The 115091-nt window shown below is 72.1% G+C and carries 92 protein-coding genes, 4 tRNA genes and 1 pseudogene (2 of these 97 running past the window's edge); 53 read left to right on the top strand and 44 right to left on the bottom strand.

Going from position 1 to position 115091, the window contains the following annotated elements:
* The 5 genes from dusB to AB0F71_RS05665 form a co-directional block, all read left to right on the top strand.
* Window positions 1-1113, top strand: partial view of a tRNA dihydrouridine synthase DusB gene (gene dusB / locus AB0F71_RS05685; protein ID WP_360228660.1) — the 3' portion only. It extends 57 nt beyond the left edge of the window; only the last 1113 of its 1170 coding nucleotides appear in the window; its start codon lies off the left edge, out of view; the stop codon is at window positions 1111-1113.
* A gap of 564 nt (window positions 1114-1677) precedes the next feature.
* Window positions 1678-4386, top strand: a complete 2709-nt coding sequence (gene ppdK, locus AB0F71_RS05680) for a pyruvate, phosphate dikinase (protein ID WP_360228657.1) — start codon at window positions 1678-1680, stop codon at window positions 4384-4386.
* Window positions 4387-4606: 220 nt separating this feature from the next.
* Complete coding sequence (locus AB0F71_RS05675; RefSeq protein ID WP_360228654.1) at window positions 4607-5119, top strand: ribonuclease; 513 nt, start codon at window positions 4607-4609, stop codon at window positions 5117-5119.
* A gap of 81 nt (window positions 5120-5200) precedes the next feature.
* Window positions 5201-5677, top strand: coding sequence for a hypothetical protein (locus AB0F71_RS05670; protein ID WP_360228651.1), 477 nt, complete (start codon window positions 5201-5203; stop codon window positions 5675-5677).
* On the top strand, window positions 5677-5988 hold the full coding sequence (locus AB0F71_RS05665; RefSeq protein ID WP_360228648.1) for a transcriptional regulator: 312 nt from the start codon (window positions 5677-5679) through the stop codon (window positions 5986-5988). Before AB0F71_RS05670 ends, AB0F71_RS05665 begins: the two co-directional genes overlap by 1 nt.
* 13 nt (window positions 5989-6001) lie before the next feature.
* On the opposite strand, the gene AB0F71_RS05660 is transcribed toward AB0F71_RS05665, so the two are convergent.
* On the bottom strand, window positions 6002-6997 hold the full coding sequence (locus AB0F71_RS05660) for a hypothetical protein (RefSeq protein ID WP_360228645.1): 996 nt from the start codon (window positions 6995-6997) through the stop codon (window positions 6002-6004).
* Window positions 6998-7105: 108 nt separating this feature from the next.
* Here AB0F71_RS05660 and AB0F71_RS05655 point away from each other — a divergent pair, with 108 nt between their 5' ends.
* Window positions 7106-8371 (top strand): ADP-ribosylglycohydrolase family protein, encoded by a 1266-nt coding sequence (locus AB0F71_RS05655; protein WP_360228642.1) that lies wholly within the window; start codon window positions 7106-7108, stop codon window positions 8369-8371.
* Here the strand turns inward: AB0F71_RS05655 and AB0F71_RS05650 are convergent.
* Window positions 8361-9095: a GNAT family protein gene (locus AB0F71_RS05650; RefSeq protein ID WP_360228639.1), complete on the bottom strand. Its 735-nt coding sequence runs from the start codon at window positions 9093-9095 to the stop codon at window positions 8361-8363. The two genes, AB0F71_RS05655 and AB0F71_RS05650, sit on opposite strands and share 11 nt — an antisense overlap.
* Before the next feature lie 685 nt (window positions 9096-9780).
* On the opposite strand from AB0F71_RS05650, the gene AB0F71_RS05645 reads away from it, so the two are divergent.
* The 5 genes from AB0F71_RS05645 (at window position 9781) to AB0F71_RS05625 (ending at window position 16838) form a co-directional block, all read left to right on the top strand.
* Window positions 9781-10725, top strand: coding sequence for a PAC2 family protein (locus tag AB0F71_RS05645; protein ID WP_360228636.1), 945 nt, complete (start codon window positions 9781-9783; stop codon window positions 10723-10725).
* A 172-nt stretch (window positions 10726-10897) separates the two neighbouring features.
* Entirely contained in the window at window positions 10898-11917 is a 1020-nt protein-coding gene (locus AB0F71_RS05640) for an SGNH/GDSL hydrolase family protein (protein WP_360228633.1), read from the top strand.
* Window positions 11918-12103: 186 nt separating this feature from the next.
* Entirely contained in the window at window positions 12104-13414 is a 1311-nt protein-coding gene (locus AB0F71_RS05635) for a deoxyguanosinetriphosphate triphosphohydrolase (RefSeq protein WP_360228630.1), read from the top strand.
* A 90-nt stretch (window positions 13415-13504) separates the two neighbouring features.
* Window positions 13505-15415: a DNA primase gene (gene dnaG / locus AB0F71_RS05630; RefSeq protein ID WP_360228627.1), complete on the top strand. Its 1911-nt coding sequence runs from the start codon at window positions 13505-13507 to the stop codon at window positions 15413-15415.
* A 145-nt stretch (window positions 15416-15560) separates the two neighbouring features.
* Window positions 15561-16838 (top strand): RNA polymerase sigma factor, encoded by a 1278-nt coding sequence (locus AB0F71_RS05625; protein WP_360228624.1) that lies wholly within the window; start codon window positions 15561-15563, stop codon window positions 16836-16838.
* Here the strand turns inward: AB0F71_RS05625 and AB0F71_RS05620 are convergent.
* The 4 genes from AB0F71_RS05620 to AB0F71_RS05605 all read right to left on the bottom strand — a co-directional run bounded on the left by AB0F71_RS05620 (window position 16826) and on the right by AB0F71_RS05605 (window position 21847).
* Window positions 16826-18028, bottom strand: coding sequence for a DUF2690 domain-containing protein (locus AB0F71_RS05620; RefSeq protein WP_360228621.1), 1203 nt, complete (start codon window positions 18026-18028; stop codon window positions 16826-16828). The two genes, AB0F71_RS05625 and AB0F71_RS05620, sit on opposite strands and share 13 nt — an antisense overlap.
* Before the next feature lie 411 nt (window positions 18029-18439).
* Window positions 18440-19843, bottom strand: coding sequence for a glutamate decarboxylase (locus AB0F71_RS05615; RefSeq protein WP_360228618.1), 1404 nt, complete (start codon window positions 19841-19843; stop codon window positions 18440-18442).
* 133 nt (window positions 19844-19976) lie between these two features.
* Window positions 19977-21422 carry an FGGY family carbohydrate kinase gene (locus AB0F71_RS05610; RefSeq protein ID WP_360228615.1) on the bottom strand — a complete coding sequence of 482 codons (1446 nt, stop codon included), beginning with the start codon at window positions 21420-21422 and terminating at the stop codon, window positions 19977-19979.
* A 131-nt stretch (window positions 21423-21553) separates the two neighbouring features.
* A complete protein-coding gene (locus AB0F71_RS05605) occupies window positions 21554-21847 on the bottom strand; it encodes a hypothetical protein (protein ID WP_360228612.1) in 294 nt (97 codons plus the stop codon).
* A gap of 241 nt (window positions 21848-22088) precedes the next feature.
* Here AB0F71_RS05605 and AB0F71_RS05600 point away from each other — a divergent pair.
* Together AB0F71_RS05600 and AB0F71_RS05595 are read left to right on the top strand one after the other, a co-directional pair.
* Window positions 22089-22161: transfer RNA gene (locus tag AB0F71_RS05600), tRNA-Asn, on the top strand.
* A gap of 62 nt (window positions 22162-22223) precedes the next feature.
* Window positions 22224-22296, top strand: a tRNA-Asn gene (locus AB0F71_RS05595).
* A gap of 175 nt (window positions 22297-22471) precedes the next feature.
* On the opposite strand, the gene AB0F71_RS05590 is transcribed toward AB0F71_RS05595, so the two are convergent.
* On the bottom strand, window positions 22472-23221 hold the full coding sequence (locus AB0F71_RS05590) for a trypsin-like serine protease (protein ID WP_360228609.1): 750 nt from the start codon (window positions 23219-23221) through the stop codon (window positions 22472-22474).
* 150 nt (window positions 23222-23371) lie between these two features.
* Window positions 23372-24220 (bottom strand): hypothetical protein, encoded by an 849-nt coding sequence (locus AB0F71_RS05585; RefSeq protein ID WP_360228606.1) that lies wholly within the window; start codon window positions 24218-24220, stop codon window positions 23372-23374.
* A 190-nt stretch (window positions 24221-24410) separates the two neighbouring features.
* Between AB0F71_RS05585 and AB0F71_RS05580 the strand changes: the two genes are divergently transcribed.
* Both AB0F71_RS05580 and AB0F71_RS05575 read left to right on the top strand, forming a co-directional pair.
* Window positions 24411-24484 (top strand) — tRNA-Ile (locus AB0F71_RS05580).
* 427 nt (window positions 24485-24911) lie between these two features.
* Window positions 24912-26016 (top strand): annotated as a pseudogene (locus tag AB0F71_RS05575) (tyrosine-type recombinase/integrase); the annotation flags it as partial.
* A gap of 136 nt (window positions 26017-26152) precedes the next feature.
* On the opposite strand, the gene AB0F71_RS05570 reads toward AB0F71_RS05575, so the two are convergent.
* From AB0F71_RS05570 to AB0F71_RS05545, 6 genes are all read right to left on the bottom strand, one after another.
* Entirely contained in the window at window positions 26153-26542 is a 390-nt protein-coding gene (locus tag AB0F71_RS05570) for a hypothetical protein (protein WP_360228603.1), read from the bottom strand.
* Between the two features lie 335 nt (window positions 26543-26877).
* A complete protein-coding gene (locus AB0F71_RS05565) occupies window positions 26878-27174 on the bottom strand; it encodes a hypothetical protein (protein WP_360228600.1) in 297 nt (98 codons plus the stop codon).
* Between the two features lie 48 nt (window positions 27175-27222).
* A complete protein-coding gene (locus AB0F71_RS05560; protein ID WP_360228997.1) occupies window positions 27223-27543 on the bottom strand; it encodes a hypothetical protein in 321 nt (106 codons plus the stop codon).
* Complete coding sequence (locus tag AB0F71_RS05555; protein WP_360228973.1) at window positions 27456-27914, bottom strand: polymorphic toxin-type HINT domain-containing protein; 459 nt, start codon at window positions 27912-27914, stop codon at window positions 27456-27458. Before AB0F71_RS05555 ends, AB0F71_RS05560 begins: the two co-directional genes overlap by 88 nt.
* Before the next feature lie 1137 nt (window positions 27915-29051).
* The gene (locus AB0F71_RS05550; RefSeq protein ID WP_360228597.1) at window positions 29052-29303 is read right to left on the bottom strand and encodes a hypothetical protein; all 252 of its coding nucleotides are present in this window, start codon (window positions 29301-29303) and stop codon (window positions 29052-29054) included.
* 76 nt (window positions 29304-29379) lie between these two features.
* Window positions 29380-29685 carry a hypothetical protein gene (locus AB0F71_RS05545; RefSeq protein WP_360228594.1) on the bottom strand — a complete coding sequence of 102 codons (306 nt, stop codon included), beginning with the start codon at window positions 29683-29685 and terminating at the stop codon, window positions 29380-29382.
* Window positions 29686-30108: 423 nt separating this feature from the next.
* On the opposite strand from AB0F71_RS05545, the gene AB0F71_RS05540 reads away from it, so the two are divergent.
* Window positions 30109-31068, top strand: a complete 960-nt coding sequence (locus AB0F71_RS05540) for a hypothetical protein (RefSeq protein WP_360228591.1) — start codon at window positions 30109-30111, stop codon at window positions 31066-31068.
* Window positions 31069-31545: 477 nt separating this feature from the next.
* On the opposite strand, the gene AB0F71_RS05535 is transcribed toward AB0F71_RS05540, so the two are convergent.
* Window positions 31546-31974, bottom strand: a complete 429-nt coding sequence (locus tag AB0F71_RS05535) for a winged helix-turn-helix domain-containing protein (protein ID WP_360228588.1) — start codon at window positions 31972-31974, stop codon at window positions 31546-31548.
* Window positions 31975-32292: 318 nt separating this feature from the next.
* On the opposite strand from AB0F71_RS05535, the gene AB0F71_RS05530 reads away from it, so the two are divergent.
* From AB0F71_RS05530 to AB0F71_RS05515, 4 genes are all read left to right on the top strand, one after another.
* On the top strand, window positions 32293-34005 hold the full coding sequence (locus AB0F71_RS05530; RefSeq protein ID WP_360228585.1) for a replication initiator: 1713 nt from the start codon (window positions 32293-32295) through the stop codon (window positions 34003-34005).
* Window positions 34002-34190 carry a helix-turn-helix domain-containing protein gene (locus AB0F71_RS05525; protein WP_360228583.1) on the top strand — a complete coding sequence of 63 codons (189 nt, stop codon included), beginning with the start codon at window positions 34002-34004 and terminating at the stop codon, window positions 34188-34190. The genes AB0F71_RS05530 and AB0F71_RS05525 overlap by 4 nt, the downstream gene beginning before the upstream one ends.
* Window positions 34190-35446 carry a tyrosine-type recombinase/integrase gene (locus AB0F71_RS05520; protein ID WP_360228580.1) on the top strand — a complete coding sequence of 419 codons (1257 nt, stop codon included), beginning with the start codon at window positions 34190-34192 and terminating at the stop codon, window positions 35444-35446. The genes AB0F71_RS05525 and AB0F71_RS05520 overlap by 1 nt, the downstream gene beginning before the upstream one ends.
* Window positions 35447-35590: 144 nt before the next feature.
* Entirely contained in the window at window positions 35591-36298 is a 708-nt protein-coding gene (locus tag AB0F71_RS05515; protein WP_360228577.1) for a hypothetical protein, read from the top strand.
* 66 nt (window positions 36299-36364) lie between these two features.
* Here AB0F71_RS05515 and AB0F71_RS05510 read toward each other — a convergent pair whose 3' ends face one another.
* On the bottom strand, window positions 36365-43456 hold the full coding sequence (locus tag AB0F71_RS05510) for a polymorphic toxin-type HINT domain-containing protein (RefSeq protein ID WP_360228574.1): 7092 nt from the start codon (window positions 43454-43456) through the stop codon (window positions 36365-36367).
* A gap of 611 nt (window positions 43457-44067) precedes the next feature.
* Here AB0F71_RS05510 and AB0F71_RS05505 point away from each other — a divergent pair.
* The 5 genes from AB0F71_RS05505 (at window position 44068) to AB0F71_RS05485 (ending at window position 51338) form a co-directional block, all read left to right on the top strand.
* Window positions 44068-47631 carry a ricin-type beta-trefoil lectin domain protein gene (locus AB0F71_RS05505; protein WP_360228571.1) on the top strand — a complete coding sequence of 1188 codons (3564 nt, stop codon included), beginning with the start codon at window positions 44068-44070 and terminating at the stop codon, window positions 47629-47631.
* 860 nt (window positions 47632-48491) lie between these two features.
* Window positions 48492-49439 (top strand): SPFH domain-containing protein, encoded by a 948-nt coding sequence (locus AB0F71_RS05500; protein ID WP_360228568.1) that lies wholly within the window; start codon window positions 48492-48494, stop codon window positions 49437-49439.
* A gap of 10 nt (window positions 49440-49449) precedes the next feature.
* Window positions 49450-49671 (top strand): hypothetical protein, encoded by a 222-nt coding sequence (locus AB0F71_RS05495; RefSeq protein ID WP_360228565.1) that lies wholly within the window; start codon window positions 49450-49452, stop codon window positions 49669-49671.
* Window positions 49672-49749: 78 nt separating this feature from the next.
* A complete protein-coding gene (locus AB0F71_RS05490) occupies window positions 49750-50379 on the top strand; it encodes a GPP34 family phosphoprotein (RefSeq protein ID WP_360228562.1) in 630 nt (209 codons plus the stop codon).
* A 50-nt stretch (window positions 50380-50429) separates the two neighbouring features.
* Window positions 50430-51338 carry a pyridoxal-phosphate dependent enzyme gene (locus AB0F71_RS05485; RefSeq protein WP_360228559.1) on the top strand — a complete coding sequence of 303 codons (909 nt, stop codon included), beginning with the start codon at window positions 50430-50432 and terminating at the stop codon, window positions 51336-51338.
* A gap of 31 nt (window positions 51339-51369) precedes the next feature.
* Here AB0F71_RS05485 and AB0F71_RS05480 read toward each other — a convergent pair whose 3' ends face one another.
* Both AB0F71_RS05480 and AB0F71_RS05475 read right to left on the bottom strand, forming a co-directional pair.
* Window positions 51370-52881, bottom strand: a complete 1512-nt coding sequence (locus AB0F71_RS05480) for an LCP family protein (RefSeq protein ID WP_360228556.1) — start codon at window positions 52879-52881, stop codon at window positions 51370-51372.
* 118 nt (window positions 52882-52999) lie between these two features.
* Window positions 53000-53464: a MarR family transcriptional regulator gene (locus AB0F71_RS05475; RefSeq protein ID WP_360228553.1), complete on the bottom strand. Its 465-nt coding sequence runs from the start codon at window positions 53462-53464 to the stop codon at window positions 53000-53002.
* A 104-nt stretch (window positions 53465-53568) separates the two neighbouring features.
* Between AB0F71_RS05475 and AB0F71_RS05470 the strand changes: the two genes are divergently transcribed.
* Both AB0F71_RS05470 and AB0F71_RS05465 read left to right on the top strand, forming a co-directional pair.
* Entirely contained in the window at window positions 53569-54594 is a 1026-nt protein-coding gene (locus AB0F71_RS05470) for an NADP-dependent oxidoreductase (RefSeq protein ID WP_360228550.1), read from the top strand.
* A gap of 364 nt (window positions 54595-54958) precedes the next feature.
* Window positions 54959-55453, top strand: a complete 495-nt coding sequence (locus tag AB0F71_RS05465; protein ID WP_360228547.1) for a DUF3145 domain-containing protein — start codon at window positions 54959-54961, stop codon at window positions 55451-55453.
* 64 nt (window positions 55454-55517) lie between these two features.
* Here the strand turns inward: AB0F71_RS05465 and fabF are convergent, their stop codons facing one another.
* The 5 genes from fabF to AB0F71_RS05440 form a co-directional block, all read right to left on the bottom strand.
* Entirely contained in the window at window positions 55518-56780 is a 1263-nt protein-coding gene (gene fabF, locus AB0F71_RS05460; RefSeq protein WP_360228544.1) for a beta-ketoacyl-ACP synthase II, read from the bottom strand.
* Between the two features lie 183 nt (window positions 56781-56963).
* The gene (locus AB0F71_RS05455; protein WP_360228541.1) at window positions 56964-57209 is read right to left on the bottom strand and encodes an acyl carrier protein; all 246 of its coding nucleotides are present in this window, start codon (window positions 57207-57209) and stop codon (window positions 56964-56966) included.
* A gap of 80 nt (window positions 57210-57289) precedes the next feature.
* Complete coding sequence (locus AB0F71_RS05450; RefSeq protein WP_360228538.1) at window positions 57290-58327, bottom strand: beta-ketoacyl-ACP synthase III; 1038 nt, start codon at window positions 58325-58327, stop codon at window positions 57290-57292.
* Complete coding sequence (locus AB0F71_RS05445; RefSeq protein ID WP_360228535.1) at window positions 58324-59292, bottom strand: ACP S-malonyltransferase; 969 nt, start codon at window positions 59290-59292, stop codon at window positions 58324-58326. The genes AB0F71_RS05450 and AB0F71_RS05445 overlap by 4 nt, the downstream gene beginning before the upstream one ends.
* 91 nt (window positions 59293-59383) lie before the next feature.
* Window positions 59384-60580, bottom strand: a complete 1197-nt coding sequence (locus AB0F71_RS05440; protein WP_360228970.1) for a helix-turn-helix domain-containing protein — start codon at window positions 60578-60580, stop codon at window positions 59384-59386.
* 253 nt (window positions 60581-60833) lie between these two features.
* Here AB0F71_RS05440 and AB0F71_RS05435 point away from each other — a divergent pair, with 253 nt between their 5' ends.
* Entirely contained in the window at window positions 60834-61610 is a 777-nt protein-coding gene (locus AB0F71_RS05435; RefSeq protein ID WP_360228532.1) for a pirin family protein, read from the top strand.
* Window positions 61611-61613: 3 nt separating this feature from the next.
* Here the strand turns inward: AB0F71_RS05435 and AB0F71_RS05430 are convergent, their stop codons facing one another.
* The gene (locus tag AB0F71_RS05430) at window positions 61614-62447 is read right to left on the bottom strand and encodes a serine hydrolase domain-containing protein (protein WP_360228529.1); all 834 of its coding nucleotides are present in this window, start codon (window positions 62445-62447) and stop codon (window positions 61614-61616) included.
* A 115-nt stretch (window positions 62448-62562) separates the two neighbouring features.
* On the opposite strand from AB0F71_RS05430, the gene AB0F71_RS05425 reads away from it, so the two are divergent.
* Together AB0F71_RS05425 and AB0F71_RS05420 are read left to right on the top strand one after the other, a co-directional pair.
* Window positions 62563-63069 carry a MerR family transcriptional regulator gene (locus AB0F71_RS05425; RefSeq protein WP_360228526.1) on the top strand — a complete coding sequence of 169 codons (507 nt, stop codon included), beginning with the start codon at window positions 62563-62565 and terminating at the stop codon, window positions 63067-63069.
* Window positions 63066-64079 carry an aldo/keto reductase gene (locus AB0F71_RS05420; RefSeq protein WP_360228523.1) on the top strand — a complete coding sequence of 338 codons (1014 nt, stop codon included), beginning with the start codon at window positions 63066-63068 and terminating at the stop codon, window positions 64077-64079. Before AB0F71_RS05425 ends, AB0F71_RS05420 begins: the two co-directional genes overlap by 4 nt.
* Before the next feature lie 113 nt (window positions 64080-64192).
* On the opposite strand, the gene AB0F71_RS05415 is transcribed toward AB0F71_RS05420, so the two are convergent.
* Complete coding sequence (locus AB0F71_RS05415; protein ID WP_360228520.1) at window positions 64193-64771, bottom strand: TIGR03086 family metal-binding protein; 579 nt, start codon at window positions 64769-64771, stop codon at window positions 64193-64195.
* A gap of 116 nt (window positions 64772-64887) precedes the next feature.
* Between AB0F71_RS05415 and AB0F71_RS05410 the strand changes: the two genes are divergently transcribed.
* Entirely contained in the window at window positions 64888-65871 is a 984-nt protein-coding gene (locus tag AB0F71_RS05410) for a WYL domain-containing protein (protein WP_360228517.1), read from the top strand.
* Window positions 65872-65885: 14 nt separating this feature from the next.
* Here AB0F71_RS05410 and AB0F71_RS05405 read toward each other — a convergent pair whose 3' ends face one another.
* From AB0F71_RS05405 to AB0F71_RS05365, 9 genes are all read right to left on the bottom strand, one after another.
* On the bottom strand, window positions 65886-67097 hold the full coding sequence (locus AB0F71_RS05405; protein WP_360228514.1) for an alpha/beta hydrolase: 1212 nt from the start codon (window positions 67095-67097) through the stop codon (window positions 65886-65888).
* A gap of 187 nt (window positions 67098-67284) precedes the next feature.
* Window positions 67285-67632, bottom strand: a complete 348-nt coding sequence (locus AB0F71_RS05400) for an MmcQ/YjbR family DNA-binding protein (protein WP_360228511.1) — start codon at window positions 67630-67632, stop codon at window positions 67285-67287.
* A gap of 99 nt (window positions 67633-67731) precedes the next feature.
* Window positions 67732-70140 carry a Dyp-type peroxidase gene (locus AB0F71_RS05395; RefSeq protein WP_360228508.1) on the bottom strand — a complete coding sequence of 803 codons (2409 nt, stop codon included), beginning with the start codon at window positions 70138-70140 and terminating at the stop codon, window positions 67732-67734.
* A 32-nt stretch (window positions 70141-70172) separates the two neighbouring features.
* Window positions 70173-72086, bottom strand: coding sequence for a galactose oxidase-like domain-containing protein (locus AB0F71_RS05390; RefSeq protein WP_360228505.1), 1914 nt, complete (start codon window positions 72084-72086; stop codon window positions 70173-70175).
* A 248-nt stretch (window positions 72087-72334) separates the two neighbouring features.
* Window positions 72335-73564 carry an acyltransferase gene (locus tag AB0F71_RS05385; protein ID WP_360228502.1) on the bottom strand — a complete coding sequence of 410 codons (1230 nt, stop codon included), beginning with the start codon at window positions 73562-73564 and terminating at the stop codon, window positions 72335-72337.
* A 33-nt stretch (window positions 73565-73597) separates the two neighbouring features.
* Window positions 73598-74719: an alpha/beta hydrolase gene (locus tag AB0F71_RS05380; protein WP_360228499.1), complete on the bottom strand. Its 1122-nt coding sequence runs from the start codon at window positions 74717-74719 to the stop codon at window positions 73598-73600.
* A gap of 138 nt (window positions 74720-74857) precedes the next feature.
* Window positions 74858-75532: a response regulator transcription factor gene (locus tag AB0F71_RS05375; RefSeq protein ID WP_360228496.1), complete on the bottom strand. Its 675-nt coding sequence runs from the start codon at window positions 75530-75532 to the stop codon at window positions 74858-74860.
* Window positions 75529-76851, bottom strand: coding sequence for a sensor histidine kinase (locus AB0F71_RS05370; RefSeq protein ID WP_360228493.1), 1323 nt, complete (start codon window positions 76849-76851; stop codon window positions 75529-75531). Before AB0F71_RS05370 ends, AB0F71_RS05375 begins: the two co-directional genes overlap by 4 nt.
* A 93-nt stretch (window positions 76852-76944) precedes the next feature.
* Window positions 76945-77625 (bottom strand): TetR family transcriptional regulator, encoded by a 681-nt coding sequence (locus AB0F71_RS05365; RefSeq protein ID WP_360228490.1) that lies wholly within the window; start codon window positions 77623-77625, stop codon window positions 76945-76947.
* A gap of 217 nt (window positions 77626-77842) precedes the next feature.
* On the opposite strand from AB0F71_RS05365, the gene AB0F71_RS05360 reads away from it, so the two are divergent.
* Window positions 77843-79450, top strand: a complete 1608-nt coding sequence (locus tag AB0F71_RS05360) for an MFS transporter (RefSeq protein ID WP_360228487.1) — start codon at window positions 77843-77845, stop codon at window positions 79448-79450.
* Between the two features lie 67 nt (window positions 79451-79517).
* Here AB0F71_RS05360 and AB0F71_RS05355 read toward each other — a convergent pair whose 3' ends face one another.
* Both AB0F71_RS05355 and aceE read right to left on the bottom strand, forming a co-directional pair.
* Complete coding sequence (locus AB0F71_RS05355; protein WP_360228484.1) at window positions 79518-79976, bottom strand: nitroreductase/quinone reductase family protein; 459 nt, start codon at window positions 79974-79976, stop codon at window positions 79518-79520.
* A 99-nt stretch (window positions 79977-80075) separates the two neighbouring features.
* Complete coding sequence (aceE, locus tag AB0F71_RS05350) at window positions 80076-82826, bottom strand: pyruvate dehydrogenase (acetyl-transferring), homodimeric type (RefSeq protein ID WP_360228481.1); 2751 nt, start codon at window positions 82824-82826, stop codon at window positions 80076-80078.
* 517 nt (window positions 82827-83343) lie between these two features.
* Here aceE and AB0F71_RS05345 point away from each other — a divergent pair.
* The 5 genes from AB0F71_RS05345 (at window position 83344) to AB0F71_RS05325 (ending at window position 87357) form a co-directional block, all read left to right on the top strand.
* Window positions 83344-83784 carry a DUF3052 domain-containing protein gene (locus AB0F71_RS05345; protein WP_360228478.1) on the top strand — a complete coding sequence of 147 codons (441 nt, stop codon included), beginning with the start codon at window positions 83344-83346 and terminating at the stop codon, window positions 83782-83784.
* Window positions 83785-84072: 288 nt separating this feature from the next.
* On the top strand, window positions 84073-84531 hold the full coding sequence (locus AB0F71_RS05340) for a peroxiredoxin (protein WP_360228475.1): 459 nt from the start codon (window positions 84073-84075) through the stop codon (window positions 84529-84531).
* A gap of 186 nt (window positions 84532-84717) precedes the next feature.
* Window positions 84718-85293 carry a TerD family protein gene (locus AB0F71_RS05335; protein WP_360228472.1) on the top strand — a complete coding sequence of 192 codons (576 nt, stop codon included), beginning with the start codon at window positions 84718-84720 and terminating at the stop codon, window positions 85291-85293.
* A gap of 221 nt (window positions 85294-85514) precedes the next feature.
* Window positions 85515-86093, top strand: coding sequence for a TerD family protein (locus tag AB0F71_RS05330; RefSeq protein WP_360228469.1), 579 nt, complete (start codon window positions 85515-85517; stop codon window positions 86091-86093).
* A 169-nt stretch (window positions 86094-86262) separates the two neighbouring features.
* Window positions 86263-87357, top strand: a complete 1095-nt coding sequence (locus AB0F71_RS05325) for a DUF475 domain-containing protein (RefSeq protein WP_360228466.1) — start codon at window positions 86263-86265, stop codon at window positions 87355-87357.
* A 115-nt stretch (window positions 87358-87472) separates the two neighbouring features.
* Here the strand turns inward: AB0F71_RS05325 and AB0F71_RS05320 are convergent, their stop codons facing one another.
* On the bottom strand, window positions 87473-88687 hold the full coding sequence (locus tag AB0F71_RS05320; RefSeq protein WP_360228463.1) for a DUF2637 domain-containing protein: 1215 nt from the start codon (window positions 88685-88687) through the stop codon (window positions 87473-87475).
* A gap of 374 nt (window positions 88688-89061) precedes the next feature.
* Here AB0F71_RS05320 and AB0F71_RS05315 point away from each other — a divergent pair, with 374 nt between their 5' ends.
* A complete protein-coding gene (locus AB0F71_RS05315; RefSeq protein WP_360228460.1) occupies window positions 89062-89820 on the top strand; it encodes a Tellurium resistance in 759 nt (252 codons plus the stop codon).
* A gap of 92 nt (window positions 89821-89912) precedes the next feature.
* On the opposite strand, the gene AB0F71_RS05310 is transcribed toward AB0F71_RS05315, so the two are convergent.
* The gene (locus AB0F71_RS05310; RefSeq protein WP_360228457.1) at window positions 89913-91160 is read right to left on the bottom strand and encodes a TerD family protein; all 1248 of its coding nucleotides are present in this window, start codon (window positions 91158-91160) and stop codon (window positions 89913-89915) included.
* A 409-nt stretch (window positions 91161-91569) separates the two neighbouring features.
* Here AB0F71_RS05310 and AB0F71_RS05305 point away from each other — a divergent pair, with 409 nt between their 5' ends.
* The 3 genes from AB0F71_RS05305 (at window position 91570) to AB0F71_RS05295 (ending at window position 96393) form a co-directional block, all read left to right on the top strand.
* Entirely contained in the window at window positions 91570-92763 is a 1194-nt protein-coding gene (locus tag AB0F71_RS05305) for an HpcH/HpaI aldolase/citrate lyase family protein (RefSeq protein ID WP_360228454.1), read from the top strand.
* 169 nt (window positions 92764-92932) lie between these two features.
* On the top strand, window positions 92933-95470 hold the full coding sequence (locus tag AB0F71_RS05300; RefSeq protein WP_360228967.1) for a phosphoribosyltransferase: 2538 nt from the start codon (window positions 92933-92935) through the stop codon (window positions 95468-95470).
* Window positions 95471-95550: 80 nt separating this feature from the next.
* A complete protein-coding gene (locus AB0F71_RS05295; RefSeq protein ID WP_360228964.1) occupies window positions 95551-96393 on the top strand; it encodes an HAD family hydrolase in 843 nt (280 codons plus the stop codon).
* Between the two features lie 18 nt (window positions 96394-96411).
* Here the strand turns inward: AB0F71_RS05295 and AB0F71_RS05290 are convergent, their stop codons facing one another.
* Together AB0F71_RS05290 and AB0F71_RS05285 are read right to left on the bottom strand one after the other, a co-directional pair.
* A complete protein-coding gene (locus AB0F71_RS05290; protein WP_360228451.1) occupies window positions 96412-96636 on the bottom strand; it encodes a zinc ribbon domain-containing protein in 225 nt (74 codons plus the stop codon).
* A gap of 22 nt (window positions 96637-96658) precedes the next feature.
* The gene (locus AB0F71_RS05285; protein ID WP_360228448.1) at window positions 96659-98032 is read right to left on the bottom strand and encodes a hypothetical protein; all 1374 of its coding nucleotides are present in this window, start codon (window positions 98030-98032) and stop codon (window positions 96659-96661) included.
* A 160-nt stretch (window positions 98033-98192) separates the two neighbouring features.
* Here AB0F71_RS05285 and AB0F71_RS05280 point away from each other — a divergent pair.
* Window positions 98193-98264, top strand: a tRNA-Val gene (locus AB0F71_RS05280).
* 171 nt (window positions 98265-98435) lie between these two features.
* On the opposite strand, the gene AB0F71_RS05275 is transcribed toward AB0F71_RS05280, so the two are convergent.
* On the bottom strand, window positions 98436-100112 hold the full coding sequence (locus AB0F71_RS05275) for a serine/threonine-protein kinase (protein WP_360228445.1): 1677 nt from the start codon (window positions 100110-100112) through the stop codon (window positions 98436-98438).
* A gap of 186 nt (window positions 100113-100298) precedes the next feature.
* On the opposite strand from AB0F71_RS05275, the gene AB0F71_RS05270 reads away from it, so the two are divergent.
* Entirely contained in the window at window positions 100299-101093 is a 795-nt protein-coding gene (locus AB0F71_RS05270) for an FHA domain-containing protein (protein ID WP_360228442.1), read from the top strand.
* Between the two features lie 60 nt (window positions 101094-101153).
* On the opposite strand, the gene AB0F71_RS05265 is transcribed toward AB0F71_RS05270, so the two are convergent.
* The 3 genes from AB0F71_RS05265 to AB0F71_RS05255 form a co-directional block, all read right to left on the bottom strand.
* Complete coding sequence (locus AB0F71_RS05265; RefSeq protein WP_360228439.1) at window positions 101154-101453, bottom strand: hypothetical protein; 300 nt, start codon at window positions 101451-101453, stop codon at window positions 101154-101156.
* A 32-nt stretch (window positions 101454-101485) separates the two neighbouring features.
* On the bottom strand, window positions 101486-104089 hold the full coding sequence (locus tag AB0F71_RS05260) for a hypothetical protein (RefSeq protein WP_360228436.1): 2604 nt from the start codon (window positions 104087-104089) through the stop codon (window positions 101486-101488).
* An 81-nt stretch (window positions 104090-104170) separates the two neighbouring features.
* Window positions 104171-104932, bottom strand: coding sequence for a Crp/Fnr family transcriptional regulator (locus AB0F71_RS05255; RefSeq protein ID WP_360228433.1), 762 nt, complete (start codon window positions 104930-104932; stop codon window positions 104171-104173).
* Between the two features lie 212 nt (window positions 104933-105144).
* On the opposite strand from AB0F71_RS05255, the gene AB0F71_RS05250 reads away from it, so the two are divergent.
* From AB0F71_RS05250 to AB0F71_RS05205, 10 genes are all read left to right on the top strand, one after another.
* Entirely contained in the window at window positions 105145-105909 is a 765-nt protein-coding gene (locus tag AB0F71_RS05250; protein WP_360228430.1) for a hypothetical protein, read from the top strand.
* A 7-nt stretch (window positions 105910-105916) separates the two neighbouring features.
* Window positions 105917-106333 (top strand): hypothetical protein, encoded by a 417-nt coding sequence (locus tag AB0F71_RS05245; RefSeq protein ID WP_360228427.1) that lies wholly within the window; start codon window positions 105917-105919, stop codon window positions 106331-106333.
* Entirely contained in the window at window positions 106330-107559 is a 1230-nt protein-coding gene (locus tag AB0F71_RS05240; RefSeq protein WP_360228424.1) for a protein phosphatase 2C domain-containing protein, read from the top strand. Before AB0F71_RS05245 ends, AB0F71_RS05240 begins: the two co-directional genes overlap by 4 nt.
* On the top strand, window positions 107556-108782 hold the full coding sequence (locus tag AB0F71_RS05235) for a hypothetical protein (RefSeq protein WP_360228421.1): 1227 nt from the start codon (window positions 107556-107558) through the stop codon (window positions 108780-108782). Before AB0F71_RS05240 ends, AB0F71_RS05235 begins: the two co-directional genes overlap by 4 nt.
* A gap of 15 nt (window positions 108783-108797) precedes the next feature.
* Window positions 108798-109448 (top strand): VWA domain-containing protein, encoded by a 651-nt coding sequence (locus tag AB0F71_RS05230; RefSeq protein WP_360228418.1) that lies wholly within the window; start codon window positions 108798-108800, stop codon window positions 109446-109448.
* A gap of 2 nt (window positions 109449-109450) precedes the next feature.
* Window positions 109451-109882, top strand: a complete 432-nt coding sequence (locus AB0F71_RS05225; RefSeq protein ID WP_360228415.1) for a hypothetical protein — start codon at window positions 109451-109453, stop codon at window positions 109880-109882.
* 272 nt (window positions 109883-110154) lie between these two features.
* The gene (locus tag AB0F71_RS05220) at window positions 110155-110769 is read left to right on the top strand and encodes an HAD-IA family hydrolase (RefSeq protein ID WP_360228412.1); all 615 of its coding nucleotides are present in this window, start codon (window positions 110155-110157) and stop codon (window positions 110767-110769) included.
* Between the two features lie 119 nt (window positions 110770-110888).
* A complete protein-coding gene (locus AB0F71_RS05215; RefSeq protein WP_360228409.1) occupies window positions 110889-111602 on the top strand; it encodes a VIT family protein in 714 nt (237 codons plus the stop codon).
* 169 nt (window positions 111603-111771) lie between these two features.
* Window positions 111772-114327 (top strand): ATP-dependent Clp protease ATP-binding subunit, encoded by a 2556-nt coding sequence (locus AB0F71_RS05210; protein WP_360228406.1) that lies wholly within the window; start codon window positions 111772-111774, stop codon window positions 114325-114327.
* A gap of 151 nt (window positions 114328-114478) precedes the next feature.
* A protein-coding gene (locus tag AB0F71_RS05205) for a sensor histidine kinase (protein WP_360228403.1) crosses the window boundary here: on the top strand, window positions 114479-115091 show its beginning. Its footprint extends 641 nt past the window's final position; 613 of the gene's 1254 nt are visible here — the first part of the coding sequence; the start codon lies at window positions 114479-114481; the stop codon falls past the right edge of the window.

The raw sequence follows: 115091 nt of genomic DNA, 5'->3' as shown, positions 1-115091 counted from the left end.
GGCCCGATCCGGGTGTGGCCGCCCGTCGTGCTGGCGCCGATGGCCGGCATCACCAACGCCCCGTTCCGCACCCTGTGCCGCGAGCAGAGCGGCGGCAAGGGCCTGTACGTGTCGGAGATGATCACCACCCGGGCGCTGGTCGAGCGCAACGCCAAGACCATGCAGCTGATCAAGTTCGACCCGAGCGAGAAGCCGCGCTCGATCCAGCTGTACGGGGTGGACCCGGTGACCGTCGGCAAGGCGGCCCGGATGATCTCGGACGAGGGCCTGGCCGACCACATCGACCTCAACTTCGGCTGCCCCGTCCCCAAGGTGACCCGCAAGGGCGGCGGCTCGGCGCTGCCGTACAAGCGCAACCTGCTGCGCGAGATCCTGCGCGAGGCCGTCGCCAACGCGGGGGACCTGCCGGTGACCATGAAGATGCGCAAGGGCATCGACGACGACCACCTGACCTTCCTGGACGCCGGCCGGATCGGTGCCGAGGAGGGCGTGGCCGCGATCGCCCTGCACGGGCGCACCGCCGCCCAGCACTACGGCGGTACGGCCGACTGGTCGGCGATCGCCCGGCTGCGCGAGTCCGTCCCGGCGCACGTGCCGGTGCTGGGCAACGGGGACATCTGGTCGGCCGACGACGCGCTGCGGATGATGCGGGAGACCGGCTGCGACGGCGTGGTGGTGGGCCGCGGCTGCCTGGGCCGTCCGTGGCTGTTCAAGGACCTGGTCTCGATCTTCGAGGGCGACGTCGACCACGCCCGCCCCGACTTCGGCTACGTGGCCCGGGCGATGGTGCGCCACGCCCAGCTGCTCGGCGAGTGGCTGGGGGACGAGGCGCGCGGTGTGATCGACTTCCGCAAGCACGTCGCCTGGTACACCAAGGGCTTCTCGGTCGGTTCCGAGCTGCGGGTGAGGCTGGCGAACTCCTCCTCGCTGGCCGAACTGGAGGGGACCCTCGCCGAGGTGGAGCAGACCCAGACCTGGCCGATCGGCGCGGACGGCCCGCGCGGGCGCACCAGCGGCAACGGCCGGGTGGTCCTGCCGGAGGGCTGGTTGGACGATCCGTACGACTGCGCCCGACCGGGCGAGGACGCCGAATCGGACACCTCCGGCGGATGATCTAGCCGATCCGTCGAATCAGGCCCTCCGGGACCGCTGGCCACCCGGTCCCAGCCCTCTTGTCCATCCTGGACAGGAGGGCTCCTTTTCGGCGTCCTGAGGTCACGGAACGAGCACATTCCTGGACGCAGTGCGACGATTGGCGCAGGCGTCCTACGCTCGAGCCGCGAGACGGGCTGGTGACGCTTGCCACACGCCGGAGCGACTGACGGTCGGTCAGTGGACGGAATGGACAGGTCGAGCGTGAATCGCTTCCCGAAGCCGGTTCGACGCCGATCGGCCGATCCGGGTGCAGGAAATCAAGCCGGGGCAACGCGACCGACCCGCGGTCGCTACCCAGCGTCCGAATCGGGCGATCTTCCTGTTTCCCTGCCTTCAAGACTTGAACACTGGCTCGCGTCAGGGGGACGATTTCACCAACAGAGGTGAACGCCTTTATGTGCATTCGATCTAGCGGGTTACCGCTCGGTACCGGCCTCGTGTGGCCTATTGAGGGCAGAGAAGTGCCTTCGAAATGGGTATGTTCTCCGGCGTCAGGGCAACCGCGTACGAGGAGACCGACCCGTGCCGTCCCAGCAGAAGTTTGTTTACTCCTTCACCGAAGGAAACAAGGACCTCAAGGATCTTCTTGGCGGCAAGGGCGCGAACCTGGCCGAGATGACCAACCTGGGGCTCCCCGTCCCTCCGGGGTTCACCATCACCACCGAGGCCTGCAAGGTCTTCCTGGAGACCGGTAGCGAGCCGTCCTCGCTGCACGAGGAGATCAGCGCCCACCTGGACGCCCTCGAGCAGGAGATGGGCAAGAAGCTCGGCCAGGCCGACAACCCGCTGCTGGTCTCCGTCCGCTCCGGTGCCAAGTTCTCCATGCCCGGCATGATGGACACCGTCCTGAACATCGGCCTCTCCGACGCCTCGGTGGTCGGCCTGGCCGCCCAGTCCGGCAACGAGCGCTTCGCCTGGGACTCCTACCGCCGCCTGGTCCAGATGTTCGGCAAGACCGTGCTGGGCGTCGAGGGCGAGCTGTTCGAGGAGGCCCTGGACGAGGCCAAGCACGCCAAGGGCACCGTCAACGACCTGGACCTGGACGCTTCCGACCTCCGGGAACTGGTCGAGGTGTTCAAGGGCATCGTCGAGCGCGAGACCGGCCGGCCCTTCCCGCAGGACCCGCGCGAGCAGATGGACCTCGCCGTCCACGCCGTCTTCCACTCCTGGAACGGCGACCGCGCCCGGCTGTACCGCCGCCAGGAGCGCATCCCGAACGACCTGGGCACCGCGGTCAACGTCTGCACCATGGTCTTCGGCAACCTCGGCGAGGACTCCGGCACCGGCGTCGCCTTCACCCGCGACCCCTCCACCGGCGCCCAGGGCGTCTACGGCGACTACCTGTCCAACGCCCAGGGCGAGGACGTCGTCGCCGGCATCCGCAACACGCTGCAGCTGTCCGAGCTGGAGAAGCTCGACAAGAAGTCGTACGACGAGCTGATGGCGATCATGCAGAAGCTCGAGAACCACTACCGCGACCTCTGCGACATCGAGTTCACCATCGAGCGCGGCAAGCTCTGGATGCTCCAGACCCGGGTCGGCAAGCGCACCGCCGCGGCCGCCTTCCGGATCGCCGTCCAGCTGGTCGACCAGGGCCTGATCGACCTGGACGAGGCCCTGATGCGGGTCACCGGCGGCCAGCTGGCCCAGCTGATGTTCCCGCGCTTCGCCCCGACCGCCGAGTCCAAGCAGATCGGCTGGGGCCTGGCCGCCTCGCCCGGCGCCGCGATCGGCAAGGTCGTCTTCGACTCCTACACCGCCGTCAAGTGGTCCCGCTCCGGCGAGAAGGTCATCCTGGTCCGCCGGGAGACCAACCCGGACGACCTGGACGGCATGATCGCCGCCGAGGGCATCCTCACCTCGCGCGGCGGCAAGACCTCGCACGCCGCCGTCGTCGCCCGCGGCATGGGCAAGACCTGTGTCTGCGGCGCCGAGGAGCTGGAGGTCGACACCAAGTCGCGCAAGTTCACCACCGCCGACGGCCTGGTGGTGCACGAGGGCGACGTGGTCTCGATCGACGGCGCCAGCGGCAAGGTCTACCTCGGCGAGGTGCCCGTCCTGCCGTCCCCCGTGGTCGAGTACTTCGAGGGCACCCTGCACGCCGGCGCCGACGTCCAGGGCGGACTGGTCCAGGCCGTCCACCGGCTGATGTCGCACGCCGACGGCCGCCGCCGGCTCGCCGTCCGGGCCAACGCCGACAACGCCGAGGACGGCGGGCGCGCCCGCCGCTACGGCGCCCAGGGCATCGGCCTGTGCCGCACCGAGCACATGTTCCTCGGTGAGGAGCGCCGCAAGGAGGTCGAGCACCTGATCCTCGCGGACAACGACAAGGACCGCGAGCTCGCCCTCTCCACCCTGCTGCCGCTGCAGAAGGGCGACTTCCTGGAGCTGTTCCAGGCGATGGACGGGCTGCCCGTCACCGTGCGCCTGCTCGACCCGCCGCTGCACGAGTTCCTGCCGGACATCACCGAGCTGTCGGTGCGCGTCGCCCTCGCCGAGGCCCGCAAGGACCCGAACGAGAACGACCTGCGCCTGCTCCAGGCGGTGCACAAGCTGCACGAGCAGAACCCGATGCTCGGCCTGCGCGGCGTCCGCCTCGGCCTGGTCATCCCCGGCCTGTTCGGCATGCAGGTCCGGGCCATCGCCGAGGCCGCCGCCGAGCGCAAGCTGGCCGGCGGGGACCCGCGCCCCGAGGTGATGATCCCGCTGGTCGGCACCGTCCAGGAGCTGGAGCTGGTCCGCGACGAGTGCGAGCGGGTGCTCGCCGAGGTCGTCCAGTCCACCGGCGTCCAGCTGGACATCAAGCTCGGCACCATGATCGAGCTGCCGCGCGCCGCGGTGACCGCCGGTCAGATCGCCGAGGCCGCCGAGTTCTTCTCCTTCGGCACCAACGACCTGACCCAGACGGTCTGGGGCTTCTCCCGGGACGACGTGGAGGCCTCCTTCTTCACCGCCTACCTGGAGAAGGGCATCTTCGGGGTCTCCCCGTTCGAGACCATCGACCGGGACGGCGTCGGCTCGCTGGTCAAGCACGCCGTCGAGGCCGGCCGGGCCACCCGCCCCGACCTCAAGCTCGGCGTCTGCGGCGAGCACGGCGGCGACCCGGAGTCGGTGCACTTCTTCCACGAGGTGGGGCTGGACTACGTCTCCTGCTCCCCCTTCCGGATCCCGGTGGCGCGCCTGGAGGCAGGCCGCGCCGCCATCGAGTCGGCGGGCAGCGACTCGCGCTGAGAGGGTAGGCATCCCCTACTCACGCGCGGGTACGACTGACCGCTCACCCTCCCGTCGGGAGGGCGTACACCGGAGCTCGGCGCAGGAGAACCGGCGTACGTGACACGGCCGGGCGGGAACGGACAACGGCGTCCGTTCCCGCCCGGCCGTACGTTCGTGTGGCGCCCGTCATGTGTGTGACACGGCGGCCCGGACGCCGCCGCCTGCCAAGCTGGACCGCATGACCAGAAGCAAGAGCCCGCTCGTCGTCGTGGCCGTCCTGATCCTGGCCGTGCTCGCCGGAGTCGGCTACCTGCTCGCCGGCAAGGGCGGCAGCAGCCACCCCAAGGCCGCCGCGAGCGCCACCACCACCGCGGGTGCCTCGGCGCCCAAGCCCTCGGCGCCCAAGCCGTCCCCGCCGGCCGGCGGCACCCCCTCCGCGGCCGGCACCTGGGTGCCCGCCGATCCGGCGCTGGCGGACGTCTGCCGCACCAAGCTCCCCAGCCAGGCCCAGGACACCCTGGGCCTGATCGCCAAGGGCGGCCCCTACCCGTACAACCGGGACGGCATCGTCTTCGAGAACCGCGAGAGCCGGCTGCCGAAGAAGGGCAACGGCTACTACCACGAGTTCACCGTGGTCACCCCGGGCTCCAACGACCGCGGCACCCGGCGGGTCGTCACCGGCGGCGCCGGCGAGCAGTACTGGTCCGCCGACCACTACGCGACCTTCCAGGAGATCGACCCGCGCTGCTGAGCGACGAGTTCGTGGAAAGTACTTTCCAACTCGGAAAGATGGTGGCACAGTGGAGCCACCGTCACTTTCCGAGGGGGAAGCATGAGTGACTCCGTTCCCACCCCGCCGCTGTCCGCCGCCGAGGCGCTGCGCCTGGCCGACCGTGCCGACGCGGCCGCCCGGCGGCCGGGCGTGGTGCCCCGCTGGTACGGGCCGGCCTTCGCCTTCGCGTTCGCCGCCTACGGCCTGGGGATCGGCCAGGCCGTCGAAACCCGGCAGTTCGCCCTGATCGGCGCGTTCGTGGGCGGCTTCGCCGCCCTGACCGGTGGCCTCGCCCGGGTCGCCGTGCGCAGCGACGGCATCGTCCGCCGGGGCGTGCCGGACGGCATCGGCGGCCCGGTCGCCCTCGCGGTCCTCGCGGTCTGCGCCGCATCGGCGGCCGGGATGCTGCTCGCCTGGCAGGCCGGCGGCGGCCCGCGCTGGATCGGCGGGGCCGCCGGGCTCGCGGCGGGCCTGACCTTCTGGGCGGGCACCGACCGGCTCAACCGCCGGGTCAGGCGCTCCCAGGAGACCGGCTGATGCCCGCCGCCCTCGATCCGCTGCTCCAGCACGCCACCCGGCTGACCGTGCTCGCCTTCCTCGGCGCCTGCCGCGAGGCCGAGTTCGGCGCCGTCCGGGACCACTGCGAGGTCTCCGACTCCGTCCTCAGCAAGGCCGCCACCGCCCTGGAGGAGGCCGGCTACCTCACGGTGAAGAAGGGCTACGTCGGCAAGCGGCCGCGCACCTGGCTCGCCGCCACCTCGGCCGGCCGCACCGCCCTCGCCGCCCACCTCGCCGAGCTCCAGCGGCTGGTCGCCGCCGCCGAGGCGGCCGGCGCCCAACACGCCTGAAAGGAAGCCGAGTTCACCGGGCCCGCCGCCAGCTGATCCGGCCGTGCGGGCCGTGCGGGCCGGTGGTGACCAGGGCGGTCAGCTCGTGCAGCACCGGTGCCGGGTCACGGCGGAGCTGGACCGGGGTGGTGCGCACCACCGGCAGTCCGGCGCCGGCCAGCCGGTTGGCGCGGGCCAGTCCGCGTTCGTGGTCGGCCGGGCGCAGGTGGTAGGCCCGGGAGTCGATCTCCAACGCCACGCAGGCGTGCGGCCAGTAGGCGTCCGGCACGGCCAGGAAACGGCCGTCCAGGAACAGCACCGGATTCCACAGCGGCTCCGGCAGGCCCGCGTGGGCGAGCAGTTCGCGGGCCTCGCCCTCCACCACGGACCGCACCCCGGCGGTGAGGTCCTCCACCACCCGGGCCACCTGCGGCAGCGCCAGCGCCCCCGGCCTGGTGAGCAGCTGGTCCAGCAGCTCGCCGAGTTCGCAGTGCCGCCGCTGCACCGCCTCGGCGCACAGCGCCCGGAACCGGCGCTGCCCGGTCTCCCTCGGCGCCAGGTCCGCCAGCGCCCGTGCGACCGGGGCGCTCCACAGTCCGTCGTCCCGCTCGAAGCCGCCCGGCAGCACCCCGGACGAGCGGTGGATCCGGACGAACTCCTTTTCCCTGACCCGGCGTTGGCCGGGGATCAGGACATCGACCTCGGTCAGGTCGGCCGGGTGCCCGGCGCTCGGCAGCCCGGCGTCCGCCAGCACCGCGAACCCGGTCAGCAGCACCTCGCCGGGCTGCGGCTGCCGCCCCTTCGGGCTCGCGTACGCCAGGGCCGCCCGTAGCCGCTGATGGGCCGTCAACCTCCCGTTCTGCAGGCAGATCACGCGTGGCAGCACCTGCTGCCAGGGCCCGCCCGGCCGCAGCCGGTGGGCGATCGTACCGGAGGGCACGCCGAGCCGGCGCAGCTGCGCCCGGGTGGCGATGTGCTGCTGGTCGGCGCCGAGCAGGGCGACGGCGTCGAGCGGATGCGCGCGGGTCATACCCCGGTGGTGCCCACCCGGATCGGAGGTATGCGAAACATCCCTCGTCAGGGGCTTTCCCGTAACGATGTTGACGAATCGGAGGCCGATCCGTTGTGCTGGGGGCACATGATGACCGAACCCAACGGCCCCGCGCTCGACGCGCTCAACGGCCTCTCCGTCGGTGACGCCCTCGGCGCCCAGTACTTCGTCCCGGAAACCGCCCGGGCCCACTTCGCCTCCCGGACCGAACCGCCCGGCCCCTGGCCGTGGACCGACGACACCGAGATGGCCTGCTCGGTGTACGCCGCCCAGCGCGAACGCGGCGCGATCGACACCTTCGACCTCACCCACGCCTTCGCCCGCCGCCACGACTTCGACCGCGGCTACGGCCCGGCCGCCAACCGGCTGCTCCGGCTGATCCGCGAGGGCGGCGACGCCAGGGCCCTGGCCGCCGAACTCTTCGACGGCCAGGGCTCGTACGGCAACGGCGCCGCGATGCGGGTCGCCCCGCTGGGGGCGGCTCACGCGGGCGACCTCGCGGCCGTCATCCAGCTGGCCGCGCGCACCGCCGTGATCACCCACACCCACCCGCAGGCCGTGGACGGCGCGATCGCCGTGGCGGTGGCGGCGGCCCTGGCGGTCCGAGCCCGGACCGGGGGCACGACGCCGGAGACCTTCCTGCGCGAGGTGGCCTTCCGCACCCCGCTGGGCGTCGTTCGCGACGGCCTGAACGAGGCGGTCGGCCTGCTCGCCGAGCCGGACCGCCTGCTCGCGGCGAGTGTGCTCGGCAACGGCAGCCGGACCTCGGCCGCCGACACCGTTCCGTACGCCCTCTGGTGCGCCGCCCACCATCTGACCGACTACCCGGCCGCGGTCCGGGCGGCGATCGCGGCCGGCGGCGACATGGACACCGTCGCCGCGATCACCGGGGGAGTGGTGGCCGCCCACACCGGCACCCGCGGCATCCCGGCCGCCTGGATGGCCGCCCGGGAACCGCTGCCCGGCTGGGCGTTCCCGGAACCCGGGGCGGTCACCGGCGGCCGGGGCCGCGCGGAGATCCTGGTCCCGCGCCCGCACCCGGTCCCCGAGGTGGAATGGACCGACGAGCAGTGGCAGCGCATCCGGACCGGGAGGCACACGGACGCCCTGGACGGCCGCTGGGCGGTCCACACCCACGAGGGCTCGGTCAGGATCTGTCGCCCGAACGACGGCCACCCGGTCTGGGAGGTGGTGGTCACGCCGGTCCGCAACGGCTGGCGGCCGGTCTCGGCGGTCGCCGAGACGAGCCACGACCGATGGCCGGTGCGGCCCGAGGAGCCCCACGGTGCGGCAGTCCTCAGCTGGATCCTGAAGACCGCCGCTACCGGCGAACGGCTCCCCTTCAGGCCGTGATCATCAGCTGCCCGGCGCCGCTGCCGCCCTGTCTAAGACACTCCTGGTTGATCGCCGGATCCGGGGCGCTCGGCGAGGTGGCGGCGGCGATCCGCAGCTCGATGATGTCCCGCACGGCCGGCCACTCGGTGTCCAGGATCGAGTAGAACGCGGTCGAGCGCACCACTCCGTCCAGCCCGCGCGAGTGCGCCCGGCGGACGCCCTCGGAGGTCGCGCCGAGCCGCTCGATGGCGGCCCGGGAGCGCAGGTTGCGGGCGTCCGCGCGCAGCGAGATCCGCTGCACGCCCCAGGTCTCGAAGGCGTACCGGAGCATGAGCAGCTTGGCCTCGGTGTTGATGCCGGTGCCCTGGGCGCGCGGGGAGAGCCAGGTGTTGCCGATCTCGGCGGCGTCCGGGACGGCCGTGGCCGGATCGCCGAACGGCACGCCGGGCACCGGCGGCCACACCATGGGCCCCTGCCAGTAGTCGAGTTCCAGGAACCGGGTGGAGCCGACCACCCGGCCGTCGGCGACGTTCACCGTCGCGAACGGCAGCGACCGGCCCGCGGCCTGGTCGGCGAGGGCGCGCGCGATGTAGTCGCGGGCCGCTTCCAGGCCGTGCGGGACGGGGGTGAAGGCGTAGGTCGTACGGTCCTCGGCGCCGGCCGCGGCGATGGCCTCGGCGTGGTGGGCGGCGAGGGGCTCCAACCGAACGGTGCGGCCGGTGAGGAAGACAGGTGCTGGCACGGAACCTTGGTCCTTCATCGGTCGTAGGGCGCAACCGGCGCCGGGGTGCGGCACTGACTGCGGTGGACGGGGGGTCGCCCCGGCCCGGTTTCCGGCTCCGGGTACCCGTGTGCGCCGGAGGATTCCGGTGGGATGGGGCGGAGCGGCGGCCCGGAACGGGCGGCGAGGGTGCCGGAACGGACACGGATCCTCGGACCGGTCCGGCGGGAAGAGCGAGGGGACAGTGTGCGTCCGCGAAATGGCCGAAGAGGGAACGAGTGCGCGAAGGGAAGCAGGCGGCCAGGTGAAGGCAAGATGCGTCGTGGGTGTCTGCCCGAGCAGCGATCCGGGTCGTGATCGACGGCGTTACGGACGACGTGACGACGACGCGACGATGCGAGGCAGCGAGAGGACGATACCCGCCAGAACGCGGTGCGTCACTTCGCGGCACCCGAATGTCGGCGCGGGCCGCCACCGCGCGCCCCGGACGGGGCTGTTGAACACCCGTGAACAGGGGCTTTCCCCCCGGATGCGATCATGGTCCGGAGCGCTCGGCGACGGCCCCGAGCGTGTTGCCGGGCGGGTCGCGGGGCGGGCCGTCCGCGAGAGCGGTCGGTCGGAACGGGAATTCCCGCGCGCCCCGGCACGCTGGAAAGGACGAGAGCCGGTCGGAGCAGGACGAGCAGAGAACGGGGAAGGGTGCGCGGTGCGAGACTTCCAGGCGCTGTACGAGCTGGATGAGCGGGGCGTGGCCGCCGTGGCCGAGGCCAACGCGGAGCTGCGCGACACCGGCGCCGGCCTGGTGCTGCTCCAGCACTTCGAGGGGTTCATGGACGCCGGCGAGGCGGGCGCCCAGGTGGTGGCCCACCTGCTGGAGACGGGCTCCCCCCAGGTGGTCGCCCGCTTCGACCACGACCGCCTGGTCGACTACCGGGCCCGCCGCCCCGCGATGGTCTTCGACCACGACCACTGGTCCTCCTACGACCCGCCGGAGATCCTGCTCCAGCTGGTCCGCGACGCCGCCGGCGCCCCGTTCCTGCTGCTCACCGGCCCCGAGCCGGACGTCGAGTGGGAGCGCTTCGCGCGCGCCGTCCGCGAGCTGGTCGAGCGCTTCGAGGTCCGGCTCAGCCTGGACTTCCACGGCATCCCGATGGGCGTGCCGCACACCCGCCCGGTCGGCCTGACGCCGCACGGCAACCGGCTCGACCTCGCGCCGGGGTACCCGCAGTGGTTCGAGCAGGCGCAGGTCCCGGGCAGCGCCCAGGCCCTGCTGGAGTACCGCCTGGCCGAGGCCGGGCACGACGTGCTGGGCTTCGCCGTGCACGTCCCGCACTACGTGGCCCGTTCGGCCTACCCGGCGGCCGCCGTGCTGATCCTGGAGGCGGTGCAGTCCGCCACCGGCCTGGTGCTGCCCGGCACCCGGCTGCGCGAGCGGACGGGCGAGGTGTACGCCGACATCGAGGAGCAGCTGGCCCAGGGCGACGGCGAGTTGCGCTCCGCCATCCGAGGCATGGAGGGTCAGTACGACGCGGTCGCGGGCGCCGAGGGCCGGGAGAGCCTGCTGGCCGAGCCGGTCGACCTGCCGTCCGCGGACGAGCTGGGGCGGCGCTTCGAGCAGTTCCTCGCCGAGCACGAGCGCGGCGCGGAGTAGCGGGACCGGCGTAACGCCCACGGCGCTGCGGGTCCGGCACAGCGGTCCGGCGCGGCGGGTCCGCCGTGGCGGGAGTCATCGGCGCCGCCCGTACGTTGAGCGGTGCGGTGCCCGGGGGGACCGGCCGCCGCATACGGAACCGCCCGTGACCCGCACCCCCAGGGGGGACGCCATGCCCAGGACCACCCGCCCGACGACCGTCGCGACGGCCCTCTCGGCCGCCCTGCTGCTGGCCGCCCTGGCCGGGTGCAGCGGCGGGTCGGACGGACCGGACGGCTCCGACCGGGGCTTCGCGGGCGCCCTGCCCGGCCGCGCCCCGGCCGGGGCGACCCAGACCCCGACGCCGACCCCGACCCCCACCCCGCCGCCCACCGCCCCGTACGTGGCGCTCGGCGACTCGTACACCGCCGGGCCCCGGATCGCCCCGCAGACCGGCGACCCGGTCGGCTGCGCCCGCTCCGGGGCCAACTACCCCTCCCTGCTGGCGAAGGCGCTCGGGGTGGCGCCCGGGCAGTTCCGGGACGTCAGCTGCAGCGGCGCCCGCACCGGGGACCTCCGGAGCCCGCAGCGGACCGCCGACGGCCCCAACCCGGCCCAGCTGGACGCGCTGACCCCGGACACCCGGCTGGTCACCGTGGGCATCGGCGGCAACGACGCCGGTTTCATGGAGGTCGTCACCGAGTGCGCCAAGGCCACCCTGGCGGACGCGGTCAAGGACCTGGTCGGCGAGGACCGCGCGGCCGCGCCCTGCCGGGAGCACTACGCCTCCGGCGGCACCGACGAGGTGCGGGCCCGGGTCGACGCGGCGGGCGAGAAGCTCGGCGAGATCCTCCGGGAGATCGGGCGCCGCTCCCCGCGGGCCCGGGTGTACGTGGTCGGCTACCCGACCCTGCTCCCGGCCGACCCGGCGGGCTGCCGGGCGACCCTGGGCACCACCGTCGCGGCGGCCGACCTCGGCTTCCTCACCGAGAAGGAGCAGCAGCTCAACGGCATGCTCAAGCAGCGCGCGGAGGCCGCCGGGGCGGTGTTCGTGGACACCGCCGGGCCCTCGGCCGGGCACGACATGTGCGCGGGGGAGGACGCCCGCTGGATCGAGCCGCCGTTCCCGGCCCACGGCCTCACCCCGGTCCACCCCAACGCCAAGGGGGAGGAGGGGGTGGCCGCCGCGCTGCTCAAGGCCGTCCGGGGCTGAGTGCAACCGGGGGCTGAGTCCGCCCGCGCCGGGCGCCGCGGTCGGGCCCCGTGACCGGACCGTTCGGGCCCGGCCGATCCGCCGGGGCGGACACCGGCGCGCCTCCCCCGGTTCACGCGCCGGTCCGCACCCCTTCGCGCGCGGCACACCCCGCGTGTCGGGGGCGCGGCGTACCGTGAGTGGCATATGGATGACACCACGCACCGCCTCGCCGCCCCGCTCCCGTACGACCACGCCGCCGAGGCCCGCTGGGTCCCCGAACCGGACAAGCGACCCGGCCGCACCGCCTTCCAGCGCGACCGCGCCCGGGTGCTGCACTCGGCCGCACTGCGCCGGCTGGCCGGCACCACCCAGGTGGTCGCCCCGATGCTCCGCGACTTCCCGCGCACCCGGCTCACCCACTCGCTCGAATGCGCCCAGGTCGGCCGGGAACTGGGCGCGGCCCTCGGCTGCGACCCGGACCTGGTGGAGACCGGCTGCCTGGCCCACGACATCGGCCACCCGCCCTTCGGCCACACCGGCGAGGAGGCCCTCGACCAGGCCGCCGAGGCCTGCGGCGGCTTCGAGGGCAACGCCCAGTCGCTGCGCATCCTGACCCGGCTCGAACCCAAGCGCTTCGCGCCGCCGGAGGACCAGCCGGCCTCCCGGCTCGCCCCCTGGCCCGGCCGCAGCGTGGGCCTCAACCTGAGCCGGGCCGCCCTGGACGCCGCCACCAAGTACCCGTGGACCAAGGGCGCCCACCCGACCGACCCGGCCTCGCCCAAGTACGGCGTCTACGCCGACGACCTGCCGGTCTTCCGCTGGCTACGGGCTGGCTCCCCGGCCGGGCGCAAGTGCTTCGAGGCCACCGTCATGGACTGGTCCGACGACGTCGCCTACTCCACCCACGACGTCGAGGACGGCCTCCAGGCAGGCCACATCGACCCGGCCGCGCTGCGCGCCCCCGGCGAGCGCGCCGACCTGTTCAAGGTCGCCGAGCGCTACGCCCCGGACGCCGAGCCGGAGGAGCTCTCCGCCGCCCTGGACCGGCTGCTGGCCCAGGACTTCTGGCCGCAGGGCTACGACGGCACCGCCCGCGCCCGGGCCGGGCTCAAGGACCTCACCAGCCAACTGATCGGCCGCTTCTGCCTGGCCGCCGAGCAGGCCACCCGCGCCCGCTACGGCCCCGGCCGGCTGACCCGCTACGCCGCCGAGCTGGTGGTGCCGCGGGAGGTCCGGCTGGAGGTCGCGGTGCTCAAGGCCGTCGCCGTCCTCTACGTGATGATGCGCGACGAGCAGGCCCAGCTGCGGGCCCGCCAGCGGATCGTGATCGCCGAGCTGGCGTACGTACTGAACCAGCGCGCCCCCGAGGGGCTGGACCCGGTCTTCACCGCGATGTACCACGAGGCGGAGGACGACGGCGCCGCCCTGCGCACCGTGATCGACCAGATCGCCACCCTCACGGACGCCTCGGCCCTGGCCCTGCACGGCAGGCTGGTCGGCGCCTCCTGGACCTGACGCCCACCGCACGCGCACCCGGCGCGGCCCGGCCGGAACCCGGGCCGTAACCCCGGTTCGAAACCCCGGCCGCCCCAGTAGACTTCCGGGGTGGCCGGGCGGATCAGGGACGAAGACGTACAGGCGGTGCGCAGCGCACTGCCGATCGACGCCGTGGTGGGCGACTACGTACAGCTGACCAACGGTGGCGGCGGCGAGTACAAGGGCGTCTGCCCCTTCCACGACGAGAAGTCCGCCTCCTTCTACGTGAACCCCGCCAAGGGCGTCTTCCACTGCTTCGGCTGCCAGGAGAACGGCGACACCATCGCCTTCCTGATGAAGATCGAGCACTTCACCTTCGCCGAGGCCGTCGAGCGGATGGCCGCCCAGGCCGGCATCACGCTGCGCTACGAGGAGGGCGGCTACAGCCCCCGCCACCAGCAGGGCGAGCGCACCCGGCTGGTCGAGGCGCACAAGGTGGCCGCCGCCTGGTACCAGGAGCAGCTGGCCTCGGCGGAGGCGGAGATCGGCCGCCGCTTCCTGGCCGAGCGCGGCTTCGACGAGGAGGCCGCGAAGACCTTCGGGGTGGGCTACGCCCCGGCCGGGTGGGAGCACCTGGTCCGCTATCTGCGCGGCAAGGGATTCAGCGACAAGGAGATCCTCCAGGGCGGCCTGGCCTCGCAGGGGCAGCGCGGCGGTCTGATCGACCGCTTCCGGGGCCGGCTGGTGTGGCCGATCCGGGACATCGCGGGCGAGGTGGTCGGGTTCGGCGCCCGCCGGCTGCGTGAGGACGACAACGGTCCCAAGTACCTGAACACCCCCGAGACGCCGATCTACAAGAAGTCCCACGTGCTGTACGGCATCGACCTGGCGAAGAAGGAGATCGCCAAGTCGGGCCGCGCGGTGGTGGTCGAGGGCTACACCGACGTGATGGCCTGCCACCTGGCCGGGGTCACCTCGGCGGTGGCGACCTGCGGCACGGCGTTCGCCGAGGACCACATCAAGATCATCCGCCGGCTGCTGATGGACACCTCCCAGTACCGCGGCGAGACGGTCTTCACCTTCGACGGCGACGCGGCCGGCCAGAAGGCCGCGCTGCGCGCCTTCGAGGACGACCAGAAGTTCGCCGCCAAGACCTCCATCGCGGTCACCCCGGGCGGCATGGACCCCTGCGAGCTGCGACTGGCCCAGGGCGACGAGGCGGTCCGGCAGCTGATCGACCACCCCGTCCCGCTGTTCGAGTTCGCGCTGAACACGGCGGTCGCCAAGCACCGGGTCGAGACCCCCGAGGGGCAGGCCGCCGCGATGGAGGAGGCGGCCCTGATCGTCGCGAAGATCAAGGACCCGTCGATCCGGCACGGCTACGCGATCCGGCTGGCCGGCATGCTCGGAGTGAACCCGGGCGACGAGCAGTTCGTGGTCCGCCGGATCTCCCAACTGGCCCGCTGGGAGCGGGAGAAGCAGCAGAACCCGCGCGCCAACGGCCAGCAGCGGCGCACCGAGCAGCCGGTCGCGGCGCCGCGCCCGCCCGCGTTCCGGCTCAACCCGCGGGACCCGGCCCAGTTCGTCGAGCGGGAGCTGCTCAAGCTGGCGCTCCAGCACCCGGACCTGGTCAGCCCGGCCTTCGACCAGTACGGCGACGACGAGTTCCCGACCCCGCCGTACACCGCCGTCCGGCAGGCCATCGCCAAGGCCGGCGGCACCGCGTACGGGGCGGCCGCGCCCGACTTCACCGGCGCGGTGCGCGAGGCCTCCCCGGACGACCAGGTGCGCTCGCTGGTGACCGAGCTGACCGTCGAACCGGTGCGCTCGCTGCGCAAGGCGGACGCGATCTACGCGGGGGAGTTCCTGGTCAAGCTGCGCCTGCTGGCCGTCGAGCGGCGGATCGCCGAGGTCCGCGGCTACCTCCAGCGGCTGGGCCACCGGGCGGACGCCGAGCAGCTGCACGCGGTGCAGACCGAGCTGTGGCAGCTCCAGCAGTACGGCGACCAGCTCAAGAGCCGGGGCGCCGCGGCGCTGTAGCGGTTCCTGCTGCGGAGGCGCGCGGGAAGTCCCGTGCAGAAAGTCGGCGCACGAGTCTCGGCCACGGAGCGTGGCGTACCCCACACTGGAGGGCGTCCCACCTCCGTACAGCGCGGGTCCGCCAGAGTCGCGCCCGCCCCGAGGGATGCCCGTGGACCCAGGCCATGCCGCAGCGACCACCGCCACCAGACGAGCCGAGCCGACCGGACGGGCCGAGCCCACCGGACGGGCCGATCCCACCGGACGGGCCGATCCCACCGGACGGGCCGATCCCACCGGACGCGCCGAGCCCACCGGGCCGCCGACCGGGGAGCTTGAGACGGACCACGGCCGGGCCGGGGCCGCGCCCCCGGACCAGCGGGTCCCCGCCCAGGAGCTGCCGGAGGGCCACCCCGACAGCCCGGAGCCGGAGCCGGAGGCCGACGCCGAGGCCGAGGCCGAGGCTGACACCGACGCCGAGGCCGAGCCGGACCTCGACGACGAGGGCCCGGCCGAGCGCTCCGAGGGCGGCGGCCCGGTCGGCGACCTGCTGCGCCAGTACCTGCGCGAGATCGGCCGGATCCGGCTCCTCACCGCCGCCGAGGAGGTCGAACTGGCCCGTCGGATCGAGGCCGGACTGTTCGCCGAGGAGCGGCTCAACGGGGACCCGCCGCCGCCCGACCCGCTGGCCGGCGAGCTGGACTCCCTGGTGGTCCTCGGCCGGATCGCCAAGCGCCGCCTGATCGAGGCCAACCTGCGCCTGGTGGTGTCCGTCGCCAAGCGCTACGTCGGCCGCGGGCTGACCCTGCTGGATCTGGTCCAGGAGGGCAATCTGGGCCTGATCCGGGCGGTGGAGAAGTTCGACTACGTCCGCGGCTACAAGTTCTCGACGTACGCGACCTGGTGGATCCGGCAGGCGATGAGCCGGGCGCTGGCCGACCAGGCCCGGACGATCAGGGTGCCGGTGCACGTGGTGGAGCTGATCAACCGGGTGGTCCGGGTGCAGCGCGCGCTGCTGCAGGAGCGCGGAGTGGAGCCGAGCCCGGCCGACATCGGTACCGCCCTGGAGCTCACCGAGGCGCGGGTCCGCGAGCTGCTCCGGCTGGCCCAGGAGCCGATCTCGCTGCACACTCCGGTCGGGGAGGAGGACGACGTCGCGCTCGGCGACCTGATCGAGGACGCCGACGCTGCCTCACCCGCCGAGTCGGCGACCTTCCTGCTGCTGCGCCAGCACCTGGACGCCGTGCTGGCGACCCTGGGCGAACGGGAGCGCCAGGTCGTCCAGCTCCGCTACGGCCTGGACGACGGCCGCCCGCGCACGCTGGAGGAGATCGGCGCGGTGTTCGGCGTGACGCGGGAGCGGATCCGGCAGATCGAGTCCAAGACGCTGGTCAAGCTCCGCGACCACGCCTACGCCGAGCAGCTGCGCGGCTACCTCGACTGACCGGGCGGGGCGGTGGACGGGCTCGGCGAGACCTGCTCGGCCGGCGGTGCCTGGGTCGCGCCCTGCGCCGGTTCGGCCGATGCCGATGCCGATGCCGGGGCCGAAGCCGGTGCCGGTGCCGAAGCGGAGGCCGAGTCGCTCGGCGTGGCCGCCGCGGATTTGGCGCCCGGAGGCGGCGAGGCGGGGCCGATCGGGATCGGGGTGGAGGCCACCACCGTGGCCAGGTCGGTGACGGTCCCGGTGCAGTCGTGCCCGGCGGGCTGGAAGCCGCAGACCTGGAAGCCGACCGAGGGGTTGGCCGCGTTCAGCATCTGCGAGTAGTTGTCGTAGCCCCAGTGGATCATCGCGGTCTCGCTGTCCCCGGTGCTGTCGGTGATCACCGCGTAGTCCTTGGGCTCGCCCTCGGTGATCGCCGCCCAGGCGGCCTGGCAGGTCTGGCTGTAGCGGAGGTAGACGACGACCTTGCCGATGACCGTGGTCTGCAGGGTGCGGGCGTCCTTGCCGCAGCCGGTGGTCTTGGGGTCCTTGTGGGCGCAGCCGAGGGCCCGGCAGTCGGGGGCGCCCGCGGTGGTCGGGGCGGGCCTGCCGGTGGCCGAGGTGCTCGGGGCCGGCCCGTCGGCGGCCGAGGCCTGGTCGTCGTGCCGGCTGAGGTGCAGCCCGGCCAGCACCAGCAGCAGCGCCAGCACGGCCGCACCGGCGACCAGGGCCGCCGGACGGCGCCACCAGGCGACGGCGGGTTCGGCGGTGGGCTCGCCGGTGAGCTCGGCGGCGGGCTCGTCGGCGGCTTCGTCGGCCGGTCCGGCGGTCGGGTCGTCGGTGGGCCCGGCGGTCGGCGTCGGCTCCGCACTCCGGTCCGTAGGCTCCGCGCCCCGGTCCGTAGGCTCCGCGCCCCGGTCCACGGGCTCCGAGGCCACCGTCTCCTGGGCCACGGGTTCGGCCGCCCGCTGCCGGAGCCGGCGCAGCACCACCGCGTCGCAGTCGACCGCCCCGATCAGCGCCTCCAGCGCCTGTTCGGTGACCACCCGCTTGCCGTTCAGCCAGCGCTCCCAGGAGGCCCGGCTGTAGTGGGTCCGGGTGGCGAGCTCGGACAGTGACAGTCCGGCGGTGTCCTTGAGCTTCCGGAGCTCCTCGGCCAGTAGGCGAGCGGGCTCGGACAGCTCCTCGGGCAGGTCCTTCCAGGCGGAAGCCAACGCGGTCCTCCATGAGTCGCGGGACGTGACGACGGTGGGACGGGGCGGGAGGTGCGCGCCCGGTCCGGCCGTTCGGCGTCTCCTCGTTCTCCAACCTCAGCGGCCCGGTGTCCCAAACTCCAGGTCATGGCGTTGAGACGGACGGAAGTGTCTCACAACCCCCGGGAACCCTCGAACAGTCATGTGTTCGTCGTGCAGAGTTCTCCCTGCCGGTGCGTTCGACCGCCCGGCCGTTTCGTTCGGGCCCCGGCCGGTCGGCCGTGGTCGGCCCGATACGGAGTCCCGGATCCCCCACCGGTCGTGGCAGCCTCACGGGGGGAGGCTGCCCCGACCGACCGGGACCACCCGGTGGGAGGGCGCTTTCCCTGCGCCCTCCCACCGCGGCGTTTCCCGGGGCGCCGAGCCCGGCCCTTAGTGGTGGAAGCCCTCGCGGACCGGCACGCCCAGCTCCTGCAGCGGGACGGGCTGGCGGCGCAGCTCCGGCAGCAGCCGGTTGAGGTCGGCCAGCAGCAGGTCGGCGAGGTCCCGGGAGAAGCCGTTGCGACAGACCACCCGGAGCACCGACAGGTCCTGCCGGTTCGCCGGGAAGGTGTACGCGGGGACCTGCCAGCCGCGCTCGCGCAGCCGCCGTGAGACGTCGAAGACGTCGAAGGAGACGTCCTCGGTGGTGGTGAAGGCGAACACCGGGACCTGGTCGCCGCGGGTCAGCAGCCGGAAGCAGTCGAGCTTGCCGATCTCCCCGGCCAGGTAGCCGGCGACCTCCCGGCAGGCGCCCTGGACCGCCCGGAAACCGGCCCGGCCGAGCCGTAGGAAGACGTAGTACTGCGCCACGACCTGCGCGCCGGGCCGGGAGAAGTTGAGCGCGAAGGTCGGCATCTCGCCGCCCAGGTAGTTGACCCGGAAGACCAGTTCCTCGGGCAGGGCCTCCTGGTCCCGCCACAGCGCCCAGCCGACGCCGGGGTAGACCAGGCCGTACTTGTGGCCGGAGGTGTTGATCGACTGCACCCGGGGGAGCCGGAAGTCCCAGACCAGCTCCGGGTCGAGGAAGGGGGCCACCATGCCGCCGGAGGCGCCGTCCACGTGCACCGGGACGTCCAGGCCGGTGCGCTCCTGGAGCTCGTCCAGCGCCGCGCAGATCTCCGCGATCGGCTCGTACGAGCCGTCGAAGGTCGAGCCGAGGACGCCGACCACGCCGATGGTGTTCTCGTCGCACAGCGCGACGGCCTGCTCGGGGCCGAGGTGGAAGCGCTCGCCCTCCATCGGCGCGGTGCGGGCCTCGATCTCCCAGAAGTTGCAGAACTTCTCCCAGCACACCTGGACGTTGACGCCCATCACGAGGTTGGGCCGGGCCCCGGCCGCGTAGCGCTCGGGGTTGCGGCGCATCCAGCGGCGCTTGAGCGCCATGCCGGCCAGCATGCAGGCCTCGCTGGAGCCGGTGGTGGAGCAGCCGACCGCGGCGTCCGGGTCGGGGGCGTGCCAGAGGTCGGCGAGGATGGCCACGCAGCGCCGTTCCAGTTCGGCGGTCTGCGGGTACTCGTCCTTGTCGATCATGTTCTTGTCCAGGCACTCGGTCATCAGCCGGGTGGCCTGCACCTCCATCGAGGTGGTGACGAAGGTCGCCAGGTTGAGCTTGGCGCTGCCGTCCAGCATCAGCTCGTCGTGGACCAGCTGGTACGCGGTGTCGGCCGCGACCGCCCCCTCGCCGAGCCGGTGCACCGGCGGGGCGAGTTCCATCGCGCCCAGCGGGTCGGTGATGCCGAGGAACGGACTGACGCTCAGCCGGCGTTCGTCGCCGGTTCCCTTGTGCAGGGCCATGGGTGCCTGTCGCCCTTCGCCTCGGTGGCCGTGTCCCGACCCACGCTCCCACCGGGCGCCGGGTGACGCATCTTCACTGCGGACTCCGGCACTGCGGACTCCGGCCGATCGGGATCGCCCCCGGCGGCAGCGTTCAGGCGGACGGGCCGGCGGCGGCCTCCGGGTGGATCTGGTCCCGGGCGGCGCGGTACTGCCGGCGCACCGCCGACCCGATCGCCAGGTCCTGTTCGCCCTCGGGCTCGACCGTCTCGGCGTCCGGCAGCGCCCACTCCGGCGGCTCGGGGGTGGCGGCCAGCGCCCAGGCGGCCTGCCGGGCGGCGCCGCGGGCGGCGTGCGCGCCCGGCGGGGGCACCACGACCGGGACGCCGAACAGCATCGGGGCGATGTGCCGGACGGCGGGCAGCCGGCCGGCCGCGCCGAGCAGGAACACCCGCTTGATCCCGACCCCCTGGGCGCGCAGCACGTCCAGCGCGTCGGCGGTGTTGCACAGCATGCCCTCGACGGCGGCACGGGCCAGGTGCTGGGGGGTCATCGCCTCGGCCCGCAGGCCGGTCAGGGTGCCGGCGGCGTGCGGCAGCGCGGGGGTGCGCTCGCCGTCCAGGTAGGGCAGCAGCACCAGCCCGTAGGCGCCGGGGGAGGAGTGCAGGGCGAGGTCGCTCAGCCCCTCCAGGTCCCGGCCGAGCATGGCGGCGGTGGAGCGCAGCACCTGGGCGGCGTTGAGGGTGGCGACCATCGGCAGGTGGCGGCCGCTCGCGTCGGCGAAGGAGGAGACCAGGCCGGTGGCGTCCACCACGGCCTCCTCGTGCACCGCGAAGATCGTTCCGGCGCTGCCGAGCGAGACCACCGCGTCGCCCGGGCCGAGGCCCAGGCCGAGGGCGGCGGCCATGTTGTCGCCGGTGCCGGCCGAGATCAGCAGGCCCTCGGGGGTGTGCCCGGCGGGTTCGGCGGGGCCGAGCACCTCGGGCAGCCGGAGTTCGTGGCCGAGCGCCAGCTCGACCAGGTCCTGCCGGTACTCGCCGGTGATCGGGGACCAGTAGCCGGTGCCGGAGGCGTCGCCGCGGTCGGTGGTGCGGCGCTTGGGGTGGCCGAGCAGCTGCCAGACCAGCCAGTCGTGCGGCAGCAGCACCTCGGCGACCCGGCGGGCGTTGGCCGGTTCGAACTCGGCCAGCCAGCGCAGCTTGGCGATGGTGTACGTGGGGCCGGGGACGGCGCCGATCGCGGCGGTCCACGCGGCCGGGCCGCCGAGGGCGTCCAGCAGCTTGGCGGCGGCGCCGCTGGAGCGCGGGTCGTTCCACAGGATCGCGGGCCGCACCTGCACCCCGCCCGCGTCCAGGCCGATCATGCCGTGCTGCTGGGCGCTGACGCCGATCGCCCGGACGCCCTCCAGCAGGCCGCCGGCCGCGGCGTCGCCGAGGGAGTGCAGCCAGACCTGCGGGTCGGCCTCGCCGGGGCGCAGGTCCTGGTCCTCGGGGACGGGGTGGGGCGCCTTGCCGGAGCGCAGGACGGTGCCGGTGTCGGCGTCGCACGCGACGATCCGGGTGCGGCTGGTCGAGCTGTCTATCCCCGCGACGATGGCCATGTCGAGATCATGCCTCAGCCCGGCCCGGTACGCGTCCGGGCCGGGTGAGCCGTTGCCGGTTCGGGACCGGGCGTTGGGATCGCCTTTGCCGTGGGATCACCGCCCCGTCGGGAACGCGGGCTACCGCCCGGTCACGGGCGGACGGTGCCCCAGCCGTCGTCCTCCGACCGGGCGCGGGTGAAGTACGGCACCCGGTCGGTGACGGCGTTCGGCAGCTTGTCCCCGACCCGGTCCGCGACGGCACCGGCCGCCTTCCCGGCCACCGCGCCGGCCTGCTGGCGCGCCCGGTCGGCGGCCCCCTGCACGGTGGGGTTCCGCGCGATCCGCCGGGTGACCTCGGTGATCTGTTCGTAGCGCCGGCGCCCGGCCCGCGAGCCGAGGACGTAGCCGGCCGCGAAACCCGCGGCCAACGACAGCTTCCACATGATCGGACCCACCCTCTCCTGGCGGCCTTCTGCCGCATTGCCCTACCCGTTGCCCGGGACGGCGAACCGTCCGCGCCCCCAGCATCCCCGGGAGCCGTCGGCGGCGCGCGCGGGGCACGCCGGGCCGGTGGTCCGGGGCGGCCGGGGAAACGATTGGCGGACCACCCCCCCGAGTGCGCTAATGTATGTCCCGCAGCGAGCGCCGAGGAGCCCGGGTCACGGGAGCCGAAGCGGAAGCCGATCCCCCATAGCTCAATTGGCAGAGCAGCCGACTGTTAATCGGCAGGTTATTGGTTCGAGTCCAATTGGGGGAGCTCGGGACGAGTGCTCCTAGGAGCCCGACTCCCGTGGCAGGTAAGGAAGTTCAGCACAGCGATCCCCCATAGCTCAATTGGCAGAGCAGCCGACTGTTAATCGGCAGGTTATTGGTTCGAGTCCAATTGGGGGAGCTGCGCCGGGTTCGCCCGGTGACTGCTCAGAGCGAAGGCCCCTCGGACGACCGGGGGGCCTTCGTGTTGTCCGGCCCGGTGTCGCGTGCGTCACCCGGCCGCCCCGGCCCCGGCCCGCCCCTGGCCCGCCCCGGCGCCGAGGGCGCGGGCGGGGGCGGGGCGAGTAAGGCGGGGGTCAGGTGGTCGCCCTCCGGTACAGGTCGGCGACCCGCTGGTCGAAGGCCACGCTGTACGAGGTGCCCGGGGTGTCCCCGCCCTCCTCGAGGCCGCCGATCACGCCGACCACCGCGCCGTCGCCGGTCACCCACGGGCTGCCGCTGGTGCCGTCGGTGTAGCCGCCGCAGTCGAAGCGCTCCTGGGTGGCGCTCTGCGAGCTGGTCCGGACCGCGCAGGTGATCGGTTCGTCGCTCTCGTTCGGGTAGCCGGTCACCGAGACCGCCAGTCCGACGCCCCGGCCGGTGCCGAGCGGGTTGCCGCCGACCGCGTCCTCGACCTCCCGGCCGTCGGCCGGGCGGACGGTGACGAAGGCCACGTCGTAGTCCGGATCGTCGTCGGAGGCCCAGCGGGGATCGACGGTGATCGACTGCACCTGCCAACTCCCGTACGGGGAGTACCCGTTGCGGTAGCCGGGGGTGAACACCAGGCCGTCCAGCAGGCCGACCCGCTGGTTCTGCACGCAGTGCGCGGCGGTGACCAGCAGGTTGCGCGCGGGGCTGCGCACCACGCTCGCCGTGCAGGACCGGGGGCCCTGGGCGCTGTGGACGGACAGCGTGCCGATCCGGTCGCGGGCCGCGCTCTGCTGGGCGACCTCGGCGTTCGGCGCCTTGTCCGACCCGCTGCCGCACGCGGTGCCGGCGGTCAGCAGCAGGGCGGCCAGCGCGGTCGCTCCGGCCGCGCGCGCGGGCGGCACCGGGCGGGGGGCCATCAGGGCTCCGTCTCGTTCCTCGGGGCGGGCATCCGGGCCGTGCGTTCCGCCGTTCGAGAGGAAGATCTACCAGTCCGTGCCCGGCGGCGCCACTGCCGGGTGTTCGAATCGGCCCGGGTCCGGCTTGCGTCCGGCGCGGGTCCGGCCCGGTCAGCCGGTGGCCCGGTCGTAGAGCGCCTGGACCCGGTCGCCGAAGTAGCTGCTGTACGAGGTGTCCGGGCTGTTCCCGCCCTCCTGGTAGCCGCCGATCACGCCGACCACGGTGCCGGTCCTGGTGGACGGGTCGAAGTCGGTGACCCAGGGGCTGCCGCTGGTGCCGCCGGTGTAGTCGGGGCAGTCGATCCGCAGCTGGGTGGCGCTCTGTTCGGCGGTGGTGTTGGAGCAGGTGATCGGGACGTCGCTGCTGCCCGGATAGCCGGTCACCCGCACCGGGAGCTGGTAGCCGCGGTTGACGCCCAGTTTGTTGGCGCCGAGCACCTGCTGCACCTGCTGCCCGTTCTGCGCCTGGACGACGGCGAAGGCGACGTCCATGTCCGGGTCGGCGTGGTCCTTCCAGCCGTCGTCCACGCTGACCGCCAGCAGCGGCCAGACCCCGCTCGGGGTGTCGCCGTTGCGGTAGCCGGGGACGAAGACCAGGTCGCTGCGCTGGCCGATCTTCGGGTCCCAGACGCAGTGGGCGGCGGTGACGATCAGGTTGAGTCCGGCGCTGTCGACCACGCTGGCGGTGCAGAAGTGGTCGCCGTCCGCGTTGCGCGTGAACACCGCGCCGACCAGGCCGTTGAGCACGGTGGGCTTGGCGGTACGGGTGACCCCGGTGTGCTTGCCGGTCGCCCCCTTGAAGCGCTGCTTGTTCCAGCCGTGGGCGTTCGCGGCGGCGCTCGGCGGTGCCGAGGTGACCGTCGGGGCGACGGTGCCGGGCCGCGCCGCGGTGGTGCACCCCGCCAGCGCGAAGGCCAGCACCAGCACCCCGGCCGCCGCTCCCGTCCCACGCATCGTCATCAGCCCAGGCTGCCCTGTCCGGGCCCTCCACCGCCACCCGGAGCCCGCCGCCGGGACCGGCCCGCGCCCTCCCGCACCCAGCTGCGCCCCCGGCGCGCACCACGGGTGATCGACCGGCTATGCTGCCCGGGACGGCCTCGCGGGGCCGTCTGCTGCTGCCGTGGCCGACGACCGGCGCGCGCGGCGAACCGGGGCGGTAGCTCAGCCGGTTAGAGCAGGGGACTCATAATCCCTTGGTCGTGGGTTCGAGTCCCACCCGCCCCACCGATGGTCTGATGCACAGTCCGGCGATGAGGGTCGCTGACCTGCGGAAATGCCGAAATCGTCTGCGAGAACTGTAGGCGAGAGGCCGCCGGGTGACGGTGATTACACGCCCAAGTTCACCCGCATGGGAACGTTATGGGAACGTGACACTGACGTTCGGCCGCGCTGAGCTGCGCGTTTGCGGGCCGAGCGGCCTCGTCCCGCGGGCTGATCGACACAGTCCCCCGGCCCCTGCGCCGGTCGGCGGGACGACCCGGGCGGGCAGTGCCTCGGGTCGCGAGCACGACACCGTCATCGGCGGCGGCCTCGTCAAGCCGTTCACATTCCCATTCGCCTCCGCCGACGGCGTCTGCAACGCCGCCGCCGGAACCAACGGGGGCGTGGGCACCGCCGTCGACAACTTCCTCCCTGTACGCCCTGCCGGACCAGCAACCGAGGCGTCCCCGTGGTGTCTGCCCAGGGCAGCCTCGGTGCGTACCTGAGGTACTGGCTGGAGAATGTCGCCGTCCACCAGCTCCGCGAGAACACCCACACCCGGTGCACCGCCTGCACGAACCGCTACCTCATCCCCGGCTTGGGAAAGAGGAAGCTCGCCAAGCTCACCGCCAAGGATGTGCGCGCCTGGCTCAACCAGCTCTCCGCACCACCCGCCAATGCTGCGCCTGTGGCCTCGACGCGGCCCACGACCGGCCCCGATGCTGCGCGGCTGGCACGTGCTGCGGCAAGCAGCTCTCTCCGCCGACCCTCGCCTACATCCACTACATCCACTCCGTGCTCAAGTCCGCGCTGGAGCGCGCCGTCCGGGAGGAAAAGATCCCGCGCAACGTCGCGCGCAACGTGCGCATGGGAACACCCCCACCCCGCCGCTTCGAACCCCTCACCGCCGACGAGGCCCGCCAGTTCCTGGCCGCCGCCCACGGACACCGGCTGCACGCGCTGTTCGAACGCGCCGGACTGCGCAAGGGCGAACTCCTGGGCTTGCCATGGGAAGACCTCGAGCTGGCCAGCGGCAGCGGGAGCATCTGCCGCACCTCCAGCGCACCAACTCCGGTGGCCTGACCGCTCCGCCCACCAAGACCCAGAGCTCGGAGCTGCGGATCGCCTTGCCCACACCGTGCCTGCGCTCCCTTGTGCAGCACCGTGACCAGCAGCGCCAGGAACGCGAAGCGGCCGGCACCGGCTGGAAGGACAGCGGCTACGTCTTCACCCGGCCCAACGGAGCCCCCATCGAAGGGGCCACGCTCACCCGGCACTTCAGCGCCCTGCTCCGCCGGGCCAGGCTCCGCCGCATCCGCTTCCACGACCTCCGGCACTCGGCGGCGACCCTCCTCCTGGAACAGGGCGTCGAACTCGTCGTCATCAAGGAACTGTTGGGTCATGCCCGCATCGGGGTGACCGCGACGGTGTACGCCCACGTCCGCCTCCGCCTCCAGCACGACGCCATCGACCTCCTCGGCAACGCCCTCCGCGACCGCGCGACCCGGCCCGACGACGGCGACGACCCGCCACCTTGTGCAGCACCCGTCCGTTGACGTTGCCGTCACTACTGCCGTGAAAGCACTGAAGACGCCCTCCTGGAAGCATTTCCAGGAGGGCGTCTTCATGCGCCAGATCGGCAATCAGAGAAACCTTGGTCCCACTGGGATCTGGGGCCGCGAGTTCCCGACTCTACTGAATGGATAGCGCAAGTTCGCCGCCAACCAACCTCACGGAGACGAGATGCTCATCCACTGCGATATCGGCACCAATGAGAGCCCCGACCCCGTCGACCGTTGAAGTCACAGAGAGAATCTCCAGACCATCTTCCGGGATATCAAACCCGACCGATCGCTGAGTATATTCACCCCCCGGCCACAGGTAGTCCGGAATGCTCTGGTCCGACCTCTGATCGACTAGAAGTGACCAGTCCGTCCAGGCTGTGAATACTGCGGACGAGCCATCCTGGAACGCGATCTGAAGGGCTTCAACTACTCCCTCAGCGTCGAAAATCTCGAAGACCTCGCGAGCCCTGAGGCCGCTGATGACCGGGGGATCTATCCCCTCGGGTCGAGGGCTCACGCTGCTACTCCATTGTCTGTTACATGCTCCATGTCGACCATCTCAGTCTGACACGCTCTCGCTAGCAATTGCATTGGCGCAGAGTCGCCCCATTGGACCATCCGTTCCCGCACTGTTCCAGCGAGTGCATAGTACGTGGAGAGGTTCGTGACCGTGGTTGCACCTGGTCTGCGGCCTGCTCTGAAAGCTCGTCGCGGAACACCTTGATGGCATCCGATGGCTGACGGCAGTGGGACTGCTCTATGCACAGCCTAATACGCCAGAGGCCCCACCGAATTCGATGGGGCCTCTGACTCAGACTATGAACTCTACTGTAGCTTGCTGATGTCTAGGCATCAGTGGGGTGGCGCATGAGTATCTCGGCCAAGATAAGCCTCGACCAGGCTGATCAGATCGTCGATTAGGGCGATTTCGATATTGGCCGAAATCTGATCGATGCCGGTCCTGGCATCAAGAATTCCAGGCACGCGCGTCGAGGCCACAATGTACGACCAGTGCACAGAGCAAGAGGAGTTAAGAATCTGGCAGGAAACCCAGTCCTGAAATCCGGACAGTGGCACGCCATCGAGTGCCACGTTGTATCCCTCAAGGAACGCCACCACCGTTGAATAGCGATCGTCGAGCACGTACATACGTCGACGGTTCTTCAGGTGGAAACAGAGCTCTCGAAATTCCATACCTTACTTGCCATCCCAGGGGGTGAAGTTTAGATATTCTCCGTACTTCCACTGATTTCGATACTGCTCGAACGCCATGCCATTTGAGCCTGTGAATCCGTCATAGACGGTGCCATCCTTGATCACCACGAAATGCTCGGCCCACTTCCCGAGCGGGTCATGCGTGGACGGGCCGAGCACCGGGGCGCCCATGGAATCCTTGACATGATAGATCGTGCGACCTATCTTGTCCTGGATTATCTTGGCGCACTCCTTGCGGTTGCGCGCGTTGGGAATCGGCCAGCCATTTGCGCCGACCTTACAGGCCGTCGAGTTGTTATGCACCAGGACTGGCGTATTTCCCGCCAGTACATAGTACGTGTGAAGGTTGCGATGGTGAGGTTGTAGGCTGACCGCGGGCTGGTTCGATAGTTTCGGACCTGGAGGACGGATGTGGTCTTGCCGTCCGCGGTTCGTAGATGTTCGCCGATTCTGAGGTCGCTGGCGTTCGTCCAGCGCTGGACGGTTTCATCCCAGTAGGAGTGCTTCAGGGTAGAGGCGATCGTGGAGCTCTTGGAGAGATCGGAGGGGTCGGCGACCGTCAGGTCGGTGAAGTCGCGGTCGTCCGACCCGACGATGGTGTTGGTGACTGGTTCGGCGCTCGCCGTGTCGGTTTCTGGGTCTGTCACGATGACTTCGCCGCCGAGCTCAACCATCGTCCACGCAAAACGCTCGGCTGGGGTTCCCCAGCCGAGCGCCTGCATAACCGGTCAGATCTTGATCAACTAGCCCTGCGCTGCGACAACCCCCGGGAAACCGCCGATATTCGGCAGGGCTCGAGTTCAGACCACTCTTCGACCGCAGTCCCAGAGGGTTCTCCGTTAGGGCAATTCGGTCGCGTCGATCTCACATCGAGACCCGGAAAAGACTATTATCCAGCTCACCATCAACCATCACCGGCGAGGATAGATTTTCTCGCAGGTGGTTGACAATCCGGGACGCATAGATGAGACCCCCTGGTGAGATGACAGGCTGCCTATCAAAAACTGAAAGGCGAACATTTCCCGGAGCAGCCCCCACTAGGGCGGCGATTCCAGAAAATCCGGCACCGGGAACGGGGAGCCCCATCCTAGACAGGTCAACAGACTCGGCCAGTGACACATCCCAGCTAAAGGAGTACCAATCACCCACCTTGAGCGGATCCGGGATCCGACTAATCGAAACCCCCTCAGGATACCGTTCTTCCTTCATTTGGCCAATCCAATCTATCCCACTGGAATAATGTGTGGCCAGGTGGCATGTTGATTAATCGCCTCAAATGCCTCGGGTGAGAATATCGACTGCGTCGGCTTCTCCAGATTGACCAAGTGACCCCCACTTTCCAGGTCTTGTACGACAGACTTTGGAAGTCGGCAAATCAGCACACACACGTTACCTTTCGCCGCATGTCGACTTCCCCAATAGGCAGCCGTTTCAACTGCAGCCGTGCGATCTGCCTGGTCAACTCGAATGGCATAGAAACTTCCAGGGGCCTTCGAATAGACAGAATTCGCAACATTGGCACCCGAGTCGAGGCCATTTGCTGCAATGTTGCGAGCTGACTCAATGGTTGTCCCATGCGCGAAGTCAACGGTCTCACCACAGTTGTCGTTGTGAACGAGGACCGGCGTGGTCCCCGCGAGCACATAGTACGTGTGCTACGCGACCCCTCTCCACCTGCCTTTTCGCAGGTCAACGGTGGTTTGACGGTCCGTTGGTGTCCGTGGATGTGCGCCGAAGTCCGTGGTTGTTGCCGTCGCTACTGCCGTCAGAGGTGTAGACCAGTTGTGCTGTCATCGGCTGCGCGCGTGATCCTACTGCCACGCTCCGGGCTCGGCACGGACGATGGTGTGGGTGGTCTGCCGATAGGACTGGTGGCCGGTCTGCGCGCAGTGTCCGGCGATCCAGCGCGTCAGGTCATTGGGGGTGTGCATCTCGCCGGACGCGGCAGCGCAGTCCTGTTCTTCGCCGGTGACGCAGAGCGCCTCGAAGGTCGGCAGCGCCAAGGGGTCCGGGTCGGCGGTCACGTTGTACTCGCGGAACCGGTAGCGGGTGGTCGTCCCCATCAGTGTGGTCCTTTGCCTCTGTCGCGTCATCGGGTCTCGAAGGTCTACCGCCGTGGTGGTATCGCGGACTTGGCCGTCAGTTGTGCTCGTCAGGTCGGGCATCCTCGGTCGCCTCCTGCGGGGCGGGAATGCGCTGCCGGCGTGAGTCCGCGATTCTGAGGGCATCCGACAGGGCCTCGGTCAGCCGGCAGGCCAGCCAGCGGTATTCGACGGCTGGCCGCGCGAGCGTTCCAGGTGCCAGGACGCCTCGGGCGTACTCCAACAGTTCCTCGCCCATGCCGATCTGCACCGTTTCGATGTCGTCGGCGAGGGTCGAGAGGTAGCCCCTGCCGTTGGTGCTCAGGTAGCAGGGGTTCCCGTCCGGGGTGGTCCAAGGGAGCAACCGAGGCCCCTCCCCTGCGGACTCCGCACTCCGATGAGGCAGGCGTTCCGCTTGGCTGCTGTTCTGGTTCATCGTGCCCGCCCGTGGTCGGCTCCGCTGTGGCTGTTGATCAGGGTCCCCTTTGGCGCGAACCTTGCGGAGTAGCCAGCGTGTCTGCCTCTGTGTCTGCCAAGCTGGCTTGGTGCGGGAGACGGTCGGGGAACTGGTCAGGCGGCTGCGCCTGGCGCGCGGTTGGAGTCAGCAGCGGCTGGCCGAGGCGCTGGCCGATGCTGCTCCTGAGCGGGTTCCGCCGACGCGAAACGACGTGTCCCGCTGGGAGATCGGCACGCGGTCCCCCCGGGAGTGGCTACCCTTCCTGGCGCTGGTGCTGGAGGGCCGCGCGAGCTGCTGGAAGCGGCGAAGGCAGTCCAGCCCCCCAAGTCCGTGCCGCGTGCGCTGACCGTCGCCGACTTCCTGCCCGAGAGCGACCCGCTGTCCGCGCTGACGGCGCGAACTGGTCGCCGGATCGGTGCCGGGCAGGTTACCGACCTGGCCCGGCGGGTGCACGGGCTCCGGCTGGCCGACGATGTGGTGTACGGGAAGGACCTGATCGCCCCGGCCCTGCGGGAACTGCGGACGGCGGTCACGCTCTACCGCGAGGGCACCCACACCGAGCAGGTGGGCCGTGAACTGCTACGGGCGATTGGCGAGTTGGCGCAGATCGCCGGTTGGGTCGCCTCCGACGCGGGCGAGCATGCCGAGGCCGAGCGAATCTACCAACTCGGGATCAGTGCCGCCCGTGCCGCCGGGGACGGGGTGCTGTCGGGGAACGTGGCGGGTTCGCTGGCCTACCAGTGGAGCAACACCGGACGCCCCCGCGACGCGGTGGACCTGGCTGCCGCCGCAGTGGCAGAGGCCGGCCCCGATGCTCCGGCGAAGGCCCGCGCGCTGTACCTGGACCGGGTGGCCTGGGCGCACACCCGCGCCGGCCAGGACCGCGCAGCGATGACCGCGCTCGGGGAAGCCGGCGAGGCCCTGGCCAAGGACTCGGCCCGTACCGAGTCGCCCTCATACCTGTACTGGATGGACTCTGGGGAACTCCAGGTCATGGAGGCCCGCGTCTACACCGAGCTGCACCGGCCGCTTCGCGCCGTACCGCTGCTGACGGACGTCCTGGGTCGTTATGACGCCAGTCACGCGAGGGAGTTGGCGCTGTACCTGTCCTGGCTGGCCGTGGCCTACGCCGACGCGAACGAGCCCGAGGCCGCAGCCGGGACCGCCGGCCGGATGCTCTCCCTGGGGCAGAGCGGCAGCGAACGCACCACCGAGCGCGCACGGATCGTCCTGGACCGGTTGCGAGCGTTCCGCGACGTTCCCGAAGTCGCCGAGCTGCTGGCGTCCTGATCGTCCCGATCGCGCGGGGGGCGAGTTCGGACTGCTGCTTGCGGGCGTCTCGGCACTCGGCGGGCTTGCGCACGGTGTGGTCGCTCGGCACAGGAGCGGTCGTGGGTCGGCGGGGAGCCTGCGCTGCGGAGCCGGGGCGGCGTCGGACACCGCCCTCGGCGGGCCCGGCGGTGGAAACGGAGGGTCGGACCCCTGGCCGACCCTGTGCCCGCGATCCGACTGTAGGACGGTCGCAGGCGACAACTTGCTCCGCGACGCGGGCAAGGAGTCTATAGGACACAACTTGCTTCCACCGGGCACCAGTCGCCCCCGCTCACGACCTGGTGGACCACTGTTCGCCGACACCCGTGAAGACCTCGGGGCCAGTCAGCCCTGGGTCGGTCGGCGACGGCGGGCCACCTCCAGCGGGCGGAGCCCGCCTTGAACCTCGTAGAGAAAATCTGAACGCACGCCCCCAAGCCACCCGGATGCGACGGCTCAGCGGGCAGGCTCGCCGTTGCCCGCTTCCAGGGCTGCGACGCGGGTGTGGAGGTCGGCGAGCTGCTCGACCGCCTCGGCCAGCGCCTGCTCCAGTGCCTCGACGCGGGCCGCCATCCCGCCCACGGGCACAGTCTCCCGGCTCGGGCCGTCGAGCTCATCCGCCTCGGCCTGGTCGTGGTGGGCGACGAAGGCGCCCTTGCCGGGTCGCGAGATCGCCCAGCCGTCCTGCTTCAGCAGGGCCATGGCCTTCTGCACGGTCAGGCTGGAGGCGCCGAACTCCCGCATCAGCGCGCTCTGCGTCGGCAGCGCGTCGCCCGGCTTGAGCCCGCCGGTGCGGATCTGCTCGCGCAGGGTCTCGGCGATGACCTCGAACGTCAACGGCACCCCGCCGCCCGCCGGCCTGCGCCCGCGCCGCGTCGTCACCATGCCCTGACCCCGCCTTTCGTGCCCATTATCAGCGAATTCCGGCCCGTCCAAACCGGGAAACCGGCCCCACACTACCCGCGTCCCGCCCCCCAAAGAAAGGAATGAGGAGGGATGCACTTGAATGCGCCCGTGGAACGGTGCTACCTTCACGCACCGCCGGTGATCAACACCGCCCCCGCCGACCGGACCAGCCGTCCCCGGCCCCGCGCCAGCGCCCGCCATGAGGCGCCCCCGTTCCCCTGTGAGTCGATCACTTCGGCCCGCCTCCCCGCTGCCACCCCTCATCTCCTCGCCGCTTCTGCCGGAGGCCTGTCCCGCATGCCCGAGCAGCTCCAATTCCCCTCTTCCGCGAACACGTTCACCCTCGCGAACCAGGCTTCCGCCACGCCCACGCACGCTGTCACGCCCGGCGCGTCCGCGAGCAGGGATTCGGCGCTGGAGCGCCGGGCGCGACTGACCGCCAGGCTGGCGAAGCTCGCCGCCACCGGGTACCTCTCACCCCTGGCCCGCCAGGTCGGCGGGCTCGGCGGCTGTGCCCGTCCGATCCGCCTGATTGGGCACCGCACCCGCGTCGACACCACGACGGGCCTGGTCCTCGACCACCTCGACGCGCGGCACCTTCCGGCGGGCGAGTTGCTGGTCCGCTGCGGCAACCGCCGCGTCACCCGCTGCCCGGCCTGCTCGACGGTCTACCGCTACGACACCTATCAGCTCATCGCCGCCGGACTGCGCGGCGGCAAGACCGTCCCCACCAGCGTGGCCACGCACCCGCGCGTGTTCGCCACCCTGACCGCGCCCGGCTTCGGCCCCGTCCACAACCGGCCCGACAACGGCCGCTGCCAGTGCGGCCACACCCACGCCGACGACGACCAGCTCCTCGGCACCCCGCTCGATCCCGAGCGCTACGACTACGCGGGCGCGGTGCTCTGGAACGCGCACGCCCCCGCCCTGTGGGCACGCTTCACCACCCACCGGCGACACGAGATCGCCAAGGCGGCGGGACTGACGCAGCGGGCCATGCGCCACCACGCGACGCTGTCGTACGCCAAGGTCGCCGAGTACCAGAAGCGCGGCCAGGTCCACTTCCACGCCGTCATCCGCCTCGACGGACCCACCGGCCCCACCAGCGAACCGCCCGTCTGGGCCACCACCGAGCTCCTTGACCGCGCCGTGCGCGCCGCCGCCAGGCGCACCCGCGTCCACCACGTAGGCCAGCCGCAGCCTGCTGAGGACCCGCCCGGCTCCCAGGAGATCGGCCAGGGCGGGCGGTCGGTGTTCCGGTTCGGTCGGCAGATCGATGTCCGGCCTATCCGCGGCACGGACTTCACCGAAGGCGGCCCGGTCACCGAGCGGCACGTCGCCGCCTACATCGCCAAGTACGCCACCAAGGGCGCCGAGACCACCACCGGCACTCTCGACCGCCGCCTCCGTCTCCTGGCCGAACTCGCCACCCACGACATCACCGACCACGCCCGCCGCATGATCCGCACCGCCTGGCGCCTCGCCATCCACCCCCAGCACGCCCACCTCCGTCTGCGGCAGTGGGCCCGCATGCTCGGCTTCCGAGGCCACTTCTCCACTCGCACCCGCCACTACTCCACCACCCTCGCCCGCCTTCGCGCCGAACGCACCGCCTGGCGAACCCGCCAACCCGACGCCACCGCCACGGTCTTGGCGCCTGACGAGCCGCAGGCCGATCGGATAACCGACGGCCGTCCGGTCTGTGACCGGCCCGGTCACTCCACTGACCTGGCCGCCAGCCACCGATCCGGTCGCGGTCAGCACCCCGGTCACCGCGACAGCGCCGGTCACCGCGGGGACTCGGGCTCGACGCTGGTCATCTCCCATTGGCAGTACGCCGGAACCGGCCTGCTGCCCGAACTCACCCACCTCTCCGAACTCCTCGCCGAGCGGCGGTCGGCACATCGCAAGAGCCTGAACCGAATCCGGCGTCCGCACCAACCCGGTCACTGCGCCGGTCAGCCGGTCGGTCACCTGGTGAGGGCTGTCTGGACGGGAGACGCCGCGTGACCGCCGCCGCCGAACTCCTCACCGTCCCCCAGGTCATGGAACGCCTCCAACTCGGCCGCACCACCGTCTACGACCTGCTCCGCACCCACCAGCTCCCCTCCCTCACCCTCGGGCGAGCCCGACGCATCCCCGCCCACGCGCTCACCGAACTCATCCGCACCCGACTCGAACAGGAAGCAGCCTGATGACCGCACCTCGCAAGAGCCGCGCCAACGGCGAAGGCACCATCTACCAGCGCAAGGACGGCCGCTGGGAAGCCGCCGGCTACGTCCTCGCCACCAACGGCAGCCGCAAGCGCGTCCGTGTCTACGGCACAACCCGCAAGGAAGCCGCCGACAAGCTCACCGAACGCATCGCCGCCAGCAACCAGGGCCGGCCCGTCGCCGCTGCTGACAGTACCGTGGCCGCTTACCTGACCTACTGGCTGGACAGCGTCGCCGTCCACCGCCTCCGAGAGAACACCCACACCCGCTACGCCGCCTGCGTCCGCCTCTACGTCATACCCGGTCTCGGCCGGAAGAAGATCGCCCACCTCACCGCCAAGGACATCCGCACCTGGCTCGACCGGCTTCGCACCACCTGCCAGTGCTGCGCGCGCGGGCTCGACAGGCAGCAGCGCTGCTGCGCGGTCGCCCAGTGCTGCGGCAAGCGGCTGTCCCCGCTCACCGTTACCTACGTGCACTCGGTCCTCAAGTCCGCCCTGGAGCACGCCGTCCGTGAGGACGAGCTCCCGCGAAACGTCGCCCGCAACATCAAGAACAGCACACCCCGGCCCCGCCGCTTCGAACCACTCACCGTCGCCGAAGCCCGCCGTTTCCTCTCGTCAATCGAAAGTCACCGACTGCAGGCCCTCTTCGATCTCGCGCTCCGCACCGGCCTGCGCAAAGGCGAACTCCTCGGCCTGCGCTGGGACGACCTCGACCTCGACGGCGGCACCGCCAGCATCCGCCGCACCCTCCAGCGCACCCCCACCGCCGGCCTGACAACCCTCCCGACCAAGACCGTCAGCTCCGAGCGCCGCATCGCCCTCCCCACCGAGTGCGTCCACGCGCTCAAGCACCACCGCGAACGACAGAACCGTGAGCGCGAGGCCGCCGGAGACGCCTGGACGGACAGCGGCTTCGTCTTCACCACGCCCGACGGCTCACCCACCGACCCGTCCACCCTGACTCGGCACTTCACCACGCTCTGGCGGGCGGCCAGGCTCCGCCGCATACGGTTTCACGACCTCCGACACACCGCCGCGACCCTGCTCCTCGAACAGGGCGTCGAGCTCGTCGTGATCAAGGAACTGCTCGGCCACGCCCACATCGGCGTCACCGCCTCGGTGTACGCCCACGTCCGACTCCACCTCCAGCGCCGGGCAATCGACACCCTCGGCAACGCGCTCCGCGCCACCGAGGGTCCTGACGGCACGCCAGGTGCAGAACCAGTCCGCTGACGTTGCCGTCAGCGTTGCCGTCAAGACCCTGACAGGGGTCTCGCCGAACACTCAGCGAGGCCCCTGCCACAGCAAGTGCATTGCGCCATCAGAAGCTCGACCCGCCATATGACCAAAAGCCATCCGGTGCCGTACGATCTCGACATGGAAGAGCTACTAAACCCCCAGAGTGACAGCATTCGCCGCTTCCTAAAGCGCTGGTACGGCTCGGCCGCGAGTGGCGAAACCGCCACTCCATTCGAAGCTCTGGAAATTCCCCATGAAATTCTCGACTGGCATCAGGCCGCCGCATCCACCGGAGTGGAGGTAGCTTTTCAAGATTACCCCGTGGCACTTTCGGACCTAAAGCGATCAGATGACGGAATGATCGTCGTCTGGGTCGAGAACCAAAATGGCTACTACTGGGCAATTAAATCGAACAGGGAAGATCACGAAGTCTTCTTCCGAGAGGATGCATCGAGCGTCTGGCGCGACACCGGAGAGAAGCTCGACCAATTCCTCCTGCACTGCACTGTCCGTGAAGCCATTATCGGTGCAGAATCCAAGTTCTCCGCATTGGTGCCTGCATCAGCCATCCAGGATGCTCTGGCTGGATTCACCCCCCTGCCATACCGCCCCCTTGCCAATGAGAGCCCCGCAACCCAACTCCTATGCAGCAGCAACGCCCTAGCCAGGGTGGCCACACCCCCAGTCGGATACTCTCGCCGAGGTGAAAGAATCTGGCTTCTAACCATTGCTACAGCCCCCGGAAGTAGCGTTCGACAGTACCGCGCAAGCCTTGAGCGCTACATTCCCGCCGAGGCAGGTCGCCCGCGTCCCGCCGAGGCTTCCATCGAGGATCTCCCTTTTTGATAATTCGCAGAAACGAAGCCCGTCGGCGTGGTTACATCAACCTCACCGACGGGCTCTTTTGCTAGCTCACTTGGAGTTTCCTATGAATTTCATAATCCGCCTACCAGGTGCCACCACCCACATCTCCGCTCCATGCGGCAGCGCATCCTCAATAGGGACACCAAGCTGGTAAGCCCGCCCGTCGCAGTATGAGCAAACTCCCTTCGGGTGATTGATATAGAGGACGCCCTGCTTGAGATCGTTGAGGCGCATGTAGGCCGCAGCCTGCATCTCGACGTGATGGAAGTTCTCGTCCGTCATTCCTGGGACACGGGCGATGTCGTCAATGAATCCACCTTTGCCCGATCCGCTTGCGAAGGGGACTTCATCAACCTGGATATCAAGGACGCCGGATGTCACATGATCCATGGATGCGGCTGCAGTCTTGCACGCTTCTCCGCTGGCATTGTGGACGAGGACCGGCGTATTTCCAGCCAGCACATAGTACGTGTGGATGTCGGCGATGGTGAGGTCGTAGGCGGCCTGCGGGGCGTCGTCGTAGTTCCTTACCGTCAGGACGGTGAGGGTCCGACCGTCTGCAGTGCGGACATTGTCACCGGGGTGCAGGTCCGAGGCACTGGTCCAGCGATGGGTGGTTTCGTCCCAGAAGGGGTGATGCTGGGTACTGGTGAGGTGCTCCGCCTTCTCAGATCCGATGCGGCTATCAGTGTCCCGAAGGGTCAGGTCAGTGAAGTGCTCATCGTCTGGCGTACGGATGGTGCGTGTGACGGGCTTGGAATCGGTGCTCCCGGCTATCGGGTCCGTTGCCTCGACCCGATCACCGATCTGGAGGGTCTCAATGGCCTTGGTCGTACCGTCTGCCAGAAGAACTTTGGTGCCCGGGGGGAAACTGTGTGTCGCACCAACCAGCGCGCCGGGAAGGGGGCATGCCGCGTTCTCGGCCGCCTCCTCGACCCTCCCCTTCCCCGCCACGCGTGCGGTGTCGTCCCCGGTCCGGGCCGCACTAACGGCGACCTCGGTGCCTTCCTCGGCAAGCTTGAAGCCCTTGCCGAGCTTGCCGATCGGCGTGAAGCCCACGACCGCCCAGGCGCAGCTGGCCTTGTCCCCGTCTGCGCAGCGCCGGACGTCGTTCACGCCGCTGAGTTCGGCCACGAGGTGGGCGAGGGAGTGCCAGGTGGCGTTGCCACCGGGCTTGACGTCGTCGACCGACCAGGAGGAAGCAGGCTTGCGCCTGCCGCTGCTGGCGTTGAAGTTGACCGTGTTGTGAACGACGAACGGCTTGCCCTGGCCCATGGCGCCGTAGACGACGTCCTCGTGCCAGTCCCAGCCGCCGTTTCCGTCGGGGCTCCAGGTCTCGGTGAGTCCGTGGGAGACCTGGCTGCCGAAGCCGCCGACCTCACCGTCGGGGCGGAGTCCGCTCGGGTCGCTGAGGTTGACGGGGTTGTTGTTGCTGTAGGCGTAGGCGTTCCACTGCTGTGGGGACGTGAGGTCGATGATCGGGTCGGGGTTGAGGAAGCGCCCGGTGGTGGGCTGGTATTCGCGGGCGCCGAGGTTGGTGAGGCCGGTGGCGTCGTCCTTGGTGCCGCCGACGAAGCCGTGGTCGCCGGCCCAGGCGGCAGGCTGGGTGCCGCGGGGGTTGCCGAACGGGTCGGAGGGGCGTCGGGCCTCAGTGAGAGTGGTTCCGTCGATGGCGAAGGTGCCGGTGCCGTGGCGATCGGCGATCTGGTAGGTGGATTTGCCGCCCTGGCGGATCAGGGTGATGCCGCCCGGGATCTGGTAGTAGCGGACGCCGGTGACGGTGTTGGCGTTGGTGTCGTAGACGAGCTCGTCGCCACCGAGGTTGATGGTGGTCTTGCCGGGATCGCGGCGGATGAGCTGGTCGCCGCCCGCGTCGTAGAGGTAGGTGGTCGGTCCGGCGGTGCCTGTCTTGGCGTAGGAGGCGAGCTTGTTCTCGCTGTTCCAGGCCAGGGTGGCGGTACCGGAGGTGCCGGTGACGGCGGTGGTGTTGCCCACCGCGTCGTACTGGGCGCTGGTTCCGGTGGTGCCGGTCGGCGCTGTGGTGGTGGAGCCGGTCAGGGCGTGCGGTCCACCCGTTCCGCCGCCGGTGTTGGCAGCGGTGGTCGGGGCGTTGACCGTCCCGGGGGCCGGGAAGGTCTGGTTGGTGGTGGTGTCCTTGGTGGTGTCACCAGACGGGTCGTGCTGGACGAGCTGGGTGCGGTTGCCGGTGAGGTCGTAGCCGTAGCTCTGCCAGTACGCGGCGGGGCCGCCGACCGTCGTCCGAAGGGGCGCCTGGGCGCCGCTGGTGGGGGTGGAGTTGGCGCACGCGCCGATTCCGCCGACAGTGGGCTGTGCGGCCTGGGTGAGCGCGCCGGTGTCCGTCCAAGCGTTGGTCAGTCGGCCGAGGTAGTCGTAGCCGAAGCACTGGAGGTCGGTCGACGACGGGGTGTTGTCCGGGATGTCACGGATCGCCGTGAGCTGTCCGGCGGGGTTGTAGCTGTACGTGAGCTGCTGGACGGCGCCGGTGGCCGCGGTCTGCTTGTCGACGAACTGCTGCAGTGGGCGGCCGGTGGATTCGTCGTAGGTGTTTGTGAGGACAATCTGGGTGCCCCAGGGGTTCACCGTGGAGCGGATGTTGCGGCCGTAGGCGTCCCAGTCCGAGGACAGGTCGTAGGTGGCCCCTCCGAACGCGCCGTAGCTGCGCAGCGGTCCGTAGAGGTCGTAGGTGTAGTTGATCACCTCGGCGGCGATGTCTCCGACGGCCGAGCGCCTGTCGGAGATCGGTGCACCGGAGATGGGGTCGTAGGTCGCCTGGTAGGTGTAGGTGAAGGGGGTGGTGCCCTGGCCGATCTCGGTGCCGGGGATGGTGATGGTGGTCTTGGTCGGGTGGTAGGCGGTGTCGTACGCCAGCACGGAGCTGGTGTAGGTGATACCGGAGGCGCCGTTGACGTAGCGGGTCGAGGTAGCGGGTTTGCCCTTGAGGATCGTGTCGTAGGTGAAGCCGGTCAGCTGGTTGGCAGGCGAGGCCGTACCGGAGTAGGTGCCCGTCACGCGACCGAGCAGGTCGTAGGTGTAGGCGATGGTCTGTCCGCGCGCGTCCGTGGTGGTGGCGAGACGGCCGTCGGCGTCGTAGGTCTTGGTGGCGGTGCCGGTGTCCGGGTCTGAGGTCGAGGTCTCCCGACCGCGCAGGTCGTAGCCATGACTCCAGGTGTTGCCCGCCGCGTCCTTCTGCGTGGCCAGGTGGCCGTCCAGGTTGTAGGTGTAGGTGGTGATGTCCGCGTCGGCCTGATTCCCGGTGGCGGTGGCGGTCTTGTACTGCCAGAGCTGAGCCTTGTGACCGCGTGCGTCGGTGACGGTCGAGGTCGGTGTGGCGCCCGTGGGCGGTGTGACGTCGGTCCGGTCGGCGCCGGGGTAGGCGGTGGTCGTTGTGGTCTGGGTGACGCCGTAGGCGACGAACTGCTGCGTCACGGGGCGGCCGAGGCCGTCGTAGACGTTGTATGTCTGCGCCGGGACCTTCTCTGTGAGTGTCTTGAACGGTGTGGTGCTGGGCGCCCCTTGATCGTTGTACCAGGGGCTGTTGGCCCGGGTGACGCGGCCCTGGGAGTCGTACACCGTGTCGGTGATCAGTCGGCCCTTGTAGGCGGACAGGGCCGGTGTCGACTGGGACTGAACGGCCCGTCCCTCACCGTCCATGATGTCGATCTTGACGGTGTAGATGTCGTTCGCCTGCTGGTTTGGGTTCGCCTGCAGGTCGGAGGTGGTCACGGTCGGGGGCACGGCGGCGCCGTTGACCACGCCCGGAAGTGTGTAGGCGAAGGCCTTGTTGGCGCCGGCCTTGGTGTCCCGGCCCGGCAGCCACACACCGGTCGTGCGGCCGAGCTGGTCGTAGGCCTCGGTGGTCGTGCGGCCGTTGGGATCGGTCACCGCCAGCGGCAGTGCACGGGCGGCGTCGTACTTGGTGGTGGTGGTGCGGCCGGTGGCTGCGTCGCTTGCGCCGGCCGGGGCCGGGCTGGTGACTGTGATGCTGTTGGGCAGTTCACCCGCGTTGGCCGCGGTGTAGGCGGTGGTGACGGTTGCGCCGTTGGGGTGCGCGCTGTCGGTGGCGTCGGGGTCGGTCGTGCTGGTGATGCGTCCGTAGCCGTCGTACGTCGAGTTGGCCGCACTGAACTGCGGGGTGCCCGCAGAGTCGAAGTGATCGAGGGTGAGTAGGGTCGTCACGTCGTGCGCGGTGCCGAACTGCCCTGTGGGCTGGCCGTCGTAGGCCGTCCTGGTCCAGGCGGTGGTGTTGGCGGCGGTGGGCGTGGCGGTGCATGCGTTGGCGCCCGAGACCCCGATGACCTCGGAGGGGAGAGCCAAGATCTGCGGGTTCGCGTTGTTGGACGCGTAGGTGGTGCGGGTGCAGATGTCCGGTAGGCCGTCGGCAGTGTCGGTCGAGGTGGAGATCCGGTTGCCGTGGGCCGGGTCGGTCGTGGTGGTCTTCGTCGTGGTGCGCCAGGAGCCGTCGGCCTTAAGTGACCGGTTGGTGGTGGTCGCGGTAGTGGTCGCGTAGTGGGCGAGGAGGGCAGGCATGCTGCCCTGGTTGTGTGTCGCCGTGGTGACCGGCCCGCTGGAGGTGTTCACCGTGTAGCCGGCGATGGTGCCGCCGGCCTGGGTGTAGGTGTCGGACTCCAGAGCACGGCCGGAGAGCCAGTCGGAGTCGGTGACGTTGCCACTCATCGGGCCGCTGGCCTGGACGCTGCGGGCGGTGCCGTTGGCGAGCAGGTCGCCGTCCATACCCTGGTAGAAGGTGGTCGACCCTTGCGACTGAGGACCGTCGTTGCCACTTCCAGTGATGGTGGTGACGGAGGCGTAGCCGCGGAACTGGTCCCAGGTGCGGTTCTTGTCCTGGATCGCGGCCGAGTCGTTGCGGTGCCAGGCGGCCTTGCCGTAGGTGTAGTTAATGACCTGTGGGATCGAACCGGGAGTGCCCGGGTTCACGGTCACGCTGGCGACCGGGTACTTCAGGAACCAGTCGTCCACGGGCGTCGCGCCGGTGATCGATCCGGGCGGGTTCCACTTGACGTTGTAGCAGGATCGAGTGTCGCTGTCTGCGGAGGCCGGCATGACGTTGTTCGTCCGCGAGCAGTCGGCGGGGGCGTAGTTGACGCCGATGGTGCTGCCGGTCTCGGTGGTGATCAGCTGGATGCGGGGCCGGTTGTAGGCCGGCGGTGCGGGGACCAGGTTGGTGCCGTCCACGCGGTTGGGCAGCAGCTGGGAGGTGAAGGACACCGGGGGCAGGGTGATGGAGCTGCCGGTGGCCAGTGTGTCCTGGCCGGTGCGCTGGATGGAGGCAAGCCAGGGGACCTGGGTGTTCTCGGTGGCGTTCTGCACGTTGATGATCGTGTGGTTGAGCGCGTAGGAGTCCACTGTCTGGTAGGTGCCGTTGACCTTCACCTGGGTGGTGATGGAGGACAGCCACTTGGTGGTCCAGAACGTCGGACCGTAGACGGTGCACGGGTTGGTGGCGTCGCACTGCTGGTCCAGCGGGACATCAGGCCAGTTCGCCGCGTTGGCCGCGGTGCGCTGGGACGGATCGCAGGCCGCGGTGGAGGTGACGCACCGCTCGGAGGTGTTGAAGAGGATCTTCGCGGCGGGTTTGTAGGCGCCGTTGTTGTTCAGCTGGTCCGAGAGAAGCTGCCCGTAGCCGATGGTGTCGGGCACGCCGGCGCGGGTGTAGGCGGTGCTGGTGCCGTTGCCGTTGTTCTGGGCGCCGCCGCGGGAGTAGTAGTTCGTCTCGGGGGCGTAGGTGTAGGTGGTCAGGTTGCCGTGCGGGTCGACGACGAAGTCGAGGTTCCAGCGCCACGCGGTCTGGCACCACGAGCCCTGGCCCTTGGCCGGGTCGTAGCACGGGTCGCCGCTGTTGGGGGAGTAGACCGGGACGGTCCACGCGGAACCGCTGTCCGCGCCGAGCGTGGTCGGGTTGCCGTTCGCGTCCGGCACGTGGTTCAGGCCGAAGTAGGACACCGTGCCATCGGTGTCGGTGACCTTGATGTAGGAGCCGTTCCAGGTGCCGTTGGTGGCTCCGGTCAGGAACTGGATCTTGGTGCCGTCGTCGTCCTTGAGCCGCCAGGTGCAGGCCGACTGCTCCATCGTCGCCGGTGCACTGGACTGGCAGGAGGAGTCGTCGGGCACCAGCTGGCCGGAGTGGCCACCCAGGGACATGGTGAGGTTCGCGCCGCCCCAGCACTGGTCACCGGAGCCGGTGATCCCGTCCAGCGAGCACGGCTTGAAGGAACGCTCGACGAAGCCGGCCCCGAGGTCCCAGCCGTCGCCGATCCAGGAGGCCTGGGCGTTCGTCGAGGAGGTCCGCCCGTCCACCGACGCGGAGTCGTAGGCCAGCGACACCTTCGGGGCCGAGCCGACGAGCGCCGGCGGCACCTGCACGGGGTAGCCGTAGGTGAACGCGCCGGACGAACTGCCGGCGGCCCAGGACTGGGAGGGGCTGAGCGGAGTCGCCGTGTAGGTGCCGGCCCCGCTCGATGCCCCCGACACCACGCCGACCGTGGTCGAGGTGGTGGTGGACCCCGCGTACACCGCCCGGGCCGTGCCGGAGGCGTCGGTGGCGGTCTTGGTGGTCGGAGTGGTCGAGGACTTCGCGATGCCCGTTCCGGTCAGCGGGACGTCGGCGACGAGCTTCTTCGCCGACGGGTCGTAGTGCGAATCCAGCGGCATCTGCTTCCGACAATCGGCGGCCTGCGGCGTCGTGGTCACGCAGCCGGGCAGGACCACCAGGTGGGCCCGGGCCGCCCAGTTCGCGCCGAACGCGGCGTCCAGGCTGGAGGTGTCGACACCCAGGCGCACCGGCGCGTCATCGCCCGAACCGGGCCGGGTGAGGGTCACCGCCACACCGGGGATTCCGGCGGTCGTCGCTGCCTTGGTGTCGGCCACGTCGATCTGGATCGTCTGGCCCGCCACCGATGAGCCGGCCAGCGGTGCGACCGTGACCGGCAGGCCCGACGCCGTGGCCTCCGCGCCGGCCTGCGGCTTCTCGCCGTCGCCCAGCGGGCGTGCCTCGGGCGCGGAGCCGAGCGTCACCGAGGCGTGGCCCCCCGGAAGCGGCTTCGGGCCCTTCGGCGGGGTCCACGCCGCCGGCACCGGGTGCTCCGGCTTCGCGGCCGGCACCGGCGCGGCATTCTGCCCCGGTACCGAAGGCGTCTTCGGAAGAGCGGTGTTCGGTGGCGACCATGTGCGCGAGTAGTCCGGCCCGTCCGCCGCGGCCGCGATCGGCAGGGGCGCCAGGAGCGAGCCGAGGATAGCGGCCGTCGTGACGGTTGCCAGCCGTGCCCGTAGTCTCCTCCCCCCGCCCTTTGCCTGCTTGAGGCCTGACCGTTGTATAAATGACACTCTTTTACATCTCCCAAAGAAATTGGACCCCCCGAACACGGGAGTCGAGCCCTGTATCCGAACTGACGGATGCTAACGAACAGCGATAACGGAGAGTCAAGTCTCGGTGACTGGTGAGGATTCTCACGTGGGTCTACGATTCGCCCCAATTCGCTGCAAGTCGGGACTTCGCCGTCGAATTGAACTGGCCGGATGTCAGTGCCGACTCCTACGGTGCCTCTGGCCTGTGCCCATGCAGACCTTGAAATGCTCTTTGGGGGGAGATTCCCGTTTTGAACAGAACGCGCCGCCGTAACGGTGGACCAATCAGGGCCTTGGCGGCGACAGCCGTGCTTGCGCTCACGACCGGCCTTTCGGGGACCAACGCGCACGCTGCTGATACACCGACCGTGCCGTCGCAGGCCGCGATCGACGCCATCACCGCGAAGCAACTGCAGGAACGCCCACCGGCCGGCGCAACCGAGAAGGCCATCGCCGATGCCAAGGCCGCGCAGAAGAACGTGCCGATCGACTCGCTCACGACCGAGTACAGCGAGACCGTCGCCACCCCTGAAGGCCACCTCGCGCTCACCAACCACCTCGAGCAGCAGCGCGTTCGCCGGGACGGGGTGTGGCAGGGGCTGGACGCCACCCTGGCGGCCAACCAGGACGGCACGTTCTCGCCGAAGTCCGCGGCGGGACAGGTGGCACTTTCCAAGGGCGGGAACGGGCCGCTGGCGACCATGACCAGTGCGGACGGGAAGAAGCTCGCGCTGTCCGCCCCGTTCGCGCTTCCCGCGCCGACCGTCAGCGGTGACAGCCTGGTCTACCCGTCCGTCGCCCCCGACATCGACCTCAAGGTCACCGCCACCAAGTTCGGCGGCCTGACCACCGTCCTGGTCGTCAAGACCCAGACGGCGGCCGCCAACCCGGTCCTGAAGAACCTGCACTTCGGGACGACCCTCGACGGCGTCACCGTCAAGAGCGATGAGCACGGCAACGTCACCATGGTCGGCGCTGACGGCAAGCCCCGCTGGGTCTCCCGCACCCCGCAGATGTGGGACAGCACCACCGCCCCCGCCCCAACCGCCCCCGCGCCCGCGGCCAAGGCCGCCCTGACGTTCAGGGCCGCCGCGGCGGACGCACCCGCCCCCACGCCGACGGACGCGGGGCAGGCCCCGGCCGTCGGCTCCGACACCGGCCCCGGGACGGCCTCCAAGGTCTCCACCATGCCGGTCAAGGCCGACAACACCGGCATCGACCTCACCCCCGACCAGGACCTCCTGGCCCACGGCACCGCCCCGTACTACATCGACCCCGACTACCTGCCCTGGACCCTGACGGGCAACTCCTGGACCTGGGTCCAGTCCTCCCACACCTCCAACAACTGGATGCGCCAGGGCCCCGCGACCGCCGACCACCCGGGCGTCGGCAAGTGCGGCTACTACCCCAACGGCGGTAGCTGCTCACCCGCCGACATCGAGCGCAGCTTCTACCAGTTCGACATCAGCTCGCTCGGCGGGGCGGTCATCAACTCCGCGACGATGACCATGCAGGAGTACGTCTCCGCCGACTGGTCCTGCACCACCAAGTACCCGCTCAACCTCTACGTCACCAACGGGCCGATCGGAAGCGGCACCACCTGGTCCAACCAGCCCGGACAGCAGGGGGGCCAGCTCGGCGACACGGCCTTGGTGGGCGGCTCCGGACACGACCAAGCTTGCTCCGGCAACGTGCCGTTCAGTTTCGACATCACCGGCGCGATGAAGCAGTACGTCAACTACGGGCAGCTGACCTTCGGCCTCTACGGCGACGAGAGCAACCAGTACGCCTTCAAACGCTTCACCTACCAGCCGGCGCTGTCCGTGATGTACGACCGGGTGCCCAACGTCCCCACCAACCCCGGGGTGTGGCCCGCCCCCACCACGGCCAGCCCCGCCGCGACCAACCAGTCCTGCGGTGACGGCGACAACAGCCACTGGGCGTGGCTCGGCGCCGGCTCCGCCCAGAACAACGCCGTCTGGCTCAACGCCACCGTCAGCAGCCCCACCCAGGCCCAGGCCGCGACGTGGGACCACATCTGGGACTACAACTCCTCCAACGGAGCGAGCGGCACCACGGCCCCGGTCGGCAACGGTGGCACCACCAGCTTCCAACTGCCCGCAGGCCTGATCCAGGACGGTCACGCCTACGGCTACGACATGCAGGCCACCGACCTCGTGGACGGCATGACCTGGTCCGCTCCCACACCGAACTGCTACTTCAAGGTCGACCTCACCCCTCCGACCCTCACCTTCCCCACCACGGTCACCGACACCAGTAAGCAGTTCCCGCCCAGCGGCAACGGCCAGACCCCCCAGCTCTACGCCGGCCAGAGCGGCGGCATCCCCTTCACCGCCACTGACCCCAACCCGAGCGGCGGCTACACCTCCGGCGTGGTCTGCCTGCGCTGGAGCTTCGACCCCCAGCTCGTCGACGCCACCTGGCAGTGCGGCAGCTCCATGCCCACCGGCCAGATCCAGGTGACCGCCGGACGCTGGGGCACCAACGTCCTCTACATCCAGGCCGAGGACAACGCCGGCAACCTCTCACCCGTCGCGCAGTACGCCTTCTACGCCCCCTGGAACCCCAACAGCCCCGCCCCGACCTTCGGCGACGTCACCGGCGACGCCCTGCCCGACATCCTCACCGCCGACCCCAACGGCGACCTGCGCGCCTACAGCATCCCCGCAACCGCGGCCAAGGCCCCGCTCGCAGCCCCGAGGGCCAAGACCCCCGGTGGGGACTCCTGGGCCAACTACCGCATCACCCACCGCGGCAGCCTGCGCGGCGGAAACAACGTCGACGACCTCATCGTCCACAAGGACGGCGATCAGAGCCTCTACTACTACCAAAACCCCGGAAGCGCAGGCGTCACCGGCGTCTTCGACGCCGACAGCCGCTTGGCCAAGCCCGTCTGTGACCCGAAGCTGACGGACTGCGCCGGCTACAACGCGAACGATTGGTCCACCACCCTGCAGATCGCCGCCAGCGGGGACCCCAGCACCACCAAGCTCGACACCAGCAAGAAGTTCCTCAACCGCACCGGCCTGTTCACCGTCGAGGCCAGCCCGGACGGCACCGGCGCCCTCTGGTTCTACCCCACGGTCAGCGACGGCATTTTCGGCTCGCCAACCAAGCTCGCCGCCACCGGCTGGAAGGGCTGGGACCTGATCTCCCCCGGTGACTGGACCGGCCAGGGCCACCCCGGCCTGTGGGCCCGCAACCAAAGCACCGGAGACCTGCGCGCCTACACCTTCACCACCGGCACCATCGCCATCAGCGACGGTTACGGCGGCAGCATCAACAACCCCACCCTCACAGGCTTCGCCACCGACACCAAGATCGGCTACGGCGTCACCAGCGCCAACTGGCCCGTCATCGGCTCCGACGGCGACCTCACCGGCATCGGCTCGCCCACCCTCTGGGCCCTCACCCCTAACGGCGTGATCCAGACCTTCACCGGCCACTCCACCACCACCGACCCCTACTACACCTGGACCAACGGCTGGGTCAACGCCCTGAGCGTCTACGCCGAGAACAGCCCCATCACCTACACCGCCCAGACCGGCAAGTGCATGGACATCGCCAACGCCAACACCGCGAACGGCACCGCCGTCCAGCTGTACGACTGCAACGGCAGCAACGCCCAGAAATGGACCTTCGAACCCGACGGCAGCCTCCGCGCCCTCGGCAAGTGCCTCGACGCCACCGCACGCGGCACCGCCAACGGCACCCCCCTGCAGATCTGGGACTGCGGCAACGGCGCACCGCAGCAGACCTTCGCCCCCCGGCCCGACGGCAGCCTCTACAACCCGGTATCCGGCCGCTGCATCGACCTCCCCGGCGGCACCACAACCAACACCGCCCGACTCCAACTCTGGGACTGCAATGGCAGCCCTGCCCAGAAGTGGAATGCCCTGGTGCGCAGCTGAACACCAGAGCATCCAGCTGACCCGGACAGGCACCCTACCCGCTTGCCGGGTAGGGGTACCTGCACCACCCTCTACCTTCATCGGGTCCCGCTGCTTCCTATTCCTACGTCGCTGATCAGCGAGAGCGGAGAAGCCCTGCTAACGCACTGGCTGCCGTTCGGGTGCAGGGTCTTCACGGGGCGCGGGTTCTCGACTTCGGGTTCCGGTAGGGTTGAACCAGACATGAGAAAGTGGCTCTGGCCCCCAAGTATTGGGGGCCAGAGCCACTTTCCTTGGGAAAGGTTCTCCTTCGGTCCGCAGTTTGAAAGCCCGTTGACTTGCTGTTCGGCAGCGGTACGGACTGGCGGATGCTCTTCGGGCCTGCCCGGATGGGAACGTCATGGGAACGGCGTGACGGTGCAACCGAATGCAAGGCGGTGCAGTACAAGGCCGCTAGCACCTTCCTGAGCTGGGGAAAAGCCCAGGATGGTGCCAAGCAGTGCAATGTGGCGCGGGTGACCTGACGACTCATAATCCCTTGGTCGTGGGTTCGAGTCCCACCCGCCCCACCTCTGCGACGCGTGACGAGTGTCGTATTTTCCGTCCGTCGGCGGGGCGCCTGAACTGGGGCTTTCACCGCCCGTGACGACGGAGAGTCTAGAGCGCGGCCCCCCTCTTCCGGTCGGTGGCGCGCCGGAATTCACCCGGCCGTGGGCATCGCCCCGGCGCCCCCTGACACGTTCGCGCCGAACCCCGCGCCTGCCTTCCTCCGCACCGCTTCCGTCCCGGCCCTGGCGTGCTGTGCGAAAAAAGTGATATCACTTTGACAGCTGCGGCGGACGTCCGCGCGGCGCACAGCGCACAAGGGGGGAGTCGGTCCCATGACCGCACCGCACGTCTCCGTCGAGGACGGCCCCGTCCTCGACCTCCCGGCCCCGAAGGTCACCGAGCGGGTGATCACCGGCGCGCCGGGGCTGCCGGTGCTCGGCGGCGCCCTGCTGGGCGGGCTCGCCGGGCTCGCCGGCCTGATCACCGGCGGGGTCCAACTCGCCGGTGGCAACAAGGGGTTGGGCGTTCCGCTGGTGGTCCTGGGGCCGCTGCTGCTGCTCGGCTCGCTGATCCTGCTCTGCGGGCTGACGGTGGTCTCGCCCGGCTCGGCCCGGGTGGTCCAGCTGCTCGGCACCTACCGGGGGACGGTCCGCGCCGAGGGGATCAGCTGGCTGAACCCGTTCACCAGCCGCCGGCACATCTCGCTGCGGATCCGCAACCACGAGACCGAGACCGCCAAGGTCAACGACGCGGACGGCAACCCGATCGAGATCGCCGCCGTGGTGGTCTGGCAGGTCGAGGACTCCGCGATGGCGGTGTTCGAGGTGGATGACTACACCGACTTCGTCGCGATCCAGACCGAGACGGCCGTCCGGCACATCGCCACCAGCTACCCGTACGACGCCCACCACGAGGGGCAGTTGTCGCTGCGCGACGGCGCGGACGAGATCGCCCGCAAGCTGTCCGCCGAGATCGCCGCCCGGGTCGCCTCGGCCGGTGTGCGGGTCGTCGAGTCCCGGATCACCCGGCTCGCCTACGCGCCCGAGGTCGCCCAGGTGATGCTCCAGCGGCAGCAGGCCGGGGCCGTGGTGGCCGCCCGGCGGCTGATCGTCGAGGGCGCCGTCGGTATGGTCGAGGAGGCCTTGGACCGGCTCGCCGAGCGGGACGTGGTGGAGTTGGACGAGGAGCGCAAGGCCGCCATGGTGAGCAACCTCCTGGTGGTGCTCTGCGGCGACCGGGGCACCCAGCCCGTCGTGAACACGGGCTCCCTCTACCAGTAAGGGCGCGGCGTTGGCGACGGAACGGAAGAAGCTCCTGCTGCGACTGGATCCTTCGGTTCACGACGCACTGGCGAGGTGGGCCGCGGACGAACTGCGCAGCACCAACGCCCAGATCGAGTTCGTGCTCCGCCGCGCCCTCGGTGAGGCCGGCCGGATGCCCAGCGGCGCGGCCCGGCTTCCCCGGCGCGGCCGACCGCCCAAGGAGAGCCCGGAGGACGGCGGTCCCGCCTAGGGCGTGTCAGACACGCCCGAGGACTGACCGCGGCGGCCGGGTGCTCCGCAGATCGTCCCAGATCCTTCGGAGACCGAGATGGACCTTCCCGTCAATCTGCCCGAGAAGCTCTACCTGCTCGCCTACGACCCCGAGCGCGGGCGGCTCACCCGCACGACCGACCTGGACCTGGCCCTACGGGCGGCGGCGCTCACCGAGCTCCTCCGCCGCGGGCTGCTCCGTGACGACGGCCGGCACCCGGCCCCCGTCGACGGCCCGACCGACGGGCTCGATCCGCTCTCCGCCGCGCTGCTGGAGCAGATCCGCCAGGGGCGGCGGCGCACCTGGTGGAGCTGGATCGGGCGCCCGGGGAGGTCGGCGCGGGTGGTCCGCGACGGGCTCGCGGCCGCCGGGCGGATCCGGGTCGAGGAGCACCGGGTGCTCGGGATCTTCCCGGTCGCCCGGGTGACCCTGACGGAGCCCCGGGTGCGCAAGGCGCTGGCGGCGAGCGTCACGTCGGCGCTGAGCGGCCCGCTCAGCCGGGTCGACCCGGCGGACGCGGCGCTGGTCGCCCTGGTCGACGCGGCCCGGCTGAGCCCGGCCCTGACCTGGCGGCGGCGGCGCGAGTTCCGGGCCCGGATCGACAAGCTGGCCCCCGCGGCCGGCCCGGTCCCGCGCGCCCTGCGCCGGGCCGTCAACGCGAAGTACGCGGACGGCGGGGCGGGCTGACCCGCCCCGGGTGCCGCCGGCCGGCCTGGACGGGGCCGTAAGCTGGCCGGATGCTCGAACCCGCCCTGCTGCCGACCCCGCTGGTGGACTGCACCGACGGGGTGTTCGCCCGGGCCGGGGTGGAGCTGCGGCTCAAGCGGGACGACCTGCTGCACCCGACCGTCCCCGGCAACAAGTGGCGCAAGCTGGCCCCGAACCTGGCCGCCGCCGTCGAGCACGGGCACACCCGGCTGCTGACCTTCGGCGGCGCCTACTCGACCCACCTGCGGGCGGTCGCGGCCGCCGCCGACGCGCTCGGCCTGGAGAGCGTCGGGCTGGTGCGCGGCGAGGAGCTGGCCGACCGGCCGCGCAACTGGTCGCTGCGGGCCGCCGAACGCTCCGGGATGCGGCTGGAGTTCCTCACCCGGGCCGCCTACCGCGAGGTCACCGGCCGGGCCGGCACCGGTGACGGTACGGAGTTCCAGCGCCGCTGGGGCCGCTGCCTGGTGCTCCCGGAGGGCGGCTCCAACGCCCTGGCCGCGATCGGCGCGGCCACGATCCCGGCCGAACTGCCGGACCTGGACGGGCGTGACGTGGTCTGCTGCCCGGTGGGCACCGGCGGCACCCTGGCCGGGATCGCGGCGGGCCTGCCGCCGGGCGCAAGGGCGCTCGGGGTGGCCGTGCTGCGCGGCGGCGAGGGCTACCTGGAGGCGGAGGTCGCCCGGCTGCACCGGGCCGGGTTCGGGCGGGAGTTCGCCAACTGGCGGATCGACCATGCCCACCACGGCGGCGGCTACGGCAAGGTCCCGGCCGAACTCGCCGCCTTCGCCGCGGAGTTCGAACGCCGCCACGGCGTCCCGGTGGAACGCCGGTACGTCGCCAAGCTGCTCGCCGCGCTGGCCGACCTGGCCGCGGCGGGTGCCTTCGTCCCCGGCACCCGCCTGACGGCCGTGGTCACCGGCCTGCCGGACCCGGAGTAGCTGGGGCCCAGGGCCCGGAGTAAGGCGGGTCCTACGACCCGAAGGTCAGGTCGGCGCAGGGGTCGGTGTCGGCGCCGCGGGTGTTCTCCGCTATGCCGGTCGGGATCCCGCTGGGCGCGGTGGCCGTGGGCGAGGGTGCGGTCACCGAGTTCAGCTGGGTGCCGGCCGCCCGGTAGTCCGCGCCGAGGGTGACGGTGATCGCGCCCGAGCCGGGCTCCTCGACGGCGCCGGCGCCGGGGAAGAGCGCGATGACCTGGTCGGCGGCGGCCTTGAGCGTCGGGTCGTAGGAGACCTCGGTGTGCTGCTTGCCGGGGTTGTTGGCGCCGAGGGTGACGTTCTGGAAGCCGCGTCCCTTGAGGGTCTCGGCGCCGGAGCCGGCCAGGCCGGGGGTGCCGACGCCGTTGACCACGGTGACCGGGGCGGCGGCCTGTTCGGCGGTGAGCGGCGCGTTCGTCCCGGAGCCCGCACTCGGCGAGGCGGAGGCGGCGGCGGAAGCGGAGGCCGCAGCGGTGGCCGCACCGGTGCCGCCGGTGCTCTGCCCGTCCAGGGTGCGGTCCTCGCGCAGCAGCTTCCACAGCGCGTCGGCGTCCGGCTGGACCAGCCGCACCCGGTCCCCGGCGAAGCGCCAGGGGGCGGTGACGAAGGTGACGTCGGAGAGCTTGACGTCCTCCATCGAGCGGGCGAAGTCCACCAGCTTCATCGCGGTGCCGAGGCCCTCGTCCACGGTGAGCGACCTGGTGGCGGCGTCGGCCAGCGGCAGCAGCGTGGGCAGCGAGAAGCCCTGGGACTGGACCTTCTTGATCATCGAGGAGAGGAAGGCCTGCTGGCGCTTCATCCGGCCTATGTCGGAGTTGTCGCCGATGCCGTGCCGGGCCCGCAGGTAGTCGACCGCGGACTTCCCGGAGAGCTTCTGCATCCCCTTCTTGAGCTGGATGCCGTACTCGTTGACGTCGTTGGGCACGCAGGCGTCCACGCCGCCGATGGCGTCGGTCATCGCGGCGGCGCCCTTGAAGTCGACCACGATGGTGTGGTCGACCCGCAGCCCGGTGAGCTTCTCCACGGTGTTCTGGGTGCAGGCCGGATTGCCCTTGGCGAGTTCGCCGAGGCTGAACGCCGAGTTGAACATCTGGTCGTTGCGGGGCTTGGTCCAGGTGCCGTCCGCCAGCTTGCAGGACGGGATGGTGACCAGGGTGTCGCGGGGGATCGAGACCCCGACGGCGTGCTTGTGGTCGGCGTAGACGTGCACCAGGATCGCGGTGTCCGAGTTGCCGACGCCTTCGTCGCCGCCGCCCAGCGAGTTGTTCCCGTCGTCGCGGGTGTCCGAGCCGAGCAGCAGGATGTTGACCGGCACCTGGGCGCCGGGGCTGGCCGGCACGGGGGCCGGCGGGCGCTCGGTGGCGACGCCGCCCGCGTCGAAGGTGGTGATGTTGTTGTCCAGCCGGTGGTAGAACCAGGCCCCCGCCCCCACGACCGACAGCACCAGAACGGCGGCCAGGCCGATGGCGGTCCGCAGGTAGCGGCGCCGGCGCGTGCTGCTGCTCATCCCCGTGCCCCCCGTCCTCAGGTCTCTCGCGTTCGATGTTCGAACGTTAGACGTTCCGGAAGGCTGTTCGGTTACCCCCTGGGGGCGGGCGAATCGGGCGGCGGGGCTGTGATGCTGGTCACGCGCCGGGGCCGGAGGCGCCGGTGAGCATCCGCCGGAGCAGGTCCCGCAGGACGGTGCGCTCCTGCGGACCGAGTGCGGCGAGCGGCTCGCGGGCGAAGTTGAGCGACTCGCGCAGCTCCTCGGAGGCGGCCGAGCCGGTCTCGGTGGCGGCGACCAGTTTGACCCGGCGGTCCTGCTGGTCGGCCTGCCGGGTGACGAAGCCGCGGGCCTCCAGCCGGTCGACGATGCCGGTGATGTTGGAGGGCTCGCAACTGAGCGTCTGGGCGATGTGGCGCATCGGCAGCGGGCCGCGCCGCAGCAGCGCGAGCACCTTGGCCTGGGCGCCGGTGAGCGAGCGGGCGGCGGCGGCCTCCTCGTACTCGCGGTGGAACAGGGCGACCAGGTTGGCCATCAGGTCGACGACCTCGCGGGTGATCTCGTCGGACTGCGGCGTGGCGACCTCGGTCTGCTGGGTGTCCATGCCTCAGAGTCTACCTGAAAAGTTGACAACGTGAACCTTTCACGTCCATCGTTACTTCAGTTGCTCAACCTTTTACCTGCCAAACCCCCCCAAGGAGCACCTCCATGGCAGAGCAGGCCACCCCCGCCACCGCCCGTGAATGGCACCTCGCCGCCCGCCCCCAGGGCTGGCCCGTGCCCGCCGACTTCGCCCTGGTCGAGGCCCCGGTCCGGACCCCGGGCCCGGGCGAGATCCTGGTCCGCAACACCCACCTCTCGGTCGACCCGTACATGCGCGGCCGGATGAACGACGTCAAGTCCTACGTGCCCCCGTTCCAGCTCGGCCAGGCGATGGACGGCGGCGCGGTCGGCTACGTGGTCGCCTCCGAGGCCGAGGGCTTCGCCCCCGGCGACGCCGTGCTGCACGGGCTCGGCTGGCGCGAGTACGCCACTGTGGACGCGAAGCGCGCGGTCAAGGTCGACCCGGCCGCCGCCCCGCTCTCCGCCTACCTCGGCGTGCTCGGCATGCCCGGCCTGACCGCCTACGCCGGACTGCTCGCGGTCGGCGGCCTCAAGGAGGGCGACAAGGTCTTCGTCTCCGGCGCGGCCGGCGCCGTCGGCTCGCTGGTCGGCCAGATCGCCCGGCTCAAGGGCGCCTCGCTGGTGGTCGGCTCGGCCGGCTCGGCGGAGAAGGTCGCCAAGCTGGTGGACGAGTACGGCTTCGACGCGGCCTTCAACTACAAGGACGGACCGGTCGCCGAGCAGCTCGCGAAGGCCGCCCCGGAGGGCATCGACCTCTACTTCGACAACGTCGGCGGGGAGCACCTGGAGGCCGCGATCGGCGCCCTCGGCGTGCACGGCCGCGCGGTGCTCTGCGGCGCGATCGCCCAGTACAACGACACCACCCCGCCCGCCGCCCCGCGCAACCTGGCGCTGGCGATCGGCAAGCGGCTGCGCCTGGAGGGCATGCTGGTCGCCGACCACGCCGCCCTGCAGCCGCAGTTCGTGGCCGAGATGAGCGGCTGGCTGCGCTCCGGCGAGCTGCGCTCCGAGGAGACCGTGGCGGACGGCTTCGAGAACGCCGTCGAGGCCTTCCTCGACCTGCTCCGCGGCGTCAACACCGGCAAGATGGTCGTGCGCCTGGACGGCTGACCCTCCGTCAGGTCCTCGATCCGGAGTCGAACCCGCCCCGCCGCCCCGACCGGGCGTGCGGGGCGGTTCGCGTGCACGGCGCAGGGGATCCGGCCGCACTACCGCATTCCGGCCGGATCCGAAAGTGCGTCATCCATCGCCCCGCGCCGCGCGGTACGGTGGTCCCGCCTGGCGATGGGGCCGTTCGGGGGAGAGATCCGGCCGAGGGGTAGACCTCGTTGAGGATTCGACTAGCATTGAGCGAAAGCCTGTCCGTTTTGCTCAATTTAGTAGCTTAATGTCGGCTAACGTGGGTAACTGTGGATCAACTGCAGGCACGAGGCAGCTGGGGAAGGCGACCCTCGTCCACAGCCTGGAGGTCCCGGTGACGACACGTGGAGTTCTCTACATCCACTCCGCGCCCCGCGCGCTGTGCCCGCACGTCGAGTGGGCCGTCGCGGGGGTGCTCGGTGTGCGGGTGAGCCTGGACTGGATCCGCCAGCCGGCCGCACCCGGACACTGGCGCGCCGAGCTCTCCTGGCAGGGGGAGCCCGGCACCGCCTCGAAGCTCGCCTCCGCGCTGCGCGGCTGGCAGCTGATGCGGTACGAGGTGACCAGCGAGCCCTGCGCCACGGCGGAGGGGGAGCGGTACAGCAGCACGCCCGCGCTCGGCATCTTCCACGCCGTCACGGGCATCCACGGCGACATCCTGATCCCCGAGGACCGGCTGCGGGCCGTCCTGCTGCGGGCCCGCAGCGAGGGGGCCGACCTGGAGGCCGAGATCTCCCGGCTGCTGGGCAAGCCCTGGGACGACGAGCTGGAGCCGTTCCGCTACGCGGGCGAGGGCGCGCCGGTGCGCTGGTTGCACCAGGTGGTCTGAGCCCGCGGGACGACACGACGGAGGGGCCGGTGCCGTTACGGCGCCGGCCCCTCCGTCATGGGTGTCAGCGGGTGCGGAAGGCCAGCACCACGTTGTGGCCGCCAAAGCCGAACGAGTTGTTCAGCGCGGCGATCCGGCCCTCGGGCAGCGGGGTCGCCTCGGTCACGACCTTCGCGTCCACCTCGTCGTCCAGCTCCTCGACGTTGATGGTCGGCGGGGCGATCCGGTGGTACAGCGCCTGCACGGTGGCGACGGTCTCGATGCCGCCGGCGCCGCCCAGCAGGTGGCCGGTCATCGACTTGGTGGCGGAGACCAGGATGTGGTCGAGGTCGTCGCCCAGCTCCTTGCGGAGCGCCTTGAGCTCGGCGGTGTCGCCCTGCGGGGTCGAGGTGGCGTGCGCGTTGACGTGCACGATCTCGGCCTTGTCCAGGTCGTTGCGGTCGAACAGGTCGGCCAGCGCGCGGGCCACCCCGGCGCCGGTCGGCTCGGGCTGGGCGATGTGGTGGGCGTCCGAGGACAGGCCCTGGCCGACGGCCTCGCAGTAGATCCGGGCGTTGCGGGCCTCGGCGTGCTCCAGCGACTCCAGCACGACCACGCCGGCGCCCTCGCCCAGCACGAAGCCGTCCCGGCCCTTGTCGTACGGGCGCGAGGCGCGCTCGGGCTCGTCGTTGTTCTTGGACATCGCCATCATGTTGGCGAACGCGGCGATCGGCAGCGGGTGGATCGCCGCCTCGGTGCCGCCGGCCACCACGACGTCGGCGCGGCCGCTGCGGATCATCTCGATCGCGTAGCCGATCGCCTCGGCGCCGGAGGCGCAGGCGGAGACGGGGGTGTGCACACCCGCGCGGGCGCCGACCTCCAGGCCGACGTTGGCCGCCGGGGAGTTGGGCATCAGCATCGGGACGGTGTGCGGGGAGACCTTGCGGGCGCCCTTCTCCCGCAGCACGTCGTACTGGTCGAGCAGGGTGGTCACGCCGCCGATGCCGGAGGCGATCACGGCGCCCAGGCGCTCGGGGGCGAGCTTGGAGGACTCGTCGGTGGCCGGGGTCTCGAAGCCGGCGTCGGCCCAGGCCTCGCGGGCGGCGATCAGCGCGAACTGGGCGGAGCGGTCCAGCTTCCGGGCCAGCGGTCGGGGCAGGATCTCGCCCGGCTCGACCGCGGTGCGCGCGGCGATCTTGACCGGCAGGTCCTGGGCCCACTCCTCGGTCAGCGCCGCCACTCCGGAGCGCCCGGCGATCAGGTTCTCCCAGGTGGTGGCGGCGTCGCCGCCCAGCGGCGTGAAGGCGCCGATACCCGTGACGACCACGGTTCGGTTCTCAGCGGTCACTGGTCTCTCTTCTTTCACGTTTCGTGCGGGGTCGGCGGCGAGCCGAGGAAGGGCCCGGCCGGGCGCCCGGTGGGGCGTCCCGGCCGGCGGGTCGGCCTGGCTCTCGGAGCCGGGCCGACGGGGTCAGCCGTCCTGGGCGTGCGTCACGCGGGACGGACTGGGCGACTCGTACGAGTCGATCGCTCAGGCGGCGTTGGTGAGGATGTAGTTCACCGCGTCGCCGACGGTCTTCAGGTTCTTGACCTCGTCGTCCGGGATCTTGACGTCGAAGCGCTCCTCGGCGGCCACCACGACCTCGACCATGGACAGCGAGTCGACGTCCAGGTCGTCGGTGAAGGACTTGTCGAGCGCAACGTCCTCGGCCGGGATGCCGGCGATCTCGTTGACGATCTCGGCGAGACCCTCCAGGACCTCGTTCTGCGTAGCCATACTGGCTGCTCCTCTTCGGTGTTGAACGCGTCCGACCGTCGGCCGAACACGGGCTTGTGGATGGGTGGGGCGAAACGCGCCTAGGGGAGCGTAACGACTGCCGCGGCGTAGACGAGACCCGCCCCGAACCCGATGATCAGCGCGAGGTCGCCGCTGTGGGCCTCGCCGGACTCCAGCATGCGCTCCATCGCCAGCGGGATGGAGGCCGCGGAGGTGTTGCCGGTCTCCGCGATGTCGCGGGCGACCGGCACCGACGCGGGCAGCTTGAGCGCCTTGATCATGGCGTCGGTGATCCGCATGTTGGCCTGGTGCGGGATGAAGGCACCGAGCTGGTCGGCGGTGATCCCGGCGGCGTCCAGCGCCTGCTGGGCCACCTTGGCCATCTCCCAGACCGCCCAGCGGAACACCGGCTGGCCGTCCATCCGCAGGGCCGGCCACTTGTGGTCCTGCTCCTCGCCCGGGCCGTTGATGGCGTCGGGCTTGGCGAAGGCGGTGTCCCAGGCCTGCGTCTGGCTGATGACGTCGGACTGCGAGCCGTCCGAGCCCCAGATCAGCTTGCCGATGCCCGGCGTGTCGGACGGGCCGACGATCGCGGCACCGGCGCCGTCGCCGAAGATGAAGGCGGTCGAGCGGTCCGACTTGTCGGTCAGGTCGCTGAGCCGCTCGACACCGATCACCAGCACGTACTCGGCGTTGCCGCCGCGGATCATGCCGTCGGCCAGGCCCAGGCCGTAGCCGAAGCCGGCGCAGGCGGCCGAGATGTCGAAGGCCGGGGCGGTGCCGCAGCCGAGCCGCTCGGCGATCTCGGTGGCGATCGCGGGGGTCTGCTTGAGGTGCGAGACGGTCGCGACGATCACGCCGCCGATCTGCTCGGGGGAGATGCCGGCCTGCGCGACGGCCTTGCCGGCGGCCTGCAGCGACATCTCGGCGACGCTCTCCTCCGGGCCCGCCCAGCGGCGCTCGGCGATCCCGCTGCGGGTGCGGATCCACTCGTCCGAGGAGTCGATCCACTCCAGGACCTCGGAGTTGGGGATGACCCGGACCGGGCGGTAGCCGCCGACCCCGTGGATCCGGGAGTACTGCGCGCCGGTGGCGGGGCGGATCTGCGGCTTGGTCATGCCAGGTCCTCCTGGTGCTGCTGGTCCGGCTGCCCCTGGCCGCTGTGCTCCGCGATGAGCGCACGCGCCTTGTCCAGGTCGGCGGGGGTCTTCAGGGCGAGCGTGGCCACGCCCTTGAGGTTGCGCTTGAGCAGCCCGGTGAGCGTGCCCGCGGGGGACAGCTCGATCACGGCGGTCGCGCCCAGTCGGCCGAGGGTCTCCGTGCAGAGGTCCCAGCGGACCGGGTTGGAGACCTGCGACACCAGGCGGGCCAGCACCTCGGCGCCGGAGTCGACGACCCCGCCGTCCTTGTTGGACACGTAGGTGACCTGCGGGTCGGCCACAGCCAGGCTCGGGGCCAGCGCGGCGAGCCGCTCGACGCCGGGGTTCATGTGCTCGGTGTGGAAGGCACCGGCCACCTTGAGCGCGATCAGCTTGGCGCCGGCCGGCGGGTCCGCCTTGAGGGCCTCCAGCTGGACCAGCGTGCCGGCCGCGACGATCTGGCCGCCGCCGTTGTTGTTGGCCGCGGTCAGGCCGTGCTCGGCCAGCTTCGCCGCCACGACCTCCGGGTCGCCGCCGAGCACGGCGGTCATGCCGGTCTCGGTGACGGTGGCGGCCTCGGCCATGGCCAGGCCGCGCTCGCGGACGAAGGTCAGCGCCTCGGCGGCGCCGAACACCCCGGCGAGGGCGGCGGCGGTGATCTCACCGACGCTGTGGCCGGCGACGGCGCCGGTCAGCTTGCGGGCGGCTTCCTCGTCCGGGAACAGCGCGCGGGCGGTCACCAGACCGGCCGCGACCAGCAGCGGCTGGGCGACGGCCGTGTCCTTGATCTCCTCGGCGGAGGCCTCGGTCCCGGCGTGCACCAGGTCGAGCCCGGCGGGCTCCGACCAACGGCGCAGGCGGTCGGCGACACCGTCCAGCTCGAGCCAGGGGCTGAGGAAACCGGGGGACTGGGCACCCTGTCCAGGGGCGACGATTACGAGCACGGTTCAACCCTCTCTCGCCAGGCGCCCGGGGGCGGGTAGGCGACGGTAACGAAGAAAACCATCCGGGATTGTATGGTCCCTACACCCCGGCTCAGCCGGGCTCCCCGGCGGCGGTGAGCCGGCCGAGGGCCAGTGCGATCCGCAGGGTGAACGCCGAACGTACGTCGGAGGGGGCGTACCCCGTGACGTCGGTCACACGTCGTAGCCGGTAGCGCACCGTGTTGGGGTGCACGAAGAGCATTCGGGCCGCGCCCTCCAGGGAGGACGCCTGCTCCAGGTAGACGCTCAGCGTCTCCAGCAGGGCGGAGCCGGCCTCGTCCAGCGGTGTGTAGATCTCCTCCACCAACTGGCGGCGGGCGGCCTGGTCCCCGGCGAGTGCCCGTTCGGGCAGCAGGTCGTCGGCGAGCACCGGGCGCGGGGCGTCCGGCCAGGCGGCGCAGGCGCGCAGGCCGGCCGCGGCGGCGTGCGCCGAGCGGGTCGCCGAGAGCAGGTCCGGTACGGTCGGGCCGATCACCACCGGGCCCGGCGCGAACTGGCCGATCAGCGCCCGGGCGGCGTGCACCGGCTCCTTGTCGCCGCCGACCACCACCACCAGGCGCTTGCCCAGCACCCCGGTCAGCACGTTCAGCTTGGCGTACCGGGCGGCCCGGCGGATCGCCTCGACCACCAGCTCGCTGTCGCCGTCCGGGGCGCTGCCCATCACCACCCGGACCTGGCTGGGCTGGCCCCAGCCCAGGGCGGCCGCCCGGGAGAGCACGCCCTCGTCGGCGTCGCCGGACAGCAGGGAGTTCACCACCAGCGCCTCCAGCCGGGCGTCCCAGGCGCCGCGCGCCTCGGCCGCCTGGGCGTACACCTGGGCGGTGGCGAAGGCGATCTCCCGGGCGTAGACCAGCACGGACTCGCGCATGTCCGCCTCGTCGCCGGGGGCGGCCACCTCCTCGATGGCCTCCTCCATCACCTCGATCGTGGTGCGGATCAGCTCCACGGTCTGGCGCAGCGTGATCGCCCTGGTCAGCTCGCGCGGGGCGGTGCCGAAGACGTCGGTGGAGATCGCCCGGGCGGCCTCCGGGTGGCGGTACCACTCGGTGAAGGCGGCGATGCCGGCCTGGGCGACCAGGCCGATCCAGGAGCGGTGCTCCGGTGGCATCCGCCGGTACCAGCCGAGCTGGTCGTCCATCCGCGAGATCGCGGCGGTGGCCAGCTTCCCCGAGGACTTCTCCAGCCGCTTGAGCGTCGCGGCCCGGCGCTCGGCCCGCTCGGCGGCGTTCCGGCGCTCCTGGGCGGTCAGACGGGGGGCGGGGCGGCCGGGGCGGTCGCGGGAGGTCCGGGGAGCCGGGCTCTTGCCGGTGGGTTCGGCGGCGGGACTGGGTTCGCTCTTGGAGTTCGCGGAAGCGGCTGGCACAAGGACAAGACTGCCTCACGCGAGTGACTGCTCGTGCACACCCCCCGGCGCAGCGGCACGGTGGTGCCGCTCACACCCCCGGGGCTCGGGGCGCGTCCGCGCCCGGGCGCGCGCCGTCCGGAGCAGTACGGTGAGGGGCGTGACCGACGCCGCCGCCCGCCCCCGTGCCGACCAGCGCCGCACCGCCGAGCGCTACCGCTCCACCCCCGCCGAGGGCATCGAGACCCGACACGCGTTCTCCTTCTCCGGCCACTACGACCCGAAGAACACCCACTTCGGCGCGCTGCTCGCGTGCAACGAGGAACTCCTGGCGCCCGGCGCCGGGTTCGAGGAGCACAAGCACCGGGACACCGAGATCCTCACCTGGGTGCTGGAAGGCGCGCTCGCCCACCGGGACTCGCACGGCCACCACGGAGTGGTGCGCCCGGGCATGGTCCAGCACCTCAGCGCCGGCTCCGGGGTCACCCACACCGAGCGCAACGTCGGCGGCGCCACCGGGCCGGTGCGCTTCGTCCAGATGTGGCTGCAGCCGGACGAGTTCGACGCCGCCCCGGCGTACGGGCTGCGCAAGGTGGAGCCGGCGGACGGCGGGTTGACGCTGCTGGCCTCCGGACTGGAGCGCGACGCCGGGACGGACGCCCTGCGGCTGCGCCGCCGCGACGCCGCGCTCTGGCTGGCCACCGCCGGCCCCTGGCAGCCGCTGCCCGAACTGCCCGCCGCGCCTTGGCGGTACGCCCACCTGACGGCCGGCTCCCTGGGCTACCGGACCGTGCCCGGGCCCAAGGGCGCCGGGCGGTCGATGGTGCCCGGCGACAGCGTGCGGATCACCGGCGAGGCCTTCGCCGACCCCTCGGCCGGGGAGACCGGCGCCGAACTCCTGCTCTGGGAGATGCACTCGCCGGTCTCGTACGGCTGAGGGTCAGCCCCGCAGTTCGCCGAGGACGGCGTCGGACAGCGACGGCCAGGCCTCCACGGCCCAGGGGCCGAAGTCCCGGTCGGTGAGGGCGATGCAGGCCGCGCCGGCCTGCGGGTCGACCCAGAGGAAGGTGCCGGACTGGCCGAAGTGGCCGAAGGTCTCGGGGGAGTTGGCGGTGCCGGTCCAGTGCGGGCTCTTGCCGTCGCGGATCTCGAAGCCGAGGCCCCAGTCGTTCGGGCGGCGGTGGCCGTAGCCGGGCAGCACGCCGCTGGTGCCGGGGAAGGCGACCTCGCGGGTGGCCCGGTGGACGGTGGACGGGTCCAGCAGCTTCGGGGACTGCAGCTCGGCGGCGAACCGGGCCAGGTCGGCCACCGTGGACAGGCCGCCGGCGCCGGCCGGGGACTTGCTCGCGGTGTTGATCAGGGTGTCGTGCATGCCCAGCGGCTCGAACACCGCCTCGGCGACGTACTGGTGGAAGGCGATCCCGGCGGCCTCGGCCAGGGTGGCGGCCAGCGCGTCGAAACCGGCGTTGGAGTAGAGCCGGCGCTTGCCGGGCTCGGCGAACAGCCGGTCCTCGTCGAAGCCGAGGCCCGAGGTGTGGGCGAGCAGGTGGCGGACGGTGGAGCCGGGCGGGCCGGCCGGGTCGTCCAGCTCGAACACGCCCTCCTCCAGGGCGACCAGGGCCGCGTAGGAGGTCAGCAGCTTGGTCACCGAGGCCAGCGGGAAGAGGTGCTGCTGCGGGCCGTGGGCGCCCAGCACCGCGCCGTCCGCCCCCCGGACCACCGCGGCGGCGGCATGGGGCACGGGCCAGTTGTCGATCATCCGCAAGCTCTCCATGCGGTCGACTCTAATGTGCGGTCCAGCCGGGTGGCGGGGGTACCCGGGTGGGTGGCTTGCTTGGAGTGCACTCCAACTCGGTAGCGTCGTCGTCACAGGACAGGGGGAATCGATCATGGCCACACCCGTACGGGCCCGGGCCGGTCTGCGCAGCTGCGCCGAGGTCTTCAACGGCCCGGCCGGCGAGCCGGACCGGACCCCGCGGCACACCATCAGCGAGGTCGCCGCGGTCAGCGGGCTGACCGCCCACACGCTCCGCTGGTACGAGCGGATCGGCCTGCTCGACCCGGTCGACCGCGCGGCCGGCGGCCAGCGCCGCTACTGCGACGGCGACCTGCACCGGCTGGCCTTCCTGGGCCGGCTGCGGCTGACCGGGATGTCGGTGGCGGACATGCTCAAGTACGTCGACATGACCCGCCGCGGCGACGAGACCTACGTCGAGCGCCGGGAGCTGCTGGAGACCCAGCGCGAGGAGGTCCGGCAGCGGATCGTCGACCTCCAGGCCACCCTGGCCGTCCTCGACCACAAGATCGATCTCTATGCCGGGAGGATCGCCGACAGTGCCGGCGCCCCCGTCCGATGCCAGTACCACCGAGCAGTAGAGGAAGAGCAGAGCGCATGACTCACCCCGTCCTCCCCACCGCCCCCCTCGGCACCGACGGCCCGCTGGTGGGCGTCCAGGGCCTCGGCTGCATGGGCATGAGCGAGTTCTACGGCCCGACCGACACCGACGAGGCGCGCGCCACCCTGGACGCCGCGCTGGAGGCCGGCGTCACCCTGTTCGACACCGCGGACATGTACGGCCACGGCCGCAACGAGGAGTTCCTCGCCCCCTTCGTCCGCGCCAACCGCGACCGGGTGGTCATCGCCACCAAGTTCGCCATCGACCGCAGCGAGGAGGACCCGAGCCGCCGGGCCATCCGCAACGACCCGGAGTACATCCGCACCGCGGTGGAGGGCTCGCTGCGCCGCCTCGGCGTGGAGACCATCGACCTGTACTACATGCACCGCCGTGACCCGGCCGTGCCGCTGTCCGAATCGGTCGGCGCGATGGCCGAGCTGGTGAAGGCCGGCAAGGTGCGGCAGCTGGGGCTGTCCGAGGTGACCGGGGCCGAGCTGCGCGAGGCGTACGCCGTCCACCCGATCGCCGCGGTGCAGTCCGAGTGGTCGGTGTTCGCCCGGGACGTCGAGCGTTCCGCGGTGCCGGCCGCGGCCGAGCTGGGCGTCGCCTTCGTGCCGTACTCGCCGCTCGGGCGCGGCTTCCTGACCGGCGCCTTCCAGGACGCCGCGACCCTCACGGCGGACGACTTCCGCCGCAGCAGCCCGCGCTACACCGGTGAGAACGCCGTCGCCAACGGCGAACTGCTCACCCCGCTGCGGGAGATCGCCGCGGCCCACGACGCGACGCTCGCCCAGGTCGCGCTGGCCTGGGTCCAGCAGCGGGCCCAGGTGCACGGGCTGACCGTGGTGCCGATCCCCGGCACCCGCAAGCGCAGCCGGCTCGTCGAGAACACCGGCGCGGTCGCCCTGCGGCTGAGCGCGGAGGAGCTGGCGCTGCTGGAGCCGCTGGCCGGGCGGGTGGCGGGCGAGCGCTACGCGGACATGAGCAACACCTCGGTCGGGCGCGAGTAGCCCGGACCGGGAGAGTGGCCGTACGGGCCCGGAGGTCACCGACCCCCGGGCCCGTACGGCCGTTCCGGGGCGCGGGCCCCGGGGTTCACGCCCCGGGGTCACGGAACGGGGCCTCAGGCCTTGCGGCCCATCCAGGCGGCCAGCCGGGCGTGCACGTCGGCGTCGTCGGCGACCGGCTGCACGGGGCCGAACGGGGTGCCCGCGACCCGGCTCTCCGGCGGCAGGACGAGCTCGGCGACGGCCAGCGCGGTGCGGGCCAGGTCGTCGTCCAGCGCGAAGCCGTTGTCGAGGGCGGTGGCGATGTCCCAGGAGTGGGTGACCAGCTCCATCACGTAGCCGCCGACCGCGATCGCCCCGGGCACCTCGCCCCAGGGCGCGAAGGTCGGGCGGCCCAGCTTGGCGTCGTCGGACCAGGCGGCGGTCACCCGGGTGCGGGCCCGGTCCAGCGCGGCCGCCCAGCCGTCGTCCGACGGGTCCTCGACGGCGGCCACGACGTCCTGGGCGTGACCGCCCTCGCCCATGTACGCGAACCGGTGGACGCCGCCGACCACGTGGTTCAGCAGCTGACGCAGCGTGTACTCCTCGCAGGGGGTGGGCCGGTCGAGGTCGGCGGGGGCGACGGCGCCGACCAGCTTTGCCAGCTGGTCGAGGGCGGCGAGGTACTGCGGGCGGGCGTCCTGGACGGCGTTCATCTGCGGTCGGCTCCTCTGCACGGTACGGCCCTTGCTGGGATGGTGGCTCGGGCTCGGAACGCAATCTCCCAGTAAAACCTGACAAGTGCCGTCAGGATTCTTGGGATTCTGGAGCCATGAAGGCCGACCGCCTGCTCTCGATCCTGCTGCTGCTCCAGACCCGGGGCCGGGTGCCCGCCACCGAACTGGCCGAACGGCTGGAGGTGTCCGTCCGCACCATCTACCGGGACGTCGAGTCGCTCTCCGCCGCCGGGGTGCCGGTGTTCACCGAACGCGGCCGGCACGGCGGCATCAACCTGCTGCCCGGCTACCGCACCGACGTCACCGGGCTGACCGCCGACGAGGCGCGGGCCCTGTTCGTGCTCTCCGCCCAGGGCGCCCACAGCGACCTCGGGCTGGACGGCGCGCTCGGCTCGGCGCTGCGCAAGGTGATGGCCGCGCTGCCCGCCCCGCACCGCCCGGCCGCCGAGCGGGTCAGCGAGCGCATCCTGGTCGACCCGGCGCGCTGGATGCAGAACCCGCAGGCGGGCACCGGCAGTCCGCCGGACCTGGGCGAGCTCCAGTACGCGGTGTTCGCCGACCGGCGGCTGCGGCTGCGCTACCGGCACAGCGGCACGCCCGCGCCGGTGGAGTACACCGTCGACCCGTACGGCCTGGTGAACAAGGCCGCGGTCTGGTACCTGGTGGCCGATCTGCACGGTGAGCCGCGGCTGTTCCGGGCCGACCGGGTGCTCGCCGCCGAGACCGCCGAGGAGGCGGTGCGCCGCCGGGCCGGGGTGACGCTCGGCGAGGTGTGGGCGGCGCTGCGCGAGCAGGTGGAGCGGCTGCCGAAGGACGTGCCGGTCCGGGTGCGGGTCCGGCGCGGGCGGCTGGACATGTTCCTGCGCATCCACGGCGGCCGGGTCACGGCCGTGCCGCCGGAGACGGGCGGCGGGGCGACCGAGGAGTGGGTCGAGCTGGCGATGGCCTTCCCGGCCGCGGCGGCCGTCCGCGCGCTGCTGGCCTTCGGCGCCGAGGTCGAGGTGCTGGGCCCGCCGGCCGCCCGGCGCGAGCTGGCGCGGGCGGCGGCGGAGGCCCTGCGGCTGTACCAGGAGCAGTAACGCCCCTGCAGGGGCTAGGAGTTGGTGGGCCGGACGACGTCGCGGTAGTCGCCGAGCGAGATCGCCGCGAAGTTGTGCAGGCTGTCGGTGCCGTCGGTGAAGTAGCCGTTGTGGCCGGACGCGCGGGCGGAGGAGATCTGCTCGGCGCCGAAGCCGCTGCCGGTCGGGTCGGCGCCGTGGCCGAGCTTGCCGACCTCCAGGAACGGGACGTTGCCGATCCAGTCGTTGGGGTTGCGGGTGGCCCACACGTGGACGCCGGCGCCCAGCGCGTCGGCCGACTGCACGCCCATGCCCGGGCTGCCGAACACCATCATGTCGGTGATGCCGGAGGTGTCGGACGGCGAGGCGGCCGCCCGCGGGATCCTCGGGGCGGCGGTGCCGCAGACCACCGAGCCGTACGAGTGGCAGAGCAGCGCCGGGGGCGCGTCCGGGCGGGTGGTCTCCCGGAGGCCGGCCAGCAGTCGCTCCAGCCGGGGCGCGGCGACGTCGGCGAGCCGGGAGGTGGCCGCGTCCGGGCCGAGGCCCGAGGGGGTGACGTACCCCGTCCAGGCGATCACGGCGGTGCGGGTGCCCGGGGCCTGGCGCTGCTCCTCGGCGTACAGGGCGCGGGCCATGCCGGCCGGGGAGCGCAGCGGCTCGGCCGCCTGGTCGAAGTGGCCGAGGTCGGCGTCGGAGCCGGGGACGATGACGGAGACGTGCTCGGCGTCGGCGAGGTCGCCCCAGACCTCGGTGACCAGGCCGCGGCCGCGCGGGTCGAAGGCGAGGACCTGGCAGCCGGGGGCGAGCAGGTGCTCGACGTCGTTGGCGCGGGAGACGGCCAGCGCGCGGGTGTCGGAGTCCAGCTTCCTGTCGGCGGCGCGGGCCCGGGCGGCGTCGCGCTCGTTCGCCAGGGCGATCCGGTTGGCGCGGTAGCGCAGGTCCAGCGGGGCGCCGTCGTAGTTGCCGACGACCAGCGGGTAGTCCTTGATCAGCCGGTCCAGCTCGGTGGGGGCGAGCGAGGCGAAGAAGGCGGCTGCGTCGGCCGGGCTGGTGGTGGCCGGGTCGGGCAGGATGCGGCCGAAGGAGTGGTCCTGGATCCAGGCGGCGCTGCCGGCCGGAGGCGTGGAGATCGCCAGCTGCTCCGAGGAGACCGCGGCCGCGGCTGCCGAGGCACCCGCGTCGGCGAGCACGGCACAACCCGCGAACGCCCCGATCAGTACCCGCTTCCAGCGTCGACGGTTGCGCACCGCACCAACTCCCTTGGGGCCCGTCACCGTTTCTCGGGCGGTGCCCGGAGGGTGCGAAATGGACTTGCTGACTTCCCTGGGAAAGCGTAGAGGTCACAGGAGGGTGACGGACACGCCCAAACTGTGGGATGGATCACATGAACCGGGAGTGTCCTCCCGACGTCCTTGTGTGGTTGTTCCGGCGGTGCTAAGCGGAGTGCTGGGCGTCGAACGCGCCGACCACCCGCTTGGGGGCCGTCCGCCGCCAGGCCTCGGTGACCACGTCGCGCAGCTCCTCCGGGTCGACCAGGTCCAGCCGGACGCTCACCCAGCCGTGCCGTCCGACGTAGCGCGCGAAGGAGAACACCTCGGGCTCGGCGGCGATCAGTTCGGCCTGGTCCTCGCGGGTGGCCTTGACGGTGACGCTGTCGCCGTCGGGGTCGCCCATCGCGAAGACCTTGCCGCGGACCCGCAGGGTCTGGATGCCCCAGGTCGGTTCCTGGGCGGCCTCCGGCAGGGCCAGGGCCATCGCGCGGAACTCGTCGAACGTCACCATGGCGGCAGGGTAGAGCAGGGCCCCGCGTACCGCGCCCCCGCACCCCCGGTCGGGTGCGGGGGCGCGGGGGCGCGGGGGCGCGGGCGGCGCGGTCGGCGCTCAGCCGAGCGAGGCCCAGTTGTCGCAGGTCCGGTCGCCGTCGACCAGCCGGTCCGGGTGCCCGCTGCCGTCGGCGATCGAGATCCGGCGGTAGCTCTGGCCGCAGAACACCCAGAACTCGCTGCTGCCGCTGACCCGTTGGCGGTCCGGGACGGGCAGGAAGCAGTCCACCCGGCTGAGCCCGTTCAGCGAACTCCACTGGGAGAGCTCGCGGTCGGTGCGCTCCCGCACGTCGGTGTGGGAGGAGCCGTCGGCGATCGAGATCAGCCGGTACTGCTGGCGGCCGCTGGTGGTGTGGAAGCACCAGTACCAGCTCTTGCCGCCGACCCGCTGCTGGTCCGGCACCGGCAGCCAGCAGTCGACCTGGCCGACGCCGCTGAGCGAGCCCCAGTAGGTGAGGTCGCGGTCCGAGCGCTCCAGCGCGGTGGTGTACCGGCCGCCGGCGCAGGTGATCGAGACCAGGCGGTACTGCTGGCGGCCGCCGGTGCTGTGGAACACCCAGTACCAGCTCTTGCCGCCCGGGTCCTGCTGGTCCGGGACGGGCAGCACGCAGTCCACCCGGCCGACGCCCTGGAGGCAGGTCCAGCTGGTCAGCCAGGTGTCGTCCTCGACCTTGCGGTCGGTGTGGGCGGAGCCGTCGGCGATCGAGATCACCCGGCAGCGGTCGCCGTGGAAGGCCCAGTACCGGCTCTGGCCGCCCTTGCGGTACTGGTCCGGGACGCCGACGAACTCGTCGCAGGGGTAGGCCTTCACGGGCTGCGGCTTGGGCTGCCCGCCGGTCTGGGTGCCCGTCTGGGTGCCGGTCTGGCCCGTCTGCCCGGTCTGCCCCGTCTGGCCGGTCTGGGTGCCGGTCTGCCCGTTCTGCCCGACCGGGGTGAGCCGGCCCTCGCAGAGCCCGCGCAGGATGCTGAGCGAGGGCATGAAGGCGTAGACCGAGCCGGTGGTCTGGACGAACTGCTGGAAGCTCACCGGGGTGTGGTTGATCAGGCCGTCCGGCCCCCGGCTCTCGAAGTCGACGTCCGGGGCCTCCTGGGTCACCGGGTCCTTGCCGGGCACCGGCCTGGGGCCGGCGTGGCCGGGTGGGACGGCGCCGCCGCTGTCCCGGTTCGGCGGGAAGTTCGGCTGGTCCATCCAGTCGGCCTGGATGAACTCGAACTGCCGCTGGATGTCGGCCTGGTAGCAGATGAACAGCAGCCCGCGCGGGTCGTCCGGGCCGCCCGGGCCCTCGGAGGCCGGGTCGAACGGGGCGCCGTACGGGGTGCCCCGGCGGATGATCCGCCGGCCGTCCAGGATCCCGGCGTCGAACGGCGGCTTGTCCGGGCTCTCCTGGAGGCCGGCCCGCGGGCTGGTCTTGCGCAGGTGCGACCAGAGCGGCGTGACCAGCCCCTCCAGGTCGTCCCGGAAGTCGAAGTCGTTGTCGTTGGCGGCGCTCGGGCTGTTCGGGACGTCCCGGTCCTGGTGCTTGCAGACCGGCGCGCCGGAGCGCCAGCGGCCGACCATCCGGGCGGCCAGCCACTCGGCGGTGGCGCTCTCCGGAACGGCCTTGGCCTGCTTGAGCTCCCGCAGCTTGACCGAGACCTGCGACCACCAGCCGGGGACGTCCTGGGCGAGCCGGCGCACCACCTGGAAGGAGCCGTTGCGCGCCCACTCGGGGTACTGGGACGGCGGACCGCTGAACCGGTCGTTCTCCAGGCCGCAGACGAACTCGCCGGCCGGGACCAGCCGGGTGCCCGGGTGGCCGTCCTCCTCCTCCGGCTTGGCCGGGTTCGGCCGGTCGAAGCCCCTGACGCCGGGCTCGCTGATGCCGTCCTTGAAGCCGAAGTGCTCCTTGCCGCGCCGACTGCCCAGCAGGGTCTGGGCGTTCTGCTGGTAGACGATCAGGACCCGGCACTCGGCGGCCGCGATCCGCTGCGCCTCGACGGCCGCCTGGAGGTCCCGTTCGGTGTCCGCGGAGATCTTGAGCAGGGCGTGGACGGGCTGGTTCTTCCCGTTGCCGAACAGCCAGTTCTCCGGGGAGTTGTCGCCGGTGTCGCCGAGCGCGCCGGCCCGCTGGGCCGAGCCCTCCTTGAAGGCCTCCAGGCCGCCGCCGACCGGCGGGGGCGTGGGGAACGGATCGGCTCCGGCCAGCATCCGCAGGCCCTCGTAGGTGAAGCTGACGCCCAGCCAGGTGGCGGTCAGCGACTTGGGGTCGTCGCCGCCGGAGGCGTGCCTGGCCTCGCTGAACGCCTCGTTGAACGCGGCGACCTGCCGGGTGGTGGCGATCTGCGGGGTCAGTCTGCGCAGCCAGTCGCGGGCGCGGGAGGCGTCCTCGAACTTGAGGAACAGGACGCTGACGTTGTCCTTCTTGAAGCCGGCCAGGATGTCACCCTGGATCTCCTCGCTCTCGCGCAGGCTCAGTTCCGTCGTCATCGTTCTCGGGCTTCCTTTCGGGGTGGGGGGTTTCAGGCGGAGAGCTGGATCCACTGCGCGACGCTGGGCACGCCCTTGTCGCTGAGCAGGAAGAGCAGGTACCAGCCGGGCGGGGCGGCCTTGGCGTCCGGCGGGGCCTGGAACTCCAGCCGGTTGCCGGCCCGGCTGGTTAGCCGCAGGTCGACGTACCGCTGGCTGGTGTTGACCGAGTGGGTGGAGGTGGTCGGGGCCAGCAGGACGGCCCTGGCGGCGAGGCCCGGGGTGGTGCTGGTGACGGTGAACTTCTTGTCGTACCCGACCGGCGCGGTGGGCGCGTTGGCGAGTGCGGGCCGGTCGCCCTGGTGGAGGTAGGGCGGTTCGTAGATCTCGATGGTGCCGTTCATGGTGATCGGGCCGGTGGTGCCCGGGACGCCGTCGACGGTGCCGTTGATGTCGGTGTTGTTGGCCATCTGCTGGAGCTCGTCGCCGGTCACCATGATCCGGCCGTCCGGCAGCACCACCGCGTTGGAGTGGTAGCCGCGCGGCAGCCGCTGGACCGGGCCGAGCTGCCAGTTGCCCTGGTCGTCGCGGAGTTCGATCTGGCGGTACTTGAGGTCGGCGTTCGGGTTGTACGGGCCGTTGCCGTAGTCGCGGATGTCGTAGGCGCCGTTGACCGTCATCAGCCGGCCGTTGGGCAGCAGCAGGGTGTCGTCCTGGGTGCGGCCGAAGGCGCGGGACTTCTCGGCGGTCCAACTGCCGTTGGAGAAGCGCAGGGTGCCCGGGTTGTCCCGGTCGCCGCCGAGGATCAGCGCGGAGTCCGGGCCGTTCGCCCCGCCGGGCAGCATCACGGCGGAGCCGTAGTTGCGCTTGCGGCCGTCGGGGCGGGCGGTGAGGTCGGCGCGGGTCTCCGCGACCGGGTCGAACTTCCACTGCTCGTTGGCCGCGCGGCCGAAGCCGTAGACGTTGCCGTCGTTGAGCGAGAACAGGTGGGGGTAGTCGAAGCTGAACGGCGCGTCGGCCTTGAACCGTTCGACCGGGGTGTTCGTCGGGGTGTCGGTCTTCCTCACCGGGACCGGGAAGGCCTTGGCGGGGAAGCGCTCGACCACCGGGGTCGGGGTGCCGTAGCCGAGTTCGGACTGGCCGGACATGATCAGCTGGCGGCCGTCGGCCCCGGTGACCACCGAGGGGTACCAACGGCCCACCGACATGTCGGGGTTGCGGGTCCAGGTCTCCGTCCACGGGTCGAAGACCAGCGAGAGCTTGGCGCCGGTGCCGCCGTTGCCGCCCAGGTTGCCGCCGAAGACGCCGAGCATGCCGTTGGGCAGGAAGGAGTGCCCGGAGCAGAAGAACGGCACCGGGCGGGGCTCGTCCAGGCCGTCCGGCATGTCCGAGACCGGCGGGTTGACCTGCTTGAAGGCGTCCTTGCCGGTGCCCTTGGCCGGGTCCCAGAGGAAGGCCCGGCCGGCGTTCTCCTTGCCGGTGGTCTGGGTCGGCGCGGGTTCCTTCTCGGGGTTGGTCTCGATCCGTTCGAAGGAGAACAGCAGCACCTTGCCGGTGGGCAGCAGGGCGACGTGGTCGCCGAAGTCGGGGGACGGGAAGTACTCCTTGAAGGCGCCGAAGGTCTCCGGGGCGAAGGCCTTGTTGTGCTGGGCCTGGGAGGCGGTCAGGGCGTTGTACCGGTTGGTGCGGGTGGTCTGCGGGTAGTCGCCGATGCCGCGGACGGCCGCGCGCATCCGGGCGTGCTCCTCGGCGTGCTCCTGACCGAGGGCCGCAACCTCGTCCTGCCGCACCTCCTCGGCGACCCGGCGGGAGTCGACGTGCGGGGCGAGGTCGTCCCCGCCGTGGGCGAGCGCCGGGGCGGCGGCGCTCAACAGGCTTCCGGCGGTGACCGCGAGGACCACGGCGGTGGCCGGCAGTCGGCGGCGGCTCCGGGGCCTTGGCCGCGGGCGGAGTGGGGACGGGGGCATGGATCTCCTCGGGGAGGGAGGGCTGTTCGGGGGGAGGGGGCGAATGCGGACGGACGGGCCGTGGGCGGGCGCGGTCCAGCGATGGTCGCCGACCGTCACAGAACATCACGGCGCATGGTGGTGCGCATGCGACGTACCTCCCTTGGAGCGGTCCCGCTTCCGGGGATGTGCTGGAACAGCCGAAGGGGCGCGCACCGTTCGGTGCGCGCCCCTTCGGAGCGGTGATCGCCGGCGTGGTCGCCGGGGTGTCACACCATGCCCAGCGCGTACGCGGCGAACAGCGCCGCCGCCGTGCCCGCCAGCGCCTTGCCGGCCCGGGAGAAGGCCGTCCACGGCCCGTCGAAGCGCCGGGTGAACCACCCGATCGCCACCAGGGCGGCCCCGAACAGCGGCAGCAGGGCCAGCCGGGCGGCCACCCAGCCGAGCGAGTCCGGCGCGGTGGTCAGCCCCGGGACGGCGCCCAGGCCGGCCGCGCCGGGCACCGCCACCGCGAGCATCGCGCTCTGGTGCCAGCAGAAGATCGTCATCGCTGACAGGTTGACCGCCACCACCGGCAGCCACAGCAGCGGACGGCGGGTCAGCAGCCGGCCCAGCCGCTCCCGCAGCAGCACCGCCGCGCCGCACTGCACCGCGGCCAGCGCCAGCACCAGCAGGGACGGCGGGTGCGAGTTGGTGCGCTCGACGCCCGGCACCCCGACCATGCTCGCCGGGTAGTGGAACACCACCAGCAGGACCGCGAACAGCGCCGCACCGCCGAACAGCAGCACCCGGGCGGCCGAGCGGCCGAGCCGGCCCTGCGCCCACAGCACGCCCAGCTGGTAGCCGAACATCCAGCCCGGCAGCAGGTTCAGCAGCCCCAGCCAGGACGGCACCGCCTCGGCCCACGGCCCGTACCGCAGCAGGTCGACCAGGGCGACCGAGGCCACCAGCAGCCCCGCCGACCACGCGCCGAGCCGCCGCCCGAAGGCCACGCAGAGCGGGGTGAGCGCGGTCAGCGCCAGGTACACCCCGATGTACCAGAGCGGCTGCACCACCAGCGTGGCGCCGGTGCGCAGGGTGTCCGCGGGCACGCCGAGCCGGGGCAGCAGCGGGATCAGCAGCGCCCACACCGCCGTCACCCCCAGCACCGGGCGCAGCAGCCGGACCGTCCGGGCCCGCAGCCAACTCCCGTACGTCAGGCCCTTCTCCCGGGCCCGTTCCAGCGAGCGGACCGAGGAGTGGCCGCCGACCAGGAAGAACACCCCGAGCATCTGGAGCACCCAGCTGGCCGGGGCGAAGCCGCCGAGCGCGGAGAGCGGGCTGGCGTTGTGCAGGGCGCCGTCGGCGGAGCGGGTCAGGCCGCCGAGCATCCAGTGGCCGATCGGGACGGACAGCAGGGCGAGAGCGCGCAGGCCGTCCAGGGCGCGGTCGCGGCTCGCGGGGGTCTTCGCGTCGACCTTCGCGGCGGCGCGGCGCAGCGTGGTGAGGGCGTGGGCCATGGTGGTGCTCCTTCCTTGGCGGGGTGCGGGGGTTCAGCGGCCCTGGGCGATGGCGGCGTAGGCGGTGAGCGAGGCGGTGCCGGGGGCGAAGTAGCCGGTGTGGCCGTGGGACCCGGTGGACGGCAGCGGGCGGGCGCCGAAGCCGGGGTCGGTCGGGTCGGCGCCGTGGCCGAGGCCGAGGAAGCGGACGTTGGGCACCTTGCCGATCCAGTCCGAGCCGTTGCGGGCGGTGGCCCAGAGCGGCACTCCGGGGTCGAGGTCGGCGGCCGAGTCGACGCCCATGCCGGGCGAGCCGAGCACCACCAGGGCGGAGGCCCGGGCGGGGGTCGGGCGGGCCAGGCCGCAGACCACCGAGCCGTAGCTGTGGCAGAACACCGTGGGCGGGGCCTGCGGGGAGGTGCCGGCGGCGAGTCCGTCCAGGAACCGGTCGAGGCGGTCGGCGCCGGCCCGGGCGAGGTCCTCGGTGGCGGCGTCGAGGCCGACGCCGACCGGGGTGGTGTAGCCAGCCCAGGCGATCACGGCGGTGTGCCCGTCGGTGGCCCGGTACAGGGCGCGGGCCATGCCGGCGGGGGTGCCGTACGGCTCGGTGGCGCGGTCGAAGGTGAGCAGGTCGATGTCCGAGCCGGGGACGATCACGGCGGTGCGGGGGGCGGTGGTGAGGTCGCCGAACACCTCGGCGACCTGGCCGCGGCCGCGCGGGTCGAAGGCGAGGACCTGCCGGCCGCCGTCCAGCAGGGTGCGGTAGCGCTCGGCGCGGGTGCGGGCGGCCTGCTGGTCCTGCGGGGTGAGGGCCGGGTCGGCGGCCCGGGCGAGTTCCCGGTCGCGTTCGGCGGTGAGGGCCAGGGTGTTGGCCCGGTACCGGAGCGGGACGGGGGCGCCGTCCAGGTTGCCGACCACCAGGGGGTGCCGGGCGGCCAGGGCCTGCTGCTGGGCGGGCGTCAACCCGGCGAAGAAGGCGGCCACTTGGGCGGGCGTGCTGGTGGCCGGGTCGGGGAGGCGGAGGCCGAGCGCGGTGTCGGCGGTCCAGGCGGCGCTGCCGGGCGGCGGGCCGGTGACGGCGGCCTGGCTGTCGGCGGCCCAGCCACCCGCGCCGAGCACCGCCGCCAGCGTCAGCGCGGTGGCGACGAGCGCCCGCTTGGTACGGAGCTTGCGCATGTCCTGTTCTCCCTCGTCGGTTCGGCAGCCGGCTTCGGCTTTCGACGAGGAGGAAGGTAGGAACACGGCGGCCCCGCGGACGTCACACCGCGGGGCCAACTACCCGGTGCTACCGGGGTATGAGGGGGATAACCCCCCTTACTCGCCGGGGGTCACCAGGCCTGACTCGTAGGCCAGCACCACCGCTTGGGCGCGGTCGCGCAGGTCGAGCTTGGCGAGGATGCGCCCGATGTGGGTCTTGACGGTCTGTTCGGCGAGCACCAGCTTGGCGGCGATCTCCTGGTTGGACAGGCCGCGGGCGATCTGCTCCAGCACCTCGGTCTCCCGCGGGGTCAGGCCGTTGAGCCGCAGCTTGGGGTCGCGGCGCTTGGCGGGCCGGTTGCGGGCGAAGTCGGCGATCAGCCGCCGGGTGACGGAGGGGGCGAGCAGGGCCTCGCCGGCCGCGACCACCCGGACCGCGGCGATCAAGTCGGCCGGCGGGGCGTCCTTGAGCAGGAAGCCGCTGGCCCCGGCGCGCAGTGCCTCGTACACGTAGTCGTCCACGTCGAAGGTGGTCAGCATCAGCACCTTGGGCCGGTGGGCGCCAGGGACGGCGGGGTCCAGCAGCCGCCGGGCGGCCTCCAGGCCGTCCATGACGGGCATCCGGACGTCCATCAGGACCACGTCCGGGTGGGTGCGGCCGCTGACCTCCAGGGCCTGGGCGCCGTCCGCCGCGTCCCCCACCACGTCGATGTCGCTCTGGACGCCCAGCAGGGCGGCGAAGCCGGCCCGCACCATGGCCTGGTCGTCGACGATGATCACGCGGATGGTCATGCGGGTGTCTCCCCGGGGGTGTCTGGGCGTTCGGACGGGTCGAGCGGCAGTACGGCGGCCACCTTGAAGCCGCCGTCCGGCAGCGGGCCGGTGTCCAGCCTGCCATCGACCAGCCGGACGCGTTCGCGCATTCCGACCAGGCCGTGCCCGGTGCCCTCGGCCGAGGCCTCCAGTGACTCGGTGCGCTGCGGCGGGGGCGCGTTGACCACGGTGAGCCGCAGTTCCGGGCCGTCCGCCGACAGCGACACCCAGGTCCGGGCGCCGGGCGCGTGCCGGACCACGTTGGCCAGCGCCTCCTGGACGATCCGGTAGACGGAGAGGCCGACGGCCTGCGGCACCCGCTCGGCCAGCCCCTCGTCCACGGCCAGTTCGGCGGGCACCCCGGCCCGCCCCACCGTCTCGACCAGCTGGTCGAGTTGGGCCACGCCCGGCTGCGGGGCCTTCTCCCCGGAGGCGTCCTCGCTGCGCAGCACCCCGAGCAGCCGGCGCATCTCGGCCAGCGACTCGCGCGCGGTGCCGGCGATCGCGGTGAACTCCTCGGCGGCGTCGTCCGGGACGCCCTGGATCCGGTAGGGCGCGCTGGCGGCCTGCACCGCGATCACGGACATGTGGTGGGCCACCACGTCGTGCAACTCCCGGGCGATCCGGGCGCGTTCCTCCAGCAGGGTGCGCCGCTCGCGCTCCACCTCGCTGATCTGTTCCTGCTCGGTGAGCAGCCGGCGGGCGACCGCGCGTTCCCGGATGGCCCAGCCGAACAGCAGGACAGCGCCGCTGAGCGCGATCAGCAGCACGGTGGTGCCGTCGCCGGCCCGGGGCAGCCCGAGGGTGGTGGCGAGGACGGTGAGCAGGACGGTGGCGACCCAGACCGCGAGCACGGTGCCCCGGCGCTCGCGCAGCCCGAGGGCGAGCAGCAGGAAGAGGTACGAGACGATCATCGACGCGGTCCACGGCCAGGTGCCCATCACCTGCTGGTGGCGCGCGGTCACGGCGGCGGTGAGCACCAGGGTGGGGGCGCTGATCCACCAGGCGGCCAGCGGCCGGGTGATGGCGAGGATCAGCGGGGCGGTCTGGGCGACGGTGAGCGCGGCGGCCACCGGCAGCACCAGGCCGTAGAAGCTGGCCAGGTTGGCGATCCCGGTGGGGATCAGCGTGGCCTGGAGCGTGATCGCGACGACGTACGGGATGCGGCGCACCCAGCGTCGGCGGGAGCTCCCGAGCAGCGGGGTGTCGTCCTCGCTGGGGCTGGTCAGGTGCAGCCGCAGGGTGCGCAGTTGACGGGCGGCGAACCTGCGGGCGTCGGCGGCGGTGAGCGTCTTCATCGTGGGCCAGCCTAGGAGGGCCGGCCCGCGGCGGGCGTCGGACTGGAGCGCGAACTTCCGGGCGGTACCCGGGTACGGGGTGATACCCGGGTACTAGTCGCGCCAGTGGCCGGCCAGGGCGGGGCCGAGCTGGTCGAAGTAGCGCTCGATCACCACGACCATGCCCTCGGGGCCGGCCGGTTCCTGCTCGGCGGTCCAGGACAGGTGGGCGGCGCGCAGCAGGCTGCCGAAGACGGCGGCGAGCACGACCGGGCGCAGGTCCTCGGCCGGGTCGAGGCCTTCGCGTTCGGCGAGCACCTGGACCACCAGCCGCTCCTGCTCGGTGACCCGGCGCAGGTGGGCGGCGAGCAGGGCGGGGGTGTCCTCGATGATGCGCAGCAGTTCGAGGGCGCTGCCGATGGAGCCGGGGCCGGAGGTCCGGGCGTTCCCGAGGTCGCGCCAGGCCTGGACGATCGAGGCGCGCAGGGCCTGCAGCGGGGTCTCCTCGGCCGGCCGGTGGCGCAGGCAGTGGATGAAGTAGTCCTCGGCGTCGGACATCACGGCGAGGGCGACCTCGTCCTTGTTGGCGAAGTAGCGGAAGAAGGTGCGCTGGGAGACGTCGACGGCGGAGGCGATCTCGTCGACGGTGGTCCTGGCGAAGCCCTGGCCGAGGAAGAGCGCGTGGGCGGCCTGCACCAGGGCGTCCCGGGTCTGCTGCTTCTTGCGTTCCCGCAGACCGGGGGCCCGGCCGAGGTCCTCCGGGGTGCCGACGGGGTGGGGGGTGCGAGCGGCCATGGCGGGGGCCTTCCGGGGCGCGGGTGTGGCGGGTGGGAGCACAACCTTAGCCGCCTGACAAATGTCAGTTCCGGTCACAAGTCACTGTTTGCCGATTGTCAGTCGCTGACATAATCTGCCGGAGTGGCGCTCGTCGGCCGGGCACTCGTGGGGACGGGTGGGTCGTCGCAGCGCCACGCCACGTTCCGGTCCCTGTCACGCCCCCGGAGGGCCCCAGATGAGTCAGTCCGTCGTGAAGAACTCCGAGGCGGACGCGGCGCCGCCGTCGAAGCCGCCGGCCGGGGGAGGGCTCAAGGGGCACCCCTGGCTGACCCTGCTGACCGTCGCGGTCGGCGTGATGATGGTCGCGCTGGACGGCACGATCGTCGCGATCGCCAACCCGGTGATCCAGGAGAAGCTCAAGGCCGCGCCCTCCGAGATCCAGTGGGTCACCAGCGGCTACCTGCTGGCGCTCGCCGTCTTCCTGATCACCGCCGGCAAGATCGGCGACCGCTTCGGCCACAAGAGCACCTTCCTGGTCGGCGCGGTCGGCTTCGCCGCCACCTCGGCCGCGATCGGCTTCGCGGGCAACATCCAGACCGTGATCGCCTTCCGCGTCCTCCAGGGCCTGTTCGGCGCGCTGCTCCAGCCCGCCGCGCTCGGCCTGCTGCGCGGGGCCTTCCCGGCCGAGAAGCTCAACATGGCGATCGGCATCTGGGGCGGGGTGATCGGTGCGTCCACCGCGGCCGGCCCGATCGTCGGCGGCCTGCTGGTCGAGCACGTCAACTGGGAGTCGGTGTTCTTCATCAACATCCCGGTCGGCCTGGCCGCGGTGGCCCTCGGCCTGTGGATCCTCAAGGACGTACGGGCCGAGAACGCCGCCAAGTCCTTCGACCTGCCGGGCATCGGGCTGCTCTCGGTCGGGATGTTCGCGCTGGTCTTCGGGATCATCAAGGCCCCCGAGTGGGGCTGGGGCGACGCCCGGACGCTGCTGTTCCTGGGCGGCGCGGTGCTGCTGATGGTGCTCTTCGCGCTCTGGCAGGGCCGGGCGAAGGAGCCGCTGATCCCGCTCAGCCTGTTCCGCTCGGTGCCGCTGTCGGCGGGCGTGCTGCTGATGGTGCTGATGGCCTTCGCGTTCTTCGGCGCGATCTTCTTCGTGACCTTCTACCTCCAGAACGTGCACGGGATGAAGCCGGTCGACGCCGGCGTCCACCTGCTGCCGATGACCGGCATGATGATCGTCGGCTCGCCGCTGGCGGGCATCGCGATCGGCAAGCTCGGCCCGCGGATCCCGATCATGGTCGGGATGCTGCTCACCACCGGGGCGATGGTCGGCATGTCCACCCTGGACACCGGCTCCGGCACCGGCGTGATGTCGCTCTGGTTCGTCCTGATGGGCCTCGGCATCAGCCCCGTCATCGTCGGCGCCACCGAGGTCATCGTCGGCAACGCCCCGCTGGAGCTGTCCGGTGTGGCCGGCGGCCTCCAGCAGGCCGCGATGCAGGTCGGCGGCAGCCTGGGCACCGCCGTGCTGGGCGCCCTGATGGCCGCCAAGGTCGGCGACGTGCTGCCCGGCAACTGGGCCAGGGCGGGCCTGCCGGCGATCGAGGACCCGCAGGCGGCCGCGGGCCTCAAGCAGGCCGCCCAGCTGGGCATCACCCCGTCGGCCCCGCCCGGCACCCCGCAGCAGGCGGTGGACGCGATGGCCGGCGCCGTGCACCAGTCCTTCGTCAGCGGGATGTCGCTGGCCTTCGTGGTGGCCGCGGTGGTGGCGTTCGGCGCCGCCCTGCTGGCCCTGCTGACCCGCCGCGGCGAGACCGACGCGGGCCCGGCCGTGCACATCTGACCGGCCGGTGGGCGGCCCCGGACTCCGTGGCGGAGTCCGGGGCCGTCGTGCTGCCCGGGGGCGCCGCTCAGACCCGGGTGAGGGCCACCAGCGGGACCGTCCGGGCGGCCTTGCGGTAGTCGGCGAACTGCGGCTGGGCGGCCACCTGGCGGGCCCAGAGCGCGTCGTGCTCGGCCGGGTCGACGGCGGCCGCCACGGCCGGGTAGCGCTCGGCGCCGAGCTCGACGGTGACCTCCGGGTGGGCGACCAGGTTGCGGTACCAGACCGGGTCGGTGTCGCTGCCGCCGTTGGAGGCGAAGACCACCAGCCGCTCGCCGTCCGGCAGGTAGACCAGCGGGGTGGTGCGCGGCTCGCCGCTGCGGGCGCCGACCACGGTGAGCAGCAGCAGCGGCATCCCGGCGAGGTCGCCGCCCACCACCCCCTCGGCGGTCCGGAACTCGGCGATCACCTTGCGGTTGAACTCTCCCGCGCCGTCGGCGGGTTCGGGGTGGCGGTTCGCACCCTGGTCCGTGCTCTTGTTCGTCATGCCGTCGAGCGTAGGACCTGACACCGGTGTCAGGTGCGAGAACGCCGAAGGGCCGGACCCCGTACGGGAGTCCGGCCCCTCTCAGGCGCTAGCGGGCGATCAGGCGTCGCCGCCGGCGGCACCCGGGTCGGCCGCGGCCACGTCCAGCAGCTGGTAGCGGTCGATCGCGTCCTTCAACGCCGAGCGGTCGATCTTGCCCTGCTTGGCGAGCTCGGTGAGCACGCCCAGGACGACCGACTGCGCGTCGATGTGGAAGAAGCGACGGGCCGCACCGCGGGTGTCGGCGAAGCCGAAGCCGTCGGCGCCCAGCGACTGGTACTGGCCCGGCACCCAGCGGGCGATCTGGTCCGGAACGGCGCGCATCCAGTCGGACACGGCGACGAACGGGCCCTCGGCACCCTGGAGCTTCTGGGTGACGTACGGGACGCGCTGCTGCTCCTCGGGGTGCAGCAGGTTGAACTCCTCGGCCTCCACCGCGTCGCGGCGCAGCTCGTTCCAGGAGGTCGCGGACCAGACGTCGGCCTTGACGTTCCACTCCTCGGCGAGGATGCGCTGGGCCTCCAGGGCCCACGGCACGGCCACGCCGGAGGCGAGGATCTGGGCCGGGATCTGGCCGGCGGTGGCCGGCGCGTACCGGTGCAGACCCTTGAGGATGCCCTCGACGTCCACGTTCTCGGGCTCGGCCGGCATCTTGATCGGCTCGTTGTAGACGGTGAGGTAGTAGAACACGTCCTCGCCGTGCGGGTGCTCGGCGCTGGAGCCGTACATCCGCCGCAGACCGTCCTGGACGATGTGCGCGATCTCGAAGCCGTACGCCGGGTCGTACGCGACGACGCCGGGGTTGGTCGAGGCCAGCAGGTGCGAGTGGCCGTCGGCGTGCTGCAGGCCCTCACCGGTCAGGGTGGTGCGGCCGGCGGTGGCGCCGATCACGAAGCCGCGGGCCAGCTGGTCGGCCATCTGCCAGAACTGGTCGCCGGTGCGCTGGAACCCGAACATCGAGTAGAAGACGTAGACCGGGATCAGCGGCTCGCCGTGGGTCGCGTAGGACGAACCGGCGGCGATCAGCGAGGCGGTGCAGCCGGCCTCGGAGATGCCGTCGTGCAGCATCTGCCCGGTCGGCGACTCCTTGTAGGCCAGCAGCAGGTCGCGGTCGACCGACTCGTAGGTCTGGCCCAGCGGGTTGTAGATCTTCGCCGACGGGAACAGCGAGTCCATGCCGAAGGTGCGGTACTCGTCCGGCGCGATCGGCACGAAGCGGTTGCCGATGCCCTTGTCCCGCATGAGGTCCTTGAGCACCCGGACGAACGCCATGGTGGTGGCGATGGTCTGGTTGCCGGAGCCCTTCTTGACCGCCTTGTACACGTCGTCGCCGGGCAGTTCCAGCTTGCGCGGGCGCACCTTGCGGGTCGGCACGTAGCCGCCCAGCTCGCTGCGGCGGTCGTGCATGTACTGGATCTCTTCCGAGTTGCGGCCCGGGTGGTAGTAGGGCGGGTAGCCCTCGTCGAGCTGCTTGTCGGTGATCGGCAGGTGCAGCCGGTCGCGGAAGCGCTTGAGGTCCTCGACCGTCAGCTTCTTCATCTGGTGGGTGGCGTTGCGGCCCTCGAAGTTGGGGCCCAGCGTCCAGCCCTTGACCGTCTGCGCCAGGATGACCGTCGGCTGGCCCTTGTGCTCGCGGGCCGCCTTGAACGCCGCGTAGATCTTCTTGTGGTCGTGGCCGCCGCGACCCAGGTGCTGGATCTGCTGGTCGGTCATGTTCTCGACCATGGCGCGCAGGCGCAGGTCGCCGCCGAAGAAGTGCTCGCGGATGTAGGCGCCGGTCTCGGTGGCGTAGGTCTGGAACTGGCCGTCCACCGTGGTGTTCAGCTTGTTGACCAGGACGCCGTCGCGGTCCTGCGCGAGCAGCGGGTCCCAGCTGCGGTCCCAGACGAGCTTGATCACGTTCCAGCCGGCGCCCCGGAACTGGGACTCCAGCTCCTGGATGATCTTGCCGTTGCCGCGGACCGGGCCGTCCAGGCGCTGCAGGTTGCAGTTGACCACGAAGGTCAGGTTGTCCAGGCCCTCACGGGCGGCCAGCGAGAGCTGGCCGAGCGACTCGGGCTCGTCCATCTCGCCGTCGCCGAGGAAGGCGTAGACCTGCGAGTCCGAGGTGTCCTTGATGCCCCGGTGCTCCAGGTAGCGGTTCATCCGCGCCTGGTAGATCGCACCGAGCGGGCCGAGGCCCATCGAGACGGTCGGGAACTCCCAGAAGTCCGGCATCAGCCGCGGGTGCGGGTAGCTGGACAGGCCGTACGGGGCCTTCGACTTCTCCTGGCGGAACGCGTCGAGCTGCTGCTCGGTGAGTCGGTCCAGCAGGAAGGCGCGGGCGTAGATGCCGGGGGAGGCGTGACCCTGGAAGAAGATCTGGTCGCCCGACTCGCCCTCGGCGTCCTTGCCGCGGAAGAAGTAGTTGAAGCCGACGTCGTACAGCGACGCGGAGGAGGCGAAGGTGGCGATGTGCCCACCGACGCCGATGCCCGGGCGCTGGGCCCGGGAGACCATGACGGCCGCGTTCCAGCGGGTCGCGTTGAGGATCTTGCGCTCGATCTCCTCGTTGCCGGGGAAGAACGGCTCGTCCTTGGTCGCGATGGTGTTCACGTAGTCCGTGCTGCGCATCTCGGGCACGGCGACACGCTTCTCGCGGGCGCGCTCGATCAGCCGCAGCATCAGGTAACGGGCACGCTCACGCCCCCGCTCGTCGATGGCCGCATCGAGCGACTCCAGCCATTCCGCGGTCTCCTCGGGATCGAAGTCCGGGACCTGACTCGGAAGGCCGCCAATGATGATCGGGTTGCGATCGGATCCGGAAGCCACGCTGTTCCTTCACTGTCGGTCGAAACTGAGGTGTGTCGCGCCGCCTCCATCGTGCTACCGCGCTCGGAGATCCGTCATCTCTACCGATCGGTAACCGTTCCGCCTGGTGGGCGGAACGGTCTGGTGGCGCGCGTCGCGGGCTTCTTCGTCCGCTCCGAACACCCCCGGGTGTTACGAAAAGAGGTGGTCCGACCTGGTGTCCCGTCCGCCCGATGGCGGGCGGCCGGGGTGAGGGCCAACAGGAGACTCTACGCCCGCGCACGCGCGGACCCCGAATGCCGTTCGCATCTCGGGCACGCGTACGGCCTGTGGGCCGGGACCACCCGAAGCATCCTTGTCCCATGCAGAGAAGGGCAAATCGGTGTGATTCCCGACACGTCGCCCGGCGTGTTCCGGTGCGACACGTCAACCTTTGGGGGGGATCGGCGGTCGGGTACTTGCGCGAACCGCCGCGCCCGTGTGGACTACGGCCACAGCCTCGGCATGGATGCCGGGCCGAATACTGGAGGTTATTCCCGTGAGCGCGACCGCGGACCCCGCGGACAAGTCCAACCCGGCGACCCGTCTCGGCTTCGAAGAGGGCCAGATCGTCCAGGAGCTGGGGTACGACGAAGACACTGACCAGGATCTCCGTGAGGGCATCGAGGAGATCACCGGGACGGAGCTCGTCGACGAGGACTACGACGACGTCGCGGACGCCGTCCTGCTGTGGCACCGCGACGACGACGGGGACCTCACCGACTCCCTCGTCGACGCCCTGGAGTACCTGGCCGAGGGCGGTCTGATCTGGCTGCTGACGCCCAAGACCGGCCGGGACGGCCACATCGAGGCGTCCGACATCGCGGACGCGGCCCGCACCGCCGGTCTCTCCCAGACCAGCTCGATCGCGGTGGCCAAGGACTGGGCGGCGACCCGGCTGGCGACCAAGTCCACGGCGAAGCAGCCCAAGCAGCGCTGAACGGGTCCTGAGCCCCGCGCCGGGCCCCGACGGAGGATCTCCTCCGTCGGGGCCCGGCGCTTTTGCCTGTGGCGCTTCTGCCGGCGGGCGTTTGCTTGCGGCGTTTTCGCCGGCGGCGCTACGTGTGCGGCCGGGTGATCCGGGCGTTCCGGGTGTTCGCTCAGGGCGGAAGGGGTGGGCCTTCCGGCGGGCCGGGTCATCCGTTCGGCCGAACGTCGGTCAACGGATGCGAGGATGTCGCCTGCCGTGCCCGCCGCGCGGCCAGGTCGCGTCAGAAAGGTCCCGCTCATGGCCATCGAGATCGGCACCCAGGCTCCGGACTTCGAGCTCGCCACCCAGCACGGGGAGACGGTCCGGCTCGCCGACTTCCGCGGCCGCAAGCACGTCGTCCTGGTCTTCTACCCGTTCGCCTTCACCGGCGTCTGCACCGGTGAGCTGGGCGCGATCCAGCGCGAGCTGGCCGGGCTCCAGAACGACCAGGTCCAGGTGCTCGGCGTCTCCTGCGACTCGCAGTTCTCCCAGCGGGTCCTCGCCGACCGGGAGGGCCTGGAGTTCCCGCTGCTGGCCGACTTCTGGCCGCACGGCGAGGTCACCCGGGCCTACGGCGTCCTGGACGAGCGGAAGGGCTGCCCGCTGCGCGGCACCTTCGTGATCGACAGGGCCGGCACGGTGCGCTGGAGCGTCGTCAACGGCCTCCCGGACGCCCGGGACGAGCAGGAGTACCTCAAGGTGCTGGCCGGCCTCTGAGCCGCCCGGGTGGCCCCACGGGGCCCGTGCGACGCTCCGGCCCCGCCGTTCGGGCGTGCGTACGGGAACCCGGTACTACGCTCGGGCCGTTGGCGGAGTGCGGCGAACGTCCGTTTCTCGTCGGTCGGCGTCGCGAACCGCACCACCCGGGGGCACCACCCGTGCCTCCCGATTCTTGGAGGACACGTGGGAGTCAGCCTCAGCAAGGGCGGCAACGTCTCGCTCACCAAGGAGGCGCCGGGTCTCCAGGCCGTCGTGGTCGGCCTGGGCTGGGACGTCCGGACCACCACCGGGACGGACTTCGACCTGGACGCCAGCGCGCTGCTCTGCAACGAGCAGGGCAAGGTCGCTTCGGACGGGAACTTCGTGTTCTTCAACAACCTGAAGAGCCCGGACGGCTCGGTCGAGCACACCGGCGACAACCTGACCGGTGAGGGCGAGGGCGACGACGAGGCGATCAAGGTCAACCTGGCCACCGTCCCGGCCGACGTGCAGAAGATCGTCTTCCCGGTGTCGATCTACGACGCCGAGAACCGCGGCCAGAACTTCGGCCAGGTGCGCAACGCGTTCATCCGGGTGGTGAACCAGGCGAACAACGCCGAGCTGGCGCGCTACGACCTCTCCGAGGACGCCTCCACCGAGACCGCGATGGTCTTCGGCGAGCTCTACCGCAACGGCGGCGAGTGGAAGTTCCGCGCCATCGGCCAGGGTTACGCCTCCGGCCTGCGCGGCATCGCCCAGGACTTCGGCGTCAACGTCTGATTCCTCCTGCGGCGCAAGGCTCTTGCGCGGCCCCGGGGCGGCCCCGGACCTTCGAGGTCCGGGGCCGCCCCGCTTCGTCGGGACCGGCCCGGCTTCGTCGGGGTCCGGTGCGCTGCGAGGATGTGAGTTCAGGAAGTTCAGCCGGCCGAAGCGGGCCGGCCGGGGCCGCGGGGGACTACACCTGTATGGCGCCCCGGGAGAAGCAAGGGAGGAAGAACACCATGGTGGTCACGCTCGCCAAGGGCGGGAACGTTTCGCTCACCAAGGCCGCGCCGAACCTGACGCAGGTCCAGATCGGCCTCGGCTGGTCCGCCCGTTCGACCACGGGCGCACCGTTCGACCTCGACGCGAGCGCCCTGCTCTGCGGTGGCGGACGGGTGCTCGGCGACGAGTACTTTGTCTTCTACAACAATCTCAAGAGCCCCGAGGGCTCGGTGGAGCACCAGGGCGACAACCTCGTGGGCGGCGACGAGACGGGTGACGACGAGCTGATCCTGGTCAACCTGGAGCTGGTCCCGGCCCAGGCGGACAAGGTGGTCTTCGCGGTCTCGATCTACGAGGCCGAGGCCCGGCTGCAGAACTTCGGACAGGTGCGCAACGCCTACATCCGGGTCGTCAACTCCGTCGACGGCGAGGAGATCGCGCGCTACGACCTGTCCGAGGACGCGTCCAGCGAGACCGCGATGATCTTCGGCGAGCTGTACCGGTACGCGGGTGAGTGGAAGTTCCGCGCGGTGGGCCAGGGGTACGCCTCGGGCCTGCGCGGGATCGCGCTCGACTTCGGCGTCAACGTACAGTGAGGCCGTAAAACGGACTTATCGCACCGATCAACGATCAGATGATCAACGATCAAACGATCAAGAGAACAGAGGGCAGTGCGGGGGTGACCTGACCGGGCCCGGCCCGGTCAGGCGTCTCGGGACCAGGCCGCCCCCGACACGGCCAGAACCCGAAAGGTAGCCAACTCCCGTGTTCCTCCGCACATTCGGCTGGTCGTTCGCGATCACCGCCCTGGGCCTGATCGCGGCCGGACTGCTCTGGGGGGCCCAAGGCTTCGGCATCGTGCTGATCCTCTCCATCCTGGAGATCTCCCTGTCCTTCGACAACGCGGTGGTCAACGCCACGGTGTTGAAGCGGATGAACCCGTACTGGCAGAAGATCTTCCTGACGGTCGGTGTGCTCATCGCCGTCTTCGGGATGCGTCTGGTCTTCCCGCTGCTGGTCGTCGGCCTCACCGCGAAGCTCAACCCCGCGACGGTGATCGACCTCGCCCTGCACTCCAACGCGACCCACGACGGCCTCACCTACGGCCAGTACCTGGAGGCGGCCAACCCGGCCATCGCGGCCTTCGGCGGCGTCTTCCTGCTGATGATCTTCCTCGACTTCGTGTTCGACGAGAAGGAGCACAACTGGCTCGGCTGGCTGGAGCGCCCGCTGGAGAAGGTCGGCAAGCTGGACGCCCTGTCCAGTGTCGTCTCCCTGGTCGCGCTGGTGCTGGCCTCGCGCTTCTTCGCGGCGGAGCACGCCGAAACCGTTCTGCTGGCCGGTGTGCTCGGCCTGATCACCTACCTCGTCGTCGGCGGCCTCTCCTCGATCTTCGAATCGGGCCTGGAGGAGGAGGCCGAGCGCGAGGAGGAGGCGGAGAAGTCCGGCAAGTCGGTCGTCCAGGTGGCCGGCAAGGCCGCGTTCTTCCTCTTCCTCTACCTGGAGGTCCTGGACGCGTCGTTCTCCTTCGACGGCGTGGTCGGCGCCTTCGCGATCTCCAACGACATCTTCCAGATCACCCTGGGCCTCGGCATCGGCGCGATGTACATCCGCTCGCTGACCGTCTTCCTGGTCCGCAAGGGCACCCTGGACGACTACGTCTACCTGGAGCACGGCGCCCACTACGCGATCGGTGCGCTGGCGGTGATCCTGCTGGTCGGGATCAAGTACCACATCCCGGAGATCGTCACCGGCCTGATCGGCGTCGCCTTCATCGGGCTGGCGCTCGCCTCCTCGATGCTGCGCAACCGGCGTGAGGCGGCGGAGGGGGAGAAGGAACTCGTGGGCAGCGGGCAGTAGTCCGCCGCCCCCCGCCATCCCCTCGGCCGTAGGGCCGGGGAACGCGACGGCCGCCTCCGGGGATCCGGGGGCGGCCGTCGCGTTGTTCCTGCGGGGGATGGGGCGGGGGCGGGGGTCAGCCCAGCTGCTGCTCGATCGCGCGCAGCTTGCGCTCCAGCGAGTCCAGCTTCGGCATCGACAGGGTGTCGTCGTCGGCCGTCAGGTCGACGGTCGAGCTGCGGTAGGACGAGGTGGAGCCGCTCGTCGAACCGGTGGTCGAGGAGGAGTACGAGCTGCCGGTCGAGGAGTAGGAGCTGCCGGTCGAACTGCTCGCCGAGGACAGCGAGGAGGACGACAGCGAGCTGCTCGCGGAGGAGGTGTAGGACGACCCCACGGCGGCCCGCGGTCGGCGGCCGGCGTCCAGCGCGGTGGTGGAGGAGGTGTACGGGTCCTGCGTGGTCGAGGCGGTGCGGTCGCTCTCGGCGGCTAGGGCAGGCTCCGTAGCGGTCTGGCCGTCTCCGGCCGCCGTGAGCGCGGGCACCTGACGCCCGCCGCGGGCCCGGGCGAGCATGCCGCCCTGGCGGGAGATGGCCTTCAGCTCGGCCCGCTCGCGGCGGTCGGCGGAACGGGCGCGCACCTTGGCGTCCAGCTTCGCCTGGCGCTCCTCGCGGACCTCCTCGACCGCCTCGTCCAGGCTGCGGACGTTCTCCAGCAGCATCAGCGACCAGGCCGCGTAGGTCTCGCGCGGGGCGCGCAGCCAGCGGACGATGCGGATCTGCGGCAGCGGACGCGGCACCAGGCCCTGCTCGCGCAGCGCGGCCTTGCGGGTCTGCTTGAGCGCCCGGTCGAACAGGATCGCCGCCGAGATCGACATGCCGGAGAAGAACTGCGGGGCACCGGCGTGGCCCAGGCCGCGCGGGGCGTGCACCCAGTTGAACCAGGCCGAGGCGATCGCGAACACCCAGACCAGCAGGCGGGAACCGAGCGCGGCGTCACCGTGGCTGGCCTCGCGGACGGCGAGCACCGAGCAGAACATCGCGGCGCCGTCCAGGCCGAACGGGACGAGGTACTCCCAGCCGTTGGACAGGCCCAGGTTCTCGATGCCGAAGCCCACCAGGCCGTGGAAGGAGAGCGCGGCCGCGACGCCGGCGCAGCAGAACAGCAGGGTGTACGAGGAGATTCCGTAGATCATCTCCTTGCGGCGGCGGCGCTCCTCGCTGCGCTCCCAGGAGTCGCCGGCCTCGTCGTTCTTCGAGCTCTTGAATCGCAGCGTCGCCATCAGGATGGCGACGAACAGCAGGGCTGCGCCGCCGACGACGGTCCAGACCAGCTGTATGGAGGTCAGGTTCATTGCGGGTCGGGCCTCGGGTTTCCGCAGGGGACAGGTTCACAGCGCGACACAGGTGGTCAGGTCCCGCGGGGCGGGTACCGCCTGACGGTTCGTTCGTCGCCGCACGACGTGCCCACCGCGCCCGCGCAGGGGCGGACGGGACACCTGTGCGGCTAGACGATATCGCGTCCGAAGGGGCGGCATGTTACGGGAGGGCGGCTTCCGCGGGCCAATCGACCCACCGGTTCGGGTCACGGGTGGGAATCACGGGTGGGCGTCAACGGCCGGGCAGGGTAGGGAAAGAAGGAGTCCGGGTATCCGTCGGCCCGGTCGATGCCCGATCATGGACCGGCGGATCGTCAGACCGCCGCACGGAGGCAGGGGGAGAGGACTGGATGGTCTCGATCTGGGAGTACCTGCGCGGGGACAAGAGCTACACCTTCGACAACCCGGGCGGGCAGCACAAGGTCACGCTCACCAAGTCGGCGCCGCAGCACGCGATCACCGGCTCCGCCGCCACCACCGGCTACCTCTACGTCAACCTGCACTGGACCATGCGCTCGGGTGCCGTCCGGCCGAGCACCCGGGACACCCTCAAACGGCTCTTCAGCCCGCGGATCCTCAGTCCGCTGGAGCCCGACTCGCCGGGGGGCAACGAGCAGCTGAACGTCGACCTCGACCTCGCCTGCATGTACGAACTCTCCGACGGCACCCGGGGCGTGGTGCAGCCGCTCGGTGAACTCTTCGGCGACCTGCGGGAACCGCCGTTCATCAAGCTCAGCGGTGACGACCAGTACGGGGCGCCCTCCGGCGAGACGATGTACGTCAACCTGGAGAAGAAGGACAAGTTCAAGCGGCTGCTGATCTTCGTCTACATCTACGACGGCACCCCGGCCTTCGAGCAGACCCACGCGGTGATAACGATCGTGCCGCAGACCGGGCCGCGGATCGAGATCAAGCTGGACGAACGGGCCCGGGCGGCGCGCTCCTGCGCGGTGGTGCTGATCGAGAACGCCGGGGACAACCAGCTGACCGTGCGCCGCGAGGTGCGGTACGTGAACGGGTTCCAGGCGGACATCGACCGGCTGTACGGCTTCGGGATGCAGTGGCAGCGGGGGTACAAGGGGCAGAAGCCGAGCGGGGGCGGGGACTGAGGTCCCCGGCGGGGGTGCGGTGCTGCGGGCGGCCCCGCCGGGCGTCGGGCTCGGCGGGGCGGTTCGGTGTGCGGTGATCCGGCGGGGACGGCTCAGTGGGGCTGGAACTGCGGGCCCTGCGGGGGCAGCGCGAACTCCTCGGCGGGCTGGGCCTGGGCCTGGGGCGGTACCGGTGCCGGGGGCTGCGGCGGGACGGGCGGCTGCTGGCCGGTGCCCGGCTGGGGCTGCGGGTAGCCGTATCCGGTGCCGGGCTGGGGGTAGCCGTAGCCGCCGGAGTGGGGGCCCGGCTGGGGCTGCTGGGGCGGGTACGGCTGGTTGGGCTGCGGGTAGCCGTAGCCGGTCGCGGGCTGGGCCTGCGGGTAGCCGTACCCGGTGCCGGGCTGGGCCTGGGGGTAGCCGTAGCCGCCCGATTGGGCGGCCGGCTGGTGGGTCGGCTGGTGGGTCGGCGGCGCGGGCGGGGCCGGCGGGATGTTCGGGGGCACGGTGGGCGGGGCCACCGGCGGGGGCGGGGTGGCCGGCGCGGCGGACGGCGGGGTCGCCGGGCCGTTGGCGGCGGCGGCAGCCGGGGCCGGGGTGGCCGGAGCGACCGGGGGCCGGGCCGGAGGCTGCGCCGGGGACTGCGGGACGGCCGGGCTCAGGGTGAAGGTGCCGGGCTCGGGCCGAGCCTCGGAGCGCGGGTCGGGCAGCGGGGTGGCCCGCGGGTCGACAGCGCCGGTGGGGGTGGCGGTGGAGGCGGGCGCCGGGGTCGGCTGGGCAGCCGCCGCGGCCGCTGCCGCCGCGGCGGCCTCCGCCTCGTCGTCGACCGTGATGCCGAAGTCGGTGGCCAGGCCGATCAGTCCCGAGGTGTACCCCTGGCCGATCGCCCGGAACTTCCAGGAGCCGTTGCGCCGGTACAGCTCGCCCGCGACCAGCGCGGACACGTTCTCGGCGTCCACGATCGCGAACTCGGCGAGCGGAACCGCGCCGTCACCCGTGGCGGCGTCGAACAGCAGCAGCCGCAGCCCCGGGACGGCGCGGAACGAGCCGCCCTCGGAGGAACCGGCCAGCACCACCCGGTCCACCTCCACGGGCAGCTTGGCCAGTTCGACCTCGACCGTGTCGATGATCTCGGCGCCGCCCGCGGTGTGCTGCTTGGGCAGGTGGCGGACCAGGCCGGAGGGGTGGCGGGGCTGGTTGTAGAAGACGAAGTCGGCGTCCGAACGGACCTTGCCGTTGGTGCCGAGCAGCAGCGCGGACGCGTCCACGTCCGGCGCACCGGGCGTGGCGCTCCAGCGCAGCACGGCGCGGACCGCCGCCGCCGGCAGTGCGATGTTGGCGCCCTTGGCCATCACGTGCGTCATAGCGGACCATCCTGCCCGTTCGCCACCCCTTCGGACAACGTGACCGGGACGGTCGGCGTGGGGGTGGACTTTGCCAAGACTTGCGTCGGACCGAGGTTTGCGGCGGGCCTTCCGGTGGGTGGCGGGTGGCCGGTCGGAGTCGGGCGGGGGCTGGGTGGCCGCCGGGCGGCGCCTGCCGGACGTCCGTGGGGCGATCGCCCCGGGCGTGCCCCGGCGCCCGCCGGATGTTCCGGGAGTTCAGTGCCCCGACGCCGGGAACGGCCGGAACCCGTCCGTACGATGGGCCTTCGAACAGGCCCCCGGAGGCCGGTGGGGGGAGTCCGCCGGCGGTGCGTCCAGGCGGGAAACCGCTGGCCGGAGGCCGTCCGTCCGGTCGGTCAGCCCGCCGTCCAGCCCCGAGGAGAGCACCGTGCGCCATTTCGGCCACCTCGTCGACGACGTCCGTGCCCGGCTGTTCCTGGAGCAGCCGCGGACGTTCACCGCGGCGAGCGAGCCCGCGGTGCTCGCCACTGCCCTCGGCGGCACCCTCTACAGCCCCGCGACCAGGCCCGCACTGGCCGCCGACATCCGCAAGCTGGCCGGACAGGGCGTGGTGTCGATGGTGCTCTGCCTGGAGGACTCGATCGCCGACCACGAGGTGGGCGCGGGCGAGCGCAACCTGGTCGAGCAGTTGTCGGACCTGGTCAATGATTTCACCGACTGCGCACAGGATCACCCGCTTCTCTTCATCAGGGTTCGCACCGCCGAGCAGATCCTCGACCTGGCCGAGCGGCTCGGTCCGGCCGTCGGGCTGCTGAGCGGCTTCGTCCTGCCCAAGTTCACCCCGCAGGTCGGCGGCGCCTACCTGGCCGCGCTCGCCGCCGCCGAGGCCGCCACCGGGCGGCGGCTGTTCGCCATGCCCGTCCTGGAATCGCCCGAACTCGCCCACCTGGAGACCAGGCGCGAGCAGCTCTTCGGCATCGCCGAGCTGCTCGCCGAGCACCGCGAACGGGTGCTCGCCGTCCGGCTCGGCGTCACCGACCTGTGCTCCGCCTACGGGCTGCGGCGCTCACCCGACCTCACCGCCTACGACGTGGCCCTGGTCGCGGCCGTGATCGGCGACGTGGTCAACGTGCTCGGCCGGGCCGACGGCACCGGGTACACCGTGACCGGGCCGGTCTGGGAGTACTTCCCGGTGCAGGAGCGGATGTTCAAGCCGCAGCTGCGCCGCACCCCGTTCGCCGCGACCGCCGGCACCGCCCGGGCCTCCGGCGAGGAGGTCCGCCGGAGGATCATCGAGCACGACCTGGACGGGCTCATCCGCGAGGTCGAACTCGACCGCGCCAACGGCTTGTTGGGCAAGACCTGCATCCACCCCAGCCACGTCCCCGCCGTGCACGCGCTGTCCGTGGTCACGCACGAGGAGTACTGCGACGCGCGCGACATCCTGCGGCAGGAGCAGGGCGGCGGCGGGGTGCTCCGCTCGGCGTACACGAACAAGATGAACGAGGCCCGGCCGCACCGCGCCTGGGCGGAGCGGGTGCTACTGCGGGCGGAGGTCTTCGGAGTGGCCCGGGAGGACGTGAGCTTCGCGGAGCTGCTGTCGGCCTGCCTGTGCGGCTGACCCCGGCCCCTCGACCCGACGACACGCGCGAACCGATCGATCAGCACCACCGAAGGCGGGACCAGTAGTGAAGAGAGCAGAGACGGCGACGGCGGCGACGGCGACGGCAGCGACGGTGACGGCGGTAGCGGGCGGGGCGGGTGCGGCCGGGGCGGGTGCGGCCGGTGCGGTGGAGGGCGGTTGGACCGGGCGCTGGGTCGCCGAGCGGGCCGGGATCGCGCTGACCGGATCGGAGCGCCTGCCCGAACTGGTCGGCCTGGCCCTGCGGTCCGGCAACCCCAGGCGGGCCCACCTGCTGGTCTCCAGCGTGCTCGGCAAGCACGTCCCGCAGCGGCCCGACGTCGTGCACGGTGCCGGGCTCGAACTCGGTCGCCGGGTCCGGGAGTTGCTCGGCCCCGCGGCGGCCGGCCGGGCCGTCGTGCTCGGCTACGCGGAGACGGCCACCGGCCTCGGCCACAGCGTCGCCGACGGCCTTGACGCGCCCTGCCTGCACTCCACCCGCCGCCCCGTCCCCGGGGTGCCCCCGCTCGGCGGCTTCGAGGAGGAGCACTCCCACGCCACCGGCCACCTGCTCCTCCCGGCCGACCCCGAACTCCTCGCGGGCGACGGGCCGTTGGTGCTGGTGGACGACGAGCTCTCGACCGGCCGGACCGTCCTCAACACCATCCGCGAACTGCACCGCCGCCACCCGCGCGGCCACTACGTGGTGGTCGCCCTGGTCGACCTGCGCTCCGCCGAGGACCGGCACCGGCTCGCCGCGGCCGCCGCCGAACTCGGCGCCCGGCTCGACGTGGTGGCCACCGCGAGCGGTGGCGTCGACCTGCCCGAGGACATCGTGGCGCGGGCCGAGCGGCTGATCGCCGCCGTCCCTCCGGCCGCCCCGCCGCCGGCCGTCGAGCCCGCCCCGCTGGTCCGGGTCGAGCTGGACTGGCCCGCCGGGCTGCCGGACGGTGGGCGGCACGGCTTCACGGCGCGGGACCGCGAGCGGCTGGACGCCGTACTGCCCGCACTGGCGGGGCAGGTGGCGGAGGCGCTCGGGGACGGCGCGGGGCCGGTGGGCGGTGCCGGCTCGGTGGATGGTCCTGGCTCTGAGCAGCAGCGGGTTTTGGTGCTCGGCTTCGAGGAGCTGATGTACGCGCCGCTGCGGCTGGCCGAGGCGCTCGCCCAGCGGCTCGGCGGTGACCGCGTCCGCTACTCCACCACCACCCGCTCGCCCGTCCTCGCCGTGGACGACCCCGGCTACGCCATCCGCACCCGGCTGGTCTTCCCGGCCCACGACGACCCGCAGGACGGCGGCTCGCGCGAGCGCTACGCCTACAACGTCGCCCCCGGTGCGGACGGGGCCCGCCGCTTCGACGCCGTGGTGCTGGTGGTGGACGACGTGGCCGACACCCCGGCGCTGCACCAGGGGGAGTACGCGCTGCTGCGCCAGCTGCGGCAGGTCACCGACCGGGTGGTCCTCGCGGTACTCCCCTCGCACCGCCCGGTGCTGCCCGCCGTACCGTCCTCGGTGTCGTCCTCCGTGCCGGCCGCCGCGTCGCCGGCTCCGCTGCCTGCCGCGCTGCCGGCTCCGCTGTACGGGCCGGAGTTCTCCTCCTACCGCCCGGAGGAGGTCGCCTGGCTGCTCAAGGACCTCTCCGACGTGCCGCTGGAGGCCCCCACCGAGGAACGGGAGGAGGCCGTCCAGCACGGCGGCGCCCACTACGCCGAGTCGCTGCCGGTCGAGTACCGCCCCAGCCCCGAGTACCAGGAGCTGTTCCACCAGGCGCTGCGCGGTTCGGCCCGCCGGATGGCGCTCGCCGTCGGCACCGTCGCCGAGACCCTGCTGCGCGAGCGCGGGCCCGGCCTGGTGCTCGCCTCGCTGGCCCGGGCCGGCACGCCGGTCGGCATCCTGGTCCGCCGCTGGCTGGCCTTCGCCCACGGCCTGTCCGTGCCGCACTACGCGGTGTCCATCGTCCGCGGTCGCGGCATCGACCAGGTCGCGCTGCGCTACCTGGCGGCCCACCACCGGGCGTCCGACGTGGTCTTCGTGGACGGCTGGACCGGAAAGGGCGCGATCACCCGCGAGCTCACCGACGCGCTGGCCGGCACCGGCTTCGACCCGGACCTCGCGGTGCTCGCCGACCCGGGCCGCTGCGTCCGGACGTACGGCACCCGGGAGGACTTCCTGATCCCCTCCGCCTGCCTCAACTCCACGGTGTCCGGGCTGGTTTCGCGCACCGTGCTGCGGGCCGGACTGATCGGTCCCGGTGACTTCCACGGTGCCAAGCACTATGCCGAACTCGCGGGCGGGGACGTCTCGGAGGCCTTCCTGACCGCGGTGGCCGACCACTTCGGGGAGGTCCGCGCCCTCGCGGTCCAGGCGGCCGACCGGCTCGCCGCCGACCCGGACCGCACGCCCGACTGGGCCGGCTGGGCCGCCGTCGAGCGGATCAGCGCCGAGTACGGCATCGACAACATCAACCTGGTGAAGCCCGGCGTCGGCGAGACCACCCGGGTGCTGCTGCGCCGGGTGCCCTGGCGGGTGCTGGCCCGGCGCGGCGCGGGCTCCGACCTCGACCACGTACGGCTGCTCGCCGCCCAACGCGGCGTCCCGGTCGAGGAGGTGGACGGGCTGCCGTACAGCTGCGTGGGCCTCATCCACCCCCGCTACAGTCGGGGGGCGACGGGGGAGAGCGGACGGGCCGTGACGGGGAGGGAGTCCTGATGGGTGCAGTGGAAGGTTCGGATGGTACGGGCGGTGCTGCCGATGGTGGCGCGGGTGGCTCAGGGGGCGCGGGTGGCGTGTTGGTGGCCAGCGACCTCGACCGTACGCTCATCTACTCCGAGCGGGCCCTGGCCCTGGGCGGACCCGACCGGCTCGCGCCACGCCTGCTCTGGGTCGAGGTGCTGGACGGGCGCCCGCTGTCCTTCCTGACCGAACGGGCCGCCGCTCTGCTGGTCGAACTGGGCCGCCGGGCCCGCTTCGTACCCGCCACCACCCGGACCGTCGAGCAGTACCGGCGGGTCAACCTGCCCGGGCCGACGCCGACTTACGCGATCTGCGCGAACGGCGGACAGCTGCTGGTGGACGGCGAGCCGGACCGCGACTGGCGCCGCGAGATCACCGCACGGATCGCCGCCGGCGCCGCCCCGCTGGACGAGGTGGTGCGTCGACTCGCCCTGAGCGCCGACCCGGAGTGGACGCACAAACGGCGGGTCGCCGACGAGCAGTTCGCCTACCTGGTCGTCGAACGCGACCGGCTGCCCGACGGCTGGCTGCCCGAGCTCACCGGCTGGTGCGCCGAACGCGGCTGGCGGGTCTCGTTGCAGGGCCGCAAGGTGTACGCCGTGCCGCAGCCGCTCACCAAGAGCGCCGCGCTCGCCGAGGCCGTCCGGCGCAGCGGCGCGCACACCGTCCTGGCGGCCGGCGACTCCCTGCTGGACGCCGACCTGCTGCTCGCCGCCGACGCCGGGTGGCGGCCCGGGCACGGCGAACTGGCCGACGGCGGATGGACGGCGCCCGGCGTCACCGCCCTGGCGGAGGTGGGGGTGGCGGCGGGGGAGGAGATCGCCCGCCGGTTCCTGGCGGCCGCGACCGTCGCCCCCGTCGCCCCTGTTGCCCCCGTCGGCACGGTGGTCGCCGGCTAGCTGTCGGTCAGCCGCCGGTCAGCCGCAGCACCCGCCGCCGCAGCAGCCGCCCCCGCCCCCGCCCCCGCTCGGGGCCTGCTGCGGCGCGCCGCCCGCCGCGCCGGTGACGGCGACGGTGGACAGCAGCTTCACGGTGTCCCGGTGGCCCTGCGGGCAGACGGCGGGGTCGTTGGCCTGGGCCATCGGGCGGCGGAGCTCGAAGGTGGCTCCGCAGGAGCGGCAGCGGAAGTCGTAGCGTGGCATACCGGCAGGGTACCGACCGCGCTCAGCGGTGCTGGCCCAGATCGCCGCGGATCATGTCGATCACCCGGGCCGCCGTCTCCCGTACCGCCGCCAGCTCGGTCAGGAAGTGCCAGTAGTCGGGGTGCCGGCCCGCGGCCTGGAGGGTCTCCAGTGCCCGGTCCAGCCGGGCCACCGCCTCGTCCAGCGGGCCGGCGTGCCGTGGGTCCGGCGCGGTGCGGCCCGCCATCGCCAGGCGCTGGGCGTCCCGGACGGCGAAGCGGGCGCGCTCCACCTCCCGGTTCGGGTCGTGCTGCACCTCGTTCAGCTGCCGCAGCCGGTCGTTCACGGCCTGCACCGAGCCGTCCGCGGTCGCCAGCAACGCGCGGACCGTACCGATCGCGGCGGTGGCGTCCGCCCACCGCTGCTCGTCCCGGGCCCGGGCGGCCTCGGCGAGCTTGCGCTCGGCGGCCCGGCCCGCCTCGGCGACCTGCTCGGGCACCCGCTGGAGGTCCTGCCAGCAGGCCGTGCTGAACCGGCGGCGCAGCTCGCTCAGCGCCGGATCGACCGTCTCCGCCTTGGTCCCCAGCGCCTGGATCCGGGTCCGTAGGCTGGACACCCGGCGGTCCAGCTCCCGGGCCCGCTCGGGCAGTTGGGCGGCGTCGGCAGTGATCGCCGCCGCCCGCCGCTGCACGTCCTCGGCCCGCTGGAGGGTGGCCGCCACGCCGTGCCGCGCCGCCCCCTCGTTCAGCCGCCCCAGCTCCGGCGCCAGCTCGGCCAGCCGGGCCGCCAGGTCGTCCGCCCGCAGTCCGGCGCCGCGCACCTCGTCCAGCGTGGTGGTCGCCCGCAGCAGCGCGCGCTTGGCCTGCTCCACGGCCGGAGTGACCCGCATCAGCTGCTGCTCGGCGTGCTGGAGGGTCGGCTGGAGGCGGCGCAGGAAGTCGGTCAGCTCGGCGCGGGCCGAGCGGAGCTGGCCCTGCACGTCCACCAGCAGCCGCCGGGCCTGGGCCACCGAACCGGCGTCCAGGTCCTCCCGGTCCAGGTCATGGGCGTCGAGCGCGGCCAGGTAGTTCACCGTGACCTGCTCGACCCGGCCGGAGATCGCCGGCCACTCGGCCAACGCCCGCTGCGCCGCCGCACCCTCCTCGGCCGCCCGGACGGTCTCCACCGCCAACCGGAGCTCGCGCTGCGTCTCCTCCAGCTCGTAGAACGCCTCCTGCGCCGCGGCCCGCGCCTCCCGGGCCTCCGCCCGCACGCCGTCCCCGGCACTCCGCCGCCCCCACCAGCCGCCACTGCCCGCCGACGCCAGCCCGACCGCCCCCAACGCACCTGCCAGCACCACCGGCAACACCAGCGCGTCGCCCAGCGCACTCCCCGCCCGACGCCGCCCCCGCTGCCCGCTCCCGCCGGCCACCGCCACTGCGCGCTCCCTGCTCCGACCCGCTGATCCGCGCCCATTCTCCCCGATCCCCCCGCACCACGGGCAGCCCCCTCCCACCACCCCGCCCCGCCCGCACCACACCACCCCTCCGGACCAGGTACCCTAGGCACTCGTCGTACGCCCGAAGGGCCACGACCGGGGGCGCGTAGCTCAGTGGTAGAGCGCTGCTCTTACAAAGCAGATGTCGGCGGTTCGAAACCGTCCGCGCCCACCCCGTGAACAGCTGGAACGCACACTGCGGCCCAGGTCAGGAGCATGATCCTGACCTGGGCCGCAGTCGTTCCGGCGGTCTTGCCGTAGCCCCGGCCACAGGGCGGAAGCGTCCTGGTGGGCCGGGGCTTTCGGCGTTCCGGGGTGGGGCGTTGGGGTGGGGAGGGTGGGGTCATTGGCGGGTGGGGGTGGTGCCGGTCATGGTGAAGCGGGGGGAGCACTGTTCGGTGGATCGGTTGTTGGCGTTCCAGACGCAGATCTGCAGGGTGTGGCCGGTGACGGGGAGGAAGCTCGTCTTCGCGGCGCCCCAGGAGGCGCGGAAGGTGTAGGTGAGGCCGTCGCTGCGGGAGAGTTCGGCGACGCAGGTCTGGTTGAGGGAGGTGTTGAGGACGCCTGCGAGTGAGCCGGTGCCGTTGTCGTCCAGCCAGGCGGAGCAGGCGGCGTCGTTGCCGAACCAGCTGGTGTCCGCCTCGGAGCCCTTGACCTGGGCGGGGTCGTCGCTGCCGTTGATGCCGCTGATCGAGGAGGAGGTGACGGTGGGGGCGGCAGCCGAGGGGGTGGCGGGGGCCGTGGTGGGTGGGGTGGCGGGTTTGGGGGTGGAGGCGGTGGAGGCGGTGGAGGTGGTCGAGGGCCGCGGGGTCGGGGAGGGGGCCCGGGTGGGGTCGGCCGGGGTGGTCGACGGCGGGGGCGAAGGAGTGGCGGTGGGCGAGGGCGTGGCGCTCGGGCTGCTGGTGGAGGGACCGGGTGTCGTGCCGGTCAGGGGCTGGACGGTGACCGGCGTGCCGAGGGAGTCCTGGGAGGTGTGGTGCTGTGGGGATGTGTCGGGGCTGAGGGCGTACACCGTGACCGTGCCGAGGGCGATCACGGCGGCGATCGGTAACAGGAACAGGCGCTTGCGCCGCCGCCGGCGGCCGGGTGGTGTGGGGGGAGGGGTCCCGGCGTCGGGTGGCGGGACCGTCTCCAGCTTGCCGACCGGCGTTTCGGCGAAGGCGCGGCGCGCGTCGATGCGGGCCAGGACTTCGGTCGGCCAGGATGGGGGAGGGGCGGGCAGGTGCGCCCGGGCCGCCTGGACGACCTGGTCGGCGGTGGGGCGTGCGCCGGGGTCGGTGGCGAGGCAGGGCGCCAGGACGGCGGCGAGGTCGGCGTCCACGGCGCGCAGCCGTTCCAGGTCGCGGACGGCGTCGGGCGTGCGGGCCGAGGCGGCGTAGAGCAGGAGCGCCGCGAGCGCGTAGACGTCCGCGGGCGCTGCCACGTCCTCGTCCCCGGCCTGCTGTTCCGGCGCCGAGAAGCCCTGCGTCCCGTAGCCGTCACCGCTCCTGGTGAGCCGCGCCTGGTCCGCGGCGCGGGCGATGCCGAAGTCGATCAGCTTCACGCCGTCGTGCACCAGCATGACGTTGGCGGGCTTGATGTCGCGGTGGGCGATCCCGGCCGCGTGCACGGCCCGCAGTTGGGCGGCCGTCTCGGTCAGCAGGAGCCACAACACCTCGGCGGGCAGCGGCCCGTGCAGTCGTACCGCCTCGTCCACGGTGAGGCCGGGGACGTACTCGGTGGCGAACCACGGGCGTTCCGGCGTGCCGTCGCTCGCCAGCACCCGCGGTGCGACCCCGAACGGCACCCGGTAGAGGAGACCGACCTCCCGTTCGAAGCGCTCGCCGGAGACCAGCCGCGGCCGGACGAGCTTGACGGCGGCGTAGCCCCGGTCCGAGACCCCGAGGTAGACCTCGCCCATGCCTCCGGTGCCGAGCAGGCCGATGACGCTGAAGCTGCCGATCTCCTGCGGATCGCCCGGGCCGAGTGGTTCGGCGACGGCGCTGTCGATCGCAGCGGCTCGCCGGCTGATCGTGCTCACGGCGGGCAGGCTATCGAGCAAGGTCACGCCCGGCAAACAGAGTTGACGGTTCCGCAGATGCGACCCACGCATGCCGGAGGGAGGACCAGTCCTGCCGGAGCGCTCGTACACTCACTGGCGCGAGCCGAGGCGCAGGCATGTGAGCAGAGGCATGTGAGCAGAGGTATGTGAGCGGAGGTATGTGAGATGGCGTACGGAAACTTCCCACCCCAGATGCTGCCGCCGGGCAGCCCCTCCGACCGGGTGCCCCCGGCGCCGCCCGGGACGATCTTCGTGATCGGCCCGGAGGGCGGGTACGCCGTGCCGCCGCGCCGGTACACCCTGCTGTTCGGGCGCGACCGCGAGGACGTGCACGTACCGGTCGGCGTCGACGACCCGACCGTCAGCCGTCGGCACGGGGTCTTCAGCTGCGCCGCCGCGGACGGCGACTGGTGGCTGATCAACACCGGCAACCTGCCGATCGAACTGCCCGACGGCGTGCTGATGCTCACCGGCCACAAGCGGATCATCGGGCCCGGGTACACCCCGCTGGTGATCAACTCGTCCAAGCGGCGCTCCCACCTGGTGGAGGTCCGGGTCGTGGACGGGGACGACCTGCACCCCCGTGCCACGAGCAGCGCCGAGACCGCCGCCCCCGAGACGGTCTACGCGCTCTCCCCACAGGAGCGGCTGGTGCTCACCGCGCTCGCCCGCCGGTACCTGGAGGGCCAGGAGGCCTTCCCGCTCCCGCTGGCCTGGGAGGACACCGCCCGGCTGGTCAACGCCTCGCCGTACGCGACCAAGTCCTGGACCTACAAGTCGGTCGCCAACACGGTCGAGGACGTGCGGGAGCGGCTGCGCCGACGGGGCGTGCGCGGACTGACGCGCGACGAGGTCGGCGAGCCGGTCGGGTCGACGCTCAGCGTCAACCTGATCAGGGAACTGCTGAGAACGGCGACGCTGAACGCCCAGGACCTGGAGTTGTTGATCGACGGGACCTGAGTGGATGTGGAGGCAGGAGTGCGCGCCCCGGTCGACGGTTCGGCCGGGGCGCAACGGTGTTCATCGGGGCGGCTCGGCCTCGGGGTCGGGCGTGGGCTCGGGCGCGGCCTGGGCGTAGTAGGTCACGTGCATGGTGCCGTCCTCCATCGCGAAGACGGCGGCCCGGTCCTCGGCCCTGTTCTGCTGGCGCGGTTGGGGCTGTGGCTGTGGCTGTGGCTGTGGCTGTGGCTGTGACTGTGGCTGCGGACTCGGTTGCTCGGGGCGATCCGTCGTGTTGGTCACCCGGTTGTTGTCGCCCACGATGAAGGTGCCGGAGACGTCTCCGGTTCGGATGGCGTCGGGGGTGGATTCCGCTGGCATGGGCGGGCCTTTCTCGGTCGGTCGTGCGGAGGTCATGTGCTGCAGTGGGTTTGCAGGCTGTCCAGGGCCGTGTTCGTCGCCGATGCCTGAGTCGACGTGTCGACCGTGTCGCTCTGCCCGTTGCGAAAGGACTGGTACTGGCTCACCATCTGCTGAACGGGACTCAGGATCCTGTTGAGGTCCGATGCCACGGATCTGTCCCGTGCGCGCGACGCGGCCGCCTGCGCCGTGGACTTGATGGAGCGCAGGTCCTTGATGACGGTGTCGATGGCGGAATTCGGCGCGCTTCGGTCGGGAGTGGCGGAGGTCCGTCCCGAGTTGTAGGCCTCCACGGCGTTGTTGTACGAGGTGACCGCACCGTGCGCGGTGGTCGCGTCGGTGTTGAACCGGCCGATCTCTCGGTCCAGCTCCGGCAGCACCGTTGCGCACACGGGATCGACGGATTTCGTCGGGACGACCGGAGGCGGGTACGGTCGGCCGCCGGCCTGGACAGAGCTGGACGTGGCGGCCGAAGACGAGCCGCGGTCCTTGTTGGCGTTGACCGCGGCCCCCACACCCACCACGGCTGCCAGTCCGACCGCGCAGGCGATGGCGAGGGCGATGCCGCCCTTGGCGGTCGCCGCGCCGGCGGTGGCGAGTGCGGTGTGGCCCGTGCCGGTCGTGGCGGCGCCCGCGGTGTGTGCCGAATGGGCCGCGTGCGTCGCGTTGGCCGCGTGCGTCGAGTGGGAGGCGTGCGTCGAGTGGGAGGCGTGCGTCGAGTGGGCGGTGGAGCTGTGCGAGCCCGAGAGGTCGACCTTCGGCGGCGTCGCCTGCGAGGCGGAATGCGCGCCGGGCAGGTGGGTGCCCGGCACCGGCTGTTGGGCGGTGTGGGACAGGTCGATCACCTTCGGTGGAGCCGGCGGGTGTACGGGCGCCGGAGCACCGGAGGCGGGAACCGGGTGGGTGACGGTCGGTGGTTGGACCACGGGGTGGGTGACGGTGGGCGGTTGGACCACGGGGTGGGTGACGGTCGGTGGCTGGACGACCGGGTGGGTGACCGTCGGCGGGCTGACCACGGTGTGTACCGGCCCGACCGGACCCACCGGCCCGACGGGCCCCACCGGCCCCACCGGCGCCATGGCCGTCGTCACCGCCGTGACGGCCTGATGGACCGCCGACTGCGCCTGCAGCGCCATGAGTTCCTGCCAGAGCACCCCCGCCTCGAGCACCAGCGTGGCCGTCTGCGCCACCCGCCCGATCGCCCTGCGGCGGGCGCGTGCCTCGCGCAGGAAGAACTCCTCGCCCGCGCTGTCGCCCGCGCTCTTCGCGGCGGCCCAGCCGGCGCCGAGCAGGCTGCCCCACGCGTCGAACTGCCGGGACAGTGCCAGCTTCGGCGAGGCGGCGCGGGCCAACGCGGCGCCGAGCTGCGGCTGTCCGCTCCGCTCCGCCCGCAGCACCGCGACGTCCAGGGCCTGGAAGTGGGCCGCGACCTGGTCCGGGGTGGTGTCCCGCGACTCGACCCACGCGGTGAGCGCCCGGCAGAGCGGCCCGGCGGGGAACTGCGTCATCCGGCTCTTCAGCACGCACTCGGCGACGTCCGGTGGACACCGGTAGCCGGTCTCCGAGGCGAGCAGCAGACCGTGTCGCACCAGGCCGTCGGCGAGCGCTTCGGCGTCCGGGCGGCCGAGCAGGGTGTCGAGCTGCGGGGCGGCCAACTCGGCGCCGGACAGCGAGCCGAGCAGGTGCAGCAGGTCGCGCTCCGGTGGCCGGAGCCGGTTGAGCAGCGCGGGCAGCAGGGCGGGGAGGTCGGCGATGCCCGGCAGGCGGTTGCCGGTCGCGGCGGACAGCGCGATGCGCCGCAGCCGGAGCGGGTTGCCGTGCAGGGCGTCGCACAGTGCCTCCACGGTCCGCGCTTCGTCGGGCAACAGTCCGCGGGCCAGGACGGTCTGCACCAGGGTCACCCCGGCCGGGGCCGGCAGTCCGTCGAGGCGGATCGCGTGAACGCCGGTGAGCGCCGAGCGGTGCTGCGAGGTGAAGACGAACGCGGACTGTTCGGCCATGTCGGACAGCCGGCGCAGGTCCTTCTCGTCGAGTCCGACGTCGTCCAGGTAGATCCGTAGCCGCAGGGTCTTCAGGTGCTCCTTGAGCACCTCCAGCGACGGCTTGTAGTTCGGCGCCTCGAAGCCGATGTCGAAGATCGCCTGCGCGAGGTCGTCGGCCGTCCGCCCGCCGGCTTCGACGTAGGCCGCGCCGTCGGGTCCGCCCGGCAGGGTGCGGGCGAGGTGGCGCAGCAGCGCGCTCTTGCCGACGCCGGGGGTGCCCCAGATCTGCACCAACTGGCTTCTCCCGAGCGCCTCCTGCACCAGCCGGAGGTCCCGCTCGCGGCCGATCAGCGGCTCGGCGGCCGACCGCGGCAGGTGGGAGATCCACTGCCGTTTGACCGGATCCGGCAGCGGTCCGGTGTGGACGGTGACGGACGAACCGCTCTCGGCGGTGACGCTCAGGTTGGTCACGGTGTTCCGGTCGCCGACGATCATCGTCCCGGAGACGTCGCGCGCCCGGATCCGCGCGGGACTGCCCGGAGTGCCGTGACCACCGGGAGTGCTGCTACCGCCCGGAGTGCCACTACCGCCCGGAGCACCGTTGTTCTCTGGCATCTGCTTCCCCGGTCCTCTCCAACGCTCGGCTCCCGGCTCTCGGTCATGCTGGCGCCGAGCCGTCGGGGGAACCCGGCGCTTTTAGCTGTTTGGTGGGATCGCCCGCGGATCGGCTGCTCCGGCGGCGACGGCCGCACCGGCTTCCTCGGCCGCGACGGCGATCCGGGCGAGGTGGTCCAGGTCGAGGATCGTGATCCTGCGGTAGCCCGTGACGACCGCGCCCGAGTCCCGCAGCGCCCGTAGGGCCTTGTGGATCGACGACTCCGCCGCGCCGACCAACGTGGCCATCTCCGGTTGTGAAAGCGGGAGTTGGGCTTCCTTGCGGCCCGGTCGGCCGTAGGTGACGGCCAGGTGGTGCAGGATCCTGGCCAGCCGTCCGAGCACGTCGCAACCGGTGAAGTCGACGATCCGGCCGGTCGCCGTCCGCAGCTTGGCCACCACGCTCGCGTTGAGCGCGAGCCCGATGGCGGGGTGCTGTTTCGTGCACTCCAGCAGTTCGGAGGACAGGATGTAGCGGGCCAGCACCCGGCCGCAGGTCGTCACGGTGCCGCTGCGCGGCTGGCCGTCGATCCCGGCGAGCTCTCCGACCAGGTCCCCGGCCATCCGTACCGCCACCAGCGCCTCCCGGCCGTCCTGCGCGTGCGCGGTGACCTTCACCGTGCCGCCGAGCAGGAGCAGCGCGAAGTCCGAGGTGTCGGCCTCGTGGATGGTGATCTGACCGGCCGGGTAGACCACGCCGTGGCCGAGCCCCAGCAGGACCCGGCGGTCGGCCTCGCCGACCCGGCCGAGCAGCCCGGCCGGCGGCCAGTAGGCCTCGGCCCCGCGCACCCGTGTGTTGCTCATCGGTCACTCCTCCTCCTCGTCCGGCCGAAGCCGGACAAGCCGTATTAGTAGCCGTTCTACCCGAGGACCCCTCCTCTACGATCTCGTCAACCATCTTGTCGGCGCCTCCAGTTCGGCGCCGACGGCACGTCGGTCTCCGAGTGCCGGCCCCTGGCGTGACCGCAGCGGGAAGCAGAGGGAACGTGAATCCGAGGTACGAATACCGAGCGCTGTTGGCGTGCGACATCGCGGCTTCCGCGGGCCGCGGGCAGCAGCGGCTGCAGGAGATCCGCGGTGCGCTGCGATCCGTGCTGTCCGGTGCCCTCGACGTCGCGGAGTTGGACCGGCGGGACGTCTCGTACGTGGACACCGGTGACGGCTGCCGGCTGGTCGCTCCGGCCGGGCTGCCCAAGGCCGAACTGCTGGTCCCGCTGCTGCCGGAGCTGAGCGCGCGGATCCGCGGGCACAACCGGCAGGCGGGCCCGGAGGCCCGGTTGCGGGTGCGGGTGGCGGTGCACGCGGGGGAGGTCCGGTTCGATCCGGACGGCATCGTCTCCGGCACTCCGTTCGAGGTGCTCGCCCGGCTGCTGGACGCGGCCCCACTGCGGCGTGCGGCCGTGGCCGGTCCGGACGGTGCCCCGGTGGCCGCGATCCTCTCGCAGCACTACTACGAGGAGACGGTCGGGCACGGCTACGAGGGGCTCGAAGCCGATGCCTTCACCGCGGCCGAGGTGGTCGTGAAGGAGTACGCCGCGCGGGCGTGGCTCTGGTACCCGGGCAGCCCGGTCGGGCCACGACCCGAGGAGGAAGCGGAGCCGCGGACCGCGGCAACCGGGCCACGACCTGTGGAAACCGGGCCACGGCCTGTGGAAGCCGGGCGACAGCCGACGGAGGCCGAGCCGCGGACCGTGGAGCAGGTCGTCCGGGCCACCGGGCACGGCACGGTCTTCGCCGTCGCCCGTGGCGTCCAACACATCCGATCCAACGAACGGGGCTGAAACGCCGATGAACGAGGAACTCGCCGAGCTGGCCGCGAGCGGAGCCGCCGCTCTGGTCGCCGCGATGGGCACCGACCTCTGGACGGAGGCGAAACGGCTGATGAGCGGCGTCATCGCCCGGGCCCACGGAGGCCGCCGCAGGGAACTGGCCGCCGCACTGGAGCTGCCGTCGACCACCACGAGGGGAGTGGTCGACGGCGAGGTTGTGGGCTACTGGACCGACGCCCTGGTCCAGTTGCTCGACCGGAACCCGGGTCTCGCCCAGGACGTCACGGCCCTCGCGTCGCTGCGGATCCCGCACCAGCCGGACGTCGCGGTCCAGGTCAACTCCGCGACCGGTTCGGGTGAGGTCTTCGCGGTGCAGCACGGCAACCAGCACTTCGCCGGCGGGCCGAGGTCCCGCGACTCCGGGGACGGGCGATGAGCGGGGGCGACGGCCGGTCGGACGGTCCGACGGACGGCTGGGTGCGGGCGGGGCTGCTCGTCGCCGTCACCGTCGGGGCCCTCGTCGAGGTCGGCACTCCGCACCGGCACTACGGCTGGTTGGTGAACGTGTTGGCCCTCGCGGCGATGGGTGTCGTCGGTGCGGCGGCCGCGCTGGGATCCGAACTCGCCGTGGCACCGGCGGGGCAGCGGGGTCGGCCCGAACGGGAGCCCCGGTCCGACCCGGCGGCGCCGGCCTGCCGCTACGTCGCGGGGCCGACCGCGCCGACCGGGCAAACCGGGCCGATTGCGCCGACGGCCCAGCCGGGGAAGCCCCGGCCGTTCCTGCGCGAGCGGCCGACCGACCTGAGCGTTCCCCGCTTCGGTGACGGTGCACGGGCCCAGGGCTTCCCCTGGCTGCTGCCGGAGCGCACGGTGCAGAACGGGATCGCCGCCGACGAGGCCACGGTCGGCGCGCTCGCCATCCGCGCGGCCTCCGTGGTCGGGCCGGGCCACCGGTGCGACCAGCCCGCCGAGCCGCGACAGGACTCCTACCGGATCGGGCGCACCCGGGACAGCCGGTACGCGATCGTGGCCGTGGCCGACGGCCTGTCCAGCGCGGCGTGGTCCGACACCGGGGCCACCACGGCCTCCAGCCGGGCCGTCACCCTGCTGCGCGAGCAGATCGAGGCCGGCGGCTTCGACCGGCTCGACGTCAAGGAGTTGTACGGGCGGGTCGCGGAGTCGGTCGCCGGGCAGGCGGCCGGACGCGGCGTCGGCACCTCGCACCTGGCCACCGTGCTGATCACTGCGGTGATCGCCGAGCCGGACGCGAGCGGCGCGGCCCGGGCGTGGGTCGGGTGGCTCGGTGACAGTTCGGCCTGGATGCTCGACCCACGTGTCCCGCGGTGGCAGTTCGCCGCCGGCGAGGCGAAGGACCGCGAGGGCCCGGTGGTCTCGAACGAGGTCGCCGGCCGGCTGCCGGACACGCCGCACCTGGCCCTGGACGGCTACCTCACGCTGGCCCCCGGTGCCGCCCTGGCCCTGGTCACCGACGGGATCGGCGACGCGTGGGCGGACCGGGCGGGCAACGTCAACGAGTACTTCGCGAACGCCTGGCGCTCGCCGGTCCCGGCCACCCGGTTCACCGCCGACGTCGGCTTCGACGCACCGCAGTGCCTCGACGACCGCACCGCTGTCGTGGTGTGGAACGGCAGGGCGGCATGACCGACCTCCGTCCCGTCGCCGAGGGCGGCGGCGTCCCGGCGGTCGATCCGCGGGGCTGGTCGTTGCCGCGGGCCGTGGGCCTCGGCGATCTCGGACCGCTCGCCGAACCGATCTCCGAGCACAACGGTCAGGCCGTCGCGGTGCGGCCGTTGACGGATCATCCGGGCTGGCTGGCCAAGCTCTACCGGCCGGACCAGCACCCGGAGGACGCCCGGCGGATCGACCTGTTGATCTCGGCGCCGGACACCCTGCCGGAGGCGGAGCGGGCGACCCTGTACGCCGGGACGTGCTGGCCCGCGGCCCGGATCCACGGGCCCGGCAGTCCGGTCGTCGGGTGCGTGATCCCGATGGCGCCCGAGCAGTACCGGGCCGAGCTGAGGCGCGGGAAGTTCAGCGAGCGCCGGTTCCTGGAGATCGACTGGTTGGCGAAGTCCGACGAGTCGATCCGGGGCGTCGGCCTGCCGCGTCCCGGTTTCGAGGACCGGCTGGCGGCCTGTCGCCGGCTGACCGAGCTCGCCGCGATTCTGGAGCGGCTGGGCCTGGTCTACTCGGACTGGTCCTACTCCAACGCCTTCTGGAGCCCCGACCGGCGTTCCGTCTACCTGATCGACGTCGACGGCTGCCGGCCGAAGAGGATGCCCGACGTCCACCAGCCGAACTGGGCCGACCCGCTCACGCCGCCGGGCTCCGACGCGGACCATTGCACCGACCGTTACCGGCTCGGCCTGCTCGTCGCCAAGTGTCTGACCGGCCAGCGCGATGCGCGCGCCTTCTACAGCGTCTCCCTGTCGCCCTGGCCGGACCAGCCCGCCCTCTCCGAGGTGCTGCTGGACATGCTGTTCGCGACCGATCGCGAACGACGGCCCACCGCAGCCCAGTTGAGCCAGGCGCTGAACAACGGGCCCTACCTCAGGGCCGTGCCGCGGCCGACCCGTGGCCCGCTGCCCCCGGTGCCTCCGCTGCCCACGCACCTGGTCCCGCAGCCCGCCGCCGACGCGGTCAGTGCCGACCCGGTCGGCGTTGGCCCGGTCAGCGTGGGCCCGGTCAGCGTTGGGCCGGTCACCACCACGGCAGGCGCCGCCGAGTCGGGTACCGCCAAGGGCGCCCCGGGCGCCGCCGAGCAGAAGGAGGATCCCGCGACCAGCCGGAACGCCCAGTGGGCCTGGGTGGTCGTCATCGCCGTGATCCTGCTCATCGTCATCAGCCTCGCCTCCCATCACTAGCTCAGAGGTGCACACATGTCACTCTGCCTGCCCACCTACGTGGTGATCGACGCGTCCTCGTCGATGAAGCCGCACGAGGCAGTGCTCAACGCGACCCTCTCGCGTCTGCACTACAACCTGGCGACCAATCCGCGCGTCTCGGAGTTCGCCCGGGTCAGCGTGGTCGCCTTCTCCACCGACGTGCACGTGGTGATCCCGATGTCGGACATGGAACAGGTGCCCAGCATGCCCGAGGTGATCTGCGGCGGGCGCACGGACTACGGCAAGACCTTCGACCGGCTGCGGGAGTGCATCGAGCAGGATGTCAGCAGCCTGCGGGCGCAGCACTACAGCGTGCTGCGGCCGACGGTCTTCTTCCTGACCGACGGCGGTCCGACCGACGCCGGCTGGCGGCAGTCCTTCCGCGAGCTGGTGGACCGGAGCCGGCCGCGCTACCCGCACGTGATCGCCTACGGCTTCGGCGCCGCCGAGCGCGGGGTGCTGCAGGAGGTGGCGACCAAGGCGCTGTTCATCGCCGACGGTACGGACACCGAGTCGGCGCTGAGCGGGGCGATCTCCGGCCTGCTCAACACCCTGATCGCCTCGTCGCAGACCGGTCAGATGCAGATCGCCACCGACGTCAAGGGCTTCGAGTACGTCCAGGTCGCCCAGGAATACGTGGACTGAGCATGGCCGCCGACCCCCGTACCCCGGCGCCCCGGGCGCTGCGCGCCTCCGTCGGGCTCTCCGTACTGGCCGCCGTACTGCTCGCCTGCGGCGGCGCGGTCGAGGCGGCGGGCAATCTCCTCGGCCCCTCGACGGCCGGGGGAGGCGGCGGCTCGCACCCGGCGACGCCGGCGCCGGCCCGGCCGAGCCCCGACGTCACCTCTTCCCCCGCTTCCCCGGCCTCCACCGCGGCGTCGTCGCCGAGTTGTCCGCCCTCGCCCTCGCTCTCGTCCTCGCTCTCACCCTCGCCCCCGTCCACCCTGCTGCCCGAGCCCGCGCCGACCGCCACCACTCCGTCGTCGGCTGGCACCCCGTCGTCCGCTGCCACCAGGAGCCGTTCCAGGCACGAGACCGCCAGGGCGACGGTTCCGGTGCCGGAGAGCCCCGCTGAGTAGCTGCCGGGCTCCGGGCCCGACGGGGGCCGAGCAGTACGGCGGGCAGCACGGCGGGCGACGGCCGGAACGCACCGCACGGCCCGGGGCGGGAGCTCGATCCCGACCCGGGCCGCCGTCGTCCCCTCCCGGGTCCGGCACGGCCCGGCGCCGCTCGGTGTGTCGGCCTCGGTGTCAACGCGTGATGTGGGCACCGCCGTTGAGGCGAGGTCCGGCCGGGGCTAGAGGGTGCCCCGGGAACCGGGGCCGGTGGCCTGCTGTGGTAGGAGGGACGGGTGACTACCAGGGCTTTCGATGCGGTGCTGTGTGATGTGGACGGTGTGATCCGGTTCTTCGACGGGGCCGGGGTGGCCGCGCTGGAGCGGGCCGCCGGGGTGGAGGAGGGGAGCACGGCGGCGGTCGGGTTCGCGCCGGTGAACGACCTGCCCTTGCTGCTGGGGCGGATCGGCCGGGCGGAGTGGGTGGACTCGATCGCGCGCGGGCTGGCCGGCCGGGTGTCGGAGGAGGCGGCCCGGGGCCTGGCGGAGGCGTTCGCGCACTCGCCGTTCTGGGCGGACGAGGTCGTGGTGGAACTGCTGCGGCGGGTGCGGGAGCACTGCCGGGTGGTGCTGGTGACCAACGCGACGGTGTGGCTGGACGAGGACCTGGCGCGCCTGGGGCTGACGGACCTGGCGGACGAGGTGGTGAACAGCTCCCAGGTGGGCAGCGCGAAGCCGGACCGCCGGATCTACGAGATAGCCGCCGGGCGGGTGGGGGCGAGGCCGGAGCGGTGCCTGTTCGTCGACGACCGGCAGGAGAACGTGGACGCGGCGGTGGCGCTGGGGATGACCGGGCTGCTCTACCGGGGCCCGGAGGACCTGCGGCGGGCGCTGGCACCGCTCCTGGGGTGACGGGCGCGGGAGACCCTGGCCGGTCTGCTGGGCGAGTGGCTCGCCGGCGGGTGGCGGGGCCGCAGGTGCCGGGCGAGGATCGGGGGGACCGTACGGACCCCTGAGGGCGGTGGGCGCGGATGGCGGAGCGGACGGGGGAGACGGGGGAGACCCGGGCGCAGCTGTCGGCGCGGTTGAACTGGCTGCGGGCCGCCGTGCTGGGTGCCAACGACGGCGTGGTCTCGACGGCCGGGATCGTGACCGGTGTGGCGGGCGCGGCCGGGTCCCGCGCCGCACTGCTCGCAGCCGGGGTGGCCGGGCTGCTGGCGGGGGCGATGTCGATGGCGGCCGGCGAGTACGTCTCGGTCAGCACCCAACGGGACACCGAGCGGGCCGCGTTGGCGAAGGAGCGGCGCGAGCTGGCCGAGGACCCGGAGGGGGAGCTCGACGAACTGACCGACTACTACCGGGACAGCGGGCTGACCGACGGGCTGGCCCGGGAGGTGGCCACGGCGCTGACCGAGCGGGACGCGCTGGCGGCCCACGCGCAGACCGAACTCGGCATCGACCCCGAGGCGTTGACCAATCCCTGGGAGGCGGCGCTGGCGAGTGCGGCCGCGTTCACGCTGGGTGCGCTGGTGCCGCTGCTGGCGGTGCTGCTGCCGCCGGAGTCCTGGCGGCTGGGGGTGACGGTGGCCGCGGTGGTGCTGGCGCTGACGGCCTCGGGCTGGGCGAGCGCCCGGCTCGGCGGGGCGGGGCCGGGGCGGGCGGTGGCGCGCAACGTGGCGGGCGGGCTGCTGGCGATGGCGGTGACGTACAGCGGCGGGGTGCTGCTGGACCGCCTCAGCAGCTGACGGGCTCTGCGGCCGACGGGTTCCACCGGCCGCCGGGCTTCACGGGCTCCACCGGCCGACGGGCGAGCCCAGGCCTCGGACCGGGCCCCGGGCGGGGTTCGGCTCGACAGGCGGCCCGGCGCGCCCTGTGTTTCTGTGGCTGCAAACCGCTTGGAAGAGGTGAACCACCGTGACGATGCCCCCGTTCGGATCGAACGACCCGTTCTCCGACCTGCTCAGCCGGTTCTTCGGGATGAGTCCGCTGGCCTCCCCGCCCGCCGTGCAGCGGGTGCCGATCGGGCGGCTGCTCAGCGAGTCCTCCCAGGAGCTGCTGGGGCTCGCCGCGCAGCGTGCGGCCGAGGACGGCAGCAGCGACCTGGACACCGCGCACCTCGCCTGGGCGGCCACCCGGGTGGAGCCCTCCCGGCGGATGCTGGAGCGCGCGGGCATCGACCCGGACCAGCTCTCCGGGGATCTGGAGCACGCGCTGCCCTCCGGCAATCCGGAGGCGCTGGACGGGCGGCCCGCGCTGACCCCGTCGGCCAAACGCGCCCTGCTCGCGGCGCACGCCCGTTCGCAGGCGGCCGGCGCCTCGTACATCGGCCCGGAGCACATCCTCGGTGCGCTGCTGGAGCAGGAGCGGTCCGGTGCGGGGACGGCGCTGCGCAACGCGGCGCCCTCGCAGGAGGCGTTGAAGTCGGTGCTGGACGGGCGCGGCACGGGCGGTGACCGCAGCAGCACGGGCGGGCACCCGAGCGACACCCCGACCCTCGACGAGTACGGGCAGGACCTCACCGAGGAGGCGCGCGGGGGCCGGCTGGACCCGGTGGTCGGGCGGGCCGAGGAGATCGAGCAGACCGTGGAGATCCTCTCCCGGCGGACCAAGAACAACCCGGTGCTGATCGGCGAGCCGGGCGTCGGCAAGACCGCGATCGTCGAGGGGCTGGCCCAGCGGATCGTCTCCGGGGACGTCCCGCAGAGCCTGCGGGACAAGCGGGTGGTCACCCTGGACCTGACCGCGCTGGTGGCCGGTTCCAAGTACCGGGGCGAGTTCGAGGAGCGGTTGAAGAAGGTGATCGACGAGGTCACGGCGGCCGAGAAGAGCGTGATCCTGTTCCTGGACGAGCTGCACACCGTGGTCGGCGCGGGCGGTGGCGGCGAGGGGTCGATGGACGCCGGGAACATCCTCAAACCGGCCCTGGCGCGCGGGGAGTTGAGCGTGGTCGGCGCGACCACCCTGGACGAGTACCGCAAGCACGTGGAGAAGGACGCCGCGCTGGAGCGCCGCTTCCAGCCGGTGCTGGTGCCGGAGCCGAGCGTCGAGGAGACGATCGAGATCCTCCGGGGGCTGCGCGACGCGTACGAGGCGCACCACCAGGTGCGGTTCACCGACGAGGCGCTGGACGCGGCGGCGACCCTCTCCGACCGGTACGTCAGCGACCGCTTCCTGCCCGACAAGGCGATCGACCTGCTGGACCAGGCCGGCGCCCGGGTGCGGCTGCGCAGCCTGAGCGGTTCCACCGAGGCGACCTCGGTGCAGGACCGGATCACCAAGTTGAAGCGGGAGCTGGACGAGGCGGTCGCGGACGAGGAGTTCGTCCGGGCCGCCAACCTCAAGTCCGAGCTGCGGCGCACCGAGGACGAGCTGGCGGCGATCGCCGAGTCCCGCGAGGAGGTCGTCGACGTGACCGCCGACGACATCGCGCAGGTGCTCTCCTCCCGCACCGGCATCCCGGTCGCGGAGCTGAACGCGACCGAGAAGGAGCGGCTGCTCAAGCTGGAGGACCACCTGCACGAGAAGGTGATCGGCCAGGACGAGGCGGTCACCGCCGTCGCCCAGGCGGTGCGCCGCGGCCGCGCCGGGATGGGCGACCCGGACCGGCCGACCGGCTCCTTCCTCTTCCTCGGGCCGACCGGCGTCGGCAAGACCGAGCTGGCCAAGGCCTTGGCGGCGCTGCTGTTCGGCGACCCGGACCGGATGATCCGCTTCGACATGAGCGAGTTCCAGGAGAAGCACACCGTCTCCCGGCTGGTCGGCTCCCCGCCCGGGTACGTCGGTTACGAGGAGGCCGGGCAGCTGACCGAGGCGGTCCGCCGCAAGCCGTACAGCGTGCTGCTCTTCGACGAGGTGGAGAAGGCGCACCCGGACGTCTTCAACCTGCTGCTCCAGGTGCTGGACGACGGGCGGCTCACCGACTCCCAGGGGCGTACGGTCGACTTCCGCAACACCGTGGTGATCATGACCAGCAACATCGGCTCGCAGCGGATCCTGGACCACTCGGGCAACGTGGACGAGATCAGGGACGACCTGATGCGGGACCTGCGCCAGCAGTTCCGGCCGGAGTTCCTCAACCGGATCGACGAGGTGATCGTCTTCCACGCGCTCACCCGGAAGGACCTGCTGTCGGTGGTCGACCTGCTGCTGGAGCGCAGCCGGCGGCGGCTGCGGGCCCAGGACGTGCGGCTGGAGGTCACCGAGGCGGCCAAGGAGTACCTGGTCAACCGCGGCTACCAGCCGGAGTTCGGGGCCCGGCCGCTGCGCCGGACGATCCAGTCGGAGCTGGACAACCGGATCTCCAACCTGCTGCTGGACGGGACGGTGCGGGAGGGGGACACGCTGATCGCGGACGTCGAGGACGGGGAGCTGACGGTGACGCTGGCGCGGCCGGAGCCGTCGGCGACCTTCGCGGAGGCGGAGGAGAAGGCGCAGGCGCAGGCGGGGGCGGGGGCGGAGGCCGAGGGGTGAGGCGGAGCGGTGCGGCGGCGGGGTGAGGCGGAGCGGTGAGGCGGCGGGGTGAGCGCAGGCCGACGGGTTCGGGCGTACTCCAGCGGGAGTACGCCCGAACGCCACTGGTGGAGGACGCGCCGGGGCCGGGCACGGGTCTAGCCTTCCGGGCATGATGCCGCCCACGTCCCCACCGCCGGAGCAGGGGCCGCCCTCCCCGGAGGCGCCGCCCTCCCCGGAGGCGCCGCCCGAGCCGTGGCGCCCGCCCTGGGCGCGCGGGGCCCGCTCGGGCCTGCCGGTGCGACTGGCGGTGGCGGCCGCCGTGGTCCAGGTGGTCGGGTCGGGAGTCGCCGCCCGCCACCAGGCGGGCCGGGCCCCGCTGGACGCCGTCGGCTACCTGCTGTTGCTGCTCGGCCCGGCGCTGCTGGCGGTGCTCGGGCGCCGTCCGGTCGCCGCGGTGGCGGGGACGTCGGTGGTGACCGCCGGGTACCTGGCCGCCGGGTACCCGTACGGCCCGGTGTTCGTGAGCTGGGTGATCGCCTGCTGCTTCGCGATCGGCTGCGGACACCGCCGGGCGGCCTGGACGGCGGTCGCCGGGGTGTACCTGGTGCACGTCCTGGTGTCCTTCGTCCTGCCGGACGGCTGGCTGCGCGCCGCCAAGCCCCGATTCGTCTGGCAGGTGGAACTCGGGCTGCTGGCCTGGCTGCTGCTGATGCTGGCGGTCGCCGAGCTGATCCGCTTCCGGCGCGAGCGGATCGCCGCCCACCGGGCCTACCGGCAGCAGC

This window comes from Kitasatospora sp. NPDC028055 (assembly GCF_040637885.1).
GTDB lineage: Bacteria > Actinomycetota > Actinomycetes > Streptomycetales > Streptomycetaceae > Kitasatospora.
Note: the sequence above shows the minus strand (reverse complement) of the source record. Positions and strands in the feature narration are given on the sequence as shown.

Bases quoted from the DNA above. Each gene is read 5' to 3' on its own strand.
- AB0F71_RS05675 (WP_360228654.1), top strand. From the start codon at position 4,607: ATGACCAGAAGCAAGAGCCCGCTCGTCGTCGTGGCCGTCCTGATCCTG.
- AB0F71_RS05670 (WP_360228651.1), top strand. From the start codon at position 5,201: ATGAGTGACTCCGTTCCCACCCCGCCGCTGTCCGCCGCCGAGGCGCTG.
- AB0F71_RS05665 (WP_360228648.1), top strand. From the start codon at position 5,677: ATGCCCGCCGCCCTCGATCCGCTGCTCCAGCACGCCACCCGGCTGACC.
- AB0F71_RS05660 (WP_360228645.1), bottom strand. From the start codon at position 6,997: ATGACCCGCGCGCATCCGCTCGACGCCGTCGCCCTGCTCGGCGCCGAC.
- AB0F71_RS05655 (WP_360228642.1), top strand. From the start codon at position 7,106: ATGATGACCGAACCCAACGGCCCCGCGCTCGACGCGCTCAACGGCCTC.
- AB0F71_RS05640 (WP_360228633.1), top strand. From the start codon at position 10,898: ATGCCCAGGACCACCCGCCCGACGACCGTCGCGACGGCCCTCTCGGCC.
- AB0F71_RS05635 (WP_360228630.1), top strand. From the start codon at position 12,104: ATGGATGACACCACGCACCGCCTCGCCGCCCCGCTCCCGTACGACCAC.
- AB0F71_RS05625 (WP_360228624.1), top strand. From the start codon at position 15,561: ATGCCCGTGGACCCAGGCCATGCCGCAGCGACCACCGCCACCAGACGA.
- AB0F71_RS05615 (WP_360228618.1), bottom strand. From the start codon at position 19,843: ATGGCCCTGCACAAGGGAACCGGCGACGAACGCCGGCTGAGCGTCAGT.
- AB0F71_RS05610 (WP_360228615.1), bottom strand. From the start codon at position 21,422: ATGGCCATCGTCGCGGGGATAGACAGCTCGACCAGCCGCACCCGGATC.
- AB0F71_RS05605 (WP_360228612.1), bottom strand. From the start codon at position 21,847: ATGTGGAAGCTGTCGTTGGCCGCGGGTTTCGCGGCCGGCTACGTCCTC.
- AB0F71_RS05590 (WP_360228609.1), bottom strand. From the start codon at position 23,221: ATGGCCCCCCGCCCGGTGCCGCCCGCGCGCGCGGCCGGAGCGACCGCG.
- AB0F71_RS05585 (WP_360228606.1), bottom strand. From the start codon at position 24,220: ATGACGATGCGTGGGACGGGAGCGGCGGCCGGGGTGCTGGTGCTGGCC.
- AB0F71_RS05565 (WP_360228600.1), bottom strand. From the start codon at position 27,174: ATGTACGTGCTCGACGATCGCTATTCAACGGTGGTGGCGTTCCTTGAG.
- AB0F71_RS05555 (WP_360228973.1), bottom strand. From the start codon at position 27,914: ATGGTTGAGCTCGGCGGCGAAGTCATCGTGACAGACCCAGAAACCGAC.
- AB0F71_RS05550 (WP_360228597.1), bottom strand. From the start codon at position 29,303: ATGGGGACGACCACCCGCTACCGGTTCCGCGAGTACAACGTGACCGCC.
- AB0F71_RS05535 (WP_360228588.1), bottom strand. From the start codon at position 31,974: ATGGTGACGACGCGGCGCGGGCGCAGGCCGGCGGGCGGCGGGGTGCCG.
- AB0F71_RS05530 (WP_360228585.1), top strand. From the start codon at position 32,293: ATGCCCGAGCAGCTCCAATTCCCCTCTTCCGCGAACACGTTCACCCTC.
- AB0F71_RS05520 (WP_360228580.1), top strand. From the start codon at position 34,190: ATGACCGCACCTCGCAAGAGCCGCGCCAACGGCGAAGGCACCATCTAC.
- AB0F71_RS05515 (WP_360228577.1), top strand. From the start codon at position 35,591: ATGGAAGAGCTACTAAACCCCCAGAGTGACAGCATTCGCCGCTTCCTA.
- AB0F71_RS05500 (WP_360228568.1), top strand. From the start codon at position 48,492: ATGACCGCACCGCACGTCTCCGTCGAGGACGGCCCCGTCCTCGACCTC.
- AB0F71_RS05490 (WP_360228562.1), top strand. From the start codon at position 49,750: ATGGACCTTCCCGTCAATCTGCCCGAGAAGCTCTACCTGCTCGCCTAC.
- AB0F71_RS05485 (WP_360228559.1), top strand. From the start codon at position 50,430: ATGCTCGAACCCGCCCTGCTGCCGACCCCGCTGGTGGACTGCACCGAC.
- AB0F71_RS05480 (WP_360228556.1), bottom strand. From the start codon at position 52,881: ATGAGCAGCAGCACGCGCCGGCGCCGCTACCTGCGGACCGCCATCGGC.
- AB0F71_RS05475 (WP_360228553.1), bottom strand. From the start codon at position 53,464: ATGGACACCCAGCAGACCGAGGTCGCCACGCCGCAGTCCGACGAGATC.
- AB0F71_RS05470 (WP_360228550.1), top strand. From the start codon at position 53,569: ATGGCAGAGCAGGCCACCCCCGCCACCGCCCGTGAATGGCACCTCGCC.
- AB0F71_RS05455 (WP_360228541.1), bottom strand. From the start codon at position 57,209: ATGGCTACGCAGAACGAGGTCCTGGAGGGTCTCGCCGAGATCGTCAAC.
- AB0F71_RS05450 (WP_360228538.1), bottom strand. From the start codon at position 58,327: ATGACCAAGCCGCAGATCCGCCCCGCCACCGGCGCGCAGTACTCCCGG.
- AB0F71_RS05430 (WP_360228529.1), bottom strand. From the start codon at position 62,447: ATGGAGAGCTTGCGGATGATCGACAACTGGCCCGTGCCCCATGCCGCC.
- AB0F71_RS05425 (WP_360228526.1), top strand. From the start codon at position 62,563: ATGGCCACACCCGTACGGGCCCGGGCCGGTCTGCGCAGCTGCGCCGAG.
- AB0F71_RS05420 (WP_360228523.1), top strand. From the start codon at position 63,066: ATGACTCACCCCGTCCTCCCCACCGCCCCCCTCGGCACCGACGGCCCG.
- AB0F71_RS05415 (WP_360228520.1), bottom strand. From the start codon at position 64,771: ATGAACGCCGTCCAGGACGCCCGCCCGCAGTACCTCGCCGCCCTCGAC.
- AB0F71_RS05410 (WP_360228517.1), top strand. From the start codon at position 64,888: ATGAAGGCCGACCGCCTGCTCTCGATCCTGCTGCTGCTCCAGACCCGG.
- AB0F71_RS05400 (WP_360228511.1), bottom strand. From the start codon at position 67,632: ATGGTGACGTTCGACGAGTTCCGCGCGATGGCCCTGGCCCTGCCGGAG.
- AB0F71_RS05395 (WP_360228508.1), bottom strand. From the start codon at position 70,140: ATGACGACGGAACTGAGCCTGCGCGAGAGCGAGGAGATCCAGGGTGAC.
- AB0F71_RS05390 (WP_360228505.1), bottom strand. From the start codon at position 72,086: ATGCCCCCGTCCCCACTCCGCCCGCGGCCAAGGCCCCGGAGCCGCCGC.
- AB0F71_RS05385 (WP_360228502.1), bottom strand. From the start codon at position 73,564: ATGGCCCACGCCCTCACCACGCTGCGCCGCGCCGCCGCGAAGGTCGAC.
- AB0F71_RS05380 (WP_360228499.1), bottom strand. From the start codon at position 74,719: ATGCGCAAGCTCCGTACCAAGCGGGCGCTCGTCGCCACCGCGCTGACG.
- AB0F71_RS05375 (WP_360228496.1), bottom strand. From the start codon at position 75,532: ATGACCATCCGCGTGATCATCGTCGACGACCAGGCCATGGTGCGGGCC.
- AB0F71_RS05370 (WP_360228493.1), bottom strand. From the start codon at position 76,851: ATGAAGACGCTCACCGCCGCCGACGCCCGCAGGTTCGCCGCCCGTCAA.
- AB0F71_RS05365 (WP_360228490.1), bottom strand. From the start codon at position 77,625: ATGGCCGCTCGCACCCCCCACCCCGTCGGCACCCCGGAGGACCTCGGC.
- AB0F71_RS05360 (WP_360228487.1), top strand. From the start codon at position 77,843: ATGAGTCAGTCCGTCGTGAAGAACTCCGAGGCGGACGCGGCGCCGCCG.
- AB0F71_RS05355 (WP_360228484.1), bottom strand. From the start codon at position 79,976: ATGACGAACAAGAGCACGGACCAGGGTGCGAACCGCCACCCCGAACCC.
- AB0F71_RS05340 (WP_360228475.1), top strand. From the start codon at position 84,073: ATGGCCATCGAGATCGGCACCCAGGCTCCGGACTTCGAGCTCGCCACC.
- AB0F71_RS05330 (WP_360228469.1), top strand. From the start codon at position 85,515: ATGGTGGTCACGCTCGCCAAGGGCGGGAACGTTTCGCTCACCAAGGCC.
- AB0F71_RS05320 (WP_360228463.1), bottom strand. From the start codon at position 88,687: ATGAACCTGACCTCCATACAGCTGGTCTGGACCGTCGTCGGCGGCGCA.
- AB0F71_RS05315 (WP_360228460.1), top strand. From the start codon at position 89,062: ATGGTCTCGATCTGGGAGTACCTGCGCGGGGACAAGAGCTACACCTTC.
- AB0F71_RS05310 (WP_360228457.1), bottom strand. From the start codon at position 91,160: ATGACGCACGTGATGGCCAAGGGCGCCAACATCGCACTGCCGGCGGCG.
- AB0F71_RS05290 (WP_360228451.1), bottom strand. From the start codon at position 96,636: ATGCCACGCTACGACTTCCGCTGCCGCTCCTGCGGAGCCACCTTCGAG.
- AB0F71_RS05270 (WP_360228442.1), top strand. From the start codon at position 100,299: ATGGCGTACGGAAACTTCCCACCCCAGATGCTGCCGCCGGGCAGCCCC.
- AB0F71_RS05265 (WP_360228439.1), bottom strand. From the start codon at position 101,453: ATGCCAGCGGAATCCACCCCCGACGCCATCCGAACCGGAGACGTCTCC.
- AB0F71_RS05260 (WP_360228436.1), bottom strand. From the start codon at position 104,089: ATGCCAGAGAACAACGGTGCTCCGGGCGGTAGTGGCACTCCGGGCGGT.
- AB0F71_RS05255 (WP_360228433.1), bottom strand. From the start codon at position 104,932: ATGAGCAACACACGGGTGCGCGGGGCCGAGGCCTACTGGCCGCCGGCC.
- AB0F71_RS05245 (WP_360228427.1), top strand. From the start codon at position 105,917: ATGAACGAGGAACTCGCCGAGCTGGCCGCGAGCGGAGCCGCCGCTCTG.
- AB0F71_RS05240 (WP_360228424.1), top strand. From the start codon at position 106,330: ATGAGCGGGGGCGACGGCCGGTCGGACGGTCCGACGGACGGCTGGGTG.
- AB0F71_RS05235 (WP_360228421.1), top strand. From the start codon at position 107,556: ATGACCGACCTCCGTCCCGTCGCCGAGGGCGGCGGCGTCCCGGCGGTC.
- AB0F71_RS05230 (WP_360228418.1), top strand. From the start codon at position 108,798: ATGTCACTCTGCCTGCCCACCTACGTGGTGATCGACGCGTCCTCGTCG.
- AB0F71_RS05225 (WP_360228415.1), top strand. From the start codon at position 109,451: ATGGCCGCCGACCCCCGTACCCCGGCGCCCCGGGCGCTGCGCGCCTCC.
- AB0F71_RS05215 (WP_360228409.1), top strand. From the start codon at position 110,889: ATGGCGGAGCGGACGGGGGAGACGGGGGAGACCCGGGCGCAGCTGTCG.